Raw genomic sequence first — 114796 nt, 5'->3', positions numbered from 1 at the left:
CTCGCACGAAGAAAGAAAACCCGAAAAAGGTCAGCGCAAAGAAGGAAAAGGTGGTGCGCGACAGTTTCACGATGCCCAAGACCGACTACGAGAAGATTGCAATCCTCAAGAAGAAGTGTCTCGATGCGGGCGTCACAGTGAAGAAGAGCGAGCTGCTGCGTGCTGGTTTGCAGTTGCTTGAGTCGACGTCCGAGAAACGCCTCCTCGCGGCGATTGCCGCCGTTGAAACCGTCAAGACCGGCCGTCCTTCGAAAGCGGTTTAAGGCGCGTGCGATTGCACAGTCGAATCACGGCAATATCGATGAATGCACGCTGCGCATTCATCGCCTGAACGGCCAAAAGCGAGCGCGTCGATGCCGTGCTCGCTTTTCTTTTGCCCCCTTGTTTCAGCACGGGCCATTCATTGCATGACCTCCGAACGCTCGCAGCGGCGGCTGCAAGCGGTGTCGATTCCCTGATGCATCGACCTTGCGCTGCATGCGCACGATCGAGAATTTTTCAGAAACGTTGCGAAAAACCGACACCGTGCCGTGTCGCCCCGACATACTTTTGGCGCTTTCCAAAATATGCATCGGGGAGACACCATGCCGAAAACACTCATCGAACCCTTCCGCATCAAGAGCGTCGAGCCCATCCGCATGACCGCGCGTGAAGAACGCGTGCGCATGCTCGAAGAGGCGAAGCTCAATGTCTTCAAGTTGCGCGCCGAGGACGTGCTGATCGACTGGCTGACCGACTCCGGCACTGGCGCGATGTCCTCGCGCCAGTGGGGCGCGATTATGGAGGGCGACGAGAGCTACGCCGGCGCCCGGAGTTTTTACCGGCTCGAAGCAACGATCCGCAAGATCACCGGCATGCTGCACGTCGTGCCCACCCACCAGGGCCGTGCGGCTGAGAAGGTGCTGTTCACGGCGACCTGCAAGAGCGGCGACATCGTTCCCAACAACTGCCACTTCGACACGACGCGCGCGAACCTCGAATACCTCGGCGTCGAAGCCGTCGATCTGGTCATTCCCGAAGGCTTGCAGCCGAGCCTCGTTCATCCGTTCAAGGGCGACATCGATCTCGCGCGTGCCGAGGCGCTGCTCAAATCCGAGGGAGACCGCATCCCGTTCGGCATGCTGACCGTCACCAACAATACGGGCGGTGGTCAGCCTGTATCGATGGCGAACATTCGCGCTTACTCGAAGCTGCTCAAGCAGTACGGCAAGCCGCTCGTTCTCGACATCTGCCGCTTCGCCGAGAACGCGATGTTCATCAAGATGCGCGAGCCGGGCTACGCCAATACGCCGGTTGCCGATATCGCCGCCGAGATGTTCTCCTATGCCGATGGCGCGACGATGAGCGCCAAGAAGGACGGCATGGTCAACATCGGCGGTTTTATCGTGCTGCGCGACGATTGCTGGATCGATGCGATCCGCAACAACCTGATCATGATGGAGGGTTTCCCGACCTATGGCGGGCTCGCCGGACGCGACCTCGAAGCGCTCGCCGTCGGCCTCGAAGAGGGACTCGACGAGGACTACCTGCGCTACCGTTTGCGCACCGCCGAGTATCTCGGCGAAAAGCTCGATGCGGCGGGTGTCGGCTACGTGAAGCCGACCGGCGGCCATGCCGTGTATATCGACGCGCGCACGGTGCTGCCCGATATGCCGGTCGCGCACTATCCGGCGTGGGCGCTGTGCAATGCGCTGTATCTCGAAGGCGGGATCCGCGGTGTCGAGATTGGTTCGGTCATGTTCGGCAAACGCCTCGACGACGGCAGCGAGACTTATCACAAGATGGAGCTGCTGCGACTGGCGTTTCCGCGCCGCATGTACACGCAATCGCACTTCGACTATGCGGCTGAAGTCATCGCCGAAGTCAAGGCGAGCGCGGCGAGCATCCGCGGCGTGACGATCGTCAAGCAACCCAAATTCTTGCGGCACTTCACCGCCGAGTTCGCCTGGGCCGATTGAGCGTATCCGAACGTCGGGCAGCGAGGACTGAAACGCCGCGCCGCGCATGCCCTTGCCAGCGTAGTCTCGGCTGCCCTGGCATGGGCCTGTCAAGAAATGGCATCATCGCGCCGTTATATAGGACGTAATGACTTTATGATTCCGTTTTCTTATCAGGCGTGAGGTGTAAATGATTAAACGTTGTGTGGCGATAGCGCTGCTGGCGGGCACTGTGTTTTCGTTGGCGGGCTGCAATACGATTGCCGGCTTCGGTCAGGACATCACAGGTTCGGCCCGGGCGGTTCAGCGCATTATTTAACTGGCTCGAACACGATGCGTTGCGGGAGTCTTGCACCCGCACCGCACGCGGTTCGCTTCGTTGTTTCGCAGGCAACAAGTAAAAAATTCAACCGGATTCAACTGTTACCCGGCGGCGAACCCTGGGCGCTGCGCTTTAACACCACACGACCCGATCGTAGGCGACGGTGCGCCGGTAGACATTCTTGCCGCGCCAGCTCGTGTACTCCATGTATGCGCAGTCCAGCACCACAATCCAGTTATTGACTCTCATTGCTGCCCCCATTACTTCTGTCCCGGTGGTCGCGCCCGGCTGTTATCCGGTCTCGAAACCAGTCTATGGCGAGAGAACTTGGCGCAATGTTCCGAGCAGAGACGGATATCGCGGCCAGTTCGCTTCTTCGACTCGTTTTGCGCATGGGCGCCCGGTTGTGGTACGTCGGCTGCGTAGCGTGGTGGAGAAACGCTCGTTTCCCTAAACAACTTCGCAGCATCGCGCGTACCAGCATGCGCCTTTCGCGCACTTACTTCGATATTTATTCACGCGTGTCTGTTTTTTGGCACGTCGGCGCGGCTGCAATGAGGGTGCAACGAGGGTGCAAGTTACGCAACCGCGCAATTCCATCAGATCACAACGCCACTGAAGGACAGTTCGTCACCGCACACGACGAACGAATTGGCGTATTCGGCACGGTGCAGGGGAGCGCATCGGCTGCGCAGGCGCGATGAACCGGTGCGGCTCGGCGGCCTGATATCCGACAAATGAGCGGGCAAATGAGCCGGACGTAAGTTGGAAATTCAACGTTTTACATCGTATTATTTACGCTTGCTTCCCGGATGATTAAGCCATGCCCGACGCGATTGCCGACGAAACCCGCCTTGCCACCGAAATCGAGCGGTTGAAGGCCGAGTTCCCGAAAACCCGCGAGCTCTATCGCGAAGTATGTGCGCTCATGTTCTTCCGCTTCGGCATCACGCCTACGGCCAACCGGCTCTATCAGCTGGTGCGGCGCGGCAGCATGGGCACGCCCACTACCGTGCTGGCCGAATTCTGGTCCGATTTGCGCGAAAAGAGCCGCGTGCGAATCGAGCATGCGGATTTGCCGGAAGATCTGCAAGGCGCTGCGGGCGAATTCATCGGTGCGCTATGGATACGCGCGAATGCGGCGGCGCAGGCGTCGCTGGCCGCGTTGCGCGAAGAGGTCGAGCAAGTGAGCGAGGCGGCTCAAGTTTCGGTCACCGCGCGCGAGGCGGATCTCATGCGCACCGAACTCGCGCTGGAGCAGCGTACGGGTGCGTTGCTCGCGGCGCAGGTCCGCATCCACGAACTGGAGCAGGCGCAAGCCGCGACCGAGGCGGAGAACGGCGCGCTAAAGAGCGAACTCGCGCGCTTCCAGCAGGAAATCCGCGAGCGCGATGCGGCGCTCGCGCAAGTGCGCGCCGAGTTCGCCGCGCAACTCGATACGCAGCGGGCGAGCACGGAACTCGCCGAGACGCGTCTCGAGGCGTCGGAAAAGCGCGTGCTGCTGGAAATCGAGCGCGAGCGCACTGCGAACGCACAACTGCAACGCGTTGCCCGCGCCGAGGAGAATGCCCGCGCCGAGATCCAGTCTTTGCAGTCGCAATTGGGCGATCTGCACCATCGGGCGGGCGTGCTCGAAGGTCATCTGGATGCCTTGCGCGCAACGCAGGATGCGCGCGCGCAGGAACGCGACGCCGTTACTCCGAAGCCGCTGGATACGGATGCCGCCGTGCAGCGCACGGGGCGCGGCGTGAAATCGACGCGTACGGCCACGAAGGCGGCTGCAAAGACGGCTGCAAAGCAAGGATCGGCCAAATCGCGATGACCGCGAGATGGCAGCGTGAATCCTTTGCGCTACGGTGACAGGGGCGAATCTGGCCGCTCTTGCGACACGGCTCGTTTGACACGCACAACGTCGCACAACGTCGCAATACGTCGCAACACGTTGCAACACGCGCGAGCGATATCAACCCACCTCGACCCGGTTTCTCCCGGTCTCCTTCGCACGATACAAAGCCAGATCGGCGCGCTTCACGCGTTCTGCCACGTCTCGCTCACCCGTATGTCGCCCGGTCATGCCGATGCGAAAACCCCCCAATTTGAAAGACGATTTCCGCGCAGGCGGCTCGCTTCGCGATCGTGACGAGCAATTTATTCATTACGCGTCAAAACACGCGACCTGTCGCATCGAACGTGCTCACTTCGCGTCGACGCTAGTTCTACAATGAACGCAGGTCTCGCGGGCAGTGCTGGTTTGAAGTTGGCAAACGTTGCGTCTGGCTCTACCAGAAAGGGTGAGGTCATCATGCTGGGTGTTCATAAGGCAGTGTTCCCGGTAGCGGGAATCGATACGCGCTTTCTACCGGCGACCAAAGCGAGTCCGAAGGAAATGCTGCCCGTGATCGACAAGCCACTCATCCAATATGCCGTTGAAGAAGCCATCGCCGCCGGGATTACCGAATTGATATTCGTGACGGGGCGCGGAAAACGTGTGATTGAAGACCATTTCGACAAATCGTACGAAGTCGAACATGTTTTAAGAGCACGAGGCAGTCAGAGCCTCGTCGAGCTCGTGCAGAGCATCAAGCCACCCGGGGTCGAATGTATCTACGTGCGGCAAGCCGAACCGCTCGGACTCGGTCACGCTGTGCTCTGTGCGGAGAAGCTGATCGGAGACGAACCCTTTGCGGTGGTCCTTGCCGACGATCTGCTTGAGGGCAAGCCGCCCGTCCTCGCGCAAATGGTGCCCATCTTCAGCCACTACGACTCTTCGGTCGTGGCCGTCGAAGAATTCGAGTCAGGCGAAGCATCGAGTCACGGCGTGATCGACGGACGGCATTGGGACGAGCGGATCATCGCCGTCAGCGACATCGTGGAGAAACCTTCGCCCGAAACGGCGCCATCCAGTTTTGGCGTGGCTGGGCGCTATGTGCTGATGCCGAGTATTTTCTCGCATCTGCGCCGGGTCAAACCGGCCGGGAACGGCGAGATTCAGTTGACCGCCGCGATTCATTCGATGCTCAAGGACGAGCAGGTGCTGGCCTATGAATTCGAGGGTACGCGCTACGACTGCGGCACCAAACTGGGGTATCTCCAGGCAACGGTCGACTTTGCGTTGCGGCACGCGGAAGTGCATGACGCGTTCGACGCATGGTTACGCGCGCGCGTCGGCGCGGCAGGAGCAGTGCCCGGCCAGCCCGCTCCCGGCGCGCGGGGCACATTGCACCATTGACTCGTGGAGGTTCGCATGAGCAGTGATACAGGAAGTGAAAACGGTCCCGACCTGGCCCAGGGCGTGCCCCTCGAATCTTTTGGCACAACTGGCCTGTTGGCGGGCCATGTTGGTGACGACACGGTCATGATCGCGCGGGTTGGCGATGAATTCCTCGCGGTCGATGCGGCCTGTACGCACTATCACGGGCCGCTCTCCGAAGGGTTGATCGTCGGAGACACGGTACGGTGCCCGTGGCATCACGCATGCTTCAACCTGCGTACGGGCGAGGCGGTGCGTGCGCCGGCGCTGAGTCCGGTCTCGTGCTGGTCCACGGCCATTCGCGGCGACAAGGTCTTTGTGCTGCACAAGCTTGCTCCAGCCGCCGGTTCCGTGTCCGTGCCCGCTGGAGCGCCGCAGAAAATCGTCATCGTCGGCGCAGGGGCGGCGGGTTTTGCCGCTGCCGAGCGTCTACGGCGGCTCGGCTACGCAGGCAGTCTGACGATGCTGAGCGACGACGACGCAGCGCCCGTGGACCGTCCTAATCTCTCCAAAGACTACCTGGCCGGCGGCGCGCCCGAGGAGTGGGTCTGGCTTCGCGACGATGCCTTCTACGCGGATCAACGCATCGATTTGCGGCTCAAGGCCAACGCAGTACGCCTCGACATCGCCGCGCGGGAAGTGGAACTCGCGGATGGCAGCAGGGTGCCCTACGATCGCCTGTTGCTGGCGACCGGCGCGGAAGCGATTCGCTTGCCGATCCCCGGCATGGATTTGCCGCACGTTTATACGCTTCGCTCGCTGGCCGACAGTCGCGCCATCATCGCTCGCGCGGCGAGTGCGCGGCGCGTGGTCGTGATCGGAGCCAGCTTTATCGGACTGGAAGTGGCGGCGTCATTGCGCACGCGTGGACTCGAAGTACATGTCGTGGCGCCCGAGCGGCGTCCGATGGAGCGTGTGCTGGGCCCGGAGATGGGTGATTTCGTGCGTCAGCTGCATGAGGAACACGGTGTCGTGTTTCATCTGGAGAACACCGTCGACGCCATCGACGTGCAGCGTGTATCGCTCAAAGCGGGCGGCAGCGTGGAGGCCGACCTCGTTGTGGCTGGCGTCGGCGTGCGGCCGCGACTGACGCTGGCCGAGCAGGCGGGCCTCGCGATCAACCGGGGCGTGGTGGTCGATGCCTGCCTGCAGACGAGTGTGCCCGGCATCTTCGCTGCGGGCGATATCGCGCGCTGGCCCGATCCGCACAGCGGTGCGGACATTCGCGTCGAGCATTGGGTCGTCGCGCAACGTCAGGGGCAAACCGCAGCGATGAACCTGATCGGCGGACATGAGAAATTCGATGCCGTGCCGTTCTTCTGGAGCCAGCACTACGACGTTCCGATCAACTACGTCGGGCACGCGGAAAGCTGGGATGAACTCTTGATTGAAGGCAGTATTGCGGCGCGCGACTGCGTGCTGCGCTACAAGCGAGCCGGACGTGTGATCGCTGCCGCGTCGATTTACCGCGACGTGGATAGTCTGCGGGCCGAAGTCGAGATGGAGCGCGATTCACCTTGATTGGCCTTGACTCGCCTTGACGCCGCAGCGATGCCGGCTGGTGCGTTATGTGGTGCGTTATGTGGTGCGCTATGTGGTGCGCTTATTTGGAGTCGTGCTTGTGGAATGCGTCCTTGACGGCGTGATAGCCATGTTTCGACGCATCCGCAATGCCGTGGCCGACGGTTTTCGCGGCGTGGGCCGTCGCGTGGCCGGCGTCGCGTGCGGCATGGCCCACCTTCCGCCCCGCGCTGACTGTGGTGGTCTTGATATCGTGGCCGACTTCGTGAAGATCGGCGTGCGCGACCTGGCTCATCGATGCGAGGACCGCGGCCGCCAGCAGGATTTTCCGGATTTTCATGCAGTGCTTCCTTTCGGGTTTGCATTCGCATCGAGCATCACGGCGGCACGGCCCGCCAGGATCAGGCGTGCGCCGCAGTGGATCGCGAAGCGATAAAGAATCGTACGCGTGTCGCCGCTCACGCGCTCGGCCTCGATCGTCAACGGCGCGTCGAGGTCGTCCAGCCGCTCGACGTAGGCCTCGACGCTGCGCACGCTGGCGAGGTAGCCCACGCGCGGACGCTCGCGCGCCGAGCCAGGCATTGCGCCAGGTGCGGCACCAACCACGGCGCCGTGCACCGCCATGGCCTGAGCCGCGTATTCGATCCCGCATACCGCCGCAAGCCGCCCGTTCGCGCGCAGCGGATTGGCGGCATCCAGGTGGCTCGTGGCGGTGCAGCGAATGCGTTCGTCATCGAAGGTGACAACTTCGTCGAGCAGACACATCGAGCCCGCATGAGGGATGTGCGCGGCAATCCAGTCGCGGCCGAGCGGCGTGGGTGGCGTTGTGAGTGGCGTATCCGGCGAGTTCATGACGCGAGCGCGCTGTTTCCTGCCACGTTCGACGGCACGACATCGACGTGCAGGCGCGTGTCGGACAGGTAATCGAGCACCACACTCGCCCGACGCTGCATTGCCAGCGCTTCGAGCAGCGGTAATGCGCGTGCGGCAGGAATGTCCCGGCGCAACTGCTCGAGTTCCTGGCTCGCTAGGACGGTGGACGGCGCATCGGTGAGCTGCACCTCGATCCGCGCCAGCGAACGTGGACTGGCTTGCGGCGCGAGCACCATGGCGACGCCGAATATCCCCGGAATCGGCCGCACGGCGCGCATCGGCTCCGGGTAGTCGGTATCGAAGGCGGCCAGCAGCGTGGGCGTCGCATCAACCGCGACCTGGCACAGGCTGTCGAGCAGGCCCGCGGCGAAGCTGCCGTCGTGCGCGCACAGCACAGTGGACGCCGCCATCGCGCCCGATGCGATGCCCCAGTAACCGGCGGGCGCGTTGTGCACCGAGTTGTGAAAGCGGGTCGGCGAGAACTGCCGGTCGTGGCCCGCGAGTGCTTCGCAGATGGCGTGGCAGTTGTAGCTGTCGCCGCCCGATGAGGTGAATACGCTCGCGAGCGTGGCGGGGTCGCGCGCGCTTGCCGCCGCGGCTTCCTGGCAGACCGCGAGGGCGACACGCACGGCCGCGCCGGTGCGGCGCCGCTCGGCGCTCGGCAGGCAGGCGGGCGACGGCACCACCGTGAGGGCACTCGCGTAGGCCGCGCGTTGCGCGAGTACCTGGGCCGCGTGCGGCCAGTCGTTCAGTCCGGGCCCGAGCAGCCCGACGCTTTCGATGAATGCGCTCAGTCGGGTCATGGCGAACTCAGAGGTGGGCGTGCCCGGCGCGGGCAAGCACGAGGCTGCAATTCGTGCCGCCGAAGCCGAACGAGTTGCTGAGCACGACGCCCACGCGCGCGGCGCGGCTCGTCAATACGTAGTCGAGTGGCGCAAGCATCGGATCGACCTGCGTCGTGTTGATGCCGGCGGGCAGTTGCTGATCGCGCAAGGCGAGCGCCGAAATCACCGCTTCGAGCGCACCCGCCGCGCCGAGCGTATGGCCGGTGGCGCCCTTGGTGGAGCTGCACGGCGTGCCGTCGAACAGCGCGGTGACGGCGCGGCTTTCGGCAGCGTCGTTGCTCGGCGTGGCCGTGCCGTGCAGGTTGATGTAGTCGATGGCGTTCGCGTCGAGGCCCGCCGACGCCAGCGCCTGTTCGATCGCCATGCGCGCGCCCAGCCCTTGCGGATGCGGCGACGACATGTGATGCGCGTCGCTTGACTCGCCGACGCCGAGCAGCAGGATGGCGTTGTCGGCGAGCGGCGCATCGCTCGTGCGTTCGAGCAGCGCGAATGCCGCCGCTTCGCCGATGGAAATGCCGTCGCGTGCGGTGTCGAATGGCCGGCATGGCTGCCGCGAGAGCAGTTCGAGCGAATTGAATCCGTACAGCGTGGTCAGGCACAGCGAATCGACGCCGCCGACGACAGCCGCATCGATCAGGCCCGCTTCGATCATCCGGCGCGCCGCCGCGAAGACCTTCGCGCCTGAGGAGCAGGCGGTCGAAATGGCCATCGCGGGGCCGCGCAGCCCGAAATACGCGCGCACGAAAGCGGCCGCCGAGTACGTGTTGTGCGTTTCGGCATAGTGAAAGCCGCCGGGCAGCGCGCCCGTTGCCGGGTCGCGCCGCTGGTAGGCGCGTTCTGTTTCGAGGATGCCGGAGGTGCTCGTGCCGATGAACACGCCGATACGCTCGACGCCATGACGCGCGACGGCGCGCTCGACGTGGCCTGCGAAATCGTCCTGGTTGAGACCGATCTGTGCGAGGCGGTTGTTGCGGCACTCGAAGTCGGCGAGATCGGCGCGAACCGGTTGTGCATCGACGCCGTCCACCGCGCCGACCCAGGTGTCGAGAATCACGTCCTCGAAGTCGCAGCGTGCGAGGCCGCCGTGCCCGGCGCGCAGCGCGGCGAGCGTGGCGTCGAGGCCCCGTCCGAGGCAACTCGTGGCCGTGAAGTGCGTGAGCAGGAGCGGTTTCAACGTTGTCGATTCCCGTGGCTGGTTTGGGGCGTCGGGCACGCGGTCATGCGGGTGCCGTCGCTCCGAATATTATCAAGACCGCCCGGCGCGACGCGTGTTCCGGCGGGGACGGCCGCCGACGCAGCGGGCGTGGTGAGCGTGGCGGGCGTGAGCGCCGCGCGCAGCGTCGTGCAGCGCAGGCCCGCTGCAGCAGCGGCTTCGAGCACTGCGGGCAGCGCGCCGAGCACCACCGGTTCGCCGCGCGCGTCGCGCGCGGCGTTGGCGTCGTGGAGGAGCAGGATGTCGCGCGGCGCGAGTCCGCGCAGCAGGCGTTCGGTCACGACGGCGGGCTCGCGCGTGCGGGTGTCGAAGCCGCGCCGGGTCCAGCTCACCAGCGTGAGACCGAGTTCGCACAGCACCGGCTCGAGGAACGGATTGCGCAGCCCGGCTGGGGCGCGAAAGAACAGCGGACGGACTCCGCTGATTTCGGCCAGCGTGTTCTGCGCGGCCTGGATTTCGCGCCGCAGCGCGCCGGGGCCGAGCAGCGAGAAATTGTGACGGTGCTGCTGACTGTGGTTTTCCACCGCGTGGCCGCGCGCGACGATCGCTTCGATCCACTGCGGGTAGCGGCGCGCCGCGTTGCCGATGCAGAAGAACGTCGCCTGAGCGCCATGGCGGTCGAGCAGATCCAGCACGCGGGGTGTCACTTCGGGATGCGGGCCGTCATCGATGGTGAGTGCGATCTGACCGGCGGCGTGTTCGGGCAGCACGGTCCAGTTCGGTCCCAGCAACGCGCTGCGCGGCCACAGTCCCGCAGCGACCAGGACGAGATGCGATGCGATCACGCTGCCCGCCGCCCACGGCCACATTGCCGGGGCGAATGCCACGGCTGACGCTGCGCCGACGTGCAGCGCCGACGCGCCCGCGATCAGCGGCGTGGGCCGCCAGCGCCGCGCGATACCGGGCGTCGCTGCGGCGATGGCGGCTTCAGTCGGCGACGGGTTGGTCATGTCGCATCTCCGCTGCGGCCTGCTGTTGGCACTGTGGTTTGTTTTGCGGTTTGCCCGGCCGTCGGCGCGAGAATCGCCGAGAACAGCAGCGCGAGGATCGCGCCGGGGCCGACGGTCAGCCCGAAGCTCGCGAGCATCGGCACGTGGGACAGCGAGAGCAGCCCGAAGCCCGCCACCGTGGCGAGATTCGCGATCAACAGCGAGACGAGCGTTTGCGGCGCGATCGTCGCCGCGCCATCGGCTGCATGGGCGGGCTGGTTGAAGAACAGTGCGTAGTTCGAACCGACGGCGACGATCAGCAACATGCCGATCAGGTGCAGCAGCGTCAGCGGCGTGCCCGCGAGTGTGAGCCCGGCGCTCACGACCAGCGCGGCGGCGACGAGCGGGGCCAGCGTCCGGGCGACACGTTGCGGCGAACGCAGCGCGACCAGCAGCAGGGCGGCGATGGCCACGAAGCCCGCGAGAGCGAGACGCCGGTCTTCACGCAGGTAGTTGACATACAGGCGGTCGGCTTCGGCCTTCAGGTCGACGAACAGCGCACCGGGCACCCCGGCGCGCGCGACGGCGGCGCGAATCCGCGCGGCGTCGAGGCTCGGCTGTTGCGCGGCGTTCGTGACATCCGTGGCGTTCGTGCCGGTTTGCGCGGGCGTGCGCAGCGAAAGCATCGCGTTCCAGTGCCCGTTGCGCTCGCTCAAGAGGGCATCGACGGCGAGCGCCATCGAGGTGCCTTGCAGATCGGCGCGGCGCAACAGCGGTTGCGCGTGCGCGCGGGTTACGTCGGCGATGAATGGCGCGAACAGATCCGGTTTCACGTCGATCGTCTGGTTCGCGACAGCCGTGCGTATGCGTGCGGTCAGCACGTCGGCGTCCGGCAGGCTGGCCAGGCGCGCGCGCTGCGCTGCGTCGCTCGGCAGGAAGCGTGCGGGGCTCTCAAAGCCCGCGAGCACACCGCCATCGACCAGCGGCTGCAACCGCGCCGACACTTTCTCCGCGCCTTCGAGCGCGGCCTGTTCGCTCGCACCGGGGATCACCACCAGAAAACGCACATCGGGCGCGCCGACATCGGCGCGCAGACTCGTATCGAGCGCCAGGCTCTGCGCGGGCACCGGGCTCAGCGCGGCGAGTTCGTGGCTCCACAGGTTGCCGCGATGCATCGCGAGCACCGCGATGGCCGCCACGAGCAGCGCGCCGAACGGCCAGCGCAGCCGCGGCGCGAATTGCAACGCGCGCGCGAGCACCGCGCCTGCACGCGACGTGTCGCGCACGGCGCGGCGGTGGCTGCCGAGCGCCGGCAGCACGAAACGCGTGACGACCGCCGCCGCCGTCAGCCCGGCGAGCGAATAAAGCCCGAGCTGGACGAGTCCCGGGAAGCCGGAGAACAGCATCGACGCGAAGCCGCAAATCGAGGTCAGCACGCCGAGCCGGATGGTGGGCCAGTAGCGTTCGATCCATGCACTCGTCGAAGCCGCAGTGGCGACATTCGAGGACTGCACGAACAGATAGATCGAGTAATCGACCGCCTCGCCGATCAGCGTGGTGCCGAAGCCGAGCGTCAAGCCGTGCACGGTGCCGAACGCGAGACTGACCGCCGCGAGCCCGGCCGCGATGCCGGACAGCACCGGCAGCAGCCCGAGCGCGAGCGTAAGCGGCGAGCGGTAGACGGTCAGCAGCAGCGCGACCACGAGCACGAGGCTCATCGACGACAGACGCTCGACGTCATGCCGGATCGCGTCGCGCGTCTGGACCGAGAACACGCCGGGGCCCGTCATCAGCAGCCTGTATTCAGACGCATTCGGCTGCGCTCGCGTCGCCGCCTCGAACGCGTGCCGCACGGCGGCTATCGCACGGGCCTGCGCATCGGTGTCCGAACCGGCGCTCGCCGTCTGCACGACGAGCACGGCGCGCTGCCCGTCGCGCGATGCCCACACGCCATGGCTCGACGCGGGCAGCGCGCCGCTGTCGAGCTGGCTCACGAGCGCGGCGACTTCGCCGGTGGGATCGTGCGGCAGCAACGCCTTTTCGACGAGCCCCGCCGACGACGCGAGCAGATCGAGGCTCTCGCCGAGCGCGGCGTGCAGTCCGGCGGCGGAAAAGCGTGCGGGCGTGACCGCCGGACTCAGCAGGTAGCGGTGATCGAAGATGAACTGCTGATCGCGCGCGTCGCTCACGGGCTCGCCGTTGTTGACCGACACGAACTGCGGATCGTGGCGCAGCGCGGCCGCAAGCTCGCGCGACAGCGTGGCGCGCGCGGCGCTGTCATTGGGCGCGCCGCCCTCGATCGCGACGAGGATCAGCCGCGAGGGCAGACCGTCGCGCAACTGATCGACGAGCACCTGCTGGCGGGCATCCGGCGAGCGCGGCAGGAATGCGGACAGGTCCGCCGTGAAGCGCGCGTGAGCGATCGCGATGCCGCACGCGGCGAGGCACAGCAGCCACAGCAGCACGGCGCGCCGCTCCAGCAACGCTCGCAGGCGTCGATGCGCGGTGAGACGTGGCGGGCTCTGCAGCATCATGATTAGCGAACCTGAGCGGGTTTCAACCGGCTTTAACGGGCCGATGCGTCTCGCAGACGCATCACCGAATGGTCGCCGTCGGCCTGCCGGATCGTCACCGTCTGCAACTGGTCGCGCGTACCGTCGAGCGTGATCGTGCTGACGACCTTCAGCATGCGTGCGTCGAGCGGCGTGAGCGTCAGCGTCCAGCCGTCGCCCTGGCCCGCAATCGCAACCTTGTACAGCTGTTCGAGCGTGTAGCGATTGCCGTCGAGCGTCGCGCGAATGCTTTCGATGAACGCGGCCACCTCCGGATATCGATCGAGCGCCAGCGTGTAGCGGTGGCCGCCGCGCGTGACGGTGACACGGTCGCCCTCGACCACGAGATCTTCGGGCGTCGGGCTGACGGTGCGCTTTTCCAGATGATCCGGCGCGGCGAACATCAGCTCGCCTGACGACTCCACCGGACGCGACGCGATCGACAGGTACCTGGTTTCGGTGAACGTCGCGTGTCCCGAGCGGTTTTGCGCGAGCGTGGCCATCAGCCGGTCGAGCGTCCAGGTATCAGAGGCAACAGTTGTAGCCGCCGCGACGGCGCCGCACGGGAGGGCGAGCGAGACGGCAGCGGCAACGGTCGACAGCGCAACCGCAGCGGCGGCGAAGCGCGCGCGCACAGGGAGAGGGCGTTGCATCGGCGTCATGTGTCGGAGGTCACGCGTGGCATGACGGTTCGCGTGCGCGGGGCTTCGCGCGTGATTTCGCGGGCTATTTCGCGCGTGACTTCATCATGGCGGCGCGCGTCGGCGTCCTGCCAGAAGTCGAAGAAGTTGAACCAGTTATAGGGCGCGGCGACGCAGCACTGCTCGACCAGTGCGACATAGCGCGTCAGTGCCGCCTGCACCTCGCTCGCGCGACGCTCGCGCGGCACGTCCGTGAAATCGGCGAGCTGCTCGAAGTGGATGTCGTAGCGATTGTCGTCGCGGTACAGCGCCGTCATGAAGATCACCGGGCGCCTGAGCATGGCCGCCATGTGCAGCGGGCCGAGCGGGAAGGCGGCCGGGGCGCCGAGAAAAGGCACCGTCTGCGTCGACGAGCCGCTGTCGCGCAGCAGCGAGCGGTCCGCGAGCATGCCGACCATCGTGTTGGACTCGAGCGCCTCGCTCACCTTCAGCATCGCGTCGACGCGCCCGAGGCCGATCACCTCCGGCTTCGCGTCGGGATTCACGGTCGCGAGGATCGCGTTGATGTTGCGCGCGTTGTCTTCGTACATCGTGACGGCGACGCGCAGGTCCGGCTGCGTGCGGCCGACCGCGCGGATCGCCTCGAAGCTGCCGAGGTGCGCGCCGACCAGGAACGCGCCGCGTCCGCCGGCGAGTGCGTCGATGACATGCGTTTCGCCGCGCACGCGGATATCGAACAGGTCGAAACGGTCGTTCAGCAGATAGATGCGGTCGTGAATCGTCGACGCGAACGTGAACACGTGCCGGTACACATCGCGCCATGTTGCCGGGCGGCCGAGCGCGCGGCGCAGATAACAGCGCGACGCCTCGCGCGACGGCCGCGCGAACAGGAAGAAATACGCGGCGATTGCGTGCAGCACGAACCGGCCTGCACGCCGCCCGAAGCGCAGCGAGAGCCACGTCATCACGCGCAGCAGCGTGAGATTGCTGCGCTCCTTGTGTTGGGCCCATCCGTTGAGCTTCATGTGCGTGCCGCTCCGTGGGCCTGGGCTGCGTCTGGCGCGTCCGGCGCGTTCGGCACGTCCGGCGCGGACAGCACGCCGCTTGCGACCTCGCGCTGACCGGCGCGCACCGTGAAGCGGATCGCGCCGCTCGCCGTGCTTTCGAACCCGACATCGAGCGTTTCGCCCGGCGCCGCCGGGCTCAGGAACTTTGCCGAGTTGATGCGGCACCTGTCGAACGAGCGGTTCAAGGCCGCGCCGAGCGCCATGAGCGCGTGATCGAGCAACACCACGCCGGGGACGATCGGTTGTCCGGGGAAGTGGCCAGGCAAGGCCGGGTGGTCGGCGGGAATCGTGAACGTGAGCGGCGCGGTGTTAGAGGCCGCGTTTTCCTGGGCAGGTTGCGTCTCGGGTTGTGCCTCGTTCGGGCGCTGTGCAACGAGCGTCGCGAGCACGTCGCGCGGCAGCTTGCCGGTCGCGTTGCGCGGCAGCGTCTCGACGAACCGCAGCGGGCGCGGCATGAACGCCGCATCGATGCGCTCGCGCAGCGCGTGCAGCAGGTCGGCGGCGCTCAGCTGCGGGGCGACGACCAGCGCGGCCAGGCGCGCGACCGGTCCGCCGCACGCGGGGTTGTCCACGTTGTTGCCCGCGCAATTGTCCAACTTCGCCGCGGCGTCCGTATCCGCAGCCGCGCCGGCTGGCGAAGGCGCTTCGTCCGGCATGTAGAACACGCCGTCCTCGACGCCGGGGATCGCGTTCAGTTGATAGTTCAGGTACGCGAGCGAGGTCCGCTTGCCCGCGATATTCACGAGGTCGGTCTTGCGACCGTGCAACAGGAAATGGCTGTCGTCCAGCAGTTCGATGGCATCGCCCATCGGCACCGGTTCTTCGATGTGGCCGCCCGACGCCCAGGCGCACGGGCCGCCGTCGTCGCCCGCTTCGTTGCTCGCCCGGTTGTCCTGCCCGTCACCGTGTGCCTGCGGACTCGTGTCGAGGCGCACGCCCGCCAGCAGGCGCCATGGATCGCCCTGTGCGGTCCGGCGCGTGGCGATCTGGCCGGTTTCGGTGCTGCCGTAGATCTCGATCAGCGGTGCGGCGAGCCGTGCCTCGGCTTCGCGGGCGAGCGTCGGCGGGAGCGGCGCCGTGGCCGAGAGCACCAGCGACGCGCCCGGCAGCGCCCGGTCGGTTGCGAGCAGCGCGCGCAGATGCACGGGCGTCGTCACCAGCACGCGCGGGGCGGGCACCGCTTCGAGTTCGGCGCGCACGTCGGCCGGGTAGAACGGCTGGCGATTGCTGAACGCGAGGCCGCCGATCAGCGCGAGCAGCACCGTCGATTCGAAGCCGTACATGTGCTGCGCGGGCACCGTGCCGATCAGCGTGTACGTTCCTGTATCCAAACCGGCATCCGAACCGCCATCCGGATCTGAATCGGCAGCCAGGCCGAGCCGTTCGGCTGCGGCCCGCACGCAGCGCACGAGCAATCCCCACGTTTTGCGATGGGGCACCGGCGTACCGGTCGAGCCCGACGTGAAGACGTAGGCGACGACCTGCGCAGCGTCGATCTGCGGCACGGCGATGTCGTCGTGCGCATCGGGCGCGCCAGGCTCGGGAAACCGGAAGCGCGGCAAGTCGATTGTGCAGTCGGCCGCATCGTGCAGGCAGAACGTATCCGGGGCGAACGACGCCAGCTGGCGGACCATTTCCGGAGTTTGCGTCGACGGCAGCAGGCTGATCCTGCCGCCCACGAGCGCCGCGCACAGGCCGACCGCGAACCGGTAGCGGTCGACGCAGACGTTAAACACATGGCCGCCGGCCGGGAGCGCGGCGGCGACCCGGGCGACATCCGCGAGGAACGTGCGCACGGAAACCGGTGCGCCGTCGCGCCAGGCGATGGTCCGGCCGGGTGCCGGGTGAAATAGCAGCGGATAACTCGACATGACGTCAGCAGAAACGGTTGCGGGGCGGGCGCGGCGACATCATGGCGCCCGGCCCGCGCGTAGCGCCATCGTCCGCCGATATGCCCTGACAGCATCCAGCATGCCCGCGCGGCGCGTGTCCGGCAGCGCGAAGCGGCGCCAGGCATGCTCGGCCACGAACATGACGCCGACGAGCGGCAACGCGAAGTAATTGGCGAACGTCGACCATTCGACGATTGGCGCCGTGGCGAACAGCACCGTCGAAATCGCGGCGATCGCGACGAAAAAGAGCGTCCACGCCACGGTGATCTGTCGCGTATAGCGCTTGACGGGCGGCGTGAGCGAGCCGTCCATCAGCGCGGCAAACTGCGTGCACAGCGGCTCGCGACCGGGCAGCAGCGTGCTGCCGAACACCAGCGCGAGCGTCAGGTTGAAACCGGCGTGCTCCAGATAAAGGCCCCACGCGAAGTGCTGCGCGAGCGGCTCGCGCGCGATCCACAGCGCGGCGCAGACCAGTGCCCACAGCGGCAGCAACCAGGCTCGCCGCTGCGAGCGCGCCGCAGCCGACAACGCGATCACGAACAGCGGCGCGAGCACGAGCGCAAGCCCGAAGCCGTGTTCGCCCGGCGTTGCGGCCGCGTGGTGCGCGCCGGCCTCGTAGGCCAGCAATCCCGCGAACGCAGCCGCGCCGCGCGCGAAGGGCTTCAGCGCGCGCACCGGGTTGCCTCGGCGCGCGTCGGCGCCGCTCGCACAGCGTCCTTCCGGCCGCAGCGCGACGGGCTGCGGCAGAGGGAAAGGCTCGCCAGTAGAAAAAGGGATAAATTGTGCTGCATGTCTGGAAACGTCAGGGCAGGACGTCGAAATCGGTTGGAATCGGTTGGTCTGGGTTAGACCGATCCGCGAGACGTCGGGTCAAACCATCGAGCCATACAAAATGCTTTCGGCGGGGGATTGGCCGGTGCGTATCAGCGGCCACATTTTAGAGTGCCGCGAGGGGGGAGACTACCGGGTGGGCACGGATTTTGTAACGTTTTGTATGGGATATCGCAGGAAAGACAGCGGGGGCGCATGCCGGATAAGCCCATATTGACTGCCACTGGATGAGGCGTTTCGTACATTTACGCCGGACAATCCGGCGCGACATAGGGTCGAACTGTCTGTAACCATTCGCGCTATACGGGCCATATCGCTTCGGCTAGAATGCACTCAAATTTAGCGTTCCCAAAATATACTATTCGAGTGGGGGCTGAATGCCGGGTTAGCTGCGCAGCCCACGCGCCCTCGCACAAAATCCCCGTCTGAAAGCATCATGAATGAACTGGAAAAGGAACTCGCTGCGTTAATGATCGGCGAGCTGAACCTGGAGGACATCCAGCCGGAAACCGTATCGGCCGACACGCCGCTGTACGGCGACGGTTTCGGACTCGACTCCATCGACATTCTGGAAATTGCGCTGTTGATTTCGAAGAAGTATGGCTTCGAATTGCGTTCGGATAATCCGGATAACGAAAAGATTTTCGCGACGCTCGGCGCATTGAGCGCGTATATCGCCGCGCATCGCACGCGCTGAGCACACTGCACGTCGTTCACACGGGGAGCACCTCACATGGGAGTGATGAGTCGATGCGCGCGCTCGTGACGGGTGGCAGCGGCGCGCTGGGGCAGGCCATCGGCGAGGCGCTCGCGCTGGCTGGCCATGAGGTCTGGCTCCACGCGAACCACAATCTCGCCCAGGCCGAAGCGTGCGCGCAGCGCATTGTCGCGTCGGGCGGCGTCGCGCATGCGATGGCGTTCGACGTGACCGACGCCGATGCGGCGCAAGCCGCGCTCGCGCAACTGGCCGACGAGGCGCCGGTGCAGATCCTCGTCAACAACGCGGGCATTCACGACGACGCCCCGATGGCCGGGATGACGCAACAGCAGTGGCGTCGCGTGATCGATGTCTCGCTCAACGGTTTTTTCAACGTCACGCAGCCGCTGTTGCTGCCGATGATCCGCACGCGCTGGGGGCGCATCGTCAATATTGCGTCGGTGGCGGGTGTGATGGGCAATCGCGGCCAGACGAACTACGCGGCCGCGAAAGCCGGCCTGATCGGCGCGACGAAGTCGCTTGCGCTCGAACTGGCGTCGCGCGGCATCACGGTGAATGCCGTTGCGCCCGGCATCGTCGCTTCGCCGATGGCCGCGCAGGCCTTCCCCTCCGAGCGCATCAAGCAACTGGTTCCCGCGCGGCGCGCGGGCCAGCCCGAAGAGGTCGCGGCGATGGTCGCCTACCTGGTGTCCGATGCCGCCGCCTATGTCACGGGCCAGGTCCTGCAGATCAATGGCGGTCTCGCATGAATCGTGGCGCGGGTGGTTCCATGGCTGGCGCCGATGTTTCATCCACTCACCTTGTCCTCATTCCCAGTTACAACCCTGGAATGAAAGTGGACGAAACGGTGCGCAGGGCGCGCGAACAGTGGAACCCGGTCTGGGTGATCGTGGACGGCAGCACCGACGGCAGTGCCGAGCGTCTTTCGGCGATGGCCGAACGCGATCCAGGGCTGCGCGTCGTCGTGCTGCCGCGCAATCAGGGCAAGGGCGCTGCCGTGCTGGCGGGAATCGACGCCGCCGCCGCGCGCGGCTTCACGCATGCGCTCGTGATGGATTCGGACGGTCAGCATCCCGCCGATTTGATTCGCGCGTTCATGGCGGCATCGAAGGCCGACCCCGATGCGATGGTGCTCGGCAGGCCGAAGTTCGATGAGAGCGCGCCGCGCGTGCGCGTGCAGGGGCGGCGTCTTTCGAACCTGTGGGCGAACGTCGAAACGTTGTGGGCGGGCATCGGCGATTCGCTGTATGGCTTTCGCGTGTACCCGATCGCGCCGCTGGCGACGATCATGCATAAGCACACGTGGATGCGCCGTTTCGATTTCGACCCGGAAGTTGCCGTGCGGCTGTGCTGGCGCGGCGTCCGCCCGATCAACATCGACGCCCCGGTGCGTTACTACAAGGCACACGAAGGCGGCGTGTCGCATTTCAATTACGTGCGCGACAACGTGCTGTTGACGTGGATGCATTTGCGGCTCGTCGCCGGGTTTCTGTTGCGATTGCCGTTGCTTATCGTGCGCCGGTTCACACGCGGCGTGTAATTCGCGCTGCGCGGGATGATCTGTCCACAGGAAGCGTCGCAATCGAGTCGCTGTGGCTGAACCCAAAAGCTATCAGCCCGAGGCGCGTTTTATAGCACTGCTCAGGCGTGCAACCGGATGGTTGCGCATGCACAAGCACATCGACAAAAGCGGCTATGAAATTGGGTTGGAATCGGCAGCACTGTCAGTGTGTCGCCATGAAGATTCCGGCCGTGGGCTGCGAAGATGTTGGCGAAGTGATTGCAGGGCGCGAACGCTTTCCGATCAATATCCGCTATCCATGCGAGGTTCGCGACTCGCTTGAAAAACTGCGGCAGTTGCCGGTTCTGACTGACCGGGGCGCACAGATCCAGCTCGGTGATGTAGCCGATATCCGGATCGCCGATGGACCGCCCATGATTCGCAGCGAAAACGCGCGGCTCTCCGGTTATGTCTACGTCGATATCCGCAACGTGGACCTTCAGTCGGCGGTGAAGGCCATGCAACATGCCGTCGCCGAAAAGGTCGTGCTGCCGCCCGGCTATTCGATTGCGTGGTCCGGGCAGTTCGAGTACCTCGAACGTGCATCGGCCAGACTGCGCACTGTCATTCCGGTCACGCTCGTCGTTATCTTCGTGCTGCTGTTCCTCACTTTTAATTCGGCCGCCGATGCGCTGCTGCTGATGTCGACCGTGCCGTTCGCACTGGTGGGCGGCTTCTGGCTCATCTGGATACTGGGGCATGCGGTTTCCGTGGCAACTTCGGTCGGCTTCATCGCGCTCGCGGGTGTCGCCGCCGAATTTGGTGTGGTCATGCTCCTGTATCTGAAGGGTGCGCTGAAAAGGCGGCTCGAACACGGGGAGCCGCTGACCGAAGCCACGCTGCTCGACGCCATCCGCGAGGGGGCAGTGCTGCGCGTGCGACCCAAGGCGATGACGGTTGCGGTCGTGCTTGCGGGCCTGATTCCCATCATGATCGGCCATGGCGCGGGTTCGGAAGTCATGCAGCGCATCGCCGCGACGATTTTGCGCTTGATGGCCGGGACGGATTGACTGAGCGTTTGCCGGGCCGCGTCGAACCCGGCGAGTGAGCATGCCTCGTAGGGGGCCAAGTGGAAGTTGTGGTCGCCGCCGATGTAGCCGCGCATGCCCGCATCGAAAGCCCGGGCGGCGAGGTCGGGTTCCGGCTGGCCTTCCCAGGCCAGCAGCGCCAGCACCGTCGCCAGCGGACGCGCCAGTTGTTGCGGCGATTTTTGCACGGGACGCGGTTGACGCTGAGGCATGAACTGGGCGTCGAGATGGCGATGCAGCACGCAGCGCAGCGTGTATTCGAACAGGCTCAGCCGCTGGTCGGCGAGCATGAGCATCTCGACCTGGGCGCGGAAAGTCCGGTGTTGTTGCAGTGACATCTGTCGCAGTGAGCCGAAATGGTCATTCCACTGGGCCTGCGATGCTAATCAAACTGAAACGGAATGCCTTTGTTATTGATCTTTCTGTGGCTGGAAATGTTGGATAACGTTGCGCGCCGAACGTGTTCGGATTGTCGAAGTACGTGTCGCTACACGGCAGCCTTACGCTTGCGCTTCGGTTTTTCGGCTGGCATTTTCGGGTCGCTCAGCAAGTCGATGATCTTGCTTCGCAGCCATATGCTCGCCTGATCCTGCGCCTTGCTGCGATGCCAGTACAAATGCCATTCCAGCCTCGCCAGTGAAAACGGCAATTCGAAAATACGCGCGTCATGGCGTTGCAGAAGCTGCATCGGCGCGGTGAGCGCAAGGTCGGTGCGCAAGGCGACGAGCGGTGCGACCATGTAATGTTGCACGCGCATGCGTATCTGCCGCTGTTTGCCGAGCCTTTTCATCTCTGCGTCGACGAAGCCGCTTCCCTGGCGGCGGCTCGACACCTGAATATGGCCGAGCGCGAGGTAGTCGTCCATGCTCAGCGTGTCGCACGTGAACGGGTGATCGTGACGCAGCATGCACGCGTAGCGGTCGCTGCCGAGCGGCGCCTGGCGCAGATGCGGGTCGTCCAGAAAGGGTACGTCGATTGCAAAGTCTATCTTGCCCGTTTCCAGCGCCGCGGCCACTTCGCTGCGCGGCGTGAAGTAGCATTCGATGTTCATGCCGGGCGCCTGTTGCTGAAGCAGCTCGCCCAGTGCCGGCAAGAGAATCGCCTCCGTCAAATCGGGCATGCTCAGACGGAAAGTGCGTTGCGATGTGGCGGGGACGAATACGTCGCCCGCCGTTGCGCTCGCTTCGAGCAGTTGCAGTGCCTCACGCACGCGCCCGACAATGTTTTCGGCGAGCGGCGTGGGCACCATTCCGGACGGCGAGCTTACGAAGAGCGGATCGTTCAGCGCCTTGCGCATGCGCGCGAGCGCATTGCTCACGGCGGGTTGCGTAATGAAAAGCGCTTCAGCGGCACGCGTTAGATTGCGCTTTTCATAAATCGACGCGAATACGACGAACAGATTCAGATCCAGCTTCAGTGGACGCATTCAGACTCTCCGTTTGCCGACATCATAAACGAGCGGGAGTGTGAAAATGCGTCCGTGCCGATCCGGTGAATCGAAGTAGTGCTTCAGTTGCGCCGCTGTTGCGTTTTAATTGGGCTTTAATCGCGCGGCGCAATGTTCAGGTAGGCAGCAGACGAGCCGAGCCGTTCCTTGCTGGTGCTGACTTCCATGCGCGCGATAGCCTGCAGATGCACCTCGTCCGGGCCATCCGCGTAACGCAATGCGCGAGCCCAGGTCCAGTGATCGGCGAGCGGCGTGTCGGGACTCAGTCCCATCGCACCGAATACCTGCATCGCGCGGTCGCACACGGTCGAATACATCTGCGGGACCAGCGCCTTGATCATGGAGATCTCTTTGCGCGCCGCTTTCGCGCCCACTGTATCGAGGAGCCAGGCGGTTTTCAGCACGAGAAGCCGCGCCTGATCGATTTCAATCCGCGATTTCGCAATCCACTCGCTCACGCTGCCGTGCTGATGCAGATATTTGCCGAAGGTCTTGCGCTCCTGCGCGCGCTCGGTCATCAGTTCGAGCGCCAGTTCCGACGCACCGATCGAGCGCATGCAATGGTGAATACGTCCGGGCCCGAGCCGGGCCTGCGCAAGCGCGAAGCCGCTGCCTTCCTCGCCGAGCAGATTCGATGCCGGTACACGGACATTCCTGAACGTGACCTCGCAATGTCCTTCCGGCGAGACGTGATTCATGACGGGGATGTTTCTGACGATCGTCACGCCCGCGGTTTCCACGGGCACCAGAATCATGCTTTGCTGACGATGACTTTCGGCGTCCGGGTCGGTCTTGCCCATGACGATGAACAGCTTGCAGTTGGGATGCGCCGCGTTCGTGATGAACCACTTGCGGCCGTTGATCACATAGTCGTCGCCGTCGCGGCGAATGGACGTCGTGATGTTCGTGGCGTCGGAGGAGGGCACGTCGGGCTCCGTCATGGCGAATGCCGAACGGATCTTGCCTTCGAGCAGCGGTGCGAGCCACGCCTCGCGTTGTGCAGGCGTCGCGAACATGTGCAGCAGTTCCATGTTGCCGGTGTCGGGCGCGTTGCAGTTAAAGACCTCCGAAGCCCACGACACACGCCCCATGACTTCCGCGAGCGGCGCGTATTCGAGGTTCGTGAGACGCGTGCCCGGCTCGTCGTCCTTCAAATGCGGCAGAAACAGATTCCACAACCCTTCGGCTTTGGCGATGGCCTTCAGGTCCTCCATGAACGACACGGGAAAGTGGCCCGCACGCACTTCATCCAGCCACTGGCGCTGGCGCGGCACGATGTGTTCGTCCATGAAGCTGTGCAAGCGGCGCAGCAGATCTTCGACCTTGGTGCTGTAAGCGAAATTCATGATGGGTTCCTTGTGTGCAGATCGTCAGATCGTCAGCCCGCCGTCGACGACAATGCATTCGCCGTTCGTATAGCTCGCCGCGTCCGATACGAGATAGAGCACGGTGCCCGCCATCTCGTGTGGTTCGCCGTGGCGGCGCAATGGAATCTCGTTGATCCAGCGGTCGTAGATTTCCCGGTTCTCGAACAGCGCGCTGGCAAACTTCGTTTTTGTGAGGCCGGGCAGCAGTGCATTCACGCGAATGCCGAACGGCCCGCACTCCTTGGCGAATGCGCGCGTCATGTTGACGACCGCGGCCTTCGTGATCGAGTAGATGCCCTGCATGTCGCCGGGTTGCAGCGCGTTGACCGATGCCGTGTTGACGATGGCGCCGCGTCCTTGCGCGCGCATCATCTTTCCGGCTTCGACCGACATGAAGAAATAGCCGCGAATATTGACTTCGACGGTCTTGTTGTGCGCACCGAGGTCCGTGTCGAGGATATGGCCGAAATACGGATTGGCCGCTGCGTTGTTGACGAGGATGTCGAGGCGGCCGTGCTTTTCGCGGATATGCGCGAACGTGGCGGCAATGTCTTCCATGCGGCCGACGTGGCAGGCGAAAGCTTCGGCGTTGCCGCCGGCCGCGCGGATGGACGCCGCGACCGACTCGCAGTCTTCGAGCTTGCGGCTCGATACGATCACATGGGCGCCCTGTTCGGCGAGCAACCTGGCGATAGCCTCGCCGATGCCGCGGCTTGCGCCCGTCACGAGCGCGATCCGGCCCGTGAGGTCAAAGAGATTCGTGCTCAATGTCGTTTCCTTTCTTTCGGGTCAATGGCGTGGCGCTTTAGTCGATCAGCTCCACGGCGAGTGCTGCGAGCGGTCCGGCCATCCCACCCACCTCGTGCGCATTCTCATTCGAGGCGTTGCCGTGCAGGGCGCGCGCCTTGACGCCCTGTGCAATCGAGGCCAGGCGGAAAAAGCTGAATGCCAGATAAAAATTCCAGTTCTCGATGCCAGGCAGGCTGCGAAGCGCGCAGTACCGCGCGACCATCTCTTCTTCCTCGGGAATGCCGAGCGCCGAGCGGTCGAGACCGCGCAGCCCCGCGATATTGCCCTTCGACGGCAGGCGCAGGCACATGCAGAAGTAAGCGAGATCGGCGAGCGGATTGCCGAGTGTCGAGAGTTCCCAATCGAGAATCGCGCGCACGCGTGGCGCGTCGTGCGCAAAGATGAGGTTGTCGATGCGAAAGTCGCCGTGCACCAGCGACACGCGTTGCGCGTCGGCGGGGCAATGCGCGGGGAGCCACGCGATCAGCGCATCCATGGCGGCGATCGGTTCCGTCTCGGCGGCGCGGTATTGCCGGGTCCAAAGCTCGATCTGACGCTGGAAATAGTTGCCTGCGCGACCATAGTCACCGAGACCCACGGCGTCGACGTCAACGTCGTGAAGCGCGGCGAGCGTCGTCATGATCGACGCGTAATAGTCGCCACGCGCGTCGCGCTCGATCTCGGGCAGGGCGGGGTTCCAGAAGATGCGTCCGTCCTCGTAGCTCATCAGATAGAACATGCTGCCAATGACTTCGCGGTCTTCGCACAGATGCCATGTGTGCGCGACGGGCACGCCGGTGTTGGCGAGCGCGCGCAGCACGCGGTACTCGCGATCGACTGCGTGCGCGGATTTGAGCAACTGCCCCGGCGGTTGGCGCCGCAGAACGTAGCGCTGCTCAGGCGTGTCGAGCAAAAACGTCGGGTTGGACTGGCCGCCCGCGAATTTGTTGGCCTTCACGGGACCGAGAAAGCCTGGGATGTGCTGCTGCAGGTAATCAGCAAGCCGTTCGAGGTCTAGCGAGGTTGCGGTGGATTCTCGGGTCATGGCTCTTGGTGCGTATTTGCTGGCGCTTCGCTTAACCGTAGGTCTGAAACGCGTGGCGCAGCGGGTCGTCGAGATGCGAGATGGAATTGAAACTCGATAGTTGAAACGTTTCGCGATTGAAGAAGCAATCGGTGACGCTGCTGTTGCGGATCTGCAGGTTGAGGTCGATGGCCATTGCTGCGGGCGCGTGCAACGCCTGTTGGGTCAACGCGCCAATCACGCCGCCCGAGGTGACGGCGAGCACGTGTTTCACACCGCTTCGCTGGATGGTCTCGCGTACGTCCGCGACGCGCCGTTGAAATGCGGTCCATGTTTCGGGCACGCGTGCATCGAGGGCGCCTTCGACCCACAGAAGCAGCACTTGTCGAAGCGCCTTGAAGAACTCGCGCGGACTGCTTTTGGACGTTTCGGCGAGGTCGCGGCGTTCGTCGCCCAGAGCACGAAAGAGCGCGTGGAAATCGTATTCGTCGAGTCCGGGATGAACTTCGTGCGCGAGGGGAACGCCGGGCAGTGCGCGACGGATCGCGTCGAGCGATTGCGCGTGACGCCGCAGCGTGCCGCTGAAGACGCAATCAAACTGCAGGCCGTTGCGTGCGAAATGTTCGCCGAGCCAGCGGCATTGCTGGTCGCCTTTAGCTGAAAGCTGGTCGTAATCGTCCGCGCCAAGCGAGGCTTGGCCGTGCCGTACCAGATAGAGTTTCGCCATCGCACGCTTCGCCGGAGAAGAGAGGAAGCGTCAGATTAGCGGCGGCGATGGCATTGATGAAGTTTATTTTCTTTATATGATTCCATTCACAGCGGTGATGGTTGCTTCTTGAACGAGGCGTCACCGACTTTCACGCCGCGATCGGCATAGTCAGGTTCAGTAGAATCCACGAGGCCGCATAGAAACCCACATCACCGAAGTTATTCGAGCTTGAAGAGGCAAAGGAAAACGGCCCGCAAAGCTTGCGGGCCGATGTGCGGGCGGGCAGGGAACCGCCGTGGCAACGCGCCCAGGCCGGAAGGAACCTTGCCCCTTTTTTCGGTAGTCGACAGATGCTACTGACGACTTTCACGCGAAGCGGACGATTACCCCGTAAAACGCCGCGATATCAAGGGGACTCCTATTTTGCGGAGCGCGGGCTCTGCGGCGGTGGCGGCGGTGGTGGCCGTCCTGTCTGCGGTGCAGCGACCATATGGCCATAAATTGGCACACGGTGCCCCCGCGCATACATGCATTGCACGTAGGCCATATCGTAACGGCGTTGCACGCCATGGCCGGCATATTGCGCGTTGCCCGCGCCCACCGCGGAGCCGGCTAGCAGACCGGCCCCCGCTCCCACTGCGGCGCCGGAGCCACCGTTGAAGGCCGCGCCAGCCGCCGCGCCGAGTGCGGTACCGACCGCAGCGCTGGCTACCGCGCTTTGGGTACTCGCCTGCGCCGTGCTGACTCCGCCAACCTGGCCGAACGCATACTGGCGACAGCCGGCGTCATCGACCCGAAACTGATCGAAGCTTTTGCCGGCGCCGGGCAATGCCATCACATCGGGACCGGTCGGCATGGCCGTGCAGGCAGCAATCGTCACCGTGGCCAGGGCAAGAAGGCATGAGGAAGCAAAGGTTCGCATGATCGCACCTGATCCTTCGGGGCAGTCAGTTCCTGGCTGGTGGCTGCGCCGGAACTGTGAGCCAGCCCCCCGGACACGCCTGGACGTACGGGTAATATCCTTCCGGCTGATTGCAGCGATACCAGTAATCCTGCGGCGCCACGTCGTCGGCCTGCTCGATATACTCGGGTGGCGAGGTGGGCACGGCGACCACCTCAGGCGGATAGTAGGCTGGGTAGCCGAACGGGTACGGGGAGCCGAAGGCAAATCCCGAACCGATGAAAACCCTCACGTGGGAATGATGGAAGCCGGGATGGCCCCCGTGGAAATGCGGATGATCGGCCGATGCCGCACCGCTCACCGTGATCGCGGCTAGCACCAGTGCCAGCCGGCACAAGGTTCGCCCGTTCATGATTACTGTCCTGCTCCAAGACCTGCCCGACCCGCGCTCGAATTGCGCTACTTTTATTAAATACCAAGCCGGAGCGGGATGTAGGTGGCGCGGACACGATGAAACGTGATGTTACTGCTGTTACTTCGAGGACTTGCCGGTAAGCCGCCGTAATCGTGCCGAAGGCTTTTGAGGAAGAGCTTGTCGCGTCGACGTGACCACACTGCAAATTATCGCTTCACAGAAGCGTAGTCATCCTGATCACATACGAAGTGGTTCGAGGGTTGACGCCTTCATGTAAAGAAAACTACTGCGGCCTCGTGATTTCTTCAAGTTTCACTTCTGCGGGGCGACTTCCGCCCGAACGGTAATGGCGGAAGGTGGGGCAGTAGAACTGCTCGACCTCGAATTCGCCCGGGTCGCTCGAAGGCGTCACACCGTGCTAGATTTCGAACTCCGAATTAAATCGTGTCTTGTCGTCGAACGGGTGGCCGAGACTGAACACGCCGCGCGCAAAATCCGCGCGCGTGTTTTCAGATTGTCGGGTCGGGCGCGACCAGTACATCTCGCCATAGCCCCAGATGCTCAGTTTGTCGAGTGGGGAGGGTTTCGCCAACGCTGTCTGTATGGACTGGCGGGTTTCTTCGACCTGATTCTTCAGCGTCGCCTGGTCCGCAGCCGTCCGTTGTGTCGTCTGCGCCGAGGCGGGCGATGCATGACGTTCCAGGCGAGGGTTGATAAACCGGTTCGAGGGTATATCAGGGCGAAACAGGGCCTCGTGCGCAGGTGTCAGAGCAGAGTCCTCTGGATCGAGCCGGGTGTCTCCCCGCTCGATGTGGACGTCTCCACGGTTGCCGCTGCTGTCATATTTGGGAATGAAATTTATCTAAGCCGCGAATACACTGCAAACCATTCTCAGGTGCAATCACGTGCAACGCGTATTTTGGCCCGACAATTCTTTCGAATTATTTTCTATTTGCCGGGATGTTTCTTCATCTTCGAAGAACGTGCTCCGCTGGCCTTCCGTATCGAGGAGGCGATAAGACGTGGGAACGTCGCGGCTCGACGTGACATCTATTGGGGTATGAGGCTTGCGGGCCTGAATTGCTCGCGCGTGTCGCGAGAACCACACGGAGAATTCTTATGAACATCACCCAGGCAGGATTTCTGGCTGCAATCGCCCTCACCGCAACGACGGGCTGGGCACAAAGCGCAGGGCCAACCGACCCGCAAATTGCGGCCATCGTCGTGACTGCAAACCAGGTCGATATCGATGCCGGCAAGCTTGCCGAATCGAAGTCCGGGTCGAAGGACGTGAAGGCGTTTGCCGAGCGTATGGTGACGGACCATACCGGCGTCAATAAGGCCGCAACTGATCTCGTTACCAGGCTGAACGTCAAGCCGGAAAGCAACCCGACTAGCCAGAGCTTGCAGCAAGGCGGCGATGCGAACCTCGCCAACCTCAAGACGCTCAACGGTGCGTCCTTCGATCGAGCCTATGTCGATCATGAGGTGACATACCATCAAAGCGTGATCGATGCGATGGACAAAACCTTGATACCGAGTGCCCATAATGCAGAATTGAAGGCGCTGCTTGTGAAGGTGCGACCGGCGTTCGTGGATCATCTCGAACACGCGAAACATCTGCAGGCGGAACTCGGCAAGAGCGGTGGCTGAACGATGCAAGGTAATCGCAACAACCCCGATACGGGCGGCCGGTGGTTCGCGTTGCTGCCGCGATGCGCGCTCATTGCGACGGCGCTCGCTGGTTTCGTGCCGAGCGCTCAGGCGCGCGCCGAAACGAAGGTGGTGACGATCGAGAATATGCAGTTCAACCCGCCCACACTGACCGTGCACCGCGGAGACCGCGTGACATGGCGAAACAAGGATCTCTTTGCCCACACCGCAACGGCCGATGCGAAGACTTTCGATTCGGGCGACATTGCGGCGAACGGATCGTGGTCCTATGACGCGAGCAAGAAAGGCCGTTACCCGTATGGATGCAGCCTTCATCCGACGATGCACGGCATATTGATCGTGCAATGAGAGAGCCGCAATGACGGAACCTGCCGCCTGGTTGGACGTACCGCACGACGATGATCTGTCGATCGCACGCCGTGTGGCCGCTGGCGATCAAACCGCATTTGTACGGCTGATGCGTCGTTACAACCAGCGGCTGTACCGCCTGGCGCGGGCCACGCTGCGCGACGACGTCGAAGCCGAGGATGCGTTGCAAGACGCGTACCTGAACGCCTGGCGCTCGATCGCAGGATTTCGCGGCGACGCTGCGCTGTCCACGTGGCTGAGCCGGCTGGTGATCAATGCGTGTCTCGCACGCATGCGACGTCACGCGCGGCGGCAAAACGTTGTACCGATTGTGAGCATGGACACCCTTGAGAACGAAGAGATCGACGCCGTGCCTTCATTCGAATCCGACGCACCCGATAGAGCCGTCGCACGGGCACAAATGCGGGCACTGATCGAGCGCAAGCTCGATGCGATGCCGGAGGCGTTTCGGATTGTTTTCGTGTTGCGCTCGGTGGAGGAGATGAGCGTCGAAGAAGTCGCACACTGTCTCGACATTCCGGGCGCCACGGTGCGCAGCCGGTACTTCCGGGCGAAGGCCTTGCTTCGCGAGGCCCTCGCGCAAGAGATCGATCTGGTCGAGCGCGATCTTTTTGAGTTCGGCGGAGCGCACTGCGATCGCGTGGTGGCAAGCGTGCTGTCACGCATTTCCGCGACGGACGGCGTGTAAGGACATGGCCCGTTGATAGCCGCCCCCTGGCATTAGTCCGGACGACTTTTAGTTCCACGGACTGCTGCACTGCACAATACGGCGATTTGCGTTCGTGAAATTGTCATGATAGTTTTTCATGAAATTCAGACAATAATTTTTCACGGACGTCGCCATGTTTGTCGAATCGACTCAGCATGTGGAGAGCTATTACGCGCGTGCGTATCCAGGCACATTGCCCGTGCGCGCCGCGCTGGAAGGCGAATGCAGCGTCGACGTTCTGATCGTGGGCGGCGGGTTCAGCGGACTGCATTCGGCGCTGCGGCTTGCCCGCGCAGGCAAGCGCGTCGCGGTGCTCGAAGCGAGCCGCGTGGCCTGGGCCGCGTCGGGACGTAATGGCGGGCAAGCGTTGCTCGGCTGGTCGTGCGACATGGGTCCGCTCGAACGCTCGCTGGGTGTCGAACGCACGCGGGAACTGTGGGACAGCATGTGCTGGGCCGCTGCCGAATTGCGTGCATTGCCCGCCCGGCACGGTTTCGATGTCGATTACCGGCCCGGCAGCCTGTGGGCGGCCGTGAAGCCAAACCGCATCGGCATGCTGGAGGAAGCGCGCGAAGAAGCCGTGCAGAAGTGGGGTTACGACAAGCTGCGTTTTATTACCGAAGCAGAGATGCCCGAATGGATCGGCAGTCGCCGCTATCGCGCTGCGCTTTACGATCCTGAGGGCGGCCATCTGAATCCGCTGAAACTGGCGCTCGGTCTTGCCCGCGCCATCGAGCAGGCAGGCGGGCACATCTTCGAACAAAGCCGCGTGCTCACGTGGCACGAGACCGATTCCGGTTTTGTCGCGAAGACGAATCGCGGCACCGTGCGTGCGGGCACGCTCGTGCTCGCGTGCAACGCCTATATCGACAAGCTCGACCCGAAAATGGCGAGTCGCGTGTTGCCGGTCGGCACTTATCAGATTGCGACGCGGCCACTCGATCCTCAACTGGCGAAATCGTTGCTGCCGCACGATAGCTGTGTCATCGACAACCAGTTCGTGCCCGATTATTTCCGCCTGAGCCCCGATCATCGTTTGCTGTTTGGTGGTGCGTGCACCTATCTCGGCGGCATTCCGAACGACATTCCCGCGGCAATCCGGCCGAATCTCGAACGCGCGTTTCCGCAGTTGCGCGGCGTCGAATTCGACTATGCGTGGGGCGGCCACATCGACATCAGCATTCGCCGCACGCCCGATGTCGGGTGCGAAGGGCAGCGGTACTGGCTGCAGGGATTTTCCGGTCACGGCGTGTTGCCGACGCTCGCGGCGGCGCGCGCCGTGACGGACGCGATTCTCGGCGATAACCGCCTGATAACGCTCTACCAGAGCATTCATAATCCGCGCTTTCCGGGCGGCGAACGGTTTGCCGCGCCGCTGGAGGCGCTCGGCAAGCTGTGGTATCGCCTGCGCGACGTTGTGTGACAGAGCAAGCAAGCATGGACAAGCAGGAAGAGATAGAGGGCCTCGCGATCCTGATTCGCGATCTGCGCAAGCACAAGAAGGTGACGCTGAGCGAACTGGCGAGAAGCATCGGCCGCTCGGTGGGGTTTCTCTCGCAGGTCGAGCGCGGTCTGTCGCGACCTACGGTGGCGGATCTGACCGCGATCGGCGAGGCGCTGCAGACGCCCACCACGTACTTCTACAGCGTGAGCAAGCCGCGCGCGCTGCCCTGGGTGACGCGTCCGGGCGAGCGGCGCATCCTGTACTACGCAGGCGGCATTACCGACGTGCTGGTGTCGCCCAGCATGTCGTCGCGGTTTTCGATGTTGGAGAGTCTGCTGGAACCGGGCGCGACGAGCGGCAACCGTCCGGTGGACGACAGCGACGAGCAGGGCGGTTTCGTGCTCGAAGGCGAACTGACTGTCTGGATCGACGGTGAAGACGATTCCGTAACGCTCAAGCCGAACGACAGTTTCCAGTTGCCGGCGCGCTGCCGGTTCAGTTATGCGAATCTGGGTGACAAGCCCGCACGGGTGCTCTGGGTGTTCACCTGATACGATGCGCGCCGCTCAGGCGGCGCGCATCGGGAAGACGCGATTAAACAATATCAAACAATAAGCAGTGCATATAACAAAGCAGAAAAACCGCTATCCATTGAGGAACCGAGGACACAACCGTGACATCTCTTGCAACCGGTCTTGTCGACGAAGTGCGCGCGTTTCGTCTGGCGCACCCCGAGATACGCTACGTCGATCTAATCTGCCTCGATATTCCGGGACATTTCTATGGCAAGCGTTATCCCATTGAAATGCTCGAAAAAGTCGCGGCCGGTTCGACGCTGAAGCTGCCGCAGAACGCCGTGCTGCTCGGCACGCAGGGCGGCGTGTATCCGATTGGCGATTACTGCCTTCACGACGGCGATCCCGATGCAACGCGCCGTCTCGTGCCCGGCACGCTCAAGCGCGTGCGTTGGGAAAAGCAGCCGCTCGCGCAAATGCTGATCACATCCGATGGCACCGATACGCCCATCGGTTTCGAGCCACGCGAGGTTCTTGCGCGCGTGCTCAAGCGTTTTACCCGGCGCGGCCTGCGCCCGGTCGTGGCATTCGAACTGGAGTTTTATCTGTTCGATCGCAAGCTGAAAGACGGTATGCCGCAACACGCGCACGATCCGCTGTGCGACGACGAGGACGATCAGGCGAACATGCATATCGAGCGTGTTTCGCGTTTCTCGGATGTGCTGCACGAGATGGTGGATGCGGCGCGCGAGCAGGGCGTCGATGCGACCGTCATCACGGCTGAACTCGGCCCGGGCCAATTCGAAATCAACTTCGGCCATTGCGTCGATGCGCTTCGCGCCGCGGACTGGTCGGCGCTTTTCTGCCGAAGCACACGCGGCGTGGCGACGAAGCACGGCTATCGCGCGAGCTTCATGTCGAAGCCGTGGCTCGATGCGCCGGGCAGCGGCATGCACGTACATGTGAGTCTTTACGACGAGGCGGGCCGCAATGTGTTTGCACCGAACGACAAGCGTGAACTGCGTCACGCAGTGGCCGGATGCCTTGCACTGCTGCCGCACTGCATGCCGATCTTCGCACCCAATCACAACGCGTTCCGGCGTTACGGCGCCATGGTGAATGCCGCGAGCCGGGCAAGCTGGGGTTTCGAGGATCGCGATGCCTGCATCCGCATTCCGGAATCGGATGATGTGAATCTGCGTGTCGAGCACCGCCTCGCGGGCGCGGATGCGAATCCCTACCTCGTGCTGGCGGCAATTCTCACGGGCATCGAACACGGGCTCGATGCGGGCCGCGAACCGATTGCGCCGCTCAACGTCGACCGGTCGAGCGGCGTGGATTTTCCTGGTGACATGCTGTCCGCCGTCGCGGCGATGCGCCACGATCCGGCGGTGTGCGAGGGGCTAGGTGACGATTTCGTGATGGTCTACTGCGAAAACAAGCGCCAGGATCACCTCGACTTCATGAATGTGATCAACAGCCGGGAATATCGCTGGTTCCTGTAACGGCGCCCGCAGTGCCTGAAGGTTCATGAGCGTGCATGGGCTGGCATAAATCGTTCCTGGCCATGTAGTTAGCGCGTTTGATCCGGCAACGGCATACTGCGTTGAAGTTGCGTCGCGCAACTAGAACCTTCCGGAAACGTAAGGTAAAACGCATGCCGGATACGCGAAATACGTGTATCGACATACAACGTAATTTGCCTGTTTCGCCCGTGTGCTGTAGGGTATGCAGGTTTTCCCAACTCAATACAGGTAGCAGATGAACAAACAGGAACTGATTGACGCAGTCGCCGCAAGCACGGGCGAGACCAAGGCAGCCACCGGCGCAGCCATCGACGCGATCCTCGACGTCGTCACGCGCGCGGTCACGTCGGGCGATTCCGTGCAACTCGTCGGCTTCGGCTCGTTCTCGACCGGCCAGCGTGCTGCTCGTGTGGGCCGCAACCCGGCGACGGGCGCGGAAATCCAGATCGCTGCGGCCAAGACGGTGAAGTTCACGGCTGGCAAGGCATTCAAGGACGCTGTTAACGCGTCGTGATGCATGCTGCCAAGGCGGATGACGTGCGCGATGCGCAGGACGATGGCCGCGCCTTCTGGCGCGGTTCACGATCTCCTTCGGCGCCGCCGCTGTCTTGACAGGTGAGTGCCGGTACGCCTGCCGCGTGATTGCGGCGGGGTTCCGGCTAGGCGAGCAACGAGTGGCTGCGGCCATGCGTTGCTCGTTTTTTTTGTTGATTTAAAACGCAGTACTGCTTTATCCGCTCACGATTCGAATCTGAATGATTTAATCCGAATTTTTCCTGGCGAATCGCGCGATTCATCAGTTCAAATCGAGCCGCGTATTCCAGCGCCGAATGGCGCGATCTTCATGGTCGAAGCCGAGCACGCTGACCGAGGCGGTGTCGAGATACAGATGCGCGCCGAGTGCCGCTTCACTGCTCATCCAGTACCCGGCCAGCGCACGCAGGAAGTGAGCGTGTGAAAACATGGCCACACGCCCCTTCATCGTCAATAGTCGTTCGACCACCGATTGCGCGCGCACCTGAATCTGTTCGAGATTTTCGCCGTCGGGAATGGGCGAATGCCATACGCTCCAGTCCGGTGTCGTGGCGTGGATTTCCGCGGTGGTTCGTCCTTCGTAAATGCCGTAGTCCCATTCACGCAGATCGTGCATTTCAATCATGCGCTCGCCAAGTCCGGCGAGACGGCAGGTGTCGGTGGCGCGAATCATCGGACTGGACAGCACCGCGTCGAACGGTTGCGCGGCGAGTACAGGCGCGAGCGCGCGTGCCTGCTCGCGGCCGCGATCGGTCAATGCAATATCGGTGCGGCCGGTGTGCTGGCCCGAGAGACTCCACGCGGTTTCGCCGTGACGGATCAGCCAGACTTCACGTAACGCGTATGTTTCTTTCGCGGTTTGGTTTGACATGAACGATTCCAAAAACGTGCGGGAGGCGGGAGGCAGTTCAGCGCGACGGCGTCGAACCATTTGATCATGAGCGCGATGGTAACCGAGGTCTCGATGACGTTGCGCACAGCAAGTCAGCACAACGGACGTCTTGCGAGGAATTTCACTTGAAGTGAATGCGAGCCGTATTCGTGAACGCTTCGGATAACGCGATCGATATTCAGAGGTACGAATGGCGTTGAAGATGCTTCAGGCATGGCTCGCCACGAGCAGCACCGCCCACGTCAACAATGCGACGCCGAGCGGTGCACTGAGCCGTGGCCCCCAGGGCGTGTTTTTCTCGATAGCCATCACAGCGGCGAGCAGCAGCATCCAGCCGAGGCTGCCCGCGCCGACGAGGAACATCAGCAGCATCAGCGCCCAGCAACACCCGACGCAAAACAGTCCATGACGCGCACCCAGCGCGAATGCTTGACGCTTGCGCGCCTGACCGCGCCAATGGCTGATCACAAAACCGAGCGGCGTACGGCATTTTTCGAGGCAGTGGTACTTGAGCTTGCTGAACTGAAACGCGCCCGCGCAGGCGAGGGTGACCGCGCCGATCAGCCAGCTGTATGCGCTCATCGCCGGCACGCGTGCAACGCCGCTCAACAGCAGCGCGTGCAGGCCGTGCGCGAGCAATCCAAACGCACTCCATGCCGCAACGTAGCCGAGGCACAACAGCGACAACAGGCGCAACCGGTCGGGCCGTCCCGCCACCAGACGTTCAAACGTGTTGAACAGAGGCAGCGTGGTGGGGAGCATCATGGCCATGATCATGAGTGTCCAGGACAGCGCGTAGAGCGCGGCCTGCACGACTGGCGAGCCGCCGGGAACGGCCTGGCACAAAAATGCCGCCGGTCCCGAGGCTGCCCAGTCGCCATGGTCCATATAGCGTCCGTAGGGGCTGCGTGCCCAGAGCCACAAAGTGACCCACGCAAGCGCGATCACGCCGCCCAGCACGGGCAGGAAAATACGTCGATGTCGCGAGGCGGCGCGCATAGTCGGCTCGTGCTTCGCACACGGCGGCGTAGAGGCAGATGTCCCGAGACGCGCTCAGGCTTCGAACATGAAGGTGCTTTGCAGGGCGTTATGGTTCTTGAGGTCGACGTCGATACCCAACGCCGCGTTCTTCGAGCGGTAGACCGGCGCTCTTCCGACAAAGACCGGCGCGCCGGGCACCGTCGAGAACACGGTTTCCGACAAGGTCGTATTCGCGCCGGTTGGACCGGTATAGGGCTCGAGATCGGCGTAATAGTCGGTGCCGATTCGGAGGTTGCCCTTTGCGCCGACGACGTCGAAACCAATTGGCGCGCGTTCGACCGATACGACCGTGCCGATCAATTTCGCGACTTCCGCAATCGGACCGCCGGCCTGGCCGGTGAAAACCTTCATCAGCGACGCCTCCTGTTCCTTCGAGGCCTGGTCGCTGATATAGATCGCGACCGTCCAGTTGCCCTCCATGATGTTGCCGGGAATGTGGCACACGGCGGCAAACGTATTGCCCGCGACATCGACCCCGTCGACGGCGCCTTGATCGACGTGCCACGCGACAATGGAGTCGCATGTTCCGGAATCGGCGTCTTCTCCGATCCAGCAAGGACACAGCACCCGGCAGGTGCAAACCTCAAGCAGACGACCTTCAAGGTGATAGCTCATCATGGCCTCCTCTGCTACGAATGGCGCGCTTCAGGACCGTAATCTGTCCAGCGCGCCATTTTTAGAATTGTAGAAAATCGAACCCTGTACTCAAAGTCATTGCTCGCGAAAAGGGCCTTGAAATGGGCCATTGTCGGGAAAACTTCATTCGTCGATACGCAGTCGATTCGACGTTTGCCTACGTCGGAAAGTACGACGTTTATTCCTGGGGAGTCTTCATCAAATCAAATTGCCTGGCGCGACAGCGGCATGCGGGCATTTGTCGTTTGAGCGAACAGGAGGAGGCTGTTCATTCAACGCTTACCGCAGGAATATCGGCATCGTTATGTCTGACCGATGGGGCTGATTGCATCGTCGAAGGTGTGCCGCGCGTGTCGTGTGCGATGCTGAGGCGATAGCAACATCGCGCCATGGTTGAATGCGTTCTTCAGCGGAGAGGCTTTGCGACGCTGGTTGCGTCTTGATCGAATGTTCCGGATGCACGTGACGAACGCGCCGGGTCGCACGAGGGAAGTGCGCCACGTGAGACGAATTCGCGGATCTCGCCGGTTCATTGCGCAGACGATTTTTGCGTACCCACGCGAGGCCAGCTTCATGCCTGTCGATGATATTCCGAGTTTATTCCTGTGAGTGATATTGGCAAATTATCGGTAACAGGCATATAATCTATTTATGTGTCACAGGAATATTCCATGAAGATCATCGTCCAAACGCCTGCGGGGCTGGGTGAAATTCTGCAGTCGGCGCGCAAGGCCGGCGGGATGACCCAGGCCCAGGTCGCAGCGCGCATCGGTATCGGTCAGCCGCGGCTTTCCGCGCTGGAGACGACCGGCACGGCCAGCATCTCGCTCGACCAGATGCTGGCGCTGCTCGCGCTCTACGGCCTCGAACTTTGCGTGCAGTCGCGCGGCATGGCCAATTCCGGCCGCGCCGAACAGCCCGAGTGGTAGCCAATGGGACGCAAATCGCATTCGCGCGCACTGTCGATCTGGGCCAATGGAGAACGGGTCGGCACATGGGTCGTGACGCCCTCGGGCGATATGGAGCTGCGCTACGACGCCGCCTGGAAGCAGTCCGCAGCCGGGCGGCCATTGTCGCTTTCGCTGCCGTTCGGCGTGGGCGAGCGCCCGCTGCGCGGCGAACGCGTTAACAACTACTTCGACAATCTGTTGCCCGATAGCCCGCAGATCCGCCGCCGTATTGCGACCCGCTTCAGCACGCAGACCGTGGAAGCGTTCGATTTGCTCAAGGCGATTGGGCGCGACTGCGTGGGCGCCGTGCAGTTGCTGGACGAGGACGAAGTGCCGGGGAACGTCGGCGCGATCGAGGGCACGCCGATGACCGATGCCGCCATCGAGCGCCTGCTGCTCGAAACGTCCGGCGCCGTGTCGGGTGCGGGCGACGAGAGCGATGAGCTGCGCATCTCGCTCGCGGGCGCGCAGGAAAAAACCGCGTTGCTTCATCACGAGGGCCGGTGGTGCCTGCCGCGCGGCGCGACGCCCACCACGCACATCCTCAAGTTGCCGCTCGGCCTGATCGGGCGCCGCAAGGTGGACTTCCAGACATCCGTCGAAAACGAATGGCTCTGTCTCGCGGTGCTGAAGGCGTATGGGCTGCCGGTGTCGTCGGCGCAGATTCTGCGCTTTCGCGAGCAAAAGGTGCTCTGCGTCGAGCGCTTCGATCGCGTGTGGTCGCGTAGCGGCGCGCTGCTGCGTCTGCCGCAGGAAGATTTTTGTCAGGCGCTCGGCGTGCCGCCGCATCTCAAGTACGAGTCGCACGGCGGGCCCGGCATGCGCGAGATCGCCGGTATCCTGCGGCAATCGCAGCGCCCGCAAGAAGATATCGAAACGTTTATCGGCGCGCAGATCGCGTTCTGGATGCTCGCGGCGCCGGACGGCCACGCGAAGAATTTCAGCATCCGCCTGCTGCCGGGCGGACGTTTTCAGCTTGCGCCGCTCTATGACGTGATGTCGATCTGGCCCGTCGAGGGCGATGGCGGCAGTCAATGGTCATGGCACAAAACGACGCTCGCCATGGCCGTGTGGGGACGAACGCGCCACTATCGGATGCGCGACGTGAAGCGAGCGCATTTCGACACGACCGCGCAGTTGTGTCACTACGGCGCGGACGCCGGGCCGCTCGTCGATCGCTTCGTTGAACGTACGCCGGACGTGATCGAGCAGGTTGCATCGGCGCTGCCCGAAGGCTTTCCGGAGCGTGTCGCTGAGCGTCTGTTCGATGGGTTGCGGCTTTCGGCGCAACGACTGGATGCCTGAGGCGGCTTGAGGCAGGACGTAAAGCGGCACGAAGCAAAACGGCGCGTAGAACACGCGCCGCTGTGCTTCGAGACCGGTCCGGAACGCGCGGCTAAAAACGCGCCGGGACCGGCATGACTGGCGTGTGCGTTACGCCTTTTTCGACGATTCCAGTTTCCAGACCCAGTTCGACGGATCGGCAACCTTGCCGCGCTGGATGCCGGTGAGCAGCGTGCGGATACGGCGCGTGACTTCGCCTTCGCCGCCATCGCCAATCGAGAATTCGCCGTTGGCATGCCGCACCTGGCCGATGGCCGTGACGACTGCTGCGGTGCCGCACGCAAAAGTTTCCTTCACGCGGCCGCTCGCGGCGTCTTCGCGCCACGAGTCGAAGGCATACGGCGTTTCATTGACCGTGATGCCTTCTTTGCGTGCGAGTGCAATGATCGACGCGCGCGTGATACCCGGCAAGATCGTGCCGGACAGCGGCGGCGTGACGAGCGAGCCGTCGTCCATCACGAAGAACACGTTCATGCCGCCGAGTTCCTCGATCCAGCGGTGCTGGGCTGCGTCGAGGAAGACCACCTGGTCGCAGCCCTTCGCCGAGGCTTCGGTCTGGGCGATCAGGCTGGCGGCGTAATTGCCGCCGCACTTGGCTGCACCCGTGCCGCCGGGCGCGGCGCGCGTGTATTGATCCGACACCCACACGGTGACAGCCGACTTGCCCGACTTGAAGTACGGGCCGACCGGGCACGCGATCACGCAGAACACATACTCCGCCGAGGAGCGCACGCCGAGGAAGCTCTCGGTCGCGAACATGAACGGGCGAATGTAAAGGCTGCCGTCGCCGCCGGGCACCCAGGCCTGGTCGATGTCGACGAGCGCCTCGACGCCTTGCAGGAACAGTTCTTCGGGCAGATCGGCCATCGACATGCGGGCTGCCGACGCGCGGAAACGCTTCGCGTTCTCCTGCGGACGGAACAGCGCGATCGAGCCGTCTTCGTGGCGATAGGCCTTCATGCCTTCGAAGATTTCCTGCGCGTAATGGAGCACGGCGCAGGCCGGATCGATCTGGAACGGACGGCGCGCTTCGACCTTGGCGTCATGCCAGCCGCGCGATTCGCTCCAGCGGATCGTGACCATGTGGTCGGTGAAGACACGACCGAAGACGGGGCTTTCCAGACGGGCGGCGATCTGGTCCGCGGGCGTGGGATTGGGGTGTTGTTCGGTGACAAACTGCATGCGACTGCTCGTGCTCATGTTTCGCTGTCTCACGGTTGTTGATTGCGGCTACCGCGCTATTTTCAGCTTTTTTTGGAGTTTGGTGCAGACTTTCCGGCAAGGCGCGCGAGCGAATCATGCGCGAAGGGCAGGAAATGCGGGTGTGCCGGGGCGTTAATGAGAATCGTGCGTGCATGGCCTGGCTTGCCGGATGGCGCTTCCTGCGTGTCCCGATCATGTTTTTCGCATACCTTGCGTCGTCCCTGCTGCGCCGCGTTATTGGGGGAATGTGGGGCGATATGGGCAGTTGGCCGACGATCCCTACAATGTATTTCGCTGCGATTGCACCAACGCCGAAGACCGCATCGTTCAGGGTCGAATCCCGCAGGCGCGCAAACGGGCAGCGCCCGAACCCGGATAACGGCCGCAGCCGCGATGTGCACCAGGGAATCCACGGAGATGTGCGCATGCTACGCGTATCGCGAGCGCAAATGTGAGAACGGCTCCCGCTCGAACCAGGCGAACAATAAAACGACCTTCGCCGCCTGCACGTTCGGCATATCGTTGAAATTTTCAACTAATCCTCTATACTCGCCGCCATCCAGCCGAGGCTCAGTCACGGAGGCGTGCAATTGGATCCGGTATTCCTCACTTTCAGACTCGATCTCACGAGCGCGTTGCTGACCGAGCGGGCCAATAACGTCTATCGCGAACGATGGGACCTGGACGTGCGCGCCCTGCGCGTGCTGCGTCTTGTCTGCTCGGAGCCGGGCGTCACGCCGAAAGTCGTGTCGCGACGCGCGCTCGTCGAAAAAACCCTGCTCTCGAAAATCCTCGCGGATCTCGAAGCGCGCGGCCTGATCAATCGCGAGACGCATGCGCAGGATGGCCGTAGCGTCGCGCTGCGGGCATCGCGCGAGGGCACGAAGGTCGCGAAGGAATCGGAGCGATTGGGCCGCGCGCTGGAAGCGGAACTTGCGGCAGCGCTCAGCGACCGGGAGCGCAACGCGCTCGACCGTCTGCTGGCGAAACTCGCGACCAGTCTGATGGCACCCGCCGACAACGAGGCCCTGTGAACGTTCATACCGCCTATACCGTGCTCGACCTCGTCGGCACTTTCGCATTCGCAATCAGCGGCGCCGTCGCTGCCCGCCAAAAGCGGCTCGACCTGTTCGGCATCGCGACCGTCACGTTCATGGTCGCCTGCGGCGGCGGCATCGTCCGCGACATCTGCATCGGCGCCGTGCCGCCTGCCGGGTTGTCGAACTGGCGCTATCTCGCCGTGTCGCTGGCCGCGTCCGCGGTCGCCATCGTCGCTTATGGTCCGGTGCGCCGCCTGCGTCACTCCGTGCTCTTCTTCGATGCGATCGGCCTCGGGCTCTTTGCCGTCACCGGCGCCGAAAAAGCGCTTTCGTATAGCCACAGCGCCGAACTCGCGATTCTGATGGGGATGGTGAGCGCAGTTGGCGGCGGCGTATTGCGCGACATGATGCTCTCGCGCGTGCCCGCCATTCTGGAGCGCGAGATTTACGCTTCGGCGGCGCTGCTCGGCGCGACGCTCGAAGTGGGGCTGACCGAGGCCGGATGGTCGTCGAGCTGGACCGCCTGGATAGCAGTCGTTGCCTGCGTGCTGCTGCGCCTCGCGTCACTCTATTTCGGCTGGCGTTTGCCGGTGTTTCATGCGCGCGAGGACGACCGGCGCGGCGAGCGCTGACCGGCGCGTGCGCTACATATAGCGTCGCACCATTTCGCGTCACGACTTGCCTGATCGCAGACCGCGCAAGAAAGATGCGTGCGAAACCGTTTCGGTCCTACTCGTCAGGAACCTGGCGCGCCTTGTGTTGTGCCGCCAGTTTTTCCTGCTGGTTTGACGGCACCACATCGTAGTGGCTCAACTGGATGCTGTAGTTGCCGTGCCCGCCCGCCAGTGCATTCAGACGCGACTGGTAATCGTCGAGTTCGGCAAGCGGAACCTTGCCCGCAATCACCATCGCATTGCCGCCCAGCGCGCGCGTGCCATTGACTTGTCCGCGACGCGACGACAGATCGCCGATGATGTCGCCCATCGCCGCTTCCGGCGTCATCACCTCGATGTCGACAATCGGTTCGAGCACGATCGGCTGCGCCTTGAGCACGGCATCGATAAACGCCTTGCGGCCCGCCGTAACGAACGCCACTTCCTTCGAATCGACCGGATGGCTCTTGCCGTCGAATACGGTCACGCGCACGTCCTGCATCGGAAAGCCTGCCAGCGGTCCGTTCTCGATGATCTGCAAAATGCCTTTTTCCACGGCGGGAATGAACTGCGAAGGAATGGCGCCGCCCTTGACGGCATCGACGAACTCGAACCCCGCGCCGCGCGGCAGCGGCTCCACGCGCAGCATGACTTCACCGAACTGTCCGGCGCCGCCCGTCTGCTTCTTGTGCCTGCAATGTCCCTCCGCCTTGCCGCCAATGGTTTCGCGCCACGCGATTGTCGGCGGCCTTGTCGTGACCTCGAGCTTGTACTGCTCGGTCAGCCGTTCGAGCATGTAGCGCAGATGCAGTTCGCCGAGTCCGCGCACGACTGTTTCGTTGGTGCCTGCCGGGTGTTCGATCAACAGGCAGGGATCTTCGGCGGCGAGCTTTTGCAGGATTTCCCACAGGCGCTGTTCGTTGCCGCGGCGCGCCGCCTCGATCGCAAGACCGTAGATCGGCGTGGGGAACTTGAGCGGCGTGAGGTGGATGTTGCCGTCTTCGGGCGCGTCGTGCAGCACGGCGTCAAAGCCGATGTCCTCGGCCTTCGATACCGCGCAGAGATTGCCGGGGCCCGCGCGCTGGATCTCCGCATGCTCCTTGCCCTGCAACGTCAGCAGATGCGTGACCTTGAACGGCTGGCGGCCATCGCCGATATAGAGCTGGCTGTCGCGTACGACCGTGCCCTGATGGATGCGAAACACGGCCATTCTGCCGATATACGGATCCATCACGATCTTGAACACGTGCGCGAGCACGTGTTTATCGGCCGCCGGTTCCGCATGCACAGGTTCTATTTTGCCGCCCGCCTCGCGATAGAAAAGCGGCGGATTACCCTCGGTGACATTCGGCAAAAGGTTGACGAAAACATCGAGCAATGGCGCAATGCCCGCGCCCGTTGCGGCGGAAGTGAAGCAGACCGGCACCAGGTGGCCCTCACGCAATGCGCGCTCGAAAGGCTCGTGCAGTTGCTCCGGGCGAATCGCTTCGCCTTGCTCCAGGTACAGCTCCATGAGCGCGGGGTCCAGTTCGATCACCTGATCGACGAGCGCGTTGTGCGCGGACTCCACGGAAAGAAAATCGGCTTCGCCTGCCGGGTTAAAGAAGCAGTCCACCACGTCTTGTCCGCCATGCGCGGGCAGATTGATGGGCAGGCAGTTCTTGCCGAACATCTCCTGGATTTGCGCGAGCAGTCCGGGCAGATCGACCTTTTCGCCGTCGATGCCATTGACGACGATCATCCGGCACAGCTTGCGGTCCTGCGCATACGACATCATCCGGCGCGTCGTCATTTCGATGCCGGTGCGCGCATTGATCACGATGGCGGCGGTTTCGACCGCGGGCAGCGCGCCGATCGATAACCCCGCAAAGTCGGGATAGCCCGGCGTGTCGACGAGATAAATGCGCGTGTCGCGGTAATTCAGGTGAGCGATGGAGGAACTGAGCGAGTGGTGATACTTGCGTTCGAGGGGATCGAAATCGCACAGGGACGTGCCGCGATCCACACTGCCTGCTGCCCGTAACGTGCCGCCCTGGTACAGCAGCGCTTCCGCGAGCGATGTCTTGCCGCAGCCAGCGTGGCCGACGAGAGCGATGGTTCGGATGGCTTCGGGAGTGAAATCCATTTGTCGATCCATTGTTGTACAGATTCATCCAGTGTGGCCCGCAAGCTTTTACGAATTCCACTGTGTAATCAACATGTTGTCAATATGTTTCGACTGGCTTGATCCATTGTGGTCCGACTGCTGCCAAGTGTCCAGTGGTGGGCTGGATGGTGGGTCAAAATCCAGGGGAAATACCCTATGCCCATGCTTACCGACCGCGCGCTGGCGATGCGCAACCAGATCGATAGCGGCAACGACCCCATCCAGGAACGCAGACGTGAGCAGGTGATCACCGAGCGGGATGCGAAGGTGCCGACTGACCGAGATGGAATGGACCCCGCCCTCCCGAGTCGCTGCCAGGCCAACACAGCGCGATCTGATGGGTCGAGTTTTTCGTAAGTAGCGTCTGGCCGGCGTTTTCACACGGCCTCCGTCGCAAGCGCCCGGTGGACAGGAGCGGCGCGCATCTGGCCGCCCTCGAAGCGCTCAATGCTGGGCGGCCAACGCCGATCAAGGTCCGCCAGAACAATTATGTGAACAACATTGTCGAGCAGGACCACCGCGCCATCAAGCCCATCATCAGACTGATGATGGGCTTCAAGGATTTCCGCTGCGCGCGCAACATCCTGTCCGGCATCGAAATCGCGTACATGATCCGCAAGGGCAGATGTGTGACGATGGCGTCAGCTGCAACTGCTGCCGCGCAATTCTATTCCTTCGCGACGTAAGTCGTCCTCGTCATCCTGGGAGTTTGCTCATCCCATCTTCCTTTAACGCGACACAATCATTGCGTGCGCCCGCATGCAGTCAAGCGGTATTAAAGTGCAGCACGTCGTGAAAGGACGGATAGGGGGCACGCTACGCACACCCCATTCGTCCGGCTGAGTTATTCCAGTCTTAAGAAATAAGAACTACCTTGCATATAAGTAGCGGCTTGCCCCTTGACCCTTACAGGGGCAATGCCGATTAAAGCCGCTCAGTGCGGCGACGACCAGCCCTTGTAGCTGCTGACGTTGTCGCGCGTGATGAGCTGGGGCGCCATCTCGATCATCGGATTGGCGGGATTCTTGCCGTTCATGATGTCGTAGCCGACCTGTACGGCCGTTTGCGCCATCTTCCACGGATCCTGGCTTGCCGAGGCCTGCACCAGCGTGTCGCTCTTCAGCGCCGTTTCGATGTCGGGTGCGCCGTCCACCGACGTGATCACGATGTTGCTGCGATGCAGTTGTTTCGCGGCCAGGTCGCTGCCTACGGCCTGCGGGTCGTTGATCGTAAACACGCCGGCGAGTTGCGGGAAGCGCGTGAGATAGCCCTGCATGGCGTTCATGCCGCCTTCACGCGAGCCCTTGCCGTCCTGGTCGTCGGAGAGGATCTTGATGCCAGGCGACTTCGCGAGCACCTGCTTGCAGCCGTTCACTCGGTCGATCACGGCGGAAACCTGCGGGCCGTTCTCGATGATCACATTACCCTTGCCGTTGATCTTCTTCGAGAGGTACTCGCACGAGATCTCGCCTGCCTTAACGTTGTCGGTCTGCACGGTGGCGTTGGCGCCGGCCGCGGCCACGTCCACGGCCACCACCGCGATGCCCGCGGCGCGCGCCTTGCGTACAGCCGGCTCGATCGCTTTCGGATCGGAGGCGTTCAGCAGGATCATGTCGACGTGCGCCGAGATGAAGTTGTCGATCTGCGTAAACTGCTTGTTCAGGTCGTAGTCGGCGGACACGGCCGTGACTTTCGCGTTCGGGTTGATCTGCCTGGCCTTCGCTTCCGCGCCTTTCACGATGGTCACGAAGTAAGGATTGCCAAGCGAACCAACGGTGATGCCGATCGACTTCAGTTGCTTGTCGGCGGCATGTGCGCCTTGCAGGGCGAAGCCGAGCGCGAGTGCGGCAGCGGCACGAACAGCGAAGGCAGCTTTCTTCTTGAACATGAGTATGTCTCCAGAGGGGGCCAGTTGGTGTGTGTCGTGTACCGCGGGTGCGGGAGGGCCGCTTGCGCCCGCTTTCGAATATGACGTCTGAGGTTCCTGATATGAGTTCGTGAGGCGCATCAGGTACGTGCCGAGCCGCGCTGGCGATAGCGGTCGAGTGCCACGGCGCCGACGATCACGAGGCCCTTGATGATGTATTGCCAGATGTCCGAGACGCCCAGCAGCACGAGGCCGTTCGAGAGCACTGCGATGATGAGCGCGCCGATCAGCGTGCCGATGATCGAGCCCACGCCGCCCACGAAGCTCGTGCCGCCCAGAATCACTGCGGCGATGGCGTCGAGTTCGTACGACTGGCCGAGCTGCAGGCCGTTCGCGGCGTAGAGGCGTGCGGCCGACATCACCGCGCCCAGGCCGGCGAGCAGACCCGAGACGGCGTAGACGAACATCTCGATGCCCCAGACCTTGATGCCCGAGAGGCGTGCCGCTTCCGGGTTGCCGCCCACCGAGTAGATGTGCAGGCCGAGCACCGTGCGGCGCAGCACGAACCACGAGATGCCTACCACCACGAGCGCGATGATCACGAGCCAGGGCACGCCGAACACCGTGCCGTTCCCGATGAAGGCGAACGACAGTTGGGGGTTGAAGATGGTGGTGTCGTGGCCCATCAGGCGCGCGATGCCGCGTACCGCCGTGAGCGAGCCGAGCGTCACGATGAAGGGCGGCAGGCGCAGGAGCGAGATCAGCGAGCCGTTGATGACGCCGAATCCAAGGCCCACGCCGAGCGCGGCGGGGATGCCGAGCCAGCCCCAGCCCCCGATTGTCGAGCAGAGCATGGCCGCGACCGCCGATGCAGCGAGAATCGAACCTACTGAAAGGTCGATGCCGCCCGTGAGAATCACGAAGGTCATGCCGGCGGCGAGTACGATGTTGATTGATGCCTGCTGCGTGACGATTGAGAGATTCTGCAGCGTGGCGAAGCCATCGGTCAGGAATCCGAAGCCGATGCACAGCAGTACGAGCACGGGCAGCATGCCCGCCGTGCGCATGAGGGATTTCATGCGGGCGCGACGGCCGTCGACGGCCGTACCGGGACGCGTGGCCTGAACGGGTTGCGCGGGCTGGGCGGGCGATGGCGCAACGCCATGGCGGGGAAGAATGTTCTTCATGGTGTCATGCTCCTCAATATCTCTTCGACGGACGCGTCAATCGGGGGCGTCGGAATCAGGCGGCCTCGTCCAGCGCGCCTTGCGAGCCGGTAGCGAGTTCGATGATGGCTTCCTGCGTGATGGCCTTGCCGGTGTAGCCGCCCAGTTCTCCGGCGAATACGCCTTCGCGCATGACGAGCACGCGGTCGGCCACGCCGATGATCTCGGGCAGTTCGCTCGAAATCACGATGATGCCGACGCCGGTTTTGGCGAGGTCGTTGATGATGCGGTAGATCTCTGACTTCGCGCCGATGTCCACGCCACGCGTCGGCTCGTCGAGGATCAGCACGCGCGGCTTCGTCTCCAGCAGGCGCGAGAGCAGCACCTTTTGCTGATTGCCGCCCGAGAGCGCGCCTACGGTCACGCGGGAGTTCGGCACGCGAATCGAAAGCGAGCGGATCGAATCGTTCGCGCGGGACGCGCCGCGCGCGAGGTCGAGCACGCCGAAACGCGCGTCGCGTCCGGCCACGGCCACGTTGATGTTGTCGCGCACGCTCATGTCGAGAAAGAGGCCCTGATGCTTGCGGTCTTCGGTCAGATAGACGAGGCCCGATTCGATGGCGTCGCGCGGCCCGTGTAGATGGAGCTTGCGGCCGTCGATGGCGATCTCGCCGCGCACGCGCTGCTCGGCACCGTAAATCAGCCGCGCAAGCTCCGTGCGGCCCGCGCCCACGAGGCCCGCAATGCCGAGCACTTCGCCCGAATGCAGGTCGAGGCTGCAGCCGCGCACGCGGTTGTGGTCGGCGACGTCGCGCACGGTGAGCACGACGTGCCCCGGATCGTAGGGCGCGTGCTTTTTCTTGTAGAAGCCGGAAATATCGCGGCCCACCATCATGCTCACGAGGCTTTCGGCATTGAGCTCGTCACGTATCAGCGTGCCCACGTAGGTGCCGTCACGCAGCACGGAAACGCGGTCGGAGAGCTCGTAGATCTCGGCCATGCGGTGGCTGATGTAGATGATCGCGAGTCCGTCCGCGCGCAGCTGGCGGATGAGCTTGAAAAGGCGCTCGGTCTCGCGCGAGGAGAGCGGCGTAGTGGGCTCGTCCATCACGATGATGCGTGCGTCGCTATGCACGGCGCGTGCGATTTCCACGAGCTGGCGCTCGGCGATCGAGAGCGAACCCACCAGCGTCGCGGGGCCGAAGGTGGCACCCAGACGCTTGAGCACGTCTTCGCAGCCGCGCTCCATGGCGCCGCGGTCGACCAGGCCGAAGCGGCGGCCGCCACGGCGCAACTCGCGGCCCGCGTGAACGTTTTCGGCAACTGAAAGATTCGGCGCGAGGCTCAGTTCCTGGTAGATGACGGCCACGCCCAGTTCGCGCGCGGCGAGCGGGCCGTCGATTACGACCGTCTTGCCATCGATCACGATCTCGCCGCCGGCATCCGCCTGATAGGCGCCTGAGAGAATCTTCATGAGCGTGGATTTGCCCGCGCCGTTCTCGCCCATCAACGAGTGCACCTCGCCGGGCCAGACCGAGAGGCGCACCTTGTCGAGCGCGCGCACACCGGGAAACGTCTTGCTGATGCCCCGCATTTCCAGCAGCGGGGGCGTCGATTCAGAGCGCGACATGGCTCTCCTCCTGCGCTTGTACGTTAGCTTGTGCGCCGGCGCCCATCAGGATGCCTGCACGTGGCGAAAAGTTGAAGAACATGGGAAGCGTGGCGGCGCCCAGTGCCCCGGCGTCGGGGCCGAAGGTGCCGCGCACCAGCGTGGGCGTGCCGCGCGCCTCGGGCGCGGTGGCCGCGACGGCCACGCGCAGGCGCTGCATAAGTGTGTCGATGAGTCCGGCGTCCACGTCGGCGTCGAGCACCACGGCCGGCACGTCGAGCACGCACAGCGCGGAGCGCAGCGCGGGGGCGAGCGCGTCGATGCAGTCGTCGAGCCATTCTTCGACGGCCGGATGGCCGCGCGCGATGCACGCTTCGAGATCGGCGCGGTTATCCACTTGCTCGCCGTGGTACTGCAGGTGGCGGCGCAGTGCGATGAGCGAGGCGCGCGAAAGCAGGATGTCCCATTTGGCCGAAGGCTTGTGCGCCGAAGGCAGGGCGCTCGGCGGCACTGGCATCACGGCGAAGTCGCCGGCGTTGCCGGTGAGGCCGCGCACGCAGTCGCCGTCGATGGCGATGCCGCCGCCGATGGCCGCGCCGAGAAAGATATAAAGGAAGTCGCCACGCTGGCGCCCGCAGCCGTAGAAAATCTCGGCGATGGCGGCGGCGTTGCCGTCGTTCTCACTGAACACGGGGAGCCCAAGGGCCGCGCCCAGCTCGCCCGCGAAATCGACGCCGCTCCACGCGCGGAACGCTTCGGCGGACAGGCCCAGCTCGCTCAGCCAGCTGTCGAGGTTGTACGGTTGCGCAACGCCAATGCCTGCGAGACGACTGCGCTCGGCTTTGCTGAGCAAGCCTGAGAGTTCGCGGATATCCCGCTGGACGATTTCCTGCGCCACGGCTGGCTGCGGCAGCAGCATGTCGTGCGAGCGGCGCTCGATCATCCGGCCCGCAAAGTCCACGAGCACGGTTTCGATGTTGGTCCGGTCGAGGCGTACGCCGATTGCGAACGCGCCGCGCGGCGAAAGGCGCAGAAGCGAGGCGGGCTGGCCGCGCCCGCCGTCCAGACGCCGCCCGCTCATCTCGATCAGACCACTTTCCGTGAGCGAGGTGATGATGCTGCCCACGGCCGTGCTGGTGAGATTCGCAAGGCGGGCGAGATCGGCCTTCGAGGCCTCGCCGGCACGCCGAAGGGCCTGCAGCAGCAGGCGCTCATTGAAGCGGCGGACATTGGCCGAGTTGCTGCCCTGGCCTACATGCGGACTTCTCACGCGTTTCCTCCGGTGATTGCCTGCGGCCTGTTTGGCTCACTGGCTACTAAATAAATCAAGTTGATTTATTTAATGCCGGAAAGCGCCTCGAGTCAGCCTGGGGAAATCCCGGTCATCAGGCGGGCACGCGTGTGGCCTGCGCTGGGTGAGACGCTCCGCACCGGAATTCGTCAAACGCTGGAACCGTTTCGTTACGCCGACGGGCCTCGTGGCGTGTCGATGAAACGTAGCTGAAGATCCGTGGCCGGTGGACAGACTGATGTGCGCCGCCAGACGCTCCTGTTTCAAGCCGTGATCGGCCGATTGTAGGTTTCGAGACTGGCGGTGCGAAGCGCGTCGATCATCAGCTCTGCAGCAGGCGAAAGGCGTTTTTCGGTGGGTGTAATCAGGCCGAAATCGTCCATTTTGCATTCCATTGCCAGAGGCAGGATCTCGACCAGCCCGTGCTCTGCATAGTAATGCGCGACGTCTTCGGCAAGGACGGCAATCATGTCGCTTTTCTCAACCGCACGCGTGATGAAGAGAAGTGCCGCTGTTTCCACCACGTTGGAGGGCGGCGCAAGGCTTGCGCGTTGGAACATGAGTTCGAACCGGTGACGCAGTACGCTGCCCGCCGGGGGTACGATCCACGCGCTGCGCTGGACTTCGGGCAGCACGATCTCGCCCTTCTCCAGAAGGGGGTGCCCCCGCCGCACGACCGCCTTGACTGGTTCACCGGCCAGGGGTTCGTAGCGCAACTGCAGCGTGTCGTGCTCTGCCGACAGCCGTCCGACTACTACATCGAGCTTGTCCTGCGCCAGCTGCTCGATTAGCGCATTGCTCGTGTCGATTTCGACCGTGATGCGTACGTTCGCATGCATGCGTTTGACGGCGGAAATGGCCGCTGGCAGCACACGGACGCCCGGGGAGGTGATCGCCCCCACCGCCACATGGCCGAGCCGGCCTGCCTTCAGTGCAATCAGCTCTTCCTGCGCCTGATCCAGGCTGCCGAGCACAGTGCGTGCGTGGCGGACCAATGCATCACCGTAGAGCGTAGGCCGCACACCGCGCGGCAGACGTTCGAAAAGGATCACCTCCAGCATTTCCTCCAGCTCGCGCAGCATCTTGGATGCTGCGGGTTGTGTCATGTTGAGCGTCGCCGCGGCGCGGTGAATGTTGCCCTCCTCAGCGAGGGCTACGGCGAGCAAAAGCTGCCTGGTTCTCAGACGTGTGCGGAGGTATCCGGGAGTCGTGTCCAGCATGGCGCGGATCGGTATTTATACCAATACGAAAATGTGTATGGGATGCAGTTAATATTTCATTGGAAGGTTATCAGGTTTGTCCATAGACTGCACGGAAACTTAACTCACCTGAAGACTGGCAATGTCGGATACCAAACTTAAACTGCGCTCCCGAGAGTGGTTCGGCACCATGGACAAGAACGGCTTCATGTATCGAAGCTGGATGAAGAATCAGGGCATTCCCGATCACGAATTCGATGGCCGGCCGATCATCGGCATCTGCAATACCTGGTCGGAACTGACGCCCTGCAACGCGCACTTCCGCCTGCTCGCGGAACACGTCAAGCGCGGCATCTATGAGGCGGGCGGCTTCCCGGTCGAGTTCCCGGTGTTCTCGAACGGCGAATCGAACCTGCGTCCCTCGGCGATGCTCACGCGCAATCTCGCCTCGATGGACGTCGAGGAAGCGGTCCGAGGCAATCCGATCGACGCCGTCGTGCTGCTGTGCGGCTGCGACAAGACCACGCCCGCGCTGCTGATGGGCGCGGCGAGCGTGGACGTGCCCGCCATCGTCGTGACGGGCGGCCCGATGCTCAACGGCAAGCTCGAAGGCAAGGACATCGGTTCGGGCACGGCCGTGTGGCGTCTGCACGAATCGCTCAAGGCGGGCGAGATCGACCTGCATCATTTCCTCTCGGCCGAAGCGGGCATGTCGCGCTCGGCGGGCACCTGCAACACGATGGGCACGGCCTCGACGATGGCCTGCATGGCCGAGTCGCTGGGCGTCTCGCTGCCGCACAACGCCGCGATTCCCGCCGTGGACGCGCGCCGCTACGTGCTCGCGCACATGTCGGGCATCCGCATCGTGCAGATGGCGCTCGAAGACCTGAAGCTCTCGAAGGTGCTGACGCGCGAAGCGTTCGAAAACGCGATCCGCACGAACGCGGCCATCGGCGGCTCGACCAACGCGGTGATCCACCTGAAGGCGATCGCGGGCCGCATCGGCGTGCCGCTCGAACTGGAAGACTGGCAGCGCATCGGCCGCGACACGCCCACCATCGTCGACCTGCAGCCCTCGGGCCGCTTCCTGATGGAAGAGTTCTATTACGCGGGCGGTCTGCCGGCGGTGCTGCGCCGTCTGGGCGAAGCGAACCTGCTGCCGCATCCGGATGCGCTCACCGTGAACGGCAAGTCCATCTGGGACAACGTGCGCGAAGCGCCGAACTACAACGACGAAGTGATCCGCCAGATCGACAATCCGCTGATCGCGGACGGCGGCATCTGCATCCTGCGCGGCAATCTCGCGCCGCGCGGCGCCGTGCTGAAGCCGTCGGCGGCGACGCCCGAACTGCTCAAGCATCGCGGCCGCGCCGTCGTGTTCGAGAATTTCGATCACTACAAGGCGACCATCGCCGACGAATCGCTCGACGTCGACAAGGACTCGATCCTCGTCATGAAGAATTGCGGCCCGAAGGGTTATCCGGGCATGGCCGAAGTGGGCAACATGGGCCTGCCGCCCAAGCTGCTGCGCCAGGGCGTGAAGGACATGGTGCGCATCTCGGACGCGCGCATGAGCGGCACGGCTTACGGCACGGTGGTGCTGCACGTCGCGCCGGAAGCGGCGGCGGGCGGCCCGCTCGCGGCGGTGCGCAACGGCGACTGGATCGAGCTCGACTGCGAGAACGGCCGTCTGCATCTGGACATCGGCGACGAGGAACTGCAGCGCCGTCTGAGCGATGTCGATCCGGCCGCCGCGCCGGGCGTCGCCGAGCAGCTGGGCAAGGGCGGCTATGCGCGCCTCTATGTCAATCACGTCCTGCAGGCCGACGAAGGCTGCGATCTCGACTTCCTCGTGGGCAAACGCGGCTCGGCCGTGCCGCGCCACTCGCACTGACGCACGCGCAAGGACTGCCATCATGACGACGACTCTCACCGGCGAGCTGCTGATCGGCGCGCGCGCGAAGCGCGGCGAAGGCGCGGCGTTCCAGGCGATCGACGCCGCGAGCAACACGCCCATCGCGCAACCGGTTTTCCACGGCGCGCTGCGAGGCGATGTCGAACAGGCCTGCGTACTCGCGGACGCCGCCTTCGACCCCTACCGCACGTTGCCTGCTGAAAAACGCGCGCAATTCCTCGACGATTGCGCCGCGCGCATCGAAGCGCTCGGCGAACAACTGATCGAACGCGCAATGGCCGAAAGCGGCCTGCCGCGCGCGCGCCTCGAAGGCGAACGCGCACGCACCGCGAATCAATTGCGCATGTTCGCCACGCTCGTGCGCAGCGGCGATGCGCTCGACGTGCGGATCGAACCGGCGCTGCCCGAACGTCAGCCGCCGCGCACCGACCTGCGTTTCTGGCGTATCGGCGTCGGCCCGGTCGCGGTGTTCGGCGCGAGCAATTTCCCGCTGGCGTTTTCGGTGGCGGGCGGCGACACGGCGTCGGCGCTGGCCGCGGGCTGTCCCGTGGTCGTGAAGGCGCATCCGGCGCATCCGGGCACCTCGGAACTCGTCGGCCGCGCGATCCAGCAGGCGGTCGCGGCGGCGGGCCTGCCCGAAGGCGTGTTTTCGCTGCTGTTCGACGCGGGCCACGAAGTGGGCAGCGCGCTCGTGCAGCATCCGGCGATCCGTGCGGTCGGCTTTACCGGCTCGCGCGCGGGCGGTCTTGCGCTCGCGAAGCTGGCGGCGGCGCGTACCGAGCCGATCCCCGTCTACGCCGAAATGAGCAGCGTGAATCCGAACCTGCTGCTGCCGGGCGAGCTCGCCGCGCGCGGCGAGACGCTCGCGCGTGAATACGCGGCATCGACGACGCTCGGCTGCGGCCAGTTCTGCACCAATCCGGGCCTGATGCTCGGCCTCGCGGGCGCGGACTTCGAGGCCTTCGCCACGAACGCCGCGCGTGAATTCAGCGCGGCGGCGGCGGGCGTGATGCTCACGCCGGGCATTCTGCGCGCGTATGAGCACGGCATCGGCCGTCTCGTCGAGCATCCGAAGGTCACGACGCTCGCACGCGGCGCGGCGGCACCCGGCCGCGCGCAGGCGGCGCTGCTGCGCGTGAGCGCAAGCGATCTGCTGGCCGACGCATCGCTCGGCGAAGAAGTGTTCGGCCCGAGCAGCGTGCTGGTCGAATGCGCGGACGAAGCAGAACTGCGCCGCGTGCTGCGCCATATCGAAGGCCAGTTGACGATCACGCTGCACGCGGACGCCGCCGACGGCGATCTCGTGCGCGCGCTCCTGCCGCTCATCGAGCGCAAGGCGGGCCGTCTGCTGGCGAACGGGTTCCCAACGGGTGTCGAGGTTTGCGATGCGATGGTGCACGGCGGCCCGTTCCCGTCCACCTCGGATGGCCGCAGCACCTCGGTGGGCACGGCGGCGATCGGGCGTTTCGTGCGCCCGGTCTGCTACCAGAATCTCGCCGATAGCTGGTTGCCCGACGCGTTGCGCGACGCGAATCCGCTGCACGTGAAGCGGCGTTTCGCGGGTAAGCCCGAGAGCGCCTGAAGCGCACCGCCGCCAAAAAGAATCAAGGAGACGTCATGACTACAAGCCGTACGCCCCGTTACACGGGTATTTTTCCCGTCGTGCCGACCACCTTCACCGAAACTGGCGAACTGGATCTGGCGAGCCAGAAGCGCGCCGTCGATTTCATGATCGACGCGGGCTCGGACGGCCTGTGCATTCTGGCGAACTTCTCCGAGCAGTTCTCGGTCACCGACGACGAGCGCGAAGTCATCACGCACACCGTGCTCGAACATGTGGCGGGCCGCGTGCCCGTGATCGTGACGACCACGCACTATGGCACGATCGCGTGCGCGGCGCGCAGCAAGCGCGCGCAGGCGCTGGGCGCGGCGATGGTGATGGTGATGCCGCCGTATCACGGCGCGACGTTGCGCGTGCCCGAGCAGCAGATCCACGCGTTCTACCAGGGCGTCTCGGACGCCATCGATATTCCCATCATGATTCAGGACGCGCCCGCGAGTGGCACGGTGCTGTCCGCGCCGTTCCTCGCGCGCATGGCGCGCGAGATCGAGCAGGTCTCGTACTTCAAGATTGAAACGCCAGGCGCGGCCAACAAGCTGCGTGAGGTGATCCGCCTTGGCGGCGAAGCGGTCGAGGGTCCGTGGGACGGCGAGGAAGGCATCACGCTGCTGGCCGACCTGAACGCGGGCGCGACCGGCGCGATGACGGGCGGCGGATATCCGGACGGCATTCGCCCGATTATCGTGGCGCACCGGGAAGGCCGTCTCGACGACGCCTTCACGCTCTACCAGAAGTGGCTGCCGCTCATCAATCACGAAAACCGCCAGGCGGGCCTGCTCGCCTGCAAGGCGCTGATGAAGGAGGGCGGCGTGATCGACTGCGAGCTGCCGCGCCATCCGCTGCCCGCGATGCATCCGGAGACACGCAAGGAGCTGGTCGATATCGCGCGCCGTCTCGATCCACTGGTGCTGCGCTGGGGCAAGTGACCAATAGATTCGCGGTGCGAAATAACATTTGGAGATCGGTATGAATGCGTCGTACAGGCTGGGTATCGTGGGCGTGGGCAAGATCGCGCGCGACCAGCATCTGCCCGCCATCGCGGGTAACGCGGGCTTCGAGTTCGTGGCCGCCGCGAGTCGCAACGCGCAGGTGGACAGCGTGCGCAATTACGCCGATATCGGCGCGCTGCTGGCCGCCGAGCGCGACCTCGACGCCGTGTCGCTGTGCGCGCCGCCGCAGGTGCGCTACGAGCAGGCGCGCGCCGCGCTGGAAGCGGGCAAGCACGTGATGCTCGAAAAGCCGCCGGGCGCGAGCGTGAGCGAAGTGGAAGCACTGCGCGAACTCGCGAAGCAGCACAAGCGCACGCTGTTCGCCACATGGCATTCGCGCTGCGCGAGCGCCGTCGAACCGGCGCGCGCGTGGCTGGCCGGGCGCACGATCCGCGCCGTGCACGTGCGGTGGAAGGAAGATGTGCGCCGCTGGCATCCGGGCCAGCAATGGATCTGGGAACCGGGCGGCCTCGGCGTGTTCGATCCGGGCATCAACGCGCTGTCGATCGTCACGCGCATTCTGCCGCGCGAGGTGCTGCTGCGCAGCGCGGCGCTGCATGTACCGTCCGACTGTTCGACGCCCATCGCCGCCGAACTCGAGTGCATCGACACCGACGGCGTGCCGGTGCGTGCCGAATTCGACTGGCGCCACAGCCCGGTCGAGCAATGGGAAATCGACGTGGAGACCACCGAGGGCCTACTCTCGATCTCCGAAGGCGGCAAGCGCCTCGCCATCGCGGGCGAGCCGGTCGAACTGGGCGCCGAACGGGAATATTCGGCGCTCTACGAGCGCTTTCACTGGTTGATCGCGCATGGCGCCGACGACGTGGACGTGCGCCCGCTGCGCCTTGTGGCCGACGCATTCCTGCTCGGGCGCCATATCGAAGTCGAGGCGTTTGGCCATTGAGCATTCCGTCACCGAGAGTCACTGTTTCACCCCACGCAAAAGCGTCATCAGAGGAGACATAGCATGACCAGCAACATCCGCCGGTTCACCCTTCGCGCCGTGTTCGCGGCCCTGTGCGTCGCGCCGCTCGGCATGAGTATGGCGGCACACGCCGACTCGCCCACCAAGATCGGATTTCTTGTGAAGATGCCCGAGCAGGCGTGGTTCATCAACGAGCAGAAGGCTGCCACGGCGCTCGGCCAGAAGGAGAACTTCTCGGTGGTGAACATCGGCACGCCGGACGGTGAAAAGGTGCTGGCCGCAATCGACAATCTCGGTGCGCAAGGCGCGCAGGGCTTCGTGATCTGCGCACCCGACGTGCGTCTTGGACCGGCCATTCAGGCGCGCGCCAAACGTTACAACATGAAGTTCGTGACGGTGGACGATCAACTGGTCGACTCGTCGGGCAAGCCGCTCGCGGGTGTGCCGCATCTGGGCATGTCGGCTTTCAAGATCGGCAACCAGGTGGGACAGGCGATCAGCGACGAGATAAAGAAGCGGGGCTGGAAGCCGGAGGAAGTGGGCGCGCTGCGTATCACCGACTATGAACTGCCCACGGCGAAGTTGCGCACCGACGGCGCAACCCAAACGCTGCTGGCCGGCGGCTTCAAGAAGGAAAACATCTTCGATGCCCCGCAAAAGACCACTGACGACGAAGGCGGTTTCAATGCGGCCTCCCCGGTGCTCGCACAGCATCCGAACATCAAGAAGTGGGTGGTATTCGCACTCAACGAGGAAAGCGTGCTGGGTGCGGTGCGCGCAACGGAACAGCTGCACATTCCAGCCGCCGATGTCATCGGCGTGGGCATCAATGGCGCGGGCGAAGCGTTCGCCGAATTCCAGAAGAAGGAGCCCACCGGCTTTTACGGCACGATCGCCGTGAGCTCGACGAACCACGGCAAGGACAGCGCGCAGAATCTTGTCGACTGGATCCACACCGGCAAGCAGCCGCCCGCCGACACGCAGACCACCGGCAAGCTGATGACACGCGACAACTGGACGGCTGTGCGCAGCGAACTTGGTATCTAAGGATCCCGTAGCAATACGGAGGCGACGGCAAGGGCAGGGATGCAATGACTGAAACCATGACACATGCAGATGCGACGAACGCCGCAGGTACGCACCACGCGGGGGCTCGACAGGGGCAGCGCGCGTATCTGGAGCTCGACGGCATCACCGTGAGCTTCCCGGGCGTGAAGGCGCTCGACCGCGTCGCGCTCGACGTGCGCGCGGGCGAGGTGCACGGCCTGATGGGCGAGAATGGCGCGGGCAAGTCCACGCTGCTCAAGGTGCTCTCGGGCGTGAACCAGCCGCAGGCCGGCACGTTGAGCCTGAACGGCGTGGAGCAGCGCTTCACGACCACGCGAGCGGCGCTCGACGCAGGCATCGCGATCATCTATCAGGAACTGCATCTCGTGCCCGAGCTGACCGTGGCGGACAACCTGATGCTCGGACAGTTGCCCAACCGCCTCGGCGTGCTCGACGAGCAGACGCTCGTCAAACGCGCGACGGACGAATTGCAGCGGCTGGGCGAGCGTATCGATCCGCGCACGCCTGTGAAGAATCTCTCCATTGGCCAGCGTCAGATGATCGAGATCGGCAAGGCGCTGATGCGCGACGCGCGCGTGATCGCCTTCGACGAACCGACGAGCTCGCTTTCGGCACGCGAGACCGAGAACCTCTTTCGCATCATCAACGCACTGCGCGCCGATGGTCGCGCAATCATTTATGTCACGCATCGCATGGACGAAGTCTATGAGCTTTGCGACCGCGTGACGGTGTTCCGCGACGGTAAGCGTATCGAAACCTTCGATTCGGTGGCCGACCTCGACCGCAACCGCCTGATTGCAGCGATGGTGGGTCGCTCGATCGAGGACGTGTATGGCTATCGCGCGCGCGAAGCCGGTCCCGTGCTGCTCGAAGCGAAAGGGCTGCTCGGACCGGGCCTCGCCGAACCCGTGTCGTTCCGGGCGCGGCGCGGTGAGATCGTCGGCTTCTTCGGGCTGGTAGGCGCGGGTCGGTCGGAACTCATGAAGCTGATTTACGGCGCGACGCGCTCAAGTGCGGGTTATGTCGAACTGGACGGCAAGCGCGTGAATTTCGCGAGCCCGCGCGACGCCGTGCGCGCGGGTCTCGCGCTATGCCCCGAGGACCGCAAGCAGGAAGGCATCGTGGCAATCGCCTCGGTGGCCGACAACCTCAATATCAGCGCGCGCCGCCATTTCAGTCCCGCGCGTTTCCTGCTGGATGCGAAGCGCGAACGCGCGCTTACACAGGACTACATCAGGAAACTCGCGATCAAGACGCGCAACGGCGACACTGCCATCGGCACGCTCTCGGGAGGCAACCAGCAGAAGGTGATTCTTTCGCGCTGGCTCGCCGAACGCATCGAAGTGTTCCTGATGGACGAGCCCACGCGCGGCATCGACGTGGGGGCGCGCGCCGAGATCTACAACCTGCTGTACGAACTCGCGGAAGCGGGCAAGACCGTGATCATGGTGTCGAGCGATCTCGCCGAGGTTATCGGTGTGTCGGACCGCATCATCGTCATGCGCGAAGGCCGCATTGCCGGCAGTGTACCGAAAGCCGAAGCCTCGCCTGACGAACTGATCAAGATGGCGCTGCCACGATAAATGTTTTTACCTTACCGGTCGCGCGCACCGTGAGCTCAAGCCCGAAGGGCGCCGCCGATTCGTAACGATGAACCAGAGATGAGTGAAGCCATGCAGCCACAAGGCACCCCTACCGTCAATGAGGCCACCGCGCCCATTACGCCCCAGCGCGCGCGCGCGTGGGACATGATCAACAAGTCGGGCATCGTGGTGGTGTTCGTGGTGCTGTTCGCCGTGCTTTCCGCGACGGTGCCCGACTTCCTCACGACCCGCAACATTCAGGGCCTGCTGCTCTCCGTCACGCTGATCGGCTCGATTGCCGTCACGATGATGTTCGTGCTCGCGCTCGGCGAGGTCGATCTATCCGTCGCGTCCATCGTGGCATTCTCGGGCGTGGTGGCTTCGACCGTCATCACGCAGTCGCATAGCGTGCTGCTCGGCATTATCGCGGGCGTGCTCGCGGGCGGCGCGGTGGGGCTCGTGAATGGCGTGCTCATCGCGCGCTTCAGGATCAATTCGCTGATCGCCACGCTCGCGATGATGGAAGCGGTGCGCGGCCTCGCGTTTCTCACCTCGAACGGCGACGCCGTGATGATCTCGGAAGAGCGCTTCTTCGACCTGGGCGGTGGCTCGTTCCTCGGCATCTCGTTCCCGATCTGGAGCAACATCATCGGTTTCGTGGTGTTCGGCTTCCTGCTGAAGAAAACCGTGTTCGGCAAGAACGTGCTCGCGGTGGGCGGCAATAGCGAAGCGGCGCGGCTTGCGGGTCTGCCGGTCACGCGCATCAAGATCACGGTGTTCGTGCTGCAAGGGCTCATTACGGGCTTTGCGGGTGTGATGCTGGCCTCGCGTATGAGCCTCGGCGACCCGAAGACATCGGTGGGTCTCGAACTCGGCGTGATCTCGGCATGCGTGCTGGGCGGCGTGTCGCTCACGGGCGGCGTGGCGACGATTTCAGGCGTGCTGGTCGGCGTGCTCATCATGGGCGCGGTGCAGGACGCCATGAGCCTCATGAACGTGCCGACGTTCTATCAGTACCTGATTCGCGGCGGCATCCTGCTGCTTGCGGTGCTGTTCGACCAGTTCCGCCGCAGCAAGCGCGCAGTCTGATCCTGTCTCTGTCTGCTTCAGCGGGTCATCGAGCGGCATGCCGGACGCCGCCGTACCGGTGGCGCGGGATTGGGACGGAAAACCGGGAAGCCGTCGCATGACGGCCAGCGCGGGCAGCGCGGGCAGGACGGGCGCGGCGGTGGTGAACGCGTCACGACGACCTGAACCATCCCGGGTTGCCATCCAGGCTGTCTGATGGAGGAGAAGGACGTGCTCGATACAAGGGAAGCGGATTCACGAAAGCTGGTCTTCGCGAAGGCGCGTCGACCTGGCGATCCCGAATGTGGCGAAGCAGAGAGAGAGGTTCGCCAAACGACGTTGACGCTGTCCAATGCGCATCTGAGGCTCGGTGTCAAGGCTGGAACGCATGGCGGAATTGTACAGATGGACTGGAATGACCGCGGTATGTGGACGCCCGTCTTTCGGCGGCCAGATAAGCAGAGCCATCTTCCGGTTTCCCGTGAGCTCTCATGTGAGCCCGTGATCCGGATTCCAGATGTGGCGCAGGCCGTCCAGATTCGGGCAATGTCATCCGGGGTGTGGGCAGCGGGTGCCGGTAGACCGCTTCCGGTGTCCAGTGCGGCACTTGTGGATGACTGGGAAGTCGACTCTGCCGCAGAGACATCACTTCGCCTGCGGACCGGCGTTGCGGAATGCTGTCGGGTGGTCCAGACCTACGAGCTTGACGGTCCCACGCTCGAAATAACCGTCGAACTCGAGAATAGCGGCCGTACGCCGTTACGGTGCGGAATCGATATTGAGGCTGTCCTGGTGCGGGACCCGCATGCACGCATCAGTGCACCCGCTGGTGGCATCTGGATTGCAGGAGGGGCCGGCAGCGCTCCACGACTCGTTCCCACGCCATTCGCCTGGCAGTTTGGGGTGACCCACCGTCTGCCAGCGATGAAAATCGACCATGCCTTCACTCGCTGGGGCGGAAAGGCTCTGGTCGAATGGCCGGCGCGGCAGTTTTCCCTCGCGATTGTGGGAAATACCGACTGCTACAAACTCCGCGCTCATCCCGAAGACGACTCGTTTTCGTTTCAGGTAGTGAATGAGCAGTCGGAGCACAGCTATATCGGGCAGAGAGAGGATGTGCATGGGCTGACGGTTCTCGCCGCAGGAAAGACACTCAATCGCCGCGTCAGTTTCACAGTCGAACGGCTTGCGTCTTTGACCAGGACCACACGCCAGCCATCGGAGTAGGGGCCTGGTTCCATAGCGCGGGGCAGGCGTGCCGATTTACCCAATGGAATTTGACGTATATGCGATCTCCGTTTTCACCGGGAAACGTATGAAGGGCGTCTGGTAAAACGGCTGTTTCGCCAAAGAAATCCTTGCGGAAGCGCCGCAGGAACTGACCCGCCAGTCAAAAAGGCAGCCGAAGTAACGAGATCGATCTCCGTTGTTCCTGTGCGGCTTTGAGGCGGTTGATTTCTGAAGTCGCTCGCTTTGAGCGACAATTCGGAAAATTCTGTGAAGGGAACGGCACCTGAGCCACGGGCCGGCCTTCGATCCGGATGCAGTAGTGAGAGCCTCGACCGTACTGTTTGACTCTGTTGATCATATGTGAAATCTTCGCTGCGCAGTGTAGGGCCGACATTGATGCCCGCAACGCCTTGATGTTCTGGATATCGAGTTATCGAGCTAAATGGAAGAACCAAAAAGATGGCGCCTGACGTTTGAACCGTTCAAGGGCATGCTGCCGCTGAGCCGGCTCTCGGCGCTACGGGATGCGCGTGCCGGTGTGATGCTCGCATTCATGAACATCCCGCAACTGCTCGGCTATGCGCGCATCGCGGGCATGCCCGGCGTCACCGGCCTCTACACGGGCTTCCTGCCGGTGATCCTGTTTGCGCTGTTCGGGGCGTCGCGCCACCTCGTCGTGGCGGCCGACTCGGCCACGGCCACGATATTCGCCAGCCGCCTTTCGACAATGGCGCCGCCATCGAGCGCGGAGTACATCGCGCTCGCGGGCATGACCGCGTTGCTCACGGCACTGATGCTGCTGATCGCGCGCGTCTTTCGGCTCGGTTTTCTCGCCGATTTCCTCTCTCGCACGGTGCTGGTCGGCTTTCTTGCCGGCGTCGGCGTGCAGGTGGGCATCGCCATGCTCGGCGACATGCTCGGCATCGAGGTGTCGTCGCGCCGGACCGTCGTGCAGATTCGCGAGATTGCGATGCAGTTGGGCAGCATCAACGGGATGGACTTTGGCATTGCCGCGTGCGTCGTCGTGGCGATCCTGTTCTTCAAGCAGTTTCGTCCGCGCTGGCCCGTGCCGCTTGTCGCTGTCGTCGCCAGCATCGTGGCCAGCGCAACGCTGCATTTTTCGGCGCGCGGCATCGCGGTGATCGGGCCGGTGGCGCTTGGGTTGCCGTCGATCGAGTTTCCGGCCGTCAGCAGCTGGTTTCAGGTGATGGACCTCTTGCAGATCTCGACGTCATGCTTCGTGATCATCGTCGCCCAGAGCGCCGCGACGAGTCGCGCGTTCGCCGAGCGTTACGGCGAGCGCGTCGACGAGGACGCCAATCTGCTTGGACTTGCCGCCGCGAACGTGGTGGCGGGGCTGGGCGGATCGTTCGTCGTGAACGGCAGCCCGACGCAGACCGCCATGGCCGACGATGCAGGCGCCCGCAGCCAGTTCGCGCATCTCACGTTCGCAGCGGTGGTCCTCGTCGTGCTGCTGTTCCTCGGCCGCTGGCTGCAATACCTGCCCCACTGCGTGCTGGCTGCCATTGTGTTCACGATCGCCGTGGGGCTCGTCCATGTGCGGCAGATGCTCGACATCCGGCGCGAAAGCCCCGGCGAGTTTCTGCTTGCGCTGACAACGGCAGTGGCCGTCGTGGTGATCGGCGTGGAGAACGGCATCCTGATCGCGACAGGTCTTTCGCTGCTGCGCCACGTGCGCCACAGCTACCGGCCACACACGATGGTGCTGCTGCCCAACGAGCAGGGCCGATGGGAACCGCAGCCCGCGGAGCCCGGCATGCAGACCGGGCCGGGCCTGATCGTCTATCGCTTCGGCGCCGACCTGTTCTATGCGAACGACCACCTGTTCGTCAATGAGGTGCGCCGCCTGATCGACGGTGCGCCGACACCGGTGCACTGCGTGGTCGTCGATGCGGCGGCGATCACCGATCTCGACTATTCGGCTGGCCGCTCGATCGAAACGTTGTGCGGGATGCTCGCGCAGCGCGGCGTGAGGCTCGTATTCGGCCGTGTGAATCGCTATCTGCGCTCGGACATGGACCGGCACGGCATCACGCCGGTCATCGGCACGGAAAACATCTACATGACACTTCACGCGGCGCTGGCCGCCGTGCGGCCCGATCTCCCGATGCCTGGAGAAAGCTGAGCGGGCCACGCGGTGTCGTGTCTTTGCGCGAGTGACCGTGCCAGGCTCTTGCAGGCGTGCTCGCGGGCGTTTGCCCGCCATCGCAATCCGGGTAGCGCGTAGTGCTCCGTGACCGCGCGTCGACCGTGCTGGCCTGGTGAATCATCACAGCCGCCAAATCCCACATATTGGGGAAACTCCTGGACAACACGGACTAATAGCGAGGATTTAACAAAGTTAGAATGATGCCTCTAGATTGATCGGCGAGGCCTGGCGCAGATTCGCTGGTGCCAGCATGTCGACGATCGGCCGCAGTGGCAGCGGCCATGCCTGTTGGTGACTACCTGGAGCCATCGTGACTGGTTCTGACAAGAAAACATTTGCCACGACCGCAGCCTGTGCGGCTGCGTTCCCCTTCCTGGCGGGCCATATGGTTGTCGGCTTCAGTGAACTCGCGCGGTTGAATCTCTCGATGTACGCAGCGGTCCTCGCTGGCGTGCAGAACAACCGGGAGAGCATGCTGCCGTTGCAGACGCCGGTGCCGCTTGCCTGGAACCAGACCGGCGGGGTGCCGCCGTTTGCTGCGCAGTTCGCCGTGCCCACCAGCACCGTAATCGAGATGACGTTGCAGACTTCGGCGGCGCTGAGCCGGTTCGCTCTTGATGGTTATGTCGAAACGGTCCGGCACGCGACAGCGGCAATCGCTGCGATGGCCAGGAGCGTCGACGCCATGATGAAGTCCGCCATTCCGGTTTCCGATGATTCGGGTGACGCCGTCGCTGCGATACCCCCTGCGACCTTGCAGGACAGTGCACGCAAGGATGTGGATTCTGTCGCAGGTGCGGCGCCGACAGCGCGCAGGCGACGAAGTCCGTAGTGCCAGCGTTGCCCGCCATCCGGATCGCCGCTCGATACCGGTTTTTTTCCCAACGCCCCGACGCCAGGGAGTGCCATGCTGAGTCCCCACGAACTTGCCACGTTGATGCTGTTGAAGGATGCGCCTGAGTGGATGGAGGCGGACCGCCTGGAGCTTGGCGTGCTTCGTGAGCTTGATCTGATTGCGATCGAGCCGCCCGAAGCGGGTCTGTCTATGCCTCGCTTGACCCCGCGAGGTGACGCAGTCCTGCGTGCGATTGCCCGCGCGCGCTGAACGCTGGCACATGGCCGATTGCCTGTCACCGGGGAGGGCTATATTTTCGATGCGAACTGTCGGCATCACGAGGCGATGATCCGGGGTGTAACTGGGGAGACGGATTTGGCACAAACCTGGCTGGGTATGGCTGTTGGCACGATCGTGCTTGTTATCGCTATGGCTGGTGTGACTGCGCACTACCTCCGTGAGCGGCGTCGTGCTGATCTTCTGCGCAATCTTGACCACCATGAATGGTGGCAACGGACCCGCTCAAGACGTTGAGTGCCAGCGGCAGCCGCGCGGTGCGTGCCTGCCGTTCACGTGGCTCCGGTTCCGGAAGCGGGGTCGTGCAAACAAGCACGAGGCGGACACAAAGAACGGGGAATCAATCGTGACACCTTTTCGAAGTATCACTCCCATTGCGTGAATAACATCGTGAATATGCCGACCCCGGAATACCTGGATCATCCGCTACGCGCCACGCTGGCCGCAGAACTGCATGCACGTCCGTTTCTTAAACTGACGGAATCCGTCTCGCTCGTACACTATGCAGTCTTTGCTGAACAAAAGCCATGGTTACATGAAGCTCTATTGCAGACGTTGTGCTCTGACGCGGGAATCCCGATGCCAGCGCAAGGTGCCACACACTATGCCGTTCAATCTCCGTACGGGTGGCGTCTCAAATGGGAGCGTCACACTGAATTTTCGACGTTTACGTTCGTCCAGTCTCGCTGCGATAAAGACTTTTTCAACGATGTCGCCATCCAGGGTGTTCCAGCCAACTGGTTTGCGCAACTCGCCGGTAGCCGTCTCGTCGCGTCACGCATGGAACTTCTCACGGGTGAAGAGGCGCGCGCGGCACGGGGCGCGGTACGGCAATGGATCGATGGGCCGATACTCGTCGGTAGTAACGTGCTCGGCGGAGGTCAGGTGTTTTGTGACTGGTGTGTGCGGCCCGATGGCTTCACGCGATTTCTTGTCATTGACGACGGTTTTCGAGACGAGCAAGGTGGCCGGCTGCTGCAGCGACTGTACGAAATTGAAACGTATCGGATGATGGCGCTCCTGGCGCTGCCTAGCGCGCGTCAAATGAGTCGTGACCTGGATGAGATTCACGCCTTGCTCCATGCGTTGATGCAACACATGGAGGTGGATGGTGCGGAGGGGGACGACTCACAGCTGCTTGTCAAGCTGACGCACCTTGCGGTTCGCGTCGAGTCACTTTCAGGCTTGGGCGGACGCTTTAGCGCATCATGCGCCTACGAGAAACTGGTGCTGGGGCGAATTCAGGAGCTGCGTGAAGAGCGCATCGAAGGTATGCCGACGCTCCAGGAGTTTATGGAACGCCGCTTCGCGCCTGCTATGGAAACCTGTCGCAGTGTCTGGGCGCGGCACGAACTGCTCGCTTCCCGTATTGCGCGCGCCGTCGATTTGTTACGCACGCGAGTCAATCTCGCGCAGGAAAAGGACGTCACCCATTTGCTCGCTGGCATGGAGCGCACTGCACGGAACCAGTTGCATTTGCAACATGCTGTCGAAGGCCTGTCGGTTGCCGCGATATCCTACTACGTACTTTCGTTGGCGGCGGCTGCATTTAAGGCTTTGCACGTGCTCAGTCTGCCCATCCAGCCAGAGCTGGCTGAAGGCCTGGCAGTTGCGCCAGTCGTTCTGGCAGTGATCGCAATCACGAGACGCACTCGAAACCGGTCATTGGCGCAAAGCGGCGATCACGATGCAAATGGACATTCATCGGTCGGGGAAATCGGTTTTAACTCAGTTCCCATTCAGGAAAAGCATTAGGAGGTACCTGCTGGCGCTGGCGGATGGTCGTCCGACGTGCAGAGTTGTTAGTCACAAACGGAACTCGACGGATTGGCGAAAACCGGCCGATCCGCCAGATTCTGTTGATGACTATAACGCGCGCGGCCTGCTTTGTATCTTGCCGTTTGTTGACGAATGCGCGTGCGAGTTTGCGCACGAATTTATGTATGAGTTTGCGTCTGCGTCTGCGTCTGCGTACGAAATGCTCCCGCACCGCACAAAAAATTCAGGGGCTGGCGTTTTCGACGATGCGGCCTTCCGCGCGCCAGCGCAGCATTCCGCCCGCCAGATTGGCGACGGCCGGAAAACCGGCCTTGCGCAAGATCGTCGTTGCCTGTGCAGAACGGCCTCCCGCGCGGCAGACGGTCACGACCGGGCGATCAAGCTGAATTTCTCCGGCACGTTGCGCAAGATCGCCCAGCGGAATCAGCGTCGCATGGGGAATGCGCCCCAGCGGGCCTTCGTATTCGTCGGGCTCGCGGACATCGATGATCTGCACCGCCGCGAGCTGTTCTTCGAGCGACTGCGGACTGATTTCCCATATGCCTGCGAAGGTGTAGGTCAGCACGGCCCAATCGGGTTCCGTGATCTGGGTCGGGTCGCACGCCGCAGCGCCGCATTTCAGGTTTGCAGGCACGGCGACGGCAATCTGCCGTGGATGCGGCAGATTCAGATTGAGCATAAAACCTGCGAAATCGTCCTCGCACAGATCGCCGCCAAGGCGCGGATTGAAGCGCTGCTCTTCGCCGACGCTCGTCACTGTCAACCCGCGGTAGTCGTGACCGGGGAATAGCAGGGTGGAGGCAGGCAGCGTGAACAGCTGTTTGTGGATTGATCTGAACATCACGCGGGAATCGCCTTGCTGAAAATCGGTTCGGCCGGTTCCCCTGATGAGCAGGCAATCGCCCGTGAAGGCCATGCTTTCGTTATCGAGCACGAGGCTGATGCAGCCGCGCGTATGGCCCGGCGTTGTACGCACAGCGAGGTGGCGTGCGCCGAAATGGCAGCGATCGCCATGGTCCAGGTAGCGGTCGGCGCCTTGTGCGCCGCTCGCGGCGGAAATCGCGATCTGGCTGCCCGTAAGCCGCTTGAGCAACCACGCACCCGTGACGTGATCGGCATGAACGTGCGTGTCGATCGTGTAGAGCAGGTGCACGCCAAGTTCCTCGATCAGGGCGGCGTCGCGTCGCGCCTGTTCGAACACCGGGTCGATCAGCACCGCTTCGGCCGATTCGCTGTCGGCAAGCAGATAGGTATAGGTGGACGACTGCGGGTCGATCAACTGTCGAAAGATCAGCATGATCCCACTCCCTCGCTGCGGCACGCGGGCCGGTTATGAACACGCGCGGCCAGAAGGCCGCGCGTTCGATGCCAGGTGAGGCGAACCAGATTCGGGAAATGCGGTGAAAGCCGTGCGACCGTGCCGTTGACGTCCGTCAAAACCGGGCCGAACGCACGGTGGCCGCACGGGGAGCGTACTCCCTAACGGCGAAATTGTCGCCCAGGGTCTGCAGTATTCGCGATACGGGCGTTGCCCGATACGGATGAGATACCGGTGCCGACACTGCTCTCGCTAGTGCCGGTACAGATCGTTCATTTGATCGGTCGAGGCAGCGTGCCTGAAGAAGCCATATCGGATTAACGTGGCTCGTAAGGAATGCTTGTGAATATGTCTTGTGTATCGGGCTGGCCGCACGTAGCCGTTCGTGCCCGGCCGTGCGTTGCGTGGATTGCTCGCGAGAACCGGCGCTTTCGGCGCGGGTGGTGCCGCGCTTGTGCCATTCACCGCCTGTTGCAGGAGTGCGAGCGTTTCCGGGGTCTCCCCGCGCAGCGCCATGACGCTGGTCGTGGCCTCGAATACGCAATCCCAATGTCCGGCCGATGCGCAGTGATGCGCACGGGCGAGCAAGCGAGCCGTCGACTCGGCGGCTGTGGTGGGTGAAGTGGCAGGTGATGTGGAGGGTGATGTGGCTGTTGTAGCGGCCAGCCCGGTTGAACTGTCCGCCGCGCTCGCGGTAAAGGTCTGCGCTGCACCACTCGTGTTGCTGCTCAAATGGTTTCCGGCGTCGAATTTCGCGTCGGCTGCCAGGACGAGCAAATAGAACGTCACAGTTAGCGCTACGCTCAAACCGGAGCCCCACGTCAGCGACGCAGGCGTGTTGTCCTGCACGGATTGGCTCTTACTGCGCCGGGCGATATCCGTGGGACGATGTCGAAATCGATGGAGAATCGTCATCGCGCGAACTTCCCTGTATCAGTGGGCGTCACGCCGTGAAAAAAGCAGCCTGTGGAGCGCCGACGTGACGCCGTGAACCACGCAATCGCCATACCTGGCTGGCGCTTACCACTTGATTTGCGCGGTCATGTTGCCGGTCTGAACAATTTCGAATTTCATTTCGCCGCGGTACGTGCCTTCAACCCGGTAGTCGGCTTCCGGAACCGAGAAGAGACAGTACGGTCCAGCCGCAACGAAGTCCATCAGCACGCGGCCATGCCGTCGCAACTTGACGGAGACTTCGTTGAGCGGCGCGCCGGTCGACGCCGAGACGAACGATACGCCGAGGTTGAACGGGTGTTGAGGGTCCGGTGAAGTGACGTGCGTATCGAGCCCGCGGCTGCCGCACACGTAATAAAGCATCTCCTGGGGCGACGCCGGATTTGCGGGTGGCCGCGACGGCGCCTGCGGCGCGGCGGTCTGCAGGTTTTGCGCTGCAGCGGGCATGGCGGGTGTTGTGATTGGCGTCGGCGTAGTCGATGGTCTTGCGATTTGTGCATGGGCAGGTAGTGCGCAAGTCCCGGCGATCAGCAGCATGCCTGTGACCATACACAGACCTCGCTCATTCAAGGTCCCCATGATCTTCTCCCTCGCTGGTGTGCAACAAGCATAGGAATCGAAAAGATGAAATGCAACCTTCAGAAAACAGCCGACGAAAGGGCACCTGGGGACGGGTTCCATGTAACAAAGTGATACGCGCGTTGAATTCCGATAGCAGCGCATTGATAAATTTATTGCGTGTCTGGAATGATGTGTCGGCAAGTAAGCAGGCGTGCCCGGTGCGTCTGATGATGCAGGTGACGCCGCGGCTCGATATTGACGACGAGCGGTACATGTCGTCGCCCGCTGTCGCAGGCGGGCACGCAGCCCGTGCGCGATAGCTGCTTTGTCTCTACTCGAAATCGCGAGCGTTCCTCTCGTGTTCCTCTCGTAAGCGAGCGCCGATTTCATATGATTTGCCCATCGATCGCGTGATGGGTTGCGCCTGTAACAGCAATTGCCGTTGCTCACGGTGAGACGCAACCGCGCGTCGTAACAGCACTGCAGAACGCAGACCGTGCCTCAGCATCGCTGAGAACGTACAAAACACGCGCACCTGTGAGTGCGCCTTGAATTAATGTCCGCTGGCGTGGCAACGCCTTCGCGTTCGAGGGCGCATTAACGCTTCACGGCAGCACACATCAAAACTTGAGGGCGCGGCCCTTTTGTCGGGAACGCCAGGAAACAGAAAACCGTTTTATTGGATTCGCAAGCGTTTTACGCGGTGGTTCATTTATTTGATTGCTTACTGTTGTTGAAAAAACAGGAGGATTCGTCTGCCATTTCCGGCATGGCGCTTGCGCCGGACGCGTTCACACCCGAATCAACGTTAGGCGGGCAGGGGCATACGACAATGAACAAGAGAAAGCGTTTGTATATATCGCCTCGCAGACGTCCACTCGGCGCATGCGCGCCTGCGGCCGTGCTGCTTTTGTCCGCCTATGCGGCGCTCGAAAGCAAGGACACCATCGCGCGGGAAGAGGATGTTGCGAAGCCTGTCATTTTCGTGGTTGCCGTGGTCGATCAGCCTGCGGATGAAACGCCGGTTGCTCGCCCCGTTATTACGAGCGACATCGGCGCGACGATCTATGCGGTGGACACGGCGCAATCTGTCCCGGAGCCAGTGACGAGCGATGCGCAGGTTCATTCGTCTGCCGCGCCGGACAGCGGTAGCGGTGCACAGGTTGCCGAAAATAGCGCTGATACGGCGACGGCAACGCCGCCTCCGATAACCCCGATACCTACGACATCCGGGAAACCCGCGGCACTTGAAGTGGCCCAGAACGCGCAACCCATGACGCAACCCGCGACCGGACCCACGCCAGCGAATCCCCCGCCGGATGGCAGCACCACGCCCGGAACGCCGCCTGTGGCCGCGCCCGGACAGACCCCGCCGGCGCAGACTGCCGAGCAGCCCAATGACACGCTTCGACGCGAAGTGTTCGGACTCGCGACGAGTGGCGGCGCAATCCGCGCGCTTGACGAGGCGAAGGCGCGGCCCGATGTGTTCACGCCTGTCGATATCGCGCAGATCGAGGAACTCAGCATCCGGCAGGAGGTGCGCGGCGGTCGCGACAAGGTGCGTGCGATGTCGAGCCACGATCGCTTCGACGCACTTGATTCCGCGATCCATTCGGCACACGACTTTGATGCGCGTTTGCCGAAAACGCCGGAGTACGCGGAAGTGCGGGCTTCGCTTGCCGGCGACCTGACGGTTGCCTATGCCGCGCGAGGCAGGATGAAGGACGCGGTTGCAGCGTTCGAATCGATTCCGACGCAGTCGGGTATTTCAGTCGAAGCGCTCGCGGCCGTGGGCGAAGCGTACAGCTACCTCCAGGAACCCGGTAAGGCGGAACAGGTTTATCGCCGCGCCATCGAGCAGGAGACGTCGTCGACCACCGATGAAGCGACGCGCGGATTCCAGTACGGTACGCACACGCGCCCCATCGATCTGCGCGAGGGCCTCTTCTACGCGCTCACCGACCAGGACAAGTACACGCAGGCGAGGCAGGTGCTCGAAGACATGCACGCCGCGCTGCCGCCAGCCGACCAGGTGCACCCGTGGGATCTCGCGAACGATGACTACATGCGCTATTACCGGCTGTATGCGCAGTACCAGATCTATATCGGACAGACGAGCGCCGGCATGGCGGGACTCGATCGGCTGAGGGAGCAGGTGCCGTTCAGCGCGGAAGTGCGCAACGCGCAGGCTGACGCAACGCTTGGCGCGTCCAGTACGCGCCGCGCGCGCGACATGTACAGCGCAACCTTGACCGATCACCCGGAAAACCTGGAGGCGCTCGCGGGTCTCGGGCGCACATCGCTCATGCTGGACGACTATGCGAATGCGCGTCTCATCAACGATGCATTCAACGATACGTTCCCCGAGAACGGTTCCGTGCGTAGCTTCAAGCGCGACTATGCGGCCTACCGTGCGCCGGTGCTGTCGGTCGAATTCAACGGCGAGCACGGCAACTCCACGCTGGCGGACAACTCGTTCAGTATCGATACGACGCTGTATTCGCCGCCGATCTACGACAACTGGCGTGTATTCGCACACAACTTCTTCGGCCACGCGAATACGGATATCGGCAACGTGAGCCGCACACGGACCGGCGTCGGCGGCGATTTCCGCAAGGGACCGCTTTCCGTGACGGCCGAGGCCACCCGCTCGATCGGTCCTGCTGCGCGCACCGGCGGCAACGGCAGTGTCGCGTATACCTTCAACGACTACGTGTCGGCGAACGTCTCGGTCGACAGCGACGTCAATACGTTGCCGTGGAAGGCCTATGTCCAGCACATCTGGGGGAAGAATGCCCAGATTGCCCTCAATTTCACCGACACGGATCGTCGCTCGGCGGAGCTGTCTTATTCAGCCACGCGCTTCAGCGATTCGAACTTCAACCAGGAAATTTCGGGAAGCGCCACGCAGCGCGTATTTACCGCCGCAAACCAGTTTGTGAATCTCTCGCTGAACCTGAACACCAGCAGCAACACGCGCGCCAATACGGCGTATTTCGCGCCTGCGCGCGACTACACGGCGGAACTCGTCGCCATGCATCAATGGGCAATCTGGCGCGCCGGCGAAAAGTCGTTGGTGCAGCGCATCTATCTGAGCGCGGGCGCGTATAACGAACGCGGCTTCGGCACGAGCGCCGAGGGCGGCGTGCGTCTGGAACACGCGTGGACGTTCAGTCACGACATCAGGCTCACGTATGGCATCGGCGGGCTTAGCCACGCGTACGACGGCGCACGCGAAACGTCCGGCATTGCCTACACCACGCTCACGGTTCCATTCTGACGACGGCGGCTCGCAAGGAGGCCGGCAATGCATTCTCGTAGACGTTTTATCTGTGGCTGTCTCGGAGCGATGGCAGGTTGCACGATGTTTTCATCGCTCGTGCCGGCGAAGCTGATCGACATCCTGCCGCCGGCCGATCCTGCCGACGGCAAGACGTTTCGCGTGATCTGCTTTCACGATGTCCGCGACCATCTGCGAGCCGAATTCAATACGAACAACGTAATCGACCCGTATGCGATCGATACGGGCACGCTGACATCGATTTTTTCCTGGCTTGAAGCCAATGGCTATCACGCGATCACTTTCAGTTCCATCGCGGCCTCGCGCAACGGCGGAAAGCCATTGCCGCCGCGCTCGGTGTTGATCACCTTCGACGACGGCTTCATGAGTCATTACACCAAAGTGCTGCCGCTGCTCAAGCGCTTCAACTATCCGGCTGTGATGGGCATCGTGACGTCATGGATCGACACGCCGGCGGACACCGGCATTCGCCTCTCCGACACACTGGTGGTGCCGCGCGATACGTTCATGTCGTGGAACGAGGTGCGCGAAGTGGCGCGTTCCGGCCTCGTCGAACTGGCGTCGCATACGCACGACATGCACCACGGCGCGGTCGCTAATCCGCAGGGCAACGAACTGCCGGCGGCGACCTCGCACCTGTATCTGAAGGATGAGTCGCGCTACGAAACGGATGCGGAATTCGAATCGCGCGTACATGGCGACCTCGGTACGAGCATCCAGCAACTCAAGACGCAGACGGGCTTGCCCGTTCGCGCGATGGTGTGGCCGTACGGTGCGGAAAATCTTCCGGTGCGCCGCATCTCGTCGAAGCTCGGCATGCCGGTGCAGTTCACGCTCGAATCCGGGCCGAATACGAGCGACGTGCCGCTCGACCGTCTGCGCCGCATTCTCATCATGTACGACATCGACGTCGGCGGCTTCGAGCGCTCGATGCGCGAGCCCGCGGAGAATCGCGGCGAAGTCAATCCAGTGGAGCGCGTCGTGGTGGTTTCGCTCGACGATGTCTACGATCCCTCGCCGGACATGCAGGAAAAGAAGCTCGGCCAGCTGATCGACCGTATCTACCGTTTGAAACCGAGTTCGGTGTATCTACAAGCATTTTCGGATCCCAACAGATCGGGCTTTGCGCAGGCACTGTACTTTCCGAACCGGCATTTACCGGTCCGCTCGGATCTTTTCTGCCGCGCTGCATGGCAACTGAATACGCGCGCGGATGTTGCGCTGTATGCGTGGATGCCGACACTCGCGTTTGCGGTGCCCGCACAACTCGAAGGCCGCCTCGAATTCGTGCGGCCCGCTGCGGGCAGCAAGCTCCCGCCCGGTGCATCGGCGGTGCGGCGGCTCAGTCCGTTCGATCCGGGCGTGCGCGCATATGTGCGCGAACTTTATGAAGACCTCGGCAAATACTCGGCGATCACGGGCCTGCTGTTTGGCGAAGACGCGATGCTGACCGATTTCGAGGACGACAGCCATCAGGGCCACCAGATGCTGGCGAGCTGGAACCTGCCGCGCGACATCGGCCAGATTCGCGCGAATCCCGACTTGATGAAACGGTGGGGGGATCTGAAAACACGGCATCTGCTCGATTTCACGAAGGAACTCGAGCAGATCGTGCTCAACAGCCAGAACAGTGCGGACGTGCTGAGCGTGCGCACGATTTTTCCGGATGTGCTGACCGATCCGGAGGCTGGGCATCGTTACGCGCAAAACTACCCGGCATTCGTGAATGCGTACAACTTCGTCGGCCTGCTTGCCATGCCGTCGCGGCAGGGCATTTCATCGGTGGACAGCTGGCTCGATTCCCTGTCCAGGACGGTGCGCACGGTGCCGGATGGCCCGCGGCGAACTGTCTTCCTGCTCGAAGCCACCGATTCCCGTACGGGCGACAGCGTACCGGCGAAACACCTGACCGATCAGATGCGCCATCTGCGGCAGTCCGGCATGGTGAGTTACGGGTACTACCCCGACAACTTCGCGCACGATGTGCCGACCGTGGCCGCGCTGACCGACGTCATGTCGATGCGCTCGCGGCTCGATCCGACCTCGATCAGTGCGCTGCTCAAGGGCAACAGCGAAAGGGTGCGACCGCAATGATGCACATCGTCATCGACAAACTGCAGGACTTTATCTTTTTCTATCCGTTCTTCATGTCGTACTTGTGGATGATCGGTGGAATTGTCCATTTCTTCGCGCTGGAGCACGGACGGGCCCGCTCGTCGCTCGCCATCGTGAGAGCCGGGACGCCAAAGGTTGCGATCATCGTGCCCTGCTACAACGAAGAAATGAATGCGCGCCGCGTGTTGGGCCACCTCGCGCGGCTCGAATATCCGAACTACGAGATCATCGCCGTCAACGACGGCAGCCGCGATCACACCGGCGAGATCCTGAATCAGCTGGTGGTCGAAATTCCGGGCCTCACCGTGATCCACCACGCGAAGAACGAAGGCAAGGCGATTGGCCTCACGACGGCAGCCGCCGTGACCAATGCGCCGTACCTCATGTGCATCGACGGCGATTCGCTGCTTGGCGAGGACGCGATCGAATGGATGCTCGAACACCTGATTTCCGATCCGAACGTGGGTGCGGTGACGGGCAATCCGCGGATTCGCACACGCACGTCGCTGCTTGGACGGATGCAGGTTGGCGAATTCTCGTCGATCGTCGGGCTGATCAAGCGCACGCAACAGGTTTATGGGCGTATTTTTACGGTGTCCGGCGTGATCACGATGTTCCGCAAGAGCGCGCTCGCGGATGTCGGCTTCTGGAGCGCCGACATGCTGACCGAAGATATCGACATCAGCTGGAAGCTCCAGTGCAACGACTGGCGCGTTGCGTACGAGCCGCATGCGCTGAGCTGGATCCTGATGCCCGAAACGCTCAAAGGTCTGTATCGCCAGCGCCTGCGCTGGGCCAAGGGCGGCATTCAGGTGCTGTTCAAATACGCGCGGCCGCTGTTGTTCACGCCGCGGATCATGATGTGGCCGCTCTTTGTCGAGTACGCGCTCGGCATTGCCTGGGCGTATTCGATGGCGTTCATCTTGCTGCTTGCGCTCGTCGATTCGTTTTATACCTTGCCGCCCGACTGGAACGTTTCGCTGTTGCCGCACTGGCATGGAATGCTGCTGGTGGCGACCTGTGTGCTGCAGATCGTCATTGGCTGCCTGATCGACCGCCGCTACGACGAAAAACTGCTGCTTTATCTTCTCGACACCGTCTGGTATCCGCTCGCGTTCTGGTTGATCAACATGGTCACGACTGTCGTTGCACTGCCGTCCATCGTATTCGGGCGGCGGGGCAAGCGGGCCGTCTGGACCAGCCCTGATAGAGGTATCCAGCATGAACAACAAGCCCGTCATTGATCTCTCCTTGCGCCATCCGCAACTGATCATCAAGGACAAAGGCATCGCGCACGGCCTGCTGCTCGTCCTCTGGTTCCGGTTGCTCCGTCCGGCCTGCGTCGGTTCGATGTGGGCGGGGATCACCATCTACGCTTACCGCTATCTGCTGCCTTTTTCACAGGGCGATCTCTCCATTCCGGAACTGCTGTCCTATATCGCCGCCATCAGTGCAATTGCTTCGGCGCTCACGACATGGCTGATTCTCGCGCGCGTGGCTCACCCGTTCGCATCGAAATCGCGCACCCAGCGGCTGCTGCGGCGCAAGGCCGGTCTAACGGTTGAGCCTGGACCGATTGTCGGGCCGACGCGGCGCGACTGGCGTACGGTGCCGCGGGTGTTTGTCGCTTCGCATGATGCGAACGGCTTGATTGCTGCCCTGCGTGCGCAGTCCGACGCGCAGCCTGCCGAAAAGACTGCAGAGTCGCGCAAGACCGCGCGGCTCGGATACGGCCAGACGCCGCCGACGCAGTATTCGCTGCAGCAGTTGATGGACAGAAAGTTACACCATGTGCCGGTGAGCGGCTTGCGTGGCCGCAGACGGCACTGATGTCGTCCATGTGTTACCAATGGACCGTGCATCTGAAACTTCGCAACGCAACCGCCGACGCAGACCGCTAGTGCTCGTCGCGCCGTCTGTGCTGGTGGTTGTGCTCCTGGCCGCGATCGGCATGTTCTCGCCACCCGGCCGCGGCGCGCAAATCGAGGTCGTCAGCGAACGACACGCGCAGGCGGGGTCGATCGTCGCACTGCCTGCGCCCGGTGTCGGCGACGAGCGGCGCTTCATGCATGGCATCGGGTGGGCGCATCGCGCGGGAGATAAAGACTGGGTCTTCTTCAGCAGTTCGGGGCTGCCGCCGCGCGGCGCAAATTCGAACGGCAGCTGGCCGCATGACGTCTATGTGGGCGAATGGTCGCCGCAGCGCGCACGTCTTGCGAATGTGCGCATTTTTATCTCGCGTCCCGAAGCGCAGGAGCCGGTGTCCGTCGCGCAGAACGTGTCGGGCAACATCTTCGTCAGCTTCGAAGACGGCTGGAAAGCGCCGCGCACGGTGAGCCAGCGATACGGCGTCTATGGCGCCAACCTCGCGCCCATCAAGCCCTATCCGAACGACGTCGAGTCGGGCGGACACTCCGGTCACGTGGCCGCCGTGGGCGAGCAATTTGTCGTGTTCTATTCGCAAGACTGGGTGGATGGCGGCGGCGTCGATAATCTCGGTACGGGTGGCGGCGTGTACGTGAAGGTCTATAACGGCCGTGGCGTCCTTCTAAGGCACGTCGACGTAGCCGCGCATGTGCGCGAGTGGTGGCCCATGATCGCAGGCTCGCCGACGCGCGCGCTGCTCGTGTGGCAGAAATACATACCAGGCGAAATCGTTGCGCAGCTCGAATATGCGGTGCTCGATCCCGCGACAGGCAAACTGGTGCGCCCGGAGGGCGGATCCGGTGGAGAGCGCGTGCAGTACTACACCTATGCCGCCGCATGGGTGCCCGCAGTGGAACGCTTCGTGATCGAGGCCACGCTCGATAATGGACGATCATCTGTACTGCTGATCGATGAAGAAGGGCATGTGACGGCTAAACTTGATTGCCTGCCGGCCTCGGTTCGCGAAGCGAGCATCGCGGTGAACGGCAACACGGCTTACGTGCCCACGCGCGATGGACGGCTAATGGCGCTCGTTCTCACAGGGGACACGATTGAATTGCACGGCCTGCTACGCGCGCCATTCGCGTGGGGCAACACGGGTGCAATCGGTATTCCGCGCGGCGCAGGATCGGTTCATTTCGTGTCGCTGTCGCCAACAGGCCTGCGCGAGGCGGACTTCAGCGAGCGCGATGAAATGGCGCCATCGGCATCGGATCAATGTGGCATAAAGACCGCACCAGAATAGGATGAGTGATCGACGGACAAAAAGTTGCAACGGTTCTGTGCACCATCGAGAGGCACCGGGAAATGGCCATGACGGACACGCATTGAATCGCCCTTTTCGGGCATATTGCTTGTTTGCGCTACATCATGAAAGCGCACAAAGCGCCGTATGGGAATTCAAAAGTTTCAACCGGATGCGTAATAATCCCGCTCCGCGTTAATGCCCTCCCGAGAGGGTTGGATTTAGCCCGCACCTGTGCGGGTTTTTTTTGTCTCGGCAAAAATCGCGCTGTGCGTGCTCCATTGCGAGTCCGAAACCGGCGCGTGAGACGGGACCATTCAGCGGTAGAAATACGCCGCATGATTCGGTCAAGAGGGGATCGCCACGTCGCAATCGACGCCCGGGAAATTGCTGGACAAAACAGGCGGCGGGTTGCGGTTACAGGTATGCTGCGAGGCAGGCTTGCGCGCGCTGGCCGCGGGTTTGTGAGTAACCTTGTTCGCGAGGCAACGACCGGATATGGCGAAGTCGAGAATGAAAGCATTCGTTATCCGATGGACCCGGCGGGTGGGACTCATCGTGCTGCTGGCGCTCGTGACCATCGCCGGTGTGCGGATGTACGACGCTCAGCGCAAGCCGCCTTTGGGTCCGTGGCACACCTATGTCCCGGAAGAAATGCATGCGCACGCGCTCGACCAGGCTACGTGGGACGATTACATCGCCCACGAGAACCGCCTTTTCGATTCGGTCAGGAGGAATGTCACCGATCAATTGACGCCGGACGAACGCGTGGCCGCCAATCGCTATTTCGACGGCAGTCCCATCTACCCGGGGCATTTCCGGACCGACTGGAATCGCTCTTATACGCTCGCCCCAGAGGGTACGCCGCGCGGCGTGGCCGTCATGCTGCATGGATTGACCGACTCACCGTACAGCTTGCGCCATATCGCGCAGCGCTATCAGCGTGACGGGTTTGTCGTGATGGCTATCCGTCTGCCGGGGCACGGCACCGTTCCGTCCAGTCTCGCCGATGTGACAGCCGACGACTGGGAGGCCGCCACGCGGCTCGCCGTGCGCGAAGCTCGCCGCCGCGTGCCCGCGCCCGCACCGCTGCATATCGTGGGGTTTTCCAACGGCGGCGCGCTCGCGCTCGAATATTCGCTCGAAGCCTTGCAAGACCCGCGTCTTCCGCAGGCGGATCACCTCATTCTGCTTTCGCCGATGATCGGCATTACGCGATTCGCGCGTTTTGCGGGTTTCGCTGCATTGCCGTCGGTATTGCCGTCGTTTGAAAAGGCGGCATGGCTCGATGTCGTTCCCGAATTCAATCCGTTCAAGTACAACTCGTTTCCGGTGAACGGCGCGCGCCAGTCGTGGCGGGTGACACAACTCGTGCAGCAGGAAGTGGGGCAGGCCGCACGGCGCGGACAACTCGCATCGCTGCCTCCCGTGCTGACCTTTCAGTCGGTGCTCGATTTCACGGTGAGCACGAGCGCAATTATCAGCTCGTTGTATGCACAATTACCGGCCAACGGCAGCGAGCTCGTTCTCTTCGACATCAATCGCACGACGCAATTGAGCCCGCTCGTGCGCGCGTCGATGCGCGATGCATTGCGCCGTCTCACGCCTGCGCCGCCATTGCACTACCGCTTTACGGTTCTCACCAACGCTTCGTCCACGTCGCCGCTGGTCGTCGAGAAAACGACGCCGGCTGAATCGACGACTGAGGAAGTCAAGCCAACCGGTCTCGACTATCCGGCCGATGTCTATTCGCTCTCGCATGTGGCGCTTCCGTTTCCGGAAAGCGATGCGCTTTACGGCCGCACGCCCAATCCGGACGACGATTTCGGCGTGCATCTCGGCGCACAGTCGATTCGCGGGGAGACGGGCGGGCTCATCGTGGGCGCGGGTCTCTTGACGCGCCTGTCGTGGAACCCGTTTTATCCGTATGTGGTGACGCGCATCGATCAATTGACTGGCGCGGCGCCTTGACCGTTGCGAAGCAAGATCAAGGCGCGCGCGATTGAATTACGCCTCAGACGTTAATTGCCGGAAGCCGCGGTCGACGCCATCTCGACGTAATTTGCGCGTTGCCGGACGCCGGTTCAGTGCCAGCGACGCGGCGAGCCTCGCCAGCCCGGGTGCGGGGCGTGCCGTGGGCCGACGAAACGGGGATGCGGGTGCCATCTGGGATCGAAGCGGCTATACATGACCGGAGGGGGCCAGTAGTGCACCGGACGCGCGACGATCACCGGCGGAGGCGGTGCATAAAAGACGCCAGGAAATCCAATGCCCAGATGTACGTTGACGCGGGCCTGAGCAGCCTGCATGGCGGCCAGCATCACGAGAGCAGGGATGAAACCTGACCTGAGCAGGCTGTGCTTCATCATTGTGACTCCCCTCCATTGAGCGACGCCGTGTTCGCGAATGCGCCGATTGTGACGATTGCGCTGCGCATTCGCGGGGGGTTATTTCGCGTGGGACTCAGCTGGCCGGAATGCATCGTCCGCGATTTTCTTCTGCGCGTCCGGCATGTCGGTGTAAAGCGCATCGAACGCTGTGAGTAGCGCCTTGCTGCCATCGGCATGAGCCTGGGCGATGTCGCTCCATGAACGCAGATTCTCGACGGCGGTTTCTTTCATCGCGTCTTCGTGCCGCTTCTCGATGAGCGCGTCGACGGTTTGAGCGTTGCTACGCATGGCATCGGCCACTTTGCTCCACTTCTCCTCTTCGGCCGGCGTAATCTTGAGTTCCGCGTGGAGTGTCTTGATCCGGTCTTCTACGGATTCAGTGTGTCGCGACGAGGGAGCTGAAGCGCCTGCCTGTGCCCAGCTTGCAGACGTACAGAGCAGCATCGCGGCAACCAGGATAAATTTCATGTCAGTCCTCGTGAAAAGCGGTCATAAAAAGCGGTCCGCAGGTCCTGGGAGTACTGCTCTGATCATAGCAGCCCTGGCGGACAAATCAATTTTGGAGTCCCGCACGCAGCCAAGCTTTAACCACGGGTACTGAACGCATAACGCACCACGCGCGCCGGTATTCGAACGGGTTCGCCGTTCTGCAAGCCTTCCAACTGAAAAAGGAGGCCACGTGTCGAATCGATCGTTAGTTCGCAGGGGGGGCCATTACAAATTATTTCCGCTGTCCCAGGTGCGTTGGCGTGGATCAGTCTCAGCTTCAGCTTTTTTTTGTGCTCGCATTGGCCGCTGGGTGCCCTGTGGCGGCCAATGCGGCCATCTCCGTTTTGCGGCCCCCGCGCGAAGCGCGATCGGACGAACCGCTCGCGGTGACGAGCGAGGTTCCAGGTCAGTATCAAGTATCGCTTCATCTTGCCGAACGACCCGCGTTCGCGCGGCTTTTTTGACAACCTGTATTTCGCCTACACGCAGACCTCGTTGTGGAATCTCCGTTCATATTCGGCGGCGTTCCGCGATACGAGCTACAAACCCGCGCTTTTGTATTACTTGCCGGACACCGGGTGGAAAAGCCGGTGGTTCAGCAGGATGGGTGTGATGGCCGGCTACGAGCATGAGTCGAACGGCATGGGCGGTGCGGGATCGCGCGGTATCGACTTCGTATTCGTGACGCCGATCTGGGATTTCGGCGATGTGAACTCGTACCATCTAACCGTGGCACCGAAAGCCTACTGGTACGAGCACATCGCGAATGAGAATGCGAATATCAGGGACTATCGCGGCTATGTCGACTTGCTGGTGAAATATGGCAGCCCGGACGGCTGGCAGCTTGCGGCGACCTTCAGAAAGGGCATCAAATCGCACTATGGCAGCGTCGATACCCAATTGACTTACCCATTGTCCAAAATAGTCAGCAGCGCATCGGGCGCGTATCTGTGGATCGGTTACTTCAACGGGTATGGCGAAGATATTCTCGATTACAACCAGCACCGCTGGGTTGCGCGCATGGGTGTCGCCGTGTCGCGTTGAGCGCTTGCAGTGCAGGGCGCAGGATCGCGCCGGATAACGCCGGATAACAAGCGCGCTTCGTAGCATGGTTGTGATCCCCACCATCGCCGCTGTTGCGATGCTACGTGCGACGTGAATACATACCGGCTACCCGGTGCACATGCATCGCTTGCGTCGTGTGGCTGCGCGAATGCTACCCGCAACTCCGCCTGCACGTGAGTGCCATGGCGCGATGGTCGCGAGGCACACCAGAGCAATCGAAGCCGAAATCAGCGTGATGCGCTTGATCAATTCACACTCCGGGCATTGATGAAAGGAAACGTACGACTGGCGGGACGCGTGCGCGTGGCACGCCTGCGGTGTTCGTGACCCATGCAACTTCTGACTGAAGAATACGCTTGCGGACGGTATTTTCAACCGCGTGCGGGCCTGGACGCGCGAGTGCTACCAATGGAACGCGAACGAGTTACTGGTTCTGCAACGCATAACCGGGAGCGAACATTTAAAGCGCAAATCAAGCGACGCCGCAAAGCGGCGTCGGCTTGAATCAATTATTTGGCTTCTTACTCATGTAGCCACGGCGCATAACTTAAACCGACCAGCACGCCTTCGGGGCTCATGAACCTTGCGGACGTTTGTCCCCACGGCTCGGTTCTTGCCTCATGAATAAAATCCTGGCCCTTTGATTTCATTTCCTGAACCGCTGACTCCACTGCCGCAACATCCTCAAGTTCAAACTCAATGGTTGCGGTTGGCACGGGTATATGAGCAGGCCACTCATCCTGTCCAAAGCAGGACTGGGCAGCCATTTTCAGAGGCCATATGCCGAAGTGATTGGATCCAGCAAACTTGTCCACGTAGAGATAGCTGTCCTGTCTCTTGAATGGCAAGCCTAGCGCGTCCCGATACAACGATGCACTTGCATCAGGCTGCTTCGTTATTACCGCAAATCCAGCGATGCATTTGATTTTCATCGAAGCTCCCGTGCCCCTGTGACGAGGACAAACTTCAAACTCAAGCTTTGCAATCACGGCAAGCATTACTGCTTGCGCACCGAGAAGGATGACATTTACCGATGATATATCCGATTTCAAAAATTGAAACGTCCGATGGACATGCGAACCGCGGGGATCAAGGCTGGCAGCCAAGGCGTTGATGAAATGAAGCAGGCGCGATTCGGCCTTTGAAAGATCACCGGCGGCTTGAAGCTCCACGCCAGTCTGCCAACTTCAGTACGCCTGGCCTGTCTTTCGCGGGTACGCAGAAACTCAGACGCCATATCCGGAATGGCGCATCAACTGCCGCGAGACCTCGCTGCCCGGGCCTTCGGCCTCAAATTGCGCGCGAAGTTTAGCGTCTGCCTTGCGGCTCACGCCGCGGTGCATGGCCGAAATCGTTGCGAAAAGGGCCACGAAAAAGAGAAGCGTCGGTACGGTGAGCGTTAGCATCATGTTGCTCCTGGCTGGTCAGACCGGATATGTGTCGTGCAACGAGCGAAGGTCGAGCGCGGTTGCATCGAATTCACCCTGTCTGTCTCGATCGATTGAAACGTGCGCAAAATCCGTGCCCGGAAACCGGCAACCGTATTTAAATCGAATCGGAGCACAAGGCCGCGCAAAACCGAGGGTCGCGGGGCCGGTGAAATCTCGACGTGATTGATGAATTCCGCCCGCCGTATGTCGCCGAAGCACGAGCCTCAGGTTGGCACAACAGAGCGGGCGCACGCACCGGGGCACGCGGTGTGCTTGCGATGCGTCGTGCGCGCTGACCAGTGGCACAGAGGCGCAGATACGCAGAATCCATAACGCTGCCGCTGACGTGCTCTTGCGATGAACACGACCAAAATCTCCGACGTTATCAAAACCGACCTCCCGGCGCGCCTCGACCGTCTGCCTTGGGGCCGCTTTCACGTGCTGATTGTGGCGGCGCTTGGCATCACCTGGCTGCTGGACGGGCTCGAAGTGACGCTCGCGGGCGCCGTTGCGAGTGTGCTGAAGACGAGTCCGGCGCTGCATTTCGACAATGCCCAGGTGGGTCTTGCCGGTAGCGCTTACATTGCGGGCGCGGTTTGCGGCGCGCTCGGATTCGGCTGGCTTACCGACCGGCTGGGGCGACGCAAGCTGTTCTTCGTCACGCTCTCGGTCTATCTGCTTGCCACGGCGGCTACCGCGTTTTCGTGGAATTTCGCGAGTTTCATGGCGTTTCGCGCGCTAACCGGCGCGGGCATCGGCGGCGAGTATGCGGCCATCAATTCGACGATCCAGGAGTTCACGCCTGCGCGTGTGCGTGGCTGGACCGATCTCAGCATCAACGGCACTTTCTGGGTGGGCGCTGGCATTGGCGCGGCTGGCTCGGTGGTGCTGCTCGATCCGCATCTGCTGCCGCAGGATTGGGGCTGGAGGGCGTGCTTCTTCATTGGAGCCGTGCTCGCACTGATCATTCTGCCCATGCGGAGCTGGATACCCGAAAGCCCGCGCTGGCTGCTCACACACGGCGGGCACGACGAGGCTCGCTCCATTGTCGAAGCCATCGAAGCGCGTTTTCGCGCGGCGGGCCACAGCCTGGACGCTCCCGCAACCAGGCCGCTGCGGCTGCGCGCACTTGGCCGGACCTCGATGCGCGCCGTCTTGCAGGCAATATTTGTTCGGCACCGCAGGCGCGCACTCGTCGGCCTTTCGCTGATGACGGCGCAAGCCTTCTTCTACAACGCGATTTTCTTTACCTACGCACTCGTGCTCACGGATTTCTACCACGTGCCGGGCGACGAAGTGGGTCTCTATCTCCTGCCGTTCGCACTCGGCAATTTTCTCGGTCCGCTAGTCTTGGGGCGTCTGTTCGACACGCTCGGCCGCCGCACCATGATTGCCGCAACCTACGCCCTGGCGGGCGTGCTGCTCACGGCGAGCGGCTATCTGTTCGAGCAGGGCTGGCTTACGGTGACGACGCAAACCATCGCGTGGATGGTGATCTTCTTTTTCGCTTCGGCGGCGGCGAGTTCGGCTTACCTGACGGTCAGCGAGTCGTTCCCGCTTGAGATCCGTGCGCTCGCGATCGCGGTGTTCTACGCGTTCGGCACCGGGCTTGGCGGCATTGCCGGCCCCGCGTTCTTTGGCCGGCTGGTCGATACGCACCAGCCCAGTGAAGTGTTCAGCGGTTATCTCGTCGGGTCCGCGTTGATGATCGTCGCCGCGCTGATTGCCGCAATCTGGGGCGTGGACGCTGAGAGGAAGCCGCTCGAGCATGTCGCAGCGCCGCTTTCCGCAGTACCTGACGAATAGTGGATGGCGATGTCGTTCAGTCGAGCGTCGGGAAGTAATTGCCGTTGCTGCCCGTTTCGAAAATTGCGTCGCCGAGCGCGATCTCGATCGCGCACTCGCCGCTTTCCTGCGGCCGGTTCCGGCTTGCGTCGAAACGCTTGCGCACGAGCGCACCAATGCGTTGCTGGATCGCGCGCCGCTGCGCGGTATCCAGACGTGCATAGCGTTCGAGTTGCGCGCGCGTCGCTTCGATGGTCGCCGCGCAACGTGCATCGAGTGTCGAATCGCGACTTGACTCCACCACCCAGGTCAGATGCAGAAAGACTCTGTCGCCTTCGTCAATCACGCTCACGGCAGGCGACTTGAGCGACTCAAAGAGGTGCGCGAGCGAAAGCTGGATCTCTTCGACGCGTTGCTCGAAATTGAAAGACTTCATGATCGCCTCATCGACAAACGCTGGATATTTACCCTGCGTGCACGGCCTGTACCACGCGAATCGCCGCTGGGAAAAACAGGTCGGGAAAGCGGTTCGGCAGAGCGCCATGCGCAAAGCCGGCGTGAACGAGAGTGCAGCCTCCAGAGCGAGGAGGTTGGACGTGATTACCGGACCGCTATTTCCCGTCTGTTAGTAACGGTCATCGTAGTGGCGATGGTGATGATATCCATCGCCGTCGGGAACGACGATGCAGCCGCTCAATGCGCTGCCAAGGCATAGCGCCACAAGCGTCAACACAAGGATTCGTTTCATATGATGCTCCCACTCGCCGTTGTTGGATTCACGGTATCGAGAAAGGGCGTGATCGATGTGTTTGTGTGTAACGAATCGTGTCGAAGGATTCAGACCGTGCGCGTCGCGGTAAGGCGCAATCCCGGTGTGTGGCCTGGCGAGCGAGGTGACGTGCCTACGGGCGCTGTTCACGCAAAATGAGGTGGTTCAGCGTAACGGATCTAGCGCGAATTGCGAGGTTGTATCCTGCCTGAACCCGAAACAGTCGGTTTCACAACTCCCGGGCGTCGCGTTCGAGGGCATGCACAACGTCGCTGCCCTGCAACAAGGATGCTGCTGGCCATTGGTCGGGCTGGACGATGTGGTTCGCGAGAACATGCCGATGCGCTCAGAACGAGCGGGAGGCACGCTCCCGCTTGCGACGTTGGATCGAAACCGGCAGCGGTCCTGTATTCCGCTGGTCGCTGCCGCGAAAGGACGCGTTTGCGGCCTGCAAAACTCACTGGGGTTTGATGTTTGCAGCCTGCTTTCCCTTGGGGCCCTGCTTGACTTCAAAAATTACCTTCTGGCCTTCCTGAAGAGATTTGAAGCCAGAGCCCTGCACCTCGGAGAAGTGCGCGAAGAGGTCATCGCCGCCTTCGTCCGGCGTGATAAACCCAAATCCCTTCGAATCGTTAAACCACTTGACGGTACCGGTTGCCATGTTCTGAATGTTCCTGCGAAGACGGGTTCTAGACAATGCCGCTGGCGTGCGCCAGACGTGCGGCCATGTTCCAGCACAGTTGAGCCGTCACCGGTAATCAAGGTTTTACGACCGGCTACGGGCAACTGCGTATGGGCTTGCGCATGATACGTGCCTGGGGGAATTTGCACGTCGGAACTGGTGCGTTTGCGTTCACGTTTTTTGTCAGTCGTGAGCGCAGATCCGTCTGCATCCGTACCCGCGCTGCCCGCTGCCTTGCACGCTCAACCGCGCAATCGATATGCCATGGCGTGCACCGGAAGAGTGGCGTTATCATCGTTCGGCATAACTACAACAATTGCGATAATGACCATCGTCCGCGAACGCTACGCAAGATCCTAGGACGGAGCGTCGTTCAAAATCGTAGCCAAATCTTTATTTGCGTCGCAATGCTGATCATTAAAATAAATGCGAATACCGCACGTAAAAAACGACATGGCAGTTACGTCTGAGCGGACTGTCGAGGGCGGAGGCGACTTCCGGAGGACGATCTGAGGCGACATCGCGCAATCAGCGAAGGGCCGAAACCAACTGCCGCAGATACCAACCTGAGAACGTGCCCGGCGTGAGAGGAAAGTGCAAGGCAGGCATGGTGTATGCGCTTTCCGATTATGCGGCGGGTGCGCGGAAAACCCGTTTTCCCGTACCCCGGACAGGACGCGTCGATATCGATGGCGACTGCGTGGCGTTTCGAGCGCCTTTTCTTTCCTCAAGAGACGCGTAACTCCAACCGTAGGGCAGTAAAGCGACGGATAGTGCCTGTCCATTTCTCGACAGGACCATCATCGATTTGGAGTTACATCATGAAGCTCATTTTGGCCACCTGGCAAGCGCTCGGCCTGGTCTGTTATTTGTCTGTGCGCGTCGCGGGATTTTTCCTCTGGACTGCTATTGCCGCAGTCGCGGGCTGGTTGCTCGTGCATCTGCCGGATGTTTGGCAGACACACATCGAGAACCAGTCGAGCACGAGCTTCGCGGTTGCCGCAATCACGTCCTACGCTGTCGTTGCCGGGGTGCTCTTTCTCGTGTTTTTTTGCGGCGCCGTGCAAATTCTTGCCGACGTATTTACGGAAATTCTGCGGTTCGCGCACAAACGGCGCTCGCAACGTGCGATTTCCATAATACAGAGTCGTCAGTTGCTTCATATCCGGAAGGTCAGGCGCGGGCCGCCTCGCACGGCATCGCCAGCTCGCGGAACAGGCGAGAGTATTCCACCGCCTGCCACAGCAGCCGTGCTGGGACGACAACGAAACGCGCAGGCAGATGCGGCTAGCGTGTCTGCACGGACAGACCGTCGGTCCGCATGAGCCGGTTCAGCGCCGAAAACGGACTAAGGAGGTTAGCATCGGCCCAGCGTGCGCGCGCGAAGAAGGCGACGGTGCTCGCTGCCATGAATGCGGGACGCGCGTATCTTGCCGGCCAGATTAATCACCCATCTAATCGTCGTGCTGGAACATCAGTCACGCTGCCGCCGTTCAGCGGGAACATAGCGTATTTCCTGGCCGACCGCCCGCATTGGCTCACGGCATCGTTTTTGCGCTCCGATCGTGGAGTCAGCACCAGGAGGGACTCCACATGAACGAGTTATGCGTGGTCGCGACTGTGCGGCGAGAGGACCCTCGCACGCCGGATGCGACCGTACTGCTTGAAGAGCTTGGCGCCATGATCGCGCTCTATCGGGCGGACGACCGGAAAGCGCGGTTTGCTGTCGAAGACCTGTGCACGGTGCGCAGCGCGTTCGTCGTAGCACGAACGATCGATGGGCGTGCGATAGGCTGTGGTGCCTTGCGCCGATATTCATTCGAGGCGGCAGAGTTCGTGCTGATCTATCGGCGACCGGAGTGGCACGGGACGGGCTCGGTCGTTCTCCGGTTTCTCGAAGATCTGGCTGCGACCATGGACTATCGAAAAGCGCTGGTGCAGGTCCATGAAGCGAACCGTCGCGCGATAGCACTTTGTCTTCGCCATGGCTATGAGCCGAGCTCGACAGTCGGAGAATGCGTCGGTCTCGGCGACATACTCTGCTTTGCCAAGGCGCTTCCAGTCGCGGCCAATCGTGCCCATTAGTGCATAGGCATGAACGGCACAGCGCGGGTCGTCGCCAGATCGCGTTCAGCTCCGTCCCATGCACGCTGCGGTCCGCGTCCGTCGAACCTCGCAAGACCGCAGGTAGGGCTCATCAACGCTTCATGGCCTGGCTCGACGGCTCTGCGGTGCGTTTCGCGGCCGCCGCATAAACGGTTTAAACGGTTTAAGCGCGGCGGCTTGTATGCAGTGCGTACTTAGTCTTCTCGCTTCATGGTTTGAAGTAATGAATCCCCGTCGTTGGTCAGCCAAAGACGATGGATACCGGATGCGAGCTGCTCCATTGCGATCAGTTGGCGTTCGAGCAAGGCGTCCAGATCCTCGCGGGCGAGATCGATCTGGTCGGGCGAATCCTTGACGAGCATCAGGGTAGCGAATTCGTGCGGGCTGAGCATGTCTGTCTCCAATGTCCGAACTGGTTTTTCCAGCTCTAGTAGTCGTTACCAGAAAAATGTACAAGACAAATCATCTCGCAGGCTTGTGTACTGGCCTGCTCGAGAACGACTGGAAAGAATCTCGTAAAAAGTAAGGCTAATTCAATCCTGGCTTGCAAATTCAATGCATAGATCGCTGAATCATGTCCATGGAGTGGGACATTTGCATTAACGATGGATGCGAGTAAGCCGACGCTGTGGCTTCGGGCCGCACATGCGATGAGACATGGTGTCCCGAAGCAGGAGACTGCGGGGCGGCTTGTTGACAGATGCCGCGGGGTCATTATGCAACACATTCGTAGGTGCAGGGTGTTCGTATAGTGACCTTTACGGACACGACCTGTTTTGCGTGGGTGTGCAGCCTCATACGGCGCATGAACCGGCTTGCATTGACGGAAACATTTTCGATGCTGCCGCGTGTCCGGCACCAGCCATGTGGACGCACGATATCGACAAACTGTCCTTTAATCAGAGAAAACCCGGGCATCGCACGCCATTTGAGAAAAAACGTCTCATAACAGCTATAACAAGACGGAATCGTGCGTTTGTTGAACCCCCATGGCTGCGTGGTTTGTCGAGCAAGTTTCAGGTTTTTTCATATGATTGAGACAACTGTCTTCCTGTTCTTTAGCTGGCGTTCTTGAGTTTGCTTCGACGCACCATCTACGTGTTCCGCTTTGCTTTTCTCGTATTCAACTATCGGAAGAGAGCTACGGAAATGGTCGAGAACAAACGTCTTTGCACCTCGCCGTGCCAACGGCAACTCAATGTGTACGCACACGCAGTCATCCTGCTGCTGTATGCCTGCGCAGCAGTCGAAAGCGAAAACGGTGCGGCGCAGGAATTGGGCCGAGCGGGTCCAGCAGTGTATTTCGTTGCGCAGCAGCAAACCGCTGAAACAGTTGCGCAAGCACCCAAAGAAGAAATGAACGTACCGCCGTCCACCCCGCAGAACGGGGCGAGCGCGGCACCGGCGCCAGCCCGGCCTGAGCAGGGAAGCAACCCGTCGCAGCCTCAACAGGTGCCTGGCGCTACTCCGGGTTCGCCCGTTTTGTCGGGAGCCGGCCCTCAGCCGGGCCAGGACTTGCGTACGCAGGTCTTTTCGCTCGCAACGAGCGGCGGCGCGGTACGCGCGCTCGAAGAGGCCAAGGCGAGGCCGGATGTATTCTCGCCAATCGATATCGCGCAGATCGAGGAACTCAGCATTCGCCAGGAGGTGCGTGGCGGTCGCGCCAAGGTGCGTGCGATGAGCGGCTCGGACCGCTTCGATGCGCTGGACAAGGCTATTGGCGAGGCGGTCGAGTTCCAGAAACGCTTGCCGCAGTCGCCGGAATACGCACAGGTGCGCGCGTCGCTCGCGGGTGACATGACGGTCGCGTATGCGGCGCGCGGGCGGATGAAAGATGCCGTCGCTACGTTCGAGACAATTCCACAACAGTCTGAAATATCGGTCGAGGCGCTTGCGGCCGTGGGAGATGCCTATTCGTACCTCCAGCAGCCGGCGAAGGCGGAGCAGGCTTACAGTCGTGCCATTGCGCAGCAGGCCCAGACTCCAACGGACGCCGCGACGCTCGGGTATCAGTACGGTACGCATACGCGCCTGATCGATCTGCGCGAAGGCCTGTTTTATGCGTTTACAGACCAGAACAAATATTCGCAGGCGAGCCAGGTGCTTGACGACATTCACAAGGATCTGCCCCCGGCCGAGCAGGTTCATCCGTGGGATGCCGCGAACGACGACTATATGCGCTATTACCGCCTGCTCGCGCAATACCAGATCTACATCGGGCAGACAAGCGCTGGCCTTGCCGGATTAAAGCGTCTAGAAGAGCAGGTGCCGTTCAGTGCCGAGGTGCGCAATGCGCAGGCCGACGCAATGCTGGGCAGCGGCCAGACTCGGCGTGCGCGCGACATGTACTCCGCGACGTTGACGGACCACCCGGATAGCGTCGAGACGCTGGCCGGGCTGGGCAGGGCGTCGCTACAGCTGGAAGATTACGGCACGGCACGCCGCATCTACGACGCATTCGACGACACGTTTCCCGAGAACAGTTCCGTGCGCGCGTTCAAGCGCGACTATGCGGCGTTTCGTGCGCCGGTGCTGTCCGTCGCGGTCAATGGCGAGCATGGCAACTCGGTGTTGGCCGACAACGAATTCAGCAGCGATACGTTCCTGTATTCGCCGCCGATCTACGATAACTGGCGCGTGTTTGCCCACACATTCTTCGGCCATGCGAATACGGACATCGGCAATATCAGCCGCACACGCGTGGGCGTCGGCGGCGACTACCGAAACGGCCCGCTGAGCGTCACTGGCGAGGCCACGCGCTCCATGGGCGGCAATGGACGTACCGGCGGCAACGGCGAAGTCACCTATGCGTTCAACGACTATGTGTCCGCTACGGCGGGCGTCGACAGCGATAGCAATGCGTTGCCATGGAAAGCATACGTCGAGCATCTGTGGGGAAAATCGGCACAATTCGCTTTGAACTTCACCGATACAGATCGACGTTCAGGGTCGGTGTCGTACTCCGCGGCGCGCTACAGCGACTCGAACTTTAATCAGGAAATCGCGCTATCCGGCACACAGCGGGTTTTCACTGCGGCGAATCAGAAGTTGAATCTGACGCTGAATTTCAACACGAGCAGTAACACGCGTCGACAACGCGGCTTATTTTGCGCCCTCGCGTGACTACACAGCGGAGGTGCAGGCCATGCACGAATGGGCAATCTGGCGTGCCGGAGAAAAGGTCCTGCTGCAGCGTATCTTTCTGACCGCGGGCGCTTATAACCAGCGCGGCTTCGGTACGAGTGCGGAGCTTGGCGCGCGCATCGAACATGCGTGGACATTCAGTCACGACATCGCACTCACTTACGGCTTCGGCGTGCTTAGTCATGCCTATGACGGCTCGCGGGAATTCTCCGAGCTGGCCTACGCTACGCTTACGGTGCCGTTCTGAGGTTGTTTTTTCGTCGTTTATACAACACGTGCGTTACTGCACACGTTGCTAACGTTCGAATCTGATAGCCTTTTCACAGCTTCAACTCGTGTCAATCGGCGTGCTGACGCGCGCGATTGCGGATTCGAAGACAGGAGGGCGTATCCATGTTGCACTGGCTTTCAAATTTGATCGCTCACAATGCTGCAACACCCGAGAAGCAAGCTGAGCGCGCGCTAGGTGAATTACGTATGGCGCTTTTCCAGTCCGAACAGCGGGTCCTGGATGCGCAACTTCAGGCCGAGTATTACCGTTCACGAATCGCGTTCTGCGAAGCGGTCTTTGAGGCCGGGATCGAGCAGGTGTTCGATAAGCGCAAGGGGCAAGGCGAAGCGGCCATGCATGAAATGCCGCGGAACTTGAAGCTCACGAGATCGCAATAGGCTGCGACTGGATGGCTTTGGGTGCGCGCCATGTCGTGCGGCGTCTGCTCGGTTAGTTAAAGCCGATCGTCAGGGCGGCTATGTGCTCGAAACGTGACGGTGGGCAGCAACTTCGGACTGGGCGAACGCCGCCTGCAGCACCGGATGCACGTCCTCGCTCCAGTGCTCCCCTGTGAACAGGCCGTAATGGTCGCAGCCGTCCACATCGAGGCGCCGCCTTTCGTGCGGCGCGATATCGCTGCACAACGCGTGCGCCGCATGCGTCTGCCCGGCTCCGGTAACAGCGTCGCGCGTGCCTTCCACAGTGATCAGCATGACGTCGCGCAGTGCCGCCGGATCGACGAGCGTGCCATTGACACGCCATGCGCGGCTCGCGAGCAGCGTGCGCTGGAACACGATGTCCACGATATCGAGGAAGTATTCGGCAGGCATGTCGAGCAGCGCCGCGTACTCGCGCAGCGCGCGACCGGCCGTGGCAAACGCTTCGGCGTTGCCCTGCGACGCGGCCCGCGCATAACGCTCGACCAGAGACACATAGCGATGCGGGTAAACGAATGCGATCTCGGCTTGCTGCAGCCACGCCGGAAACACACGGCGGCCATGGCCCGCGAACCCGGCGGGCACGACATCGATCAAGTGTCGGCTGCACCACTCGAGCGAATGCGAATTGGCGGCGAGCCCGAGTTTGCTCGGATTGATGCGCGCATCGAGTGGCCCACCGATCAGCGTAATGCTCGCGGGCGGCGCGAGCGCACGCTGCGCGCGCAGCGTGAGCGCCCCAAGCGCGGGAAGCGTTGCCTGGCAGACCGCGAGTACATGGAGCGGGCGGCCGTCACGCACGAGCGTATCGATAAAGCCGTCGAGCATCGCCACGTAATCGGCGAGACCGAAGCGTCCCGCAGCGAGCGGCACGTCGCGTGCATTGATCCAGTCGATGATGTAGACGTCGCCGTCGGCGAGCAACGCTTCCACGGTCTCGCGCATCATCACGGCCGCGTGCCCGGCAAGCGGGACGCACAGAAGAATGGCGCGCTGCGCGTTGGGACGCGCGAAGCGCCGCAGGTTACAGAAAGGCGTGCGCGCGACGATCCGTTCGGCGATGCCGCTGCGGCGGCCATCGAGCGCGATGGCGTCGATTGCAAACGGCGGTGCTTCGTCGGCGAGGCCGAGCAGGGGGCCGAACAGATCGGCGAAGCAGGACGACGCGGTTTGGCCCATCGCTGGCACGGGCCACGCGTCGTATGCAAACCAGGCCCCTGCGCCCCATGTTCGCAACCACTGACGCTGTCGTTCAATCAGGGCATACCACATTGTGTTGACCTCGATGGCCCGCAGCAAGCGTGGCGTGCATGCGGGACGGAATCGAGCTAGTGATTCTCCGCCGTTTCGCCCGTAGACGCACGCACCGCGTGCTGGAGCACTGGACCCGGACCGGTGACGCTATCGCACCCTGAATCGCCATGGTTTGCTGCGATGACACAAAAATAGCCCATCGCCCATGATGTGCCAACGCGATCCCGTGATCGCTCCGAACACAGACGGAATTGTTAGCTACGCGATATTTAACGGGGCGCTTGACGTGCTCACGGCGCGTTAGCCGGCCTGCGTTGTGTGTGATGGCATTGCGAAACTAACCGGGTCAGGATTGCGCGCTGGCGATCTGCCCTCACGCTCGTCGATCCACGTCATTGCCCACAGGTGCGCACACTGGATCGCCGGTTCCTCGCTTTCAAACCAGGCGATATCGTGCTCGATGTGCATTTCAGGCTCCTCGCCGCCATGCGACGAGGCGCACGTGAGGCGCGCGTGTGCGAAGTAAATTCCAGGCGAATGATCTGGCGTCGCATCAATGATCCAGCCACCGTACTCGTACAGCATGATGACCTCCGATACTGCGATTCAAACGGGACGTAATTTTCAATCTCCCGAGTTGAACTTGCCGGGTTGGGCGTCCTCGGCGAGCGGGCGACACACGAAAACTGCGTCTCCACTATTGTTATAGCCGCTGGCACGAGTTCGCGCAGGGCGCACTATGATGTAAGTCCTAAACGCATCGTGAATTCAACCGGTCGATGCAACAGCTTGATGGAATCGCCAAGCCGGTGTATCGAAGTTTAGTGTCTTGTGCAGGCGTTCATTGAGGCGCTTTACTATCGGCTTCGAACATTTAGAGCATTGAGCAGAAAATCTGCCGCCCAAATGCCGCTGTGTGCTGCGCCTTCTGTTGTCGGTACGCTCAGGTAGTCACCGGCGAGGACGACGCGCTGCATAGATGTGCATGCTTTGCGGTACGTGGCAATGGCGCGGCTGCGGCCGACGGGAGAAAGCGGTTCAGCGTGTGGCCACCGGTTGAAGTGCACGAAGCTCATATACTGACGCACAGCCGGAACGTAGCGTTCCAGCTCCGGTAGCACTTCGCTCAGGGCGGCATCTTCGCTGGCGTGCACCAGCCGTTTCCCCGCCTCGCCATCGAGCATCACGTTTAGCAATTCGCCTTGCGGAACCAGAGACGGTGACTTGCGGGATTCGATACCGATGGCGGCAATCTGCGTGCGCTCGTTGCGCGGAATCAGGACGCCGTAGAGGTCATCAGGTATTTTGGTTTCTCCGAGCCCATCACGAAAAGCAATGCCAAGATTGATCGTCGAGCTGTAACGGGTATCGAGGAGCGTTTTCAGGAGCGGTGTTTCGGGAGGGCAGAGTTGCTGGGCAACGGGCGCAGTCGTAGCAATAATGACGCGGTCGGCTTCGAGCAAACCACGAGAGGTTTCGATGATCGCCCGATCGGCCTTGTGGTGTACCGATAGCGCTGGAGTATTCAGCCGTACATCAAGACTCGCAGCGAGAGCGCCGGTCAGGCTGCCCATTCCTTGATCGAGTGCAATGGTTCGACAGCGCCGTACGCCAAAGGAATTCATCCACACTGGCAGGGCTCGAGAATTCTCTTCCGGCGCTTGAAAATAGAAGCCCTGCAGCATCGGTTCAAGCAGGTATTCCACCACCTCGCGTCCGTAGCGTTTTATCAGCCAGCTGGCAGCCTCGGCGTCATCCCACTCGTGCCATGCGGAGTAATCGTTGAGTGGCAGTGCCTTTGATCGACGAGCGTCTAGCCCGGAATGCCAGCCAAGACGTAACAGATCACGCCATTTCAGCAGGCCGCTACTTGCGAGCGTGGCGGGCGCGCGACTGTGAACCCGGCGGATCTTCCCATCACGCACGATTCCCGACCACGGCGAGCAAGTCTTCAGTGAATCGAACAGATCGACATCGCGTAGCAGTTCAGGAATGACTTCATAACCTGTGGAAAGAAACTGCGCACCACGGTCGATGCGGTAGCCTTCACGTACCGCTGTGCTCATGCGTCCTCCTGCATGATCACTGGCTTCGAGCACAGTTACAGCAACACCAGCACGCGACAGCCGATGCGCTGCGGCCAGTCCGGCGATACCGGCTCCAATAACAACTACGGAAGGGCTCACGTATGGCGTCTCACTTGTTTTTGTGACCGATCATCGTCGGATGGGTGCGCCAATTGTCGATGAAGTGGATGTTGACGTCGACTGACCATTCATCTCTGCGGCACGCGCTCATGATTGAGCGCAGTGATCGGAGCGGCCGCTTATGCGAATAATATGGAATCGCATGCGAATCTCTCGCTTCGCTCTGAACGTGTTGCTATTGGCGAATACAACGCGCGCCCCTGACGGCTGGCCGATCACAGCGCCATGCGCTTGCGCTGCAGGAAACGACGCACGGCCGGATCGCGCTCGAGGCCAATCGCGAGGTCGTACGCGTGAAGTGCTTCGGCCGTTGCACCGGCACGCGCGAGCAGATCGGCACGCGCGGCCCAATAGGGCTGATAACTGGCCAGACGCGGATCGTCCGCATAAGGCGCAAGCGCGTCGAGCGCCGCCTGCGCGCCGTCCCGTTCCGCCAGTGCGAGCGCGCGGTTCACGGCAACCACCGGCGACGCCGCTATCGTGAGCAGCGCATCGTAGAGTTGCACGATTTCGTCCCAGTTCGGGCGATGCGTCCGGCAGCGGTATATGTGCGCTGATTGCAGCGCAGCCTCCAGTTGAAAGCGTCCGATTACGTTGAGCGCGTTCGCGCGCCGCAGCAGTGCGTCGGCGGCGTCGATCATCGCTGCGTTCCAGCTTGCCGGATCCTGCGCCGACAACGGAACGTAATCACCCGCCGCATCACGTCGCGCATTGCGCCGTGACTGCGCATACAGCATCAGCGCGAGTAGACCAAGCGTCTCTGGTTCCTCGGGTAGCAGTTCGACAAGTAGTTGCGCGAGAAACAATGCCTCGTCGGCGAGGTCGCGACGCTCGGCATCGCCGCCGACCGGGTCGGTCCATCCTTCCGCATACGCTGCATAGACCGCTTCCAGTACTGCATCGAGACGCTCGGGCAAAGCTTCGCGTTCGGGCACGCTGAACGGAATGCCCGCTTCCCGGATCTTGTTCTTCGCACGCACGAGGCGCTTGCTCATGGCGGCGGGCGACATCAGAAAAGCGGATGCAATCGCCTTTGCTTCGAGCCCCAGCACCACCTGCAGCATCAACGGCGTGCGAATCGTCGCGTCGAGCGCCGGGTGCGTGCACGCGAACAGCAATGCAAGTCGACGGTCGGGCAGTGCACCTGGCTCGTGCGCATCGATCTCGTCGGCAAGGATCGCAAGCTGGTTCGCCACGTCGTCGCCGATACGACGATGCCGCGCGCCATCGATTGCCCGGCGGCGCGCCACCGTCATCAGCCACGCTTCAGGATTCGCAGGGCAGCCGCGGACCGGCCAATCCGCGAGCGCGGCCGAAAACGCGTCGGACAGCGCGTCCTCGGCCGCGGCGACGTCGCGCGTGCGCATTGCCAGCAGCGCGACGAGCTTGCCGTAACTGCGGCGAGCGACCGCCTCGGCAATCGAATGCGCGGTGTCGCCGCTGGACGTATTCATGCAACGGACGGTGCCTCGCCCGGAGCCGTCCACACCGGGCGCACCTCCAGGACGCCGTGCCCGGCGCCTGGACAACGCGAGGCCCACGTGATTGCCGCGTCGAGGTTGGGTACGTCGATCAGGTAATAGCCGGCGAGTTGTTCCTTCGAATCGGAATACGGTCCGTCGAGCACTTGCGGCTTGCCGTCGACGAGACGCACCGTGGTGGCCGCGTTCGTGTGCTGCAGCCGGTTGGCGCCCACCAGCGCCTGCGCTTTTTTCAACGATTCGGTGTACGCCTGATACGCGGCAACGCCTTGCTGGCGCTCGCTATCGGTCATCTGATTCCAGCGGTCTTCTTGCGAATAGATCATCAGCAGGTATTGCATGTGAACCTCCGTCATGGAAATGAGGCGGCTGAATAACATCGGGGCCGCCATCACAATGACGCGCGGGCCGCCTGTTGATGGACAGGCCGCGCCGAAAAATATCGCGGTGGGTGAGCGCGCCTTGTTCGCGTTCCGCCGTTTTTCACGATGCAGCAATGTGCAGAAGCAGAAAGCTGCATGTGGAATACGGGCGAATATCTTATGCCCACACGCGTAATGGCGTTTGCGCGCGTTCACTCATGTAAGTGTTTCGCTATTACCTGGTTTATCGTAACGACAACCGGCATTCATTACGGGAAGATCGTGAGTGCCGGAGTAAAAGCGACTCATCGGAAGACAATGGCTGCGCTCGATGTAAACATCATGCACTCACGCAAGGCTCATCAGTAACTCGGTGCTGTCCTTGGCTGTGGGCGCAGCATCAGATAGAAGGCGGTAACGTGCGTAATGGTGAGCAAAGGCACGTAGATGATTGGAATCGCGTACGTAGCGCCCAACTCGCCTGCCACTGCCGGAAGACTGGCCCGTATCGCGTGGTAGTAGTCGAAGATGAGGTCGGCTGCTCCCACGACATTGAACGCTACGACGAACAACCAGAAGATCGGGCGTATGCGTGCCGTAAGCAGTGCCAGTATCGCCAGCACGCCGGTCGCGAGATCGCCGTATGCAGCGAACACGGCGAAACTTGCAGGAAGCTGGGGACTGACGACGCCCGGCATGATGAAGGTGAGTCCGAAGAAGCGGAAGCTGTGCAACGTGGCGATTGCGCGCTGCGCGTCGAACGGGTCCATCGCCTTGAGCCTTGGCCAGACGTACACGCCGAAGCAAAGCAGCCAGGCGACGTAGCCCAGAACGAGATGCAACTGGAAAATGCGCTCCGGTGACATGTTGCCTCCTTTCGGCTGGTGTCGCGCGTATGGAAGAAAAAGGAAGGATTCATCGTGTGCGTAGCCTGATGAGTTGGCGCAGCAACAGCGGTGCGCCGATGAACACAGGCCGGAAGAACTGGTGCGCGGTGGTTCGAAAACCGCTGGCGGGAATAATCGGTTGCCAACAGAAATCGGTGAGGCGTTCATCAGCGGTTCTCCTCGTTTGAGGTGCCAGGTGTAACATCGATTCCCGCGAGCGACTATTCCTCACAATGTTGACGGGTCATGAAGCAGAACTTCACAGTTAGACAGGGTGCGCTCGACGGTGTGGAGGTGTTTCTGAGCGTTGCCCGGCACCGCAGTTTTCGCAAGGCAGCCGCGGAACTCGGGGTGACGCCGTCTGCGGTCAGTCAGGCAGTGCACGCCCTCGAAGCGCGCATCGGCGCCGCATTGTTCATCCGCACCACGCGCAGCGTCGGCCTGAGTGAAGCGGGCGAGCGCTTTCTTTCGCGTGCAAAACCCGCGTTCGAGGAACTCGTCGCCGCCAGCGAAGTGGCGCGCGGACTCGGCCAGCGGCCAGCCGGATTGCTGCGTCTTGCAGTGCCGCGCGCGATTGTCCCGATCCTGCTGGAGCCGCTGATCGCATCGTTCTGCAAGGCCAATCCCGAGATCGAGGTGGAGATCGCGGCAAGCGAGAAGCTGGTCGATCTCGCGGCGGAAGGATTCGATGCAGGCATCCGGCTCGGTCAGTTTATTTCTCCCGACATGGTTGCTGTACCGCTGACGCCGCCGTTTCGTTTAATCGTTATCGGCAGTCCCGCTTATTTCGCGGAGCGCAGCCAGCCGATGCACACAGACGATCTGCGTCAGCACGCATGCCTGCGATGGCGGCGCTCCACCGGCGTGCTTGCGCCATGGTCATTCGACGATCACGGAAACACGATCGAGATTGCAGTATCGAGACCATTCATCGCCAGCGATTTTCCGACGTTGTTGGGTGCGGCAATGGAAGGCATGGGTCTCGCGCAATTACCCGAACCGATGGTCGCAGAGAGAGTGAAGTCGGGAAAGCTGCTGCACGTATTGGAGGCGTATGCGCCTGTGATGCCGGGCGTGTCCCTCTACTATCCGGGTCACCGGCAGATCATGCCGAAGCTGCGTGCGTTCATCGATCATGTGAAGAGCCGCCGAGCAGCCAATGGCAAGCTCCAGATGCGAGATGACGTGAAGCGGACCGAGTAGCAGGACAAGCAGGACAAGCGGGATTCGTGCGAATTCCAGGCGCAATGGAATGAGTGCTCTGTCACCTTGACAGCAAACGTCCGGGCACGCGTTGTGCGGCACCTCTGCAACGCAATGCGTGCAAGGAGCCCGCCGACATGATGTTGTGGAAGAACTGCCTCGCTGCGGCCCTGTCCGTGGCTGGTGCCGCGTTCGTGACTGCGAGCGCGCAGACGCAGGTGCAGGGTGTGGTGCAGCCCGTGATTCCGGCCTCGCAACCGGTGGTGCACGCCGTTCCTCTGAATCCCCCCGAGCCGGCTCGACAGCCCGCACCGCAGTCCGCTCAAAAACCTGCGCCACAGTCCGCGCAAAAGCCTGCAATAGCGCCCGTTGAAAAGCATGCTGAAAAACCGGTTCATAAGCCTGTGCGCAGGCGTGTCCATGGACACGCTTATCAGGCCGCTCCGTTGCACACGGTGCAGCCAACACCGCCGATACTCGCGGCGCCGCAGCCCTATACGCAGCCAGCGCCAACACCGCAGCCGTACGCAGCGCCCGCACCGTCGCCGCAGCCCTATACGCAGCCAGCACCGATACCTCAGCCGTACGCACAGCCAGCGCCGCAGCCGCACGCAGAACCAGCGCCAGTGCCTCAGCCCAACGCACAACCTGCCGCGCAGCCTGTCGTCAACTGGACGCTGCAGGTGATCCGCGACGGTCAGCAAGTCGACTCGTTTGGCGGCACGACCACGGTTGGCCAGGCGAGGACCAACGAGCATCACAAGGTCGTCACGCATAACGTCGGCTGCAAGAACGAGCCCGCAGGCAGTATCGACCTGCAGCGCACCATCACGGTCGCACCGCTGCGGGCAGACCCGGCAGGGGCGGTACTCGCAATCCAGGCGCAAGAAACGGTCGAAAGCGACACCACGCTTAAAACGCCGGGAGGCTGCGCGCTGCCGCCGCAGCCGAGCGAGGTGCACGCGAACCATCCAGGATTGGTCGTGCCCGCGGGTCAATGGGTCGACTGGCAAATCGTTAGCCAGGATCCTTCGCTGCAGTACCGGGTGCGCGCGAGCGTCGAGCCGTCGGCTGCGCAACCTTGACTGATGTGGTCGCCGCATCGGTGCCGGTCGATCAGCGCGTGACGCCTGATGCGCGAGCATTTCGCGCTGCCCGGCAGCGATGCCTCGGCACGGTCAGTTGCTCAGGCTGAAAGTCAACGTCACTTCACCCACATATCCGCCATCGTTCGGAGCGAACTTCCACTTCATCAAGGCTTGGGTTGAAGCGCGCTCGAACAGCCCTGCTGGTGACGAGTGCATGATCTTGACCGAACCCACGCTTCCGTCCGCTTCGATGGTCAGTTGAGCGGTGACCGTACCTTCAACGTTGTCGGCCAGTGCGCGTGACGGATATTCCGGCTCGACACGCGTAAGCGGAACCAGCCCGCGCCGAATACCCGGCGCTTTCTGCGGTGACTGCATCGCCACGGGCTGAGCCTCACTCACCAGAGGGGGATGATCCGTGTGTACCGACTCGGCGGGGGTTGCCTCGGTTGCTGCGGGTGCGGTAACCACCTTGGGTTCAATCGCTGGCCTGGCAACCCGCTGCTTGACCGGTTGCGCGCGATGATGCTCGACCGGTTTCGGCTCGACTCGCCGCGGGGCAGGCGGCGGCGAAACGGGTGGTGCGTCGGCGATTTCGACAACGCGGGTGATCTTGATCGGTGCCGGTGGCACTGCCGTTTTCGTTTGCAACAGCCGGTGGCTGAGTACGCCTGCAATCAAGGCCGCTTCGATCAGGCACCCGGCAATAATAGCGATCGCCAGCCTCGTGCCTGCCGCGTCGGATGATGTCTTCATGCCCGGGGCAATTACGGTCGCGTTCATAGCCTGCTCCTCAGCGTTTGGTCGCGATGCCAAGGTCTTCCACGCCGGCGGCACGGGCAATATCCATCGCATGAACGAGTGCTTGCAGCGGCACGTCCTTATCTCCCGCCACCATGACGTCGAGCGTCGAGGCATGCATGCGCTCCTTGATGAGAGCCGTGAGTGCATCCGCGGTGACCGGATGACCATCCGTCAACAGGGTGCCATCGCGCAGCGCCTCGATCGTCAGCGAGGCCTTCGGCAGCGTTTCCGTGGTCGCTGCCTGAGGCACACTGATCTTGAGTCCACCGGTGTCAATCATCTTGAGCATCGTCACCATGAAGAAGATCAGCAGGAACATCATGATGTCGATCATCGGAATGATCTCAATGTGCGGCTTGCGCGCTTCCATATAGCGGGTACGGGTCATCGTCGTGCTCCTGTAGTTGCCCCTGTAACTCAGGCCGCTGCGGACTGTGCACGCAAACGGACATGGTCCTTCAGGTGGAAATGCTTGACGCACGTGAATTTAAGCAAATCGAGTTGCAGCATGGCGACACGCAAGCGCTTGCCGAAGTAAGCATTGGCCGCGACGCCGACGATCGCCACCACCAGGCCACATGCAGTCGCGGCCAGAGCATGGCCGATGCCGCCCATCACGGCGCCGATGTCCTGCTTGCCGTTGCCGAACACGTTGAACGACTCAGTGATACCGATGATGGTGCCCAGCAGACCGATCAGCGGACCCAGCGTCACGCATGCATCGATCATCCACAGGAACCGGTCAAGACGCGGGAGCTCATGAACGATGGCCTCATCGATATAGCGGTCCATGTGATTCGCGTCGAGATGACGTGCTTCAAGGGCGGCTTCCAGCGGCGCTTCGAATACGGTTCCCTCGTATTGACGGGAAATGGTACGCAGCGCATTGATCTCATGATGGTTGGTTGCCTGCAGTTCCTGATTGAGCTTGAGGCCGGATGGAACGAGGCGCGCAAAGTAGATGCCGCGCTCGATGGAAACCACAATGACCAGCAGAAGCAGGAGGCTGAGCAGCGGGATGATGCCAGTCGATTGCTGACTCAACGTGATGAATTGTTGAAACATGATCTTCCTCGCAACGTGAAATTAGTAGAAGTCCTTAAAACATCACCGCAGGCGATTTGTCCAGGCTCTTGCAAAACATATGCTACCGGGCCTCAGTGAAGTTTCGGCGTGTAAGTGAGTCCCAGCCAAAACACACGGCCCGCCGAGAAGTTGTCCTTGAGCAAGTTGCGATCCTTGCCGGTGACACTCACGATTGGCGAGCTCGTCAGGTTCGCAACGGAAAACCAGGTCCGCCAACCGCGACCAGCGTCATAGCTCGCTTGCAGATCCCATTGGTCACGTGCTTTCCAGTAGACGTCCTGATGCGCGTAGGCAGAATCGATCTGACGCAGGCTCTCGCCGACTCGGTTATAAGCCAGCGTGACGCCGAACTTCCGGTATTTGTAGAACACCGAAAAGTTGGTGATATGGTCAGGCTGATTGATCAAACCTTTGATCGTACGTGTCGATCCGTTCGACTGGGTCGCATTCAGCCTGCCAGCCATGAGCGTTTCGTTGACTGAAAAACCAAACCCCGACAGATATGGACTCAGCCAGCCGAGGGTGCCCTGCACGAGCGACATCTCGATGCCGTTGACTTGCGACGCAGATGAGTTGAGCGGTTGGGTGATAAACGCTGGACGGGACTCGCCGCCATAAGAAAACTGGCCCGTGCTCGTTAGCGTATAAATCTCGTTCGAAATCTTCTTGCGGAACAACGCAACCGATGCGAGGCCATTGTGCGGCAGGTACCACTCGGTCGAAACATCGAAGTTGTTGGACTTCCGCGGCTTAATGTCTGGGTTGCCCTGCTTCACCGTAATCGATCCGTCGCTGTTCTCCGAGATCGACGAGTTCGGTGCATAAGCATCGAAGTTTGGACGTCCGATCGTCTCGCTGTATGCAAGCTTGAGCTTGACGTTGTCTACCGGACTCAGCACAAGCGACGCGGCGGGAAGCAGGTAGTCGTAATGCGAACGCCTGGTCACCGACTGCCAGCTCGTCGTCCCGTTTGCCGTGTTGCGCACATTGCCCGTTGTATTCAGATTCGTATAGTCCTGGCGCAATCCGAACATTGCTGCAATCCGGTCGGTTTGATACGTTGCCAAACCATAAACGCTGGCCGCTTGCTCATGGTGCGAGTAGTTGTTCTGAAGACTGTTGGCAAGGTTGGCGGAGTATGCCCCTGCGAGAGAGCCGTTCTGTGCGAGCTGGTTCCAGGCCGCCGAGTCGTCGACAATCACAAATGGCAAGCCGCCGCTATAGGGCAGTGGGACACCGGACAGATAGCCCGCGTCAGCGAGCGTCAGATTGCCGGCGTTCGTCGGCGTGTACATGTTGTAGTACTTGCTATAGCTGTGGCCGAGAGCGCGGTAATCGGCACCTACTGCATAACCCAGGCCTCGCGCATCGGTACCGACGTTCTGGCGGTAGTCGAGTTTCAGATTGCCGACCCGATCATCGATGCGAATGTTGTCGATACGCCAATAGAAGGGTTTCCAGTTATTCTGGTTGGTAAAGTTGTCCGGATTCGCCAGATTAAACGATGGATTGAAACCCGAGGTGTTGTAATCCATCGCCAGCCCCGGAACGCCGGTTATCGACGGGTATGCGCCTGGCGCGTACTTGAGGTTGCCGTAAACGTATTTCGCGAGCCGCTGCGGGTTCCGGTCTGCTGCCTGAGAAAATGACGAACGCAATGATAGTTTCTGGTTGTCGCCAAGCTTCCAGTCCAGACCACCGCGGACCGTTTTCATCGAACGGTCAACCTGGGACAGCATGTTGCCGGCCTCGGCCTCGCCCAGATTAAAGTGCCCCGATGTCTGCGTCTGGTTGACCACCGGGTTTGGGCCGGTGCTGCGGCTCGTGTCGATGATGACTTCGTTCCGGGTTGCGTGGACATTGTCGTCGTTGAAGTCCACGCCGACAAAACCGTATACGTCGCGGCTGAATTTTGCTTCGAGCTTGATGTTGCCACCGATTCGCTCGATATTCTTGTAGTACAGCCAGTTCTTGTCCTGCTGGGGGACTGGAATGCCGTTTCCCGTATTTGGGCCGCCTGTTGACGACGGGTTGGCAATCGTGCCGTCCGGATTGTAGTAGCTGTAGAACACTTGATCCGTGGTCATGTGCCCTACGGAAACGGTATTTTTCTTTTCGTAGTTGGCTGCAATGACCAACCCCAACGCGCTGGTTGGGCCGAACGTGGTGCTGAAAACCGTATTGATCTTGCGCGCCAGGCCATCGGCGCCGGACAGGACCTTGCCTGTCGCATCTGCATGTCCAAGCCCGCCGGACACCTGGAAGAACGGCTTTCCACCATTGTCGAATGCGCTGCGGGTTGTAATGTTGATCGAACCGCCGACGGCATTCGGATCCAGGTCAGGTTGCCACGTCTTGTACACCTCGAGCTTTTTGACCATCGTTGCGGACAGTACGTTTGTACGTGCGCCGCGGCTCGTTTGATCGGTCGAGGCCCACGGCGCTCCGTCGATCGTCACATTGTTGTAGGCAGCATCGAGGCCGCGAATTGTCACGAATACCGCGTCATCCCGGCCATTGATCGTATCGGCGTTGAAACTCGTCGAAACGCCAGTGACACGCTTTACCGCGTCGTTGACGGTCGTGTCAGGCAAACTGTTGATCTGCTCACGGGTCAGGACGTCCATGACTCGATTGTCGTTGCGCTTGGTCGCAACAGCAGTCTGTGTCTGAGACCGCTGGGCAGTGACGTTGACGCTATCCATGCGATGCACGCGGGGCATATCGCGACCGCTCTCCCGGGCCTTGTCTGACGCTTCAGCCGGTGCCGGGTCGGTTGCCGGTGTCTGCAATGTGTCCTGTGTCGCCGCCGTTTCGGCCAGGGCAGGAACCGCGGCGCAAATCGCCCACGCCATGATTGAGAGATGGATTCCCTGCTTGGCGCCAGGCAGTTCTAGAGTCTGTTGCATAGGTGTCCTGTTTAATGCAGATGCATGATCGATGCACGCCATGCATCAAATACTTGTCCGACGTGATGACCTGGTGGGACAGCGACTCGCGCGCTGGAGGGTCAACGTCGCCCCGTGTCGTGATGCAGGCGGATGTTATTACCTACATCGGGTATTAATTGTGACAAGCAACTGCGCCGAGCCAGTTGTTTCGGTCGCTGAGAGGTCGAAGTACGGAAGGCCTTCACCGTCATGCAGGCGCCTTTTTCCCGTGCAGGGCGAGAAAAATAGGGGGAACCGGATGGAGGGGAGCGGTGCGAAGCCGGTGCGTAATCCTCTGCACACGAGTAGTTTCGATATTACACAGTTGTAGTAGAATGCGACGGATGTGTCCCCGCATAAGGGAACCGTCCCGGAACACCACTGGTACAAAAGACGAAAATGGATGCCTCAGCGGCTCAGCAGGCCTCGTCACAACGCCATGCGCGGACAGGCTTCACCGTTTCGCCCAGCGAACGGATCATTCTGGATGCGGTGCGGCGGCACCGCTCGATCTCACGGGCGGCTTTGACCGTCGAAACCGACCTGTCCCAGCAGTCGGTTCACCGCCTGGTTGACCAGTTGATGGAGCGCGGGTTGCTCGTCGCAGGCGAGGCAATCAGGAAAGGGCGCGGCCAGCCGAGTCCGCAGATCGAACTCGAGCGCACCGCTGCTTACGCCATCGGCATCTCGGTCAGTACCGATTCGATGACGCTTTGCCTCGCGGATTTCGGCGGCGATATCCTCGAGGAAATTCGTCTAAGGATTCCACCGCTCCGCCGCAATGCGTCACTCACAGCATTGCGTGACGCGATGGACCGACTGGTGAAGAGAAACTCAGTCGATCGGGCGCGCATCATTGGTATCGGCTTCACGATCTCAGGGTTCTTCGTTCATGACCGGAAGCACGTCAATGCGCCAGTCCCACTTCAGGACTGGTCGCTGACCGACCTCCAGACAATACTGGAAAATACCTTCGAACTGCCGGTCTGGATTGAAAACGACGCAAGCAGTGCCGCGATCGGCGAAAGCCTCCTTGGCGTCGGGACATGGGCGCGCAACTTCTTCTACCTGAACTTCTCCTATGGCTTCGGCGGCGGTGTCGTGCTCAACGGCAAACCCTATTTTGGTTCGCACGGCAATGCCGGAGAAATGATGTTTGACAAGGATGAATCCAGGCGTCGGCCTGCACTGAAATTCCTGATTGCCGAGTTGCGAGCCAATGGTATCGACATCGATTCGATCGAAGACCTTCGGATGCGTTTCGATCCACAGTGGCCCGGCGTTGAGTCCTGGATCGAGCGAACGCTCCCGGCACTGGAGCGCGTCATCAACACGCTCGCGGGGCTTTTCGATCCTGATGCGATCGTCTTCGGGGGACTATTGCCGCCGACGCTCGGCGACATGCTGATCGAGCGCGTGCAATTCTGGGAGCACCGCAATGGCGTCGGCCCAGCCCTTCCCAAGCTCGTCTTGAGCGAAACCAATGGTGACGCCACCGTCATCGGTGCGGCAGTGACGCCGCTGAAAAACACCTTCTTCCTGTAGGCCTGCGCCCGGGCGCCCACCGCCTCGGCTCGCCCCGGACGCGTGCCCAATCGCATACTGCCTGCCACAATTAATACACATTACGGGTAGTAATATTGGGCACTTCACCGCAAAATCAGACCGTTTTCCGGTCTCTCCTTCATGGGCACACCAACTCATCACATTGGCAAGAAGTTCAACATTGACGGCAGCGTGCGCCGTTTCCCCGGCAATACGATCATCTGCCACATCCCCATGCTCACCGTCCTGTCGCGCGGACTTATGACGGTGCGGGATCGAGTCAGGATCAGTCCGTTTGGCCACAAATTCACGTTCCTGCCGCCGTCGAGTTACCACATGACTGTGTTCGACTGCATGCTGGACGAGAGACGCGGCCCGGGCCACTGGCCGAAGGACTTGCCTGCGGATGCCTCGATCAACGACGGCACGAAATTTCTGGTTGAGCGCCTTCGTACGCTCGACCTGCTTATCGATGCGCCATTCCGGATCCGTATTGGCTCCAGTGGCATTCAAACCTCGCTGACCTCCTTGACGCTGGTCCCGGAACCGGAAAGCGAGCAACGGCTGAGAGCGCTGCGCGATGCGATGTCCGAACGCTTCGGCATCACTGCGCCGGATCACGCAACCTATCTCTTTCACACCACGGTTTCATATCCAATCGAGGAGCTGGACGACGAGACGCCATGTTACCGCGTACTCTGGTTGGACGTGGTCGCCGAACTGGCGGAACGCATCGGTACCTTCGAACTCGGTGCGCCTGAATTTTGTACGTTTAACGATATGTTCGCGTTCGAAACCCATTGTTTTATCGGGGAAGCGAACGCACGCCTGCAATCCTGCTGAACATGGAAAGCGTAAAACACGTGCGAGCACACGCGGCCCGATCGCTTGCAAGCCTTGCCGTGGGCGCGGGGATGCCCCTGTCCCTGCCTGCGGTCTGCCAGAGCGCCCAATTCGATTTCTGGTACGCGCAAAGCGGTAAGGCGGGCATGGTCGTGCAACAACTGTGCGACGCATTCAATGCCAGCCAGTCAGCCGACCGTGTTCAGTGCATCGGGCAGAACGGCTACGAGTCGAATCTGCGTCAACTGATTGCCGCCTGGCGCGCGCATCGCGCGCCCGCACTCGCCGAAATCTATGATGTCGGCACGAACGACATGCTGCTCAGCGACGCCACAGTCCCGTATGCCGATCTGGCGCGCGAGTTCGGCAATGGCGACGTCAGTGCATCCTACCTTCCCGCCATTCGCCACTATTACGGGGATAAGCGTGGCGAGTTGTACTCCGCGCCGTTTGCGGTATCGACGATCGTGCTCTATACAAACGATGTCCTGTTGCGCCGCGCAGGAATTGCACAACCACCCCAAACATGGGAGCAATTCCTTCGGGACGCCGCACGCCTCAAGGCTGCCGGGATCGGCTGCCCGGCCGTCATCGACATCGACCCGTGGCAAATGCTTGAACAGCCCGGCGCGGTGGCCGGTGAGCCAATCGCGTCACTGCGAAATGGCGCGGGTGGACTGAACGCACGACTCGTCTTTGCATCAGGCCGGCACCCCGAACTCATGAACGCACTCCTGAACGGGTATCGTCGCGGCGAAATCGTCGAGGCGACCGAAACCCGTGTGGGCCGTCAGTCTCAAGCGTTCGCAAGCGGCGAATGTGCGATGTCGATCGGTTCCACGTACGCGTGGGGCATTGTCCAGCAAATGGGCCGTATTCAGGCCAGCATCAGCCTGCTGCCGAATTTCTCCGGCGTGCCGCGGCACAGTACGGTGATCGGCGGGTCGTCCCTGTGGATCATGAAGGGCTTCGATCGCGACACCTACCGGGCCATTGCGAAGTTCCTCGACTTCATCAACCAGCCGGTCAATCAGATGAAGCTCGCCGGGCAGACTGGTTTCCTGTTGAGAACGACCGAGACCGTCGCAGCATGGCGTGCGTCTGCTGCACACGGCAATCCGCGGCTGCGACATCTCGAAGTGGCACTGACTTCACTCGATCAGCCCACGTCGGACTTTTCGCATGGTGCGCGGCTCGGCTTCTTCACGCAAATCCGGATGGCATGGCAGCTAGAGGCCCAACGGGCCTTTGCCGGACAAAAAAGCATGGCCGACGCACTGGTAAGTGCACAGGAACAGGGTAATCGCCTGCTCGAACGCTTCCAGCGCATGTACGCGAAACCTTGACGGATACGACAGAGCTGGAAAGGAAATTTCGATGAAACAACACGCCTTATTCGAGGGATGGCGGCTGCCTCTGCTCATCGCATTACCTCAACTGCTGCTGATCTGCCTGTTCTTCTATTGGCCAGCGCTCAAGGCCATCGCCTGGTCGGTCCATCTGGTGCGTCCGTTCGGCAACGGCGAGGTGTTCGTCGGTCTGGACAACTATGCTCGCATCGTCACCGACTGGGCGTTCTGGGAATCGATCCGCTCCACGGCATTGTTTGCCGTTCTCGCCGTATCGATGTCAATTGGTATTTCGCTGGGATTGGCGGGACTCAGCGAATATCTGCTTGGCGGCAGTGCGATCTACCGCAATCTCATGATGTGGCCGTACGCAGTCGCCGGAGCAGTCGTTGGCATCATTCTAAAGTTCGTTATGAACCCCGTGATCGGCCCCATGAGCGTGATCAATGAGATCTGGCCTGGCGCGTGGTTGCCCAACCAGCATCCGTGGCAAGCATTGCTCTTCGTTGCGACCGCCTTCGCGTGGATGCAAATGCCGTTCTGCTTCGTGATCCTGACCGCTGCGCTACGTGCGATCCCCGACGACTACCTGGCGGCGGCCGCAATGGACGGCGCCGGTCCGACTCGACGCTTTATCGACATCCAGGTGCCGATGATTGCGCCGCAAATTGTCTTCGTCTTCGTTATCTGCACCCTGGACAGCCTGACCCATAGCTTCGGCCTGATCGACTCGCTGACCCGGGGCGGGCCCGCCGGGGCCACCAACATTCTCCCGTACAAGATTTATGCCGATGGTTTCCTTGGCCTCGACCTGTCCGGCTCGTCGGCGCTGTCGGTCATCCTGATGGTGATTATCGTTGCGGTGACAATCGTCCAGTCCATGCTCGCAAACCGCCAAAAAACCTGGGGGCGCCGTGCGTGAGAAAACCCCCGTTGTCCGCGTGCTTGGCCCGATCGTGCTCGCGATCGGCCTGATCTTTGCACTCGCCCCGATCTACCTTGCCCTATGTTCGGCTTCGGTGTCGAATCGGCAACTGATCGAACATGGCGTCGCGTTCGTGCCGGGCACGCAACTCGTCGCCAATCTCGCGGAAGTGCAACGACGTGCGAACTTCGGTCGCCTGCTGCTAAACAGCTTCCTGGTCGCAAGCATCGTCGTCGTCGGAAAACTGCTGCTCTCCGCGCTCACGGCGTATGCCGTGGTGTTTTTCCGCTCGCGCATCAAACACGTGATCTTTGCCGCAGTGCTCATTACGCTGTTGCTGCCGCTGGAAGTACGCGTGATCCCGACCTATGCAGTGGCTGCTGACCTCCTCGAGCCGGTCCGCGCCGTGCTCTTCGCCACCGGTCTCGATCATGCGCTGCAGACGATCGCGAGCATCCGGATTTCGATCCCGACGATTAATCTGCTCAATTCATACACCGGTTTGTCGCTGCCGCTGGTCGCGTCTGCCACTGGTACATACCTGTTCCGCCAGTTCTACCGGACGATTCCGGCTGAACTACTGGAAGCCGCCAAAATGGACGGTGCCGGCCCGATCCGCTTTTTCGTCGATATGCTGCTGCCGTTGTCCAAGGCCAATTTTTCTGCGCTCGGGATCATTGTGTTTGTCTCCACGTGGAAGGACTACATGTGGCCGCTCGTCGCGACCAATCAGCAGGACATGCGCACGGTGGTGCTCGGTGTCGTGAAGTTTCTACCGACCGATGCCTCGCAGCTTCCCGAATGGAACCTGATGATGGCGGCGACCGTCATCGCGCTGGCGCCGCCCGTCCTGGTCGTGGCGTTAATGCAGAAATGGCTCGTGAAAGGCATCATTGGAGCAGAAAAATGACAGGAACGACCGCACCGCTGACGATCTCGGTCCGCAACCTTGCAAAAACCTACGGCTCGACGCATCTGATGAAAGATGTGAACATCGACTTCCTGCACCAGGAATTCACTGTGGTGCTCGGCCCGTCCGGCTGCGGAAAATCCACACTGCTCAGAATGATTGCCGGCCTCGAGGAAATCACCTCCGGCGAGATTCGCATCGGTGATCGGGATGTGACCCGGGCCGCTCCCAAGGATAGGGGCTGCGCGATGGTGTTCCAGAACTACGCACTATATCCACATATGACGGTGCGCAAGAACATATGCTACGGCCTGAAACTGGCTGGCTTGTCTTCGGCGGAACAGACTTCGCGCGCTGGCAAAATTGCCACGATGCTCGGGCTCGAGCATCTACTGGATCGTCTGCCCTCACAGCTCTCGGGTGGGCAACGCCAGCGAGTCGCGATCGGTCGCGCAATTGCGCGACAGCAGGATGTCCTGCTGTTCGACGAGCCTCTTTCGAACCTCGATGCGAGCATGCGCAACGACATGCGCGTAGAACTGCGCAAGCTGCATGACCAGCTCGGATGCACTTCGATCTTCGTCACGCACGACCAGATCGAGGCGATGACGCTAGCTGACCGGATTATCGTGATGAACCAGGGCTGTGTCGAGCAGGTCGGTACACCGACTGAAGTCTATCATCGGCCAGCCAATGAATTCGTGGCCCGTTTCATCGGTACGCCACCGATGAACCTCATACCGGCCTCGCTATCCGATCATTCGATCCGACTCGCGGACGGGCAATTCGTGCCGCTCCCTCTGCCCGATACGGCAAGCCTGCCGGAGCATGGCGAAGTCAAAATTGGCATCCGCCCAGAAAATCTCCGTGCCAGCCCGGTGTCCGGCGCGTTCACAGGAACCGTGACGGCGGTCGAAGATTTGGGCAGCCACTATTTACTGCATTGCGCGGTTGGCGGCAGCCCGGTACTGGTCACGCAACGGACGATCCCCCCTGATGTGGGCAAACCAGTCTGGCTCGATGCGCAGACTGGTACGGTTTCATACTTCGACGGTCGTTCAGGAGAGCGCCTTCGAAGAGAGCAGCCAACTTCGCCTTCGAGTACTTCTGGCGGCTAACTTCTCATTGGGGTAATCCTGCCTTTCACACCTCGCGAAAACGCATGCAGCATGGCACGTCAATCGCGCGCGATGATAGACGCACGCCTCGGCCCGTTGCCGCTGTCCCGGCCAGGCAGACTCGCTAATCGGAGACAATCCGCCGTAACCGGCCGGACGACCTCATGCGAAGGAGAACTCCATGCTGAAACATATTGCAACCGCGCTGCTTGATATCGCCTATGACGAACAGGGCGATGCGAACGGATGGCCCGTCGTCCTGCTTCACGGTTTCCCTTACGACATCCATGCGTATGAGGAAGTGGCGCCACGGCTGGCATCCCAGGGCGCGCGCGTCATTACCCCCTACCTTCGGGGATACGGGCCAACGCGCTTCCTTGCGCCCACAACCGTTCGCTCGGGCCAGCAGGCCGCGCTCGGCGCAGACCTGTTAGCGCTGCTCGATGCGCTTCAAATCGATCGAGCCGTGCTCGGCGGATACGACTGGGGCGGCCGGGCGGCGTGCATCGTGGCGGCGCTTTACCCGTCGAGAGCGCGCGGGCTGGTTTCGGTCAACGGCTACAACATCCAGGATATAGCCGCTGCGTCGCAGCCAGCGGACCCCGAAAGGGAACACCGGATGTGGTACCAGTACTACCTGCATGGCGAGCGCGGACGAGCGGGTCTGGCTGAAAACCGGCGCGCGTTTTGTCGTCTCCTATGGTCGCTGTGGTCGCCGACCTGGCACGTCGATGACGACATCTACGCACGCTCGGCAGTGGCGTTCGACAATCCCGATTTCGTCGACGTGGTCGTCCATTCCTATCGACACCGTTTCGGACTGGTCGATGGCGATCCTCAATTTGACGAGATCGAGCGCCGGTTGTCGGTCATGCCGCCGATTACCGTGCCCGCGATCACGCTCGAAGGGGATGCCGATGGCGTTGTTCTACCAGGAGAAAGACCGGCCGACGCGACGTGCTTCACCGGACGCCATCAGAATCGCGTCGTGCCGAATGCGGGCCACAATCTTCCGCAGGAGGCACCCGAAGCGTTCGCCGCCGCGGTTCTCGATATCAACACATGGACTGGTTGATGCTTTGCGCGTGAGGCGATTGATACGGCATGCGCAGTTGCAGAGCATCCCGAGCATTGGGCTCCATTAATCCGAACGATCGCGTAGTTCCGGGACAGGCCGATTACCGCTGCACCAGGAAATTGCGGCAGGAAGGCAAAGAAGAAGATCGAAAGCTTGGGGTTGAGCATATTCACCAGGATCGCGTGCGAGATCACATCCCGATCGGAGTGCGCGGAGCCGTCGAACTTGATCTTCAACGCTCCATTTTCCTTGAGCGTCTTCCATGCCATGTAGAGCAGGTAGGCGACGCCGGCATACTTGATCGCTTCGAATGCGACGGCGCTCGCATGCAGGAGTGCAGCCAGACCGGTGATTGCCGCCACCATGTGGGGCAGGATGCCGAGCGTGCAGCCCAATGCTGCGACGACGGAAGCACACGCCCCACGCGACAAACCTGCGGTTAGGGTAGCCGACCCACTTTTAGCCTTTGACCCGATGTCACCACAAGGGCCGCGTCCAATGCAAATCTGGCGATAGAGGCGGCCAGGTCGGGCAGCTTGCTGCTCGACTAACGAGGTACCTTTGTCGTTCGCCGGCGTTGCACACACTCTGCATCGGGTTTTCGGCGTGCGGGT

General features: G+C 62.1%; 104 protein-coding genes and 5 pseudogenes (1 of these 109 cut by a window edge). 60 read left to right on the top strand and 49 right to left on the bottom strand.

Annotated elements, in window-relative coordinates; all coding sequences use genetic code 11:
- A protein-coding gene (locus ACFPTO_RS17705; protein ID WP_377713347.1) for a hypothetical protein crosses the window boundary here: on the top strand, nucleotides 1-263 show its 3' portion. Its footprint begins 235 nt before the window's first position; only the last 263 of its 498 coding nucleotides appear in the window; its start codon lies off the left edge, out of view; its stop codon occupies nucleotides 261-263.
- A gap of 123 nt (nucleotides 264-386) precedes the next feature.
- Here the strand turns inward: ACFPTO_RS17705 and ACFPTO_RS17700 are convergent, their stop codons facing one another.
- Nucleotides 387-572 carry a hypothetical protein gene (locus tag ACFPTO_RS17700; RefSeq protein ID WP_377713213.1) on the bottom strand — a complete coding sequence of 62 codons (186 nt, stop codon included), beginning with the start codon at nucleotides 570-572 and terminating at the stop codon, nucleotides 387-389.
- A 12-nt stretch (nucleotides 573-584) separates the two neighbouring features.
- Here ACFPTO_RS17700 and ACFPTO_RS17695 point away from each other — a divergent pair, with 12 nt between their 5' ends.
- The 6 genes from ACFPTO_RS17695 to ACFPTO_RS17670 all read left to right on the top strand — a co-directional run bounded on the left by ACFPTO_RS17695 (nucleotide 585) and on the right by ACFPTO_RS17670 (nucleotide 7030).
- Complete coding sequence (locus tag ACFPTO_RS17695) at nucleotides 585-1958, top strand: tryptophanase (RefSeq protein WP_377713211.1); 1374 nt, start codon at nucleotides 585-587, stop codon at nucleotides 1956-1958.
- A 169-nt stretch (nucleotides 1959-2127) separates the two neighbouring features.
- The gene (locus ACFPTO_RS17690) at nucleotides 2128-2256 is read left to right on the top strand and encodes a hypothetical protein (protein WP_377713209.1); all 129 of its coding nucleotides are present in this window, start codon (nucleotides 2128-2130) and stop codon (nucleotides 2254-2256) included.
- A 317-nt stretch (nucleotides 2257-2573) separates the two neighbouring features.
- Nucleotides 2574-2963: a hypothetical protein gene (locus tag ACFPTO_RS17685; RefSeq protein ID WP_377713207.1), complete on the top strand. Its 390-nt coding sequence runs from the start codon at nucleotides 2574-2576 to the stop codon at nucleotides 2961-2963.
- 119 nt (nucleotides 2964-3082) lie between these two features.
- The gene (locus ACFPTO_RS17680) at nucleotides 3083-4081 is read left to right on the top strand and encodes a DNA-binding protein (RefSeq protein ID WP_377713205.1); all 999 of its coding nucleotides are present in this window, start codon (nucleotides 3083-3085) and stop codon (nucleotides 4079-4081) included.
- A 480-nt stretch (nucleotides 4082-4561) separates the two neighbouring features.
- Nucleotides 4562-5488 (top strand): UTP--glucose-1-phosphate uridylyltransferase GalU, encoded by a 927-nt coding sequence (gene galU / locus ACFPTO_RS17675; protein WP_377713345.1) that lies wholly within the window; start codon nucleotides 4562-4564, stop codon nucleotides 5486-5488.
- Nucleotides 5489-5503: 15 nt separating this feature from the next.
- Entirely contained in the window at nucleotides 5504-7030 is a 1527-nt protein-coding gene (locus ACFPTO_RS17670; RefSeq protein ID WP_377713203.1) for an FAD-dependent oxidoreductase, read from the top strand.
- Nucleotides 7031-7112: 82 nt separating this feature from the next.
- Here ACFPTO_RS17670 and ACFPTO_RS17665 read toward each other — a convergent pair whose 3' ends face one another.
- From ACFPTO_RS17665 to ACFPTO_RS17620, 10 genes are read right to left on the bottom strand one after another with little or no spacing between them, the layout of a single operon-like run.
- Entirely contained in the window at nucleotides 7113-7370 is a 258-nt protein-coding gene (locus tag ACFPTO_RS17665; protein WP_377713202.1) for a hypothetical protein, read from the bottom strand.
- On the bottom strand, nucleotides 7367-7882 hold the full coding sequence (locus tag ACFPTO_RS17660; protein WP_377713200.1) for a hotdog family protein: 516 nt from the start codon (nucleotides 7880-7882) through the stop codon (nucleotides 7367-7369). The genes ACFPTO_RS17665 and ACFPTO_RS17660 overlap by 4 nt, the downstream gene beginning before the upstream one ends.
- Nucleotides 7879-8706: a beta-ketoacyl synthase chain length factor gene (locus ACFPTO_RS17655; RefSeq protein WP_377713198.1), complete on the bottom strand. Its 828-nt coding sequence runs from the start codon at nucleotides 8704-8706 to the stop codon at nucleotides 7879-7881. The genes ACFPTO_RS17660 and ACFPTO_RS17655 overlap by 4 nt, the downstream gene beginning before the upstream one ends.
- 7 nt (nucleotides 8707-8713) lie before the next feature.
- Nucleotides 8714-9922, bottom strand: a complete 1209-nt coding sequence (locus ACFPTO_RS17650) for a beta-ketoacyl-[acyl-carrier-protein] synthase family protein (RefSeq protein ID WP_377713196.1) — start codon at nucleotides 9920-9922, stop codon at nucleotides 8714-8716.
- On the bottom strand, nucleotides 9919-10911 hold the full coding sequence (locus ACFPTO_RS17645; RefSeq protein WP_377713194.1) for a polysaccharide deacetylase family protein: 993 nt from the start codon (nucleotides 10909-10911) through the stop codon (nucleotides 9919-9921). Before ACFPTO_RS17645 ends, ACFPTO_RS17650 begins: the two co-directional genes overlap by 4 nt.
- A complete protein-coding gene (locus tag ACFPTO_RS17640) occupies nucleotides 10908-13421 on the bottom strand; it encodes an MMPL family transporter (protein ID WP_377713343.1) in 2514 nt (837 codons plus the stop codon). The genes ACFPTO_RS17645 and ACFPTO_RS17640 overlap by 4 nt, the downstream gene beginning before the upstream one ends.
- A gap of 35 nt (nucleotides 13422-13456) precedes the next feature.
- Nucleotides 13457-14104, bottom strand: coding sequence for an outer membrane lipoprotein carrier protein LolA (locus ACFPTO_RS17635; protein WP_377713192.1), 648 nt, complete (start codon nucleotides 14102-14104; stop codon nucleotides 13457-13459).
- The gene (locus tag ACFPTO_RS17630; protein ID WP_377713190.1) at nucleotides 14101-15108 is read right to left on the bottom strand and encodes an LpxL/LpxP family acyltransferase; all 1008 of its coding nucleotides are present in this window, start codon (nucleotides 15106-15108) and stop codon (nucleotides 14101-14103) included. The genes ACFPTO_RS17635 and ACFPTO_RS17630 overlap by 4 nt, the downstream gene beginning before the upstream one ends.
- On the bottom strand, nucleotides 15105-17021 hold the full coding sequence (locus ACFPTO_RS17625) for an AMP-binding protein (RefSeq protein ID WP_377713188.1): 1917 nt from the start codon (nucleotides 17019-17021) through the stop codon (nucleotides 15105-15107). Before ACFPTO_RS17625 ends, ACFPTO_RS17630 begins: the two co-directional genes overlap by 4 nt.
- Nucleotides 17022-17060: 39 nt before the next feature.
- A complete protein-coding gene (locus ACFPTO_RS17620; RefSeq protein WP_377713186.1) occupies nucleotides 17061-17717 on the bottom strand; it encodes a COG4648 family protein in 657 nt (218 codons plus the stop codon).
- 529 nt (nucleotides 17718-18246) lie between these two features.
- Between ACFPTO_RS17620 and ACFPTO_RS17615 the strand changes: the two genes are divergently transcribed.
- The 5 genes and pseudogenes from ACFPTO_RS17615 to ACFPTO_RS17595 all read left to right on the top strand — a co-directional run bounded on the left by ACFPTO_RS17615 (nucleotide 18247) and on the right by ACFPTO_RS17595 (nucleotide 21515).
- Nucleotides 18247-18570: a phosphopantetheine-binding protein gene (locus ACFPTO_RS17615; RefSeq protein WP_377713341.1), complete on the top strand. Its 324-nt coding sequence runs from the start codon at nucleotides 18247-18249 to the stop codon at nucleotides 18568-18570.
- A gap of 53 nt (nucleotides 18571-18623) precedes the next feature.
- Nucleotides 18624-19340 carry a 3-oxoacyl-ACP reductase FabG gene (fabG, locus tag ACFPTO_RS17610; protein WP_377713184.1) on the top strand — a complete coding sequence of 239 codons (717 nt, stop codon included), beginning with the start codon at nucleotides 18624-18626 and terminating at the stop codon, nucleotides 19338-19340.
- 20 nt (nucleotides 19341-19360) lie between these two features.
- On the top strand, nucleotides 19361-20131 hold the full coding sequence (locus ACFPTO_RS17605) for a glycosyltransferase family 2 protein (RefSeq protein ID WP_377713182.1): 771 nt from the start codon (nucleotides 19361-19363) through the stop codon (nucleotides 20129-20131).
- Nucleotides 20132-20340: 209 nt separating this feature from the next.
- Nucleotides 20341-21138: pseudogene (locus ACFPTO_RS17600) on the top strand (efflux RND transporter permease subunit); the annotation flags it as partial.
- 83 nt (nucleotides 21139-21221) lie between these two features.
- Nucleotides 21222-21515, top strand: a complete 294-nt coding sequence (locus ACFPTO_RS17595; protein WP_377713180.1) for a hypothetical protein — start codon at nucleotides 21222-21224, stop codon at nucleotides 21513-21515.
- A 152-nt stretch (nucleotides 21516-21667) separates the two neighbouring features.
- On the opposite strand, the gene ACFPTO_RS17590 is transcribed toward ACFPTO_RS17595, so the two are convergent.
- The 7 genes from ACFPTO_RS17590 to ACFPTO_RS17560 all read right to left on the bottom strand — a co-directional run bounded on the left by ACFPTO_RS17590 (nucleotide 21668) and on the right by ACFPTO_RS17560 (nucleotide 27829).
- Nucleotides 21668-22606 (bottom strand): LysR family transcriptional regulator, encoded by a 939-nt coding sequence (locus ACFPTO_RS17590; protein ID WP_377713178.1) that lies wholly within the window; start codon nucleotides 22604-22606, stop codon nucleotides 21668-21670.
- A 116-nt stretch (nucleotides 22607-22722) separates the two neighbouring features.
- Entirely contained in the window at nucleotides 22723-23973 is a 1251-nt protein-coding gene (locus ACFPTO_RS17585) for an acyl-CoA dehydrogenase family protein (protein WP_377713176.1), read from the bottom strand.
- A 24-nt stretch (nucleotides 23974-23997) separates the two neighbouring features.
- Nucleotides 23998-24762, bottom strand: a complete 765-nt coding sequence (locus tag ACFPTO_RS17580) for an SDR family oxidoreductase (protein WP_377713174.1) — start codon at nucleotides 24760-24762, stop codon at nucleotides 23998-24000.
- 37 nt (nucleotides 24763-24799) lie between these two features.
- Entirely contained in the window at nucleotides 24800-25828 is a 1029-nt protein-coding gene (locus ACFPTO_RS17575) for a phosphotransferase (protein WP_377713172.1), read from the bottom strand.
- Between the two features lie 31 nt (nucleotides 25829-25859).
- On the bottom strand, nucleotides 25860-26534 hold the full coding sequence (locus ACFPTO_RS17570; RefSeq protein ID WP_377713170.1) for a histidine phosphatase family protein: 675 nt from the start codon (nucleotides 26532-26534) through the stop codon (nucleotides 25860-25862).
- A gap of 400 nt (nucleotides 26535-26934) precedes the next feature.
- Nucleotides 26935-27438 (bottom strand): hypothetical protein, encoded by a 504-nt coding sequence (locus ACFPTO_RS17565; RefSeq protein WP_377713168.1) that lies wholly within the window; start codon nucleotides 27436-27438, stop codon nucleotides 26935-26937.
- Nucleotides 27439-27463: 25 nt separating this feature from the next.
- A complete protein-coding gene (locus tag ACFPTO_RS17560; RefSeq protein WP_377713166.1) occupies nucleotides 27464-27829 on the bottom strand; it encodes a hypothetical protein in 366 nt (121 codons plus the stop codon).
- A gap of 418 nt (nucleotides 27830-28247) precedes the next feature.
- Between ACFPTO_RS17560 and ACFPTO_RS17555 the strand changes: the two genes are divergently transcribed.
- The 8 genes from ACFPTO_RS17555 to ACFPTO_RS17520 all read left to right on the top strand — a co-directional run bounded on the left by ACFPTO_RS17555 (nucleotide 28248) and on the right by ACFPTO_RS17520 (nucleotide 34583).
- A complete protein-coding gene (locus ACFPTO_RS17555) occupies nucleotides 28248-28955 on the top strand; it encodes a hypothetical protein (protein ID WP_377713164.1) in 708 nt (235 codons plus the stop codon).
- Nucleotides 28952-29485 (top strand): DUF4142 domain-containing protein, encoded by a 534-nt coding sequence (locus ACFPTO_RS17550; RefSeq protein WP_377713162.1) that lies wholly within the window; start codon nucleotides 28952-28954, stop codon nucleotides 29483-29485. The genes ACFPTO_RS17555 and ACFPTO_RS17550 overlap by 4 nt, the downstream gene beginning before the upstream one ends.
- A gap of 3 nt (nucleotides 29486-29488) precedes the next feature.
- Nucleotides 29489-29854 carry a cupredoxin domain-containing protein gene (locus ACFPTO_RS17545; protein ID WP_377713160.1) on the top strand — a complete coding sequence of 122 codons (366 nt, stop codon included), beginning with the start codon at nucleotides 29489-29491 and terminating at the stop codon, nucleotides 29852-29854.
- A gap of 10 nt (nucleotides 29855-29864) precedes the next feature.
- Nucleotides 29865-30563: an RNA polymerase sigma factor gene (locus ACFPTO_RS17540; RefSeq protein WP_377713158.1), complete on the top strand. Its 699-nt coding sequence runs from the start codon at nucleotides 29865-29867 to the stop codon at nucleotides 30561-30563.
- Between the two features lie 154 nt (nucleotides 30564-30717).
- Nucleotides 30718-32007, top strand: coding sequence for an NAD(P)/FAD-dependent oxidoreductase (locus ACFPTO_RS17535; RefSeq protein ID WP_377713156.1), 1290 nt, complete (start codon nucleotides 30718-30720; stop codon nucleotides 32005-32007).
- A 14-nt stretch (nucleotides 32008-32021) separates the two neighbouring features.
- Nucleotides 32022-32579 (top strand): helix-turn-helix domain-containing protein, encoded by a 558-nt coding sequence (locus ACFPTO_RS17530; protein WP_377713154.1) that lies wholly within the window; start codon nucleotides 32022-32024, stop codon nucleotides 32577-32579.
- 122 nt (nucleotides 32580-32701) lie between these two features.
- Nucleotides 32702-34048, top strand: coding sequence for a glutamine synthetase family protein (locus ACFPTO_RS17525; RefSeq protein ID WP_377713152.1), 1347 nt, complete (start codon nucleotides 32702-32704; stop codon nucleotides 34046-34048).
- Between the two features lie 256 nt (nucleotides 34049-34304).
- Nucleotides 34305-34583, top strand: coding sequence for an HU family DNA-binding protein (locus tag ACFPTO_RS17520; protein WP_028207645.1), 279 nt, complete (start codon nucleotides 34305-34307; stop codon nucleotides 34581-34583).
- A gap of 282 nt (nucleotides 34584-34865) precedes the next feature.
- Here the strand turns inward: ACFPTO_RS17520 and ACFPTO_RS17515 are convergent, their stop codons facing one another.
- The 3 genes from ACFPTO_RS17515 to ACFPTO_RS17505 form a co-directional block, all read right to left on the bottom strand.
- A complete protein-coding gene (locus tag ACFPTO_RS17515) occupies nucleotides 34866-35474 on the bottom strand; it encodes a histidine phosphatase family protein (protein WP_377713149.1) in 609 nt (202 codons plus the stop codon).
- A gap of 228 nt (nucleotides 35475-35702) precedes the next feature.
- Nucleotides 35703-36494 carry a DUF2182 domain-containing protein gene (locus ACFPTO_RS17510; protein WP_377713147.1) on the bottom strand — a complete coding sequence of 264 codons (792 nt, stop codon included), beginning with the start codon at nucleotides 36492-36494 and terminating at the stop codon, nucleotides 35703-35705.
- Between the two features lie 54 nt (nucleotides 36495-36548).
- Nucleotides 36549-37151: a DUF1326 domain-containing protein gene (locus ACFPTO_RS17505; protein ID WP_377713339.1), complete on the bottom strand. Its 603-nt coding sequence runs from the start codon at nucleotides 37149-37151 to the stop codon at nucleotides 36549-36551.
- A 692-nt stretch (nucleotides 37152-37843) separates the two neighbouring features.
- Here ACFPTO_RS17505 and ACFPTO_RS17500 point away from each other — a divergent pair.
- Both ACFPTO_RS17500 and ACFPTO_RS17495 read left to right on the top strand, forming a co-directional pair.
- Nucleotides 37844-38101: a helix-turn-helix domain-containing protein gene (locus tag ACFPTO_RS17500; RefSeq protein WP_377713145.1), complete on the top strand. Its 258-nt coding sequence runs from the start codon at nucleotides 37844-37846 to the stop codon at nucleotides 38099-38101.
- A gap of 3 nt (nucleotides 38102-38104) precedes the next feature.
- Nucleotides 38105-39427: a type II toxin-antitoxin system HipA family toxin gene (locus tag ACFPTO_RS17495; protein WP_377713143.1), complete on the top strand. Its 1323-nt coding sequence runs from the start codon at nucleotides 38105-38107 to the stop codon at nucleotides 39425-39427.
- Between the two features lie 129 nt (nucleotides 39428-39556).
- Here ACFPTO_RS17495 and ACFPTO_RS17490 read toward each other — a convergent pair whose 3' ends face one another.
- Entirely contained in the window at nucleotides 39557-40648 is a 1092-nt protein-coding gene (locus tag ACFPTO_RS17490) for a branched-chain amino acid aminotransferase (protein WP_377713141.1), read from the bottom strand.
- 611 nt (nucleotides 40649-41259) lie between these two features.
- Between ACFPTO_RS17490 and ACFPTO_RS17485 the strand changes: the two genes are divergently transcribed.
- Both ACFPTO_RS17485 and ACFPTO_RS17480 read left to right on the top strand, forming a co-directional pair.
- Nucleotides 41260-41703, top strand: a complete 444-nt coding sequence (locus ACFPTO_RS17485) for a MarR family winged helix-turn-helix transcriptional regulator (RefSeq protein WP_377713139.1) — start codon at nucleotides 41260-41262, stop codon at nucleotides 41701-41703.
- Entirely contained in the window at nucleotides 41700-42341 is a 642-nt protein-coding gene (locus tag ACFPTO_RS17480) for a trimeric intracellular cation channel family protein (RefSeq protein WP_377713137.1), read from the top strand. The genes ACFPTO_RS17485 and ACFPTO_RS17480 overlap by 4 nt, the downstream gene beginning before the upstream one ends.
- Before the next feature lie 97 nt (nucleotides 42342-42438).
- Here the strand turns inward: ACFPTO_RS17480 and fusA are convergent, their stop codons facing one another.
- Nucleotides 42439-44487 (bottom strand): elongation factor G, encoded by a 2049-nt coding sequence (gene fusA, locus ACFPTO_RS17475; RefSeq protein WP_377713135.1) that lies wholly within the window; start codon nucleotides 44485-44487, stop codon nucleotides 42439-42441.
- A gap of 425 nt (nucleotides 44488-44912) precedes the next feature.
- On the opposite strand from fusA, the pseudogene ACFPTO_RS17470 reads away from it, so the two are divergent.
- A pseudogene (locus ACFPTO_RS17470) lies at nucleotides 44913-45194 on the top strand (DDE-type integrase/transposase/recombinase); the annotation flags it as partial.
- A 248-nt stretch (nucleotides 45195-45442) separates the two neighbouring features.
- On the opposite strand, the gene ACFPTO_RS17465 reads toward ACFPTO_RS17470, so the two are convergent.
- The 4 genes and pseudogenes from ACFPTO_RS17465 to ACFPTO_RS17450 form a co-directional block, all read right to left on the bottom strand.
- On the bottom strand, nucleotides 45443-46396 hold the full coding sequence (locus ACFPTO_RS17465) for an ABC transporter substrate-binding protein (protein ID WP_377713133.1): 954 nt from the start codon (nucleotides 46394-46396) through the stop codon (nucleotides 45443-45445).
- A gap of 119 nt (nucleotides 46397-46515) precedes the next feature.
- Nucleotides 46516-47469: pseudogene (locus ACFPTO_RS17460) on the bottom strand (ABC transporter permease subunit); the annotation flags it as partial.
- Nucleotides 47470-47617: 148 nt separating this feature from the next.
- Nucleotides 47618-49171, bottom strand: a complete 1554-nt coding sequence (locus ACFPTO_RS17455) for a sugar ABC transporter ATP-binding protein (RefSeq protein WP_377713131.1) — start codon at nucleotides 49169-49171, stop codon at nucleotides 47618-47620.
- Entirely contained in the window at nucleotides 49158-50420 is a 1263-nt protein-coding gene (locus tag ACFPTO_RS17450; RefSeq protein ID WP_377713129.1) for an ROK family transcriptional regulator, read from the bottom strand. The genes ACFPTO_RS17455 and ACFPTO_RS17450 overlap by 14 nt, the downstream gene beginning before the upstream one ends.
- 124 nt (nucleotides 50421-50544) lie before the next feature.
- On the opposite strand from ACFPTO_RS17450, the pseudogene ACFPTO_RS17445 reads away from it, so the two are divergent.
- Nucleotides 50545-50647: pseudogene (locus ACFPTO_RS17445) on the top strand (IS6 family transposase); the annotation flags it as partial.
- 57 nt (nucleotides 50648-50704) lie between these two features.
- Here ACFPTO_RS17445 and ACFPTO_RS17440 read toward each other — a convergent pair.
- Nucleotides 50705-51661 (bottom strand): LysR substrate-binding domain-containing protein, encoded by a 957-nt coding sequence (locus ACFPTO_RS17440; protein ID WP_377713128.1) that lies wholly within the window; start codon nucleotides 51659-51661, stop codon nucleotides 50705-50707.
- Nucleotides 51662-51782: 121 nt separating this feature from the next.
- Between ACFPTO_RS17440 and ACFPTO_RS17435 the strand changes: the two genes are divergently transcribed.
- The 12 genes from ACFPTO_RS17435 (at nucleotide 51783) to ACFPTO_RS17380 (ending at nucleotide 67099) form a co-directional block, all read left to right on the top strand.
- On the top strand, nucleotides 51783-53534 hold the full coding sequence (locus tag ACFPTO_RS17435; RefSeq protein ID WP_377713126.1) for an IlvD/Edd family dehydratase: 1752 nt from the start codon (nucleotides 51783-51785) through the stop codon (nucleotides 53532-53534).
- 22 nt (nucleotides 53535-53556) lie between these two features.
- Nucleotides 53557-55137 (top strand): aldehyde dehydrogenase (NADP(+)), encoded by a 1581-nt coding sequence (locus tag ACFPTO_RS17430; RefSeq protein ID WP_377713125.1) that lies wholly within the window; start codon nucleotides 53557-53559, stop codon nucleotides 55135-55137.
- A gap of 35 nt (nucleotides 55138-55172) precedes the next feature.
- Nucleotides 55173-56102 carry a dihydrodipicolinate synthase family protein gene (locus ACFPTO_RS17425; protein ID WP_377713123.1) on the top strand — a complete coding sequence of 310 codons (930 nt, stop codon included), beginning with the start codon at nucleotides 55173-55175 and terminating at the stop codon, nucleotides 56100-56102.
- Between the two features lie 40 nt (nucleotides 56103-56142).
- Nucleotides 56143-57072 (top strand): Gfo/Idh/MocA family protein, encoded by a 930-nt coding sequence (locus ACFPTO_RS17420; RefSeq protein WP_377713122.1) that lies wholly within the window; start codon nucleotides 56143-56145, stop codon nucleotides 57070-57072.
- A gap of 63 nt (nucleotides 57073-57135) precedes the next feature.
- Nucleotides 57136-58140: an arabinose ABC transporter substrate-binding protein gene (locus tag ACFPTO_RS17415; RefSeq protein ID WP_377713121.1), complete on the top strand. Its 1005-nt coding sequence runs from the start codon at nucleotides 57136-57138 to the stop codon at nucleotides 58138-58140.
- Between the two features lie 56 nt (nucleotides 58141-58196).
- Nucleotides 58197-59744 (top strand): L-arabinose ABC transporter ATP-binding protein AraG, encoded by a 1548-nt coding sequence (araG, locus tag ACFPTO_RS17410; protein ID WP_377713119.1) that lies wholly within the window; start codon nucleotides 58197-58199, stop codon nucleotides 59742-59744.
- A 78-nt stretch (nucleotides 59745-59822) separates the two neighbouring features.
- Entirely contained in the window at nucleotides 59823-60833 is a 1011-nt protein-coding gene (gene araH / locus ACFPTO_RS17405) for an L-arabinose ABC transporter permease AraH (RefSeq protein ID WP_377713117.1), read from the top strand.
- A gap of 195 nt (nucleotides 60834-61028) precedes the next feature.
- Nucleotides 61029-62039, top strand: coding sequence for an aldose epimerase family protein (locus tag ACFPTO_RS17400; RefSeq protein WP_377713115.1), 1011 nt, complete (start codon nucleotides 61029-61031; stop codon nucleotides 62037-62039).
- Nucleotides 62040-62484: 445 nt separating this feature from the next.
- Complete coding sequence (locus tag ACFPTO_RS17395) at nucleotides 62485-64188, top strand: SulP family inorganic anion transporter (protein WP_377713113.1); 1704 nt, start codon at nucleotides 62485-62487, stop codon at nucleotides 64186-64188.
- Nucleotides 64189-64522: 334 nt separating this feature from the next.
- Nucleotides 64523-65044, top strand: a complete 522-nt coding sequence (locus ACFPTO_RS17390; protein ID WP_377713112.1) for a hypothetical protein — start codon at nucleotides 64523-64525, stop codon at nucleotides 65042-65044.
- 75 nt (nucleotides 65045-65119) lie between these two features.
- Entirely contained in the window at nucleotides 65120-65317 is a 198-nt protein-coding gene (locus ACFPTO_RS17385) for a hypothetical protein (protein ID WP_377713110.1), read from the top strand.
- A gap of 423 nt (nucleotides 65318-65740) precedes the next feature.
- Nucleotides 65741-67099, top strand: coding sequence for a DUF3422 family protein (locus tag ACFPTO_RS17380; RefSeq protein WP_377713337.1), 1359 nt, complete (start codon nucleotides 65741-65743; stop codon nucleotides 67097-67099).
- A gap of 247 nt (nucleotides 67100-67346) precedes the next feature.
- Here ACFPTO_RS17380 and ACFPTO_RS17375 read toward each other — a convergent pair whose 3' ends face one another.
- The 3 genes from ACFPTO_RS17375 to ACFPTO_RS17365 all read right to left on the bottom strand — a co-directional run bounded on the left by ACFPTO_RS17375 (nucleotide 67347) and on the right by ACFPTO_RS17365 (nucleotide 69974).
- Nucleotides 67347-68417: an MBL fold metallo-hydrolase gene (locus tag ACFPTO_RS17375; protein ID WP_377713335.1), complete on the bottom strand. Its 1071-nt coding sequence runs from the start codon at nucleotides 68415-68417 to the stop codon at nucleotides 67347-67349.
- Between the two features lie 276 nt (nucleotides 68418-68693).
- Nucleotides 68694-69356: a hypothetical protein gene (locus ACFPTO_RS17370; protein WP_377713109.1), complete on the bottom strand. Its 663-nt coding sequence runs from the start codon at nucleotides 69354-69356 to the stop codon at nucleotides 68694-68696.
- A 105-nt stretch (nucleotides 69357-69461) separates the two neighbouring features.
- A complete protein-coding gene (locus ACFPTO_RS17365; protein ID WP_377713107.1) occupies nucleotides 69462-69974 on the bottom strand; it encodes a hypothetical protein in 513 nt (170 codons plus the stop codon).
- 883 nt (nucleotides 69975-70857) lie between these two features.
- Between ACFPTO_RS17365 and ACFPTO_RS17360 the strand changes: the two genes are divergently transcribed.
- From ACFPTO_RS17360 to ACFPTO_RS17335, 6 genes are all read left to right on the top strand, one after another.
- Entirely contained in the window at nucleotides 70858-73236 is a 2379-nt protein-coding gene (locus tag ACFPTO_RS17360) for a PgaA family protein (protein ID WP_377713106.1), read from the top strand.
- Between the two features lie 27 nt (nucleotides 73237-73263).
- A complete protein-coding gene (gene pgaB / locus ACFPTO_RS17355; RefSeq protein WP_377713104.1) occupies nucleotides 73264-75351 on the top strand; it encodes a poly-beta-1,6-N-acetyl-D-glucosamine N-deacetylase PgaB in 2088 nt (695 codons plus the stop codon).
- Nucleotides 75348-76616, top strand: coding sequence for a poly-beta-1,6-N-acetyl-D-glucosamine synthase (gene pgaC / locus ACFPTO_RS17350; RefSeq protein WP_377713102.1), 1269 nt, complete (start codon nucleotides 75348-75350; stop codon nucleotides 76614-76616). Before pgaB ends, pgaC begins: the two co-directional genes overlap by 4 nt.
- Complete coding sequence (locus ACFPTO_RS17345; RefSeq protein ID WP_377713100.1) at nucleotides 76594-77202, top strand: Biofilm PGA synthesis auxiliary protein PgaD; 609 nt, start codon at nucleotides 76594-76596, stop codon at nucleotides 77200-77202. Before pgaC ends, ACFPTO_RS17345 begins: the two co-directional genes overlap by 23 nt.
- Nucleotides 77203-77272: 70 nt before the next feature.
- Nucleotides 77273-78544, top strand: a complete 1272-nt coding sequence (locus ACFPTO_RS17340) for an NHL repeat-containing protein (protein WP_377713098.1) — start codon at nucleotides 77273-77275, stop codon at nucleotides 78542-78544.
- A gap of 513 nt (nucleotides 78545-79057) precedes the next feature.
- Entirely contained in the window at nucleotides 79058-80515 is a 1458-nt protein-coding gene (locus tag ACFPTO_RS17335; protein ID WP_377713096.1) for an alpha/beta hydrolase, read from the top strand.
- 476 nt (nucleotides 80516-80991) lie between these two features.
- Here ACFPTO_RS17335 and ACFPTO_RS17330 read toward each other — a convergent pair whose 3' ends face one another.
- Entirely contained in the window at nucleotides 80992-81402 is a 411-nt protein-coding gene (locus ACFPTO_RS17330) for a Spy/CpxP family protein refolding chaperone (RefSeq protein ID WP_377713094.1), read from the bottom strand.
- Nucleotides 81403-81816: 414 nt separating this feature from the next.
- Between ACFPTO_RS17330 and ACFPTO_RS17325 the strand changes: the two are divergent.
- Nucleotides 81817-82467: pseudogene (locus tag ACFPTO_RS17325) on the top strand (phospholipase A); the annotation flags it as partial.
- A gap of 542 nt (nucleotides 82468-83009) precedes the next feature.
- On the opposite strand, the gene ACFPTO_RS17320 reads toward ACFPTO_RS17325, so the two are convergent.
- Complete coding sequence (locus ACFPTO_RS17320; protein ID WP_377713092.1) at nucleotides 83010-83660, bottom strand: VOC family protein; 651 nt, start codon at nucleotides 83658-83660, stop codon at nucleotides 83010-83012.
- Between the two features lie 54 nt (nucleotides 83661-83714).
- Nucleotides 83715-83897 carry a hypothetical protein gene (locus tag ACFPTO_RS17315; RefSeq protein WP_296652947.1) on the bottom strand — a complete coding sequence of 61 codons (183 nt, stop codon included), beginning with the start codon at nucleotides 83895-83897 and terminating at the stop codon, nucleotides 83715-83717.
- Nucleotides 83898-84275: 378 nt separating this feature from the next.
- Here ACFPTO_RS17315 and ACFPTO_RS17310 point away from each other — a divergent pair, with 378 nt between their 5' ends.
- Complete coding sequence (locus tag ACFPTO_RS17310; protein ID WP_377713090.1) at nucleotides 84276-85724, top strand: MFS transporter; 1449 nt, start codon at nucleotides 84276-84278, stop codon at nucleotides 85722-85724.
- 16 nt (nucleotides 85725-85740) lie between these two features.
- Here ACFPTO_RS17310 and ACFPTO_RS17305 read toward each other — a convergent pair whose 3' ends face one another.
- From ACFPTO_RS17305 to ACFPTO_RS17295, 3 genes are all read right to left on the bottom strand, one after another.
- Nucleotides 85741-86139 (bottom strand): DUF3022 domain-containing protein, encoded by a 399-nt coding sequence (locus ACFPTO_RS17305; RefSeq protein ID WP_377713088.1) that lies wholly within the window; start codon nucleotides 86137-86139, stop codon nucleotides 85741-85743.
- A 189-nt stretch (nucleotides 86140-86328) separates the two neighbouring features.
- Entirely contained in the window at nucleotides 86329-86451 is a 123-nt protein-coding gene (locus ACFPTO_RS17300; protein ID WP_377713086.1) for a hypothetical protein, read from the bottom strand.
- A 478-nt stretch (nucleotides 86452-86929) separates the two neighbouring features.
- Nucleotides 86930-87133, bottom strand: coding sequence for a cold-shock protein (locus ACFPTO_RS17295; protein WP_293034114.1), 204 nt, complete (start codon nucleotides 87131-87133; stop codon nucleotides 86930-86932).
- 842 nt (nucleotides 87134-87975) lie between these two features.
- On the opposite strand from ACFPTO_RS17295, the gene ACFPTO_RS17290 reads away from it, so the two are divergent.
- Nucleotides 87976-88479 (top strand): hypothetical protein, encoded by a 504-nt coding sequence (locus tag ACFPTO_RS17290; RefSeq protein ID WP_377713084.1) that lies wholly within the window; start codon nucleotides 87976-87978, stop codon nucleotides 88477-88479.
- A gap of 268 nt (nucleotides 88480-88747) precedes the next feature.
- Entirely contained in the window at nucleotides 88748-89239 is a 492-nt protein-coding gene (locus ACFPTO_RS17285; RefSeq protein WP_377713079.1) for a GNAT family N-acetyltransferase, read from the top strand.
- A 215-nt stretch (nucleotides 89240-89454) separates the two neighbouring features.
- Here ACFPTO_RS17285 and ACFPTO_RS17280 read toward each other — a convergent pair whose 3' ends face one another.
- Nucleotides 89455-89652 (bottom strand): hypothetical protein, encoded by a 198-nt coding sequence (locus ACFPTO_RS17280; protein WP_293034110.1) that lies wholly within the window; start codon nucleotides 89650-89652, stop codon nucleotides 89455-89457.
- A gap of 1123 nt (nucleotides 89653-90775) precedes the next feature.
- On the opposite strand from ACFPTO_RS17280, the gene ACFPTO_RS17275 reads away from it, so the two are divergent.
- The 3 genes from ACFPTO_RS17275 (at nucleotide 90776) to ACFPTO_RS17265 (ending at nucleotide 93073) form a co-directional block, all read left to right on the top strand.
- Complete coding sequence (locus ACFPTO_RS17275; RefSeq protein ID WP_377713077.1) at nucleotides 90776-92383, top strand: tetratricopeptide repeat protein; 1608 nt, start codon at nucleotides 90776-90778, stop codon at nucleotides 92381-92383.
- Between the two features lie 22 nt (nucleotides 92384-92405).
- Nucleotides 92406-92651 (top strand): hypothetical protein, encoded by a 246-nt coding sequence (locus tag ACFPTO_RS17270; protein ID WP_377713075.1) that lies wholly within the window; start codon nucleotides 92406-92408, stop codon nucleotides 92649-92651.
- Nucleotides 92652-92797: 146 nt separating this feature from the next.
- Entirely contained in the window at nucleotides 92798-93073 is a 276-nt protein-coding gene (locus ACFPTO_RS17265) for a hypothetical protein (RefSeq protein WP_377713073.1), read from the top strand.
- Between the two features lie 78 nt (nucleotides 93074-93151).
- Here ACFPTO_RS17265 and phaZ read toward each other — a convergent pair whose 3' ends face one another.
- The 6 genes from phaZ to ACFPTO_RS17235 form a co-directional block, all read right to left on the bottom strand.
- Complete coding sequence (phaZ, locus tag ACFPTO_RS17260; protein WP_377713071.1) at nucleotides 93152-94384, bottom strand: polyhydroxyalkanoate depolymerase; 1233 nt, start codon at nucleotides 94382-94384, stop codon at nucleotides 93152-93154.
- 282 nt (nucleotides 94385-94666) lie between these two features.
- Complete coding sequence (locus ACFPTO_RS17255; RefSeq protein ID WP_377713069.1) at nucleotides 94667-94951, bottom strand: hypothetical protein; 285 nt, start codon at nucleotides 94949-94951, stop codon at nucleotides 94667-94669.
- Nucleotides 94952-95223: 272 nt separating this feature from the next.
- On the bottom strand, nucleotides 95224-96552 hold the full coding sequence (locus tag ACFPTO_RS17250; protein WP_377713067.1) for a protoporphyrinogen/coproporphyrinogen oxidase: 1329 nt from the start codon (nucleotides 96550-96552) through the stop codon (nucleotides 95224-95226).
- Nucleotides 96553-96788: 236 nt separating this feature from the next.
- On the bottom strand, nucleotides 96789-98027 hold the full coding sequence (locus ACFPTO_RS17245; RefSeq protein ID WP_377713065.1) for an RNA polymerase sigma factor: 1239 nt from the start codon (nucleotides 98025-98027) through the stop codon (nucleotides 96789-96791).
- Nucleotides 98024-98395, bottom strand: a complete 372-nt coding sequence (locus ACFPTO_RS17240) for a YciI family protein (protein ID WP_377713064.1) — start codon at nucleotides 98393-98395, stop codon at nucleotides 98024-98026. The genes ACFPTO_RS17245 and ACFPTO_RS17240 overlap by 4 nt, the downstream gene beginning before the upstream one ends.
- Before the next feature lie 383 nt (nucleotides 98396-98778).
- A complete protein-coding gene (locus ACFPTO_RS17235; RefSeq protein ID WP_377713062.1) occupies nucleotides 98779-99471 on the bottom strand; it encodes a hypothetical protein in 693 nt (230 codons plus the stop codon).
- 78 nt (nucleotides 99472-99549) lie between these two features.
- On the opposite strand from ACFPTO_RS17235, the gene ACFPTO_RS17230 reads away from it, so the two are divergent.
- Nucleotides 99550-100506, top strand: a complete 957-nt coding sequence (locus tag ACFPTO_RS17230) for a LysR family transcriptional regulator (RefSeq protein WP_377713060.1) — start codon at nucleotides 99550-99552, stop codon at nucleotides 100504-100506.
- A 626-nt stretch (nucleotides 100507-101132) separates the two neighbouring features.
- A complete protein-coding gene (locus ACFPTO_RS17225) occupies nucleotides 101133-101591 on the top strand; it encodes a hypothetical protein (RefSeq protein WP_377713058.1) in 459 nt (152 codons plus the stop codon).
- 93 nt (nucleotides 101592-101684) lie between these two features.
- Here ACFPTO_RS17225 and ACFPTO_RS17220 read toward each other — a convergent pair whose 3' ends face one another.
- The 4 genes from ACFPTO_RS17220 to ACFPTO_RS17205 all read right to left on the bottom strand — a co-directional run bounded on the left by ACFPTO_RS17220 (nucleotide 101685) and on the right by ACFPTO_RS17205 (nucleotide 106393).
- Entirely contained in the window at nucleotides 101685-102377 is a 693-nt protein-coding gene (locus ACFPTO_RS17220) for an energy transducer TonB (RefSeq protein WP_377713056.1), read from the bottom strand.
- Nucleotides 102378-102387: 10 nt separating this feature from the next.
- A complete protein-coding gene (locus tag ACFPTO_RS17215; protein WP_377713054.1) occupies nucleotides 102388-102786 on the bottom strand; it encodes an ExbD/TolR family protein in 399 nt (132 codons plus the stop codon).
- Nucleotides 102787-102815: 29 nt separating this feature from the next.
- Nucleotides 102816-103463 carry a MotA/TolQ/ExbB proton channel family protein gene (locus tag ACFPTO_RS17210; RefSeq protein WP_377713052.1) on the bottom strand — a complete coding sequence of 216 codons (648 nt, stop codon included), beginning with the start codon at nucleotides 103461-103463 and terminating at the stop codon, nucleotides 102816-102818.
- A gap of 92 nt (nucleotides 103464-103555) precedes the next feature.
- Entirely contained in the window at nucleotides 103556-106393 is a 2838-nt protein-coding gene (locus tag ACFPTO_RS17205) for a TonB-dependent receptor (protein ID WP_377713050.1), read from the bottom strand.
- A gap of 420 nt (nucleotides 106394-106813) precedes the next feature.
- Between ACFPTO_RS17205 and ACFPTO_RS17200 the strand changes: the two genes are divergently transcribed.
- The 7 genes from ACFPTO_RS17200 to ACFPTO_RS17170 all read left to right on the top strand — a co-directional run bounded on the left by ACFPTO_RS17200 (nucleotide 106814) and on the right by ACFPTO_RS17170 (nucleotide 114179).
- Entirely contained in the window at nucleotides 106814-107959 is a 1146-nt protein-coding gene (locus ACFPTO_RS17200) for an ROK family transcriptional regulator (protein ID WP_377713048.1), read from the top strand.
- Nucleotides 107960-108100: 141 nt separating this feature from the next.
- The gene (locus tag ACFPTO_RS17195) at nucleotides 108101-108802 is read left to right on the top strand and encodes a DUF1868 domain-containing protein (RefSeq protein WP_377713046.1); all 702 of its coding nucleotides are present in this window, start codon (nucleotides 108101-108103) and stop codon (nucleotides 108800-108802) included.
- 59 nt (nucleotides 108803-108861) lie between these two features.
- Nucleotides 108862-110148 carry an extracellular solute-binding protein gene (locus ACFPTO_RS17190; RefSeq protein ID WP_377713044.1) on the top strand — a complete coding sequence of 429 codons (1287 nt, stop codon included), beginning with the start codon at nucleotides 108862-108864 and terminating at the stop codon, nucleotides 110146-110148.
- Between the two features lie 31 nt (nucleotides 110149-110179).
- Complete coding sequence (locus ACFPTO_RS17185) at nucleotides 110180-111073, top strand: carbohydrate ABC transporter permease (protein WP_377713042.1); 894 nt, start codon at nucleotides 110180-110182, stop codon at nucleotides 111071-111073.
- Nucleotides 111074-111209: 136 nt separating this feature from the next.
- Nucleotides 111210-111986 carry an ABC transporter permease subunit gene (locus ACFPTO_RS17180; protein ID WP_377713040.1) on the top strand — a complete coding sequence of 259 codons (777 nt, stop codon included), beginning with the start codon at nucleotides 111210-111212 and terminating at the stop codon, nucleotides 111984-111986.
- Nucleotides 111983-113104 (top strand): ABC transporter ATP-binding protein, encoded by a 1122-nt coding sequence (locus ACFPTO_RS17175; protein WP_377713038.1) that lies wholly within the window; start codon nucleotides 111983-111985, stop codon nucleotides 113102-113104. Before ACFPTO_RS17180 ends, ACFPTO_RS17175 begins: the two co-directional genes overlap by 4 nt.
- Before the next feature lie 181 nt (nucleotides 113105-113285).
- On the top strand, nucleotides 113286-114179 hold the full coding sequence (locus tag ACFPTO_RS17170; protein WP_377713036.1) for an alpha/beta fold hydrolase: 894 nt from the start codon (nucleotides 113286-113288) through the stop codon (nucleotides 114177-114179).
- Here the strand turns inward: ACFPTO_RS17170 and ACFPTO_RS17165 are convergent.
- Nucleotides 114080-114577 carry a LysE family translocator gene (locus ACFPTO_RS17165; protein WP_377713034.1) on the bottom strand — a complete coding sequence of 166 codons (498 nt, stop codon included), beginning with the start codon at nucleotides 114575-114577 and terminating at the stop codon, nucleotides 114080-114082. The two genes, ACFPTO_RS17170 and ACFPTO_RS17165, sit on opposite strands and share 100 nt — an antisense overlap.
- Nucleotides 114578-114796 lie beyond the last annotated feature (219 nt).

It is taken from the genome of Paraburkholderia denitrificans (genome assembly GCF_042655705.1).
Lineage (GTDB): Bacteria > Pseudomonadota > Gammaproteobacteria > Burkholderiales > Burkholderiaceae > Paraburkholderia > Paraburkholderia denitrificans.
This window is presented reverse-complemented; position numbering and strand designations above follow the sequence as displayed.

Coding starts and splice junctions, on each gene's coding strand:
- ACFPTO_RS17700 (WP_377713213.1), bottom strand. CDS start 572: ATGCATATTTTGGAAAGCGCCAAAAGTATGTCGGGGCGACACGGCACG.
- ACFPTO_RS17695 (WP_377713211.1), top strand. CDS start 585: ATGCCGAAAACACTCATCGAACCCTTCCGCATCAAGAGCGTCGAGCCC.
- ACFPTO_RS17690 (WP_377713209.1), top strand. CDS start 2,128: ATGATTAAACGTTGTGTGGCGATAGCGCTGCTGGCGGGCACTGTGTTT.
- ACFPTO_RS17685 (WP_377713207.1), top strand. CDS start 2,574: ATGGCGAGAGAACTTGGCGCAATGTTCCGAGCAGAGACGGATATCGCG.
- ACFPTO_RS17680 (WP_377713205.1), top strand. CDS start 3,083: ATGCCCGACGCGATTGCCGACGAAACCCGCCTTGCCACCGAAATCGAG.
- galU (WP_377713345.1), top strand. CDS start 4,562: ATGCTGGGTGTTCATAAGGCAGTGTTCCCGGTAGCGGGAATCGATACG.
- ACFPTO_RS17670 (WP_377713203.1), top strand. CDS start 5,504: ATGAGCAGTGATACAGGAAGTGAAAACGGTCCCGACCTGGCCCAGGGC.
- ACFPTO_RS17665 (WP_377713202.1), bottom strand. CDS start 7,370: ATGAAAATCCGGAAAATCCTGCTGGCGGCCGCGGTCCTCGCATCGATG.
- ACFPTO_RS17660 (WP_377713200.1), bottom strand. CDS start 7,882: ATGAACTCGCCGGATACGCCACTCACAACGCCACCCACGCCGCTCGGC.
- ACFPTO_RS17655 (WP_377713198.1), bottom strand. CDS start 8,706: ATGACCCGACTGAGCGCATTCATCGAAAGCGTCGGGCTGCTCGGGCCC.
- ACFPTO_RS17645 (WP_377713194.1), bottom strand. CDS start 10,911: ATGACCAACCCGTCGCCGACTGAAGCCGCCATCGCCGCAGCGACGCCC.
- ACFPTO_RS17640 (WP_377713343.1), bottom strand. CDS start 13,421: ATGCTGCAGAGCCCGCCACGTCTCACCGCGCATCGACGCCTGCGAGCG.
- ACFPTO_RS17635 (WP_377713192.1), bottom strand. CDS start 14,104: ATGACGCCGATGCAACGCCCTCTCCCTGTGCGCGCGCGCTTCGCCGCC.
- ACFPTO_RS17630 (WP_377713190.1), bottom strand. CDS start 15,108: ATGAAGCTCAACGGATGGGCCCAACACAAGGAGCGCAGCAATCTCACG.
- ACFPTO_RS17625 (WP_377713188.1), bottom strand. CDS start 17,021: ATGTCGAGTTATCCGCTGCTATTTCACCCGGCACCCGGCCGGACCATC.
- fabG (WP_377713184.1), top strand. CDS start 18,624: ATGCGCGCGCTCGTGACGGGTGGCAGCGGCGCGCTGGGGCAGGCCATC.
- ACFPTO_RS17605 (WP_377713182.1), top strand. CDS start 19,361: ATGGCTGGCGCCGATGTTTCATCCACTCACCTTGTCCTCATTCCCAGT.
- ACFPTO_RS17590 (WP_377713178.1), bottom strand. CDS start 22,606: ATGCGTCCACTGAAGCTGGATCTGAATCTGTTCGTCGTATTCGCGTCG.
- ACFPTO_RS17585 (WP_377713176.1), bottom strand. CDS start 23,973: ATGAATTTCGCTTACAGCACCAAGGTCGAAGATCTGCTGCGCCGCTTG.
- ACFPTO_RS17575 (WP_377713172.1), bottom strand. CDS start 25,828: ATGACCCGAGAATCCACCGCAACCTCGCTAGACCTCGAACGGCTTGCT.
- ACFPTO_RS17570 (WP_377713170.1), bottom strand. CDS start 26,534: ATGGCGAAACTCTATCTGGTACGGCACGGCCAAGCCTCGCTTGGCGCG.
- ACFPTO_RS17565 (WP_377713168.1), bottom strand. CDS start 27,438: ATGCGAACCTTTGCTTCCTCATGCCTTCTTGCCCTGGCCACGGTGACG.
- ACFPTO_RS17560 (WP_377713166.1), bottom strand. CDS start 27,829: ATGAACGGGCGAACCTTGTGCCGGCTGGCACTGGTGCTAGCCGCGATC.
- ACFPTO_RS17550 (WP_377713162.1), top strand. CDS start 28,952: ATGAACATCACCCAGGCAGGATTTCTGGCTGCAATCGCCCTCACCGCA.
- ACFPTO_RS17545 (WP_377713160.1), top strand. CDS start 29,489: ATGCAAGGTAATCGCAACAACCCCGATACGGGCGGCCGGTGGTTCGCG.
- ACFPTO_RS17540 (WP_377713158.1), top strand. CDS start 29,865: ATGACGGAACCTGCCGCCTGGTTGGACGTACCGCACGACGATGATCTG.
- ACFPTO_RS17535 (WP_377713156.1), top strand. CDS start 30,718: ATGTTTGTCGAATCGACTCAGCATGTGGAGAGCTATTACGCGCGTGCG.
- ACFPTO_RS17530 (WP_377713154.1), top strand. CDS start 32,022: ATGGACAAGCAGGAAGAGATAGAGGGCCTCGCGATCCTGATTCGCGAT.
- ACFPTO_RS17520 (WP_028207645.1), top strand. CDS start 34,305: ATGAACAAACAGGAACTGATTGACGCAGTCGCCGCAAGCACGGGCGAG.
- ACFPTO_RS17515 (WP_377713149.1), bottom strand. CDS start 35,474: ATGTCAAACCAAACCGCGAAAGAAACATACGCGTTACGTGAAGTCTGG.
- ACFPTO_RS17510 (WP_377713147.1), bottom strand. CDS start 36,494: ATGCGCGCCGCCTCGCGACATCGACGTATTTTCCTGCCCGTGCTGGGC.
- ACFPTO_RS17505 (WP_377713339.1), bottom strand. CDS start 37,151: ATGAGCTATCACCTTGAAGGTCGTCTGCTTGAGGTTTGCACCTGCCGG.
- ACFPTO_RS17500 (WP_377713145.1), top strand. CDS start 37,844: ATGAAGATCATCGTCCAAACGCCTGCGGGGCTGGGTGAAATTCTGCAG.
- ACFPTO_RS17495 (WP_377713143.1), top strand. CDS start 38,105: ATGGGACGCAAATCGCATTCGCGCGCACTGTCGATCTGGGCCAATGGA.
- ACFPTO_RS17490 (WP_377713141.1), bottom strand. CDS start 40,648: ATGCAGTTTGTCACCGAACAACACCCCAATCCCACGCCCGCGGACCAG.
- fusA (WP_377713135.1), bottom strand. CDS start 44,487: ATGGATTTCACTCCCGAAGCCATCCGAACCATCGCTCTCGTCGGCCAC.
- ACFPTO_RS17465 (WP_377713133.1), bottom strand. CDS start 46,396: ATGTTCAAGAAGAAAGCTGCCTTCGCTGTTCGTGCCGCTGCCGCACTC.
- ACFPTO_RS17455 (WP_377713131.1), bottom strand. CDS start 49,171: ATGTCGCGCTCTGAATCGACGCCCCCGCTGCTGGAAATGCGGGGCATC.
- ACFPTO_RS17440 (WP_377713128.1), bottom strand. CDS start 51,661: ATGCTGGACACGACTCCCGGATACCTCCGCACACGTCTGAGAACCAGG.
- ACFPTO_RS17435 (WP_377713126.1), top strand. CDS start 51,783: ATGTCGGATACCAAACTTAAACTGCGCTCCCGAGAGTGGTTCGGCACC.
- ACFPTO_RS17430 (WP_377713125.1), top strand. CDS start 53,557: ATGACGACGACTCTCACCGGCGAGCTGCTGATCGGCGCGCGCGCGAAG.
- ACFPTO_RS17425 (WP_377713123.1), top strand. CDS start 55,173: ATGACTACAAGCCGTACGCCCCGTTACACGGGTATTTTTCCCGTCGTG.
- ACFPTO_RS17420 (WP_377713122.1), top strand. CDS start 56,143: ATGAATGCGTCGTACAGGCTGGGTATCGTGGGCGTGGGCAAGATCGCG.
- ACFPTO_RS17415 (WP_377713121.1), top strand. CDS start 57,136: ATGACCAGCAACATCCGCCGGTTCACCCTTCGCGCCGTGTTCGCGGCC.
- araG (WP_377713119.1), top strand. CDS start 58,197: ATGACACATGCAGATGCGACGAACGCCGCAGGTACGCACCACGCGGGG.
- araH (WP_377713117.1), top strand. CDS start 59,823: ATGAGTGAAGCCATGCAGCCACAAGGCACCCCTACCGTCAATGAGGCC.
- ACFPTO_RS17400 (WP_377713115.1), top strand. CDS start 61,029: ATGGAGGAGAAGGACGTGCTCGATACAAGGGAAGCGGATTCACGAAAG.
- ACFPTO_RS17395 (WP_377713113.1), top strand. CDS start 62,485: ATGGAAGAACCAAAAAGATGGCGCCTGACGTTTGAACCGTTCAAGGGC.
- ACFPTO_RS17385 (WP_377713110.1), top strand. CDS start 65,120: ATGCTGAGTCCCCACGAACTTGCCACGTTGATGCTGTTGAAGGATGCG.
- ACFPTO_RS17380 (WP_377713337.1), top strand. CDS start 65,741: ATGCCGACCCCGGAATACCTGGATCATCCGCTACGCGCCACGCTGGCC.
- ACFPTO_RS17370 (WP_377713109.1), bottom strand. CDS start 69,356: ATGACGATTCTCCATCGATTTCGACATCGTCCCACGGATATCGCCCGG.
- ACFPTO_RS17365 (WP_377713107.1), bottom strand. CDS start 69,974: ATGGGGACCTTGAATGAGCGAGGTCTGTGTATGGTCACAGGCATGCTG.
- pgaB (WP_377713104.1), top strand. CDS start 73,264: ATGCATTCTCGTAGACGTTTTATCTGTGGCTGTCTCGGAGCGATGGCA.
- pgaC (WP_377713102.1), top strand. CDS start 75,348: ATGATGCACATCGTCATCGACAAACTGCAGGACTTTATCTTTTTCTAT.
- ACFPTO_RS17345 (WP_377713100.1), top strand. CDS start 76,594: ATGAACAACAAGCCCGTCATTGATCTCTCCTTGCGCCATCCGCAACTG.
- ACFPTO_RS17335 (WP_377713096.1), top strand. CDS start 79,058: ATGAAAGCATTCGTTATCCGATGGACCCGGCGGGTGGGACTCATCGTG.
- ACFPTO_RS17330 (WP_377713094.1), bottom strand. CDS start 81,402: ATGAAATTTATCCTGGTTGCCGCGATGCTGCTCTGTACGTCTGCAAGC.
- ACFPTO_RS17315 (WP_296652947.1), bottom strand. CDS start 83,897: ATGATGCTAACGCTCACCGTACCGACGCTTCTCTTTTTCGTGGCCCTT.
- ACFPTO_RS17310 (WP_377713090.1), top strand. CDS start 84,276: ATGAACACGACCAAAATCTCCGACGTTATCAAAACCGACCTCCCGGCG.
- ACFPTO_RS17305 (WP_377713088.1), bottom strand. CDS start 86,139: ATGAAGTCTTTCAATTTCGAGCAACGCGTCGAAGAGATCCAGCTTTCG.
- ACFPTO_RS17300 (WP_377713086.1), bottom strand. CDS start 86,451: ATGAAACGAATCCTTGTGTTGACGCTTGTGGCGCTATGCCTTGGCAGC.
- ACFPTO_RS17295 (WP_293034114.1), bottom strand. CDS start 87,133: ATGGCAACCGGTACCGTCAAGTGGTTTAACGATTCGAAGGGATTTGGG.
- ACFPTO_RS17290 (WP_377713084.1), top strand. CDS start 87,976: ATGAAGCTCATTTTGGCCACCTGGCAAGCGCTCGGCCTGGTCTGTTAT.
- ACFPTO_RS17285 (WP_377713079.1), top strand. CDS start 88,748: ATGAACGAGTTATGCGTGGTCGCGACTGTGCGGCGAGAGGACCCTCGC.
- ACFPTO_RS17280 (WP_293034110.1), bottom strand. CDS start 89,652: ATGCTCAGCCCGCACGAATTCGCTACCCTGATGCTCGTCAAGGATTCG.
- ACFPTO_RS17270 (WP_377713075.1), top strand. CDS start 92,406: ATGCACGAATGGGCAATCTGGCGTGCCGGAGAAAAGGTCCTGCTGCAG.
- ACFPTO_RS17265 (WP_377713073.1), top strand. CDS start 92,798: ATGTTGCACTGGCTTTCAAATTTGATCGCTCACAATGCTGCAACACCC.
- phaZ (WP_377713071.1), bottom strand. CDS start 94,384: ATGTGGTATGCCCTGATTGAACGACAGCGTCAGTGGTTGCGAACATGG.
- ACFPTO_RS17255 (WP_377713069.1), bottom strand. CDS start 94,951: ATGCTGTACGAGTACGGTGGCTGGATCATTGATGCGACGCCAGATCAT.
- ACFPTO_RS17245 (WP_377713065.1), bottom strand. CDS start 98,027: ATGAATACGTCCAGCGGCGACACCGCGCATTCGATTGCCGAGGCGGTC.
- ACFPTO_RS17240 (WP_377713064.1), bottom strand. CDS start 98,395: ATGCAATACCTGCTGATGATCTATTCGCAAGAAGACCGCTGGAATCAG.
- ACFPTO_RS17235 (WP_377713062.1), bottom strand. CDS start 99,471: ATGAACGCCTCACCGATTTCTGTTGGCAACCGATTATTCCCGCCAGCG.
- ACFPTO_RS17230 (WP_377713060.1), top strand. CDS start 99,550: ATGAAGCAGAACTTCACAGTTAGACAGGGTGCGCTCGACGGTGTGGAG.
- ACFPTO_RS17220 (WP_377713056.1), bottom strand. CDS start 102,377: ATGAACGCGACCGTAATTGCCCCGGGCATGAAGACATCATCCGACGCG.
- ACFPTO_RS17215 (WP_377713054.1), bottom strand. CDS start 102,786: ATGACCCGTACCCGCTATATGGAAGCGCGCAAGCCGCACATTGAGATC.
- ACFPTO_RS17210 (WP_377713052.1), bottom strand. CDS start 103,463: ATGTTTCAACAATTCATCACGTTGAGTCAGCAATCGACTGGCATCATC.
- ACFPTO_RS17205 (WP_377713050.1), bottom strand. CDS start 106,393: ATGCAACAGACTCTAGAACTGCCTGGCGCCAAGCAGGGAATCCATCTC.
- ACFPTO_RS17200 (WP_377713048.1), top strand. CDS start 106,814: ATGGATGCCTCAGCGGCTCAGCAGGCCTCGTCACAACGCCATGCGCGG.
- ACFPTO_RS17195 (WP_377713046.1), top strand. CDS start 108,101: ATGGGCACACCAACTCATCACATTGGCAAGAAGTTCAACATTGACGGC.
- ACFPTO_RS17185 (WP_377713042.1), top strand. CDS start 110,180: ATGAAACAACACGCCTTATTCGAGGGATGGCGGCTGCCTCTGCTCATC.
- ACFPTO_RS17175 (WP_377713038.1), top strand. CDS start 111,983: ATGACAGGAACGACCGCACCGCTGACGATCTCGGTCCGCAACCTTGCA.
- ACFPTO_RS17170 (WP_377713036.1), top strand. CDS start 113,286: ATGCTGAAACATATTGCAACCGCGCTGCTTGATATCGCCTATGACGAA.